This window comes from Curtobacterium sp. PhB190, from assembly GCF_004365385.1.
Lineage (GTDB): Bacteria > Actinomycetota > Actinomycetes > Actinomycetales > Microbacteriaceae > Curtobacterium.
This window is the reverse complement of record NZ_SODN01000002.1, coordinates 280,021-392,093: the sequence shown is the minus strand read 5'-3', so window position 1 is coordinate 392,093 and position 112,073 is coordinate 280,021. Positions and strand designations below refer to the sequence as shown.

General features: G+C 71.2%; 112 protein-coding genes and 3 tRNA genes (1 of these 115 running past the window's edge). 72 read left to right on the top strand and 43 right to left on the bottom strand.

The window, feature by feature from the left end:
- Positions 1-86: 86 nt before the first annotated feature.
- A complete protein-coding gene (locus EDF47_RS04630) occupies positions 87-749 on the top strand; it encodes a TetR/AcrR family transcriptional regulator (protein WP_165901439.1) in 663 nt (220 codons plus the stop codon).
- A gap of 155 nt (positions 750-904) precedes the next feature.
- On the opposite strand, the gene EDF47_RS04625 is transcribed toward EDF47_RS04630, so the two are convergent.
- Positions 905-2,536: a phospholipid carrier-dependent glycosyltransferase gene (locus EDF47_RS04625; RefSeq protein WP_123938396.1), complete on the bottom strand. Its 1,632-nt coding sequence runs from the start codon at positions 2,534-2,536 to the stop codon at positions 905-907.
- 66 nt (positions 2,537-2,602) lie between these two features.
- On the opposite strand from EDF47_RS04625, the gene rsmI reads away from it, so the two are divergent.
- From rsmI to EDF47_RS04585, 8 genes are all read left to right on the top strand, one after another.
- The gene (gene rsmI, locus EDF47_RS04620) at positions 2,603-3,424 is read left to right on the top strand and encodes a 16S rRNA (cytidine(1402)-2'-O)-methyltransferase (RefSeq protein ID WP_123292295.1); all 822 of its coding nucleotides are present in this window, start codon (positions 2,603-2,605) and stop codon (positions 3,422-3,424) included.
- Positions 3,425-3,558: 134 nt separating this feature from the next.
- Positions 3,559-5,136: a methionine--tRNA ligase gene (metG, locus tag EDF47_RS04615; protein ID WP_123291816.1), complete on the top strand. Its 1,578-nt coding sequence runs from the start codon at positions 3,559-3,561 to the stop codon at positions 5,134-5,136.
- Entirely contained in the window at positions 5,133-6,041 is a 909-nt protein-coding gene (locus EDF47_RS04610) for a TatD family hydrolase (protein ID WP_131880457.1), read from the top strand. The genes metG and EDF47_RS04610 overlap by 4 nt, the downstream gene beginning before the upstream one ends.
- Positions 6,041-6,892 (top strand): 16S rRNA (adenine(1518)-N(6)/adenine(1519)-N(6))-dimethyltransferase RsmA, encoded by an 852-nt coding sequence (gene rsmA, locus EDF47_RS04605; RefSeq protein WP_131880459.1) that lies wholly within the window; start codon positions 6,041-6,043, stop codon positions 6,890-6,892. Before EDF47_RS04610 ends, rsmA begins: the two co-directional genes overlap by 1 nt.
- Positions 6,893-6,984: 92 nt before the next feature.
- A complete protein-coding gene (locus tag EDF47_RS04600; protein WP_131880461.1) occupies positions 6,985-7,257 on the top strand; it encodes a hypothetical protein in 273 nt (90 codons plus the stop codon).
- 2 nt (positions 7,258-7,259) lie between these two features.
- Positions 7,260-7,793 (top strand): PIN domain-containing protein, encoded by a 534-nt coding sequence (locus tag EDF47_RS04595; RefSeq protein ID WP_165932392.1) that lies wholly within the window; start codon positions 7,260-7,262, stop codon positions 7,791-7,793.
- Between the two features lie 37 nt (positions 7,794-7,830).
- A complete protein-coding gene (locus EDF47_RS04590) occupies positions 7,831-8,370 on the top strand; it encodes a hypothetical protein (RefSeq protein ID WP_131880465.1) in 540 nt (179 codons plus the stop codon).
- Positions 8,371-8,422: 52 nt separating this feature from the next.
- Positions 8,423-8,848 carry a hypothetical protein gene (locus tag EDF47_RS04585; RefSeq protein ID WP_123291822.1) on the top strand — a complete coding sequence of 142 codons (426 nt, stop codon included), beginning with the start codon at positions 8,423-8,425 and terminating at the stop codon, positions 8,846-8,848.
- 117 nt (positions 8,849-8,965) lie between these two features.
- On the opposite strand, the gene EDF47_RS04580 is transcribed toward EDF47_RS04585, so the two are convergent.
- Complete coding sequence (locus EDF47_RS04580) at positions 8,966-9,706, bottom strand: SDR family NAD(P)-dependent oxidoreductase (RefSeq protein WP_131880467.1); 741 nt, start codon at positions 9,704-9,706, stop codon at positions 8,966-8,968.
- Between the two features lie 102 nt (positions 9,707-9,808).
- On the opposite strand from EDF47_RS04580, the gene EDF47_RS04575 reads away from it, so the two are divergent.
- The 5 genes from EDF47_RS04575 to EDF47_RS04555 all read left to right on the top strand — a co-directional run bounded on the left by EDF47_RS04575 (position 9,809) and on the right by EDF47_RS04555 (position 15,240).
- A complete protein-coding gene (locus tag EDF47_RS04575; protein WP_111084701.1) occupies positions 9,809-10,651 on the top strand; it encodes a helix-turn-helix transcriptional regulator in 843 nt (280 codons plus the stop codon).
- A 179-nt stretch (positions 10,652-10,830) separates the two neighbouring features.
- A complete protein-coding gene (locus EDF47_RS04570; RefSeq protein ID WP_123291824.1) occupies positions 10,831-11,829 on the top strand; it encodes an alpha-L-glutamate ligase in 999 nt (332 codons plus the stop codon).
- A 109-nt stretch (positions 11,830-11,938) separates the two neighbouring features.
- The gene (locus tag EDF47_RS04565; protein WP_131880469.1) at positions 11,939-12,991 is read left to right on the top strand and encodes an LLM class flavin-dependent oxidoreductase; all 1,053 of its coding nucleotides are present in this window, start codon (positions 11,939-11,941) and stop codon (positions 12,989-12,991) included.
- Positions 12,991-14,298, top strand: coding sequence for a PLP-dependent transferase (locus tag EDF47_RS04560; RefSeq protein WP_131880471.1), 1,308 nt, complete (start codon positions 12,991-12,993; stop codon positions 14,296-14,298). The genes EDF47_RS04565 and EDF47_RS04560 overlap by 1 nt, the downstream gene beginning before the upstream one ends.
- Before the next feature lie 9 nt (positions 14,299-14,307).
- Positions 14,308-15,240, top strand: a complete 933-nt coding sequence (locus EDF47_RS04555) for a 4-(cytidine 5'-diphospho)-2-C-methyl-D-erythritol kinase (protein WP_111084697.1) — start codon at positions 14,308-14,310, stop codon at positions 15,238-15,240.
- 48 nt (positions 15,241-15,288) lie between these two features.
- Here the strand turns inward: EDF47_RS04555 and EDF47_RS04550 are convergent, their stop codons facing one another.
- On the bottom strand, positions 15,289-16,941 hold the full coding sequence (locus EDF47_RS04550; RefSeq protein WP_133937677.1) for a glycosyltransferase family 39 protein: 1,653 nt from the start codon (positions 16,939-16,941) through the stop codon (positions 15,289-15,291).
- A 95-nt stretch (positions 16,942-17,036) separates the two neighbouring features.
- Here EDF47_RS04550 and EDF47_RS04545 point away from each other — a divergent pair, with 95 nt between their 5' ends.
- The 6 genes from EDF47_RS04545 to EDF47_RS04520 are packed head-to-tail and all read left to right on the top strand — an operon-like array spanning position 17,037 to position 22,322.
- Positions 17,037-18,107 carry a HesA/MoeB/ThiF family protein gene (locus EDF47_RS04545; RefSeq protein WP_166673184.1) on the top strand — a complete coding sequence of 357 codons (1,071 nt, stop codon included), beginning with the start codon at positions 17,037-17,039 and terminating at the stop codon, positions 18,105-18,107.
- Positions 18,108-18,160: 53 nt separating this feature from the next.
- Positions 18,161-18,577, top strand: a complete 417-nt coding sequence (locus EDF47_RS04540) for a TOBE domain-containing protein (protein WP_133937673.1) — start codon at positions 18,161-18,163, stop codon at positions 18,575-18,577.
- Entirely contained in the window at positions 18,574-19,383 is an 810-nt protein-coding gene (modA, locus tag EDF47_RS04535; protein WP_133937671.1) for a molybdate ABC transporter substrate-binding protein, read from the top strand. The genes EDF47_RS04540 and modA overlap by 4 nt, the downstream gene beginning before the upstream one ends.
- Positions 19,384-19,386: 3 nt before the next feature.
- Positions 19,387-20,187: an ABC transporter permease gene (locus EDF47_RS04530; RefSeq protein ID WP_131846675.1), complete on the top strand. Its 801-nt coding sequence runs from the start codon at positions 19,387-19,389 to the stop codon at positions 20,185-20,187.
- Positions 20,184-21,209, top strand: coding sequence for an ABC transporter ATP-binding protein (locus EDF47_RS04525; RefSeq protein ID WP_133937669.1), 1,026 nt, complete (start codon positions 20,184-20,186; stop codon positions 21,207-21,209). The genes EDF47_RS04530 and EDF47_RS04525 overlap by 4 nt, the downstream gene beginning before the upstream one ends.
- Positions 21,210-21,221: 12 nt before the next feature.
- Positions 21,222-22,322 (top strand): ionic transporter y4hA, encoded by a 1,101-nt coding sequence (locus EDF47_RS04520; protein ID WP_131880481.1) that lies wholly within the window; start codon positions 21,222-21,224, stop codon positions 22,320-22,322.
- Between the two features lie 117 nt (positions 22,323-22,439).
- Here the strand turns inward: EDF47_RS04520 and EDF47_RS04515 are convergent, their stop codons facing one another.
- Genes EDF47_RS04515 through EDF47_RS04505 form a run of 3 tightly spaced genes read right to left on the bottom strand, consistent with a single transcriptional unit; the run spans position 22,440 to position 25,174 of the window.
- On the bottom strand, positions 22,440-22,679 hold the full coding sequence (locus tag EDF47_RS04515; protein WP_123291834.1) for a MoaD/ThiS family protein: 240 nt from the start codon (positions 22,677-22,679) through the stop codon (positions 22,440-22,442).
- A gap of 3 nt (positions 22,680-22,682) precedes the next feature.
- Positions 22,683-23,729, bottom strand: a complete 1,047-nt coding sequence (gene moaA, locus EDF47_RS04510; protein WP_131880483.1) for a GTP 3',8-cyclase MoaA — start codon at positions 23,727-23,729, stop codon at positions 22,683-22,685.
- Between the two features lie 5 nt (positions 23,730-23,734).
- A complete protein-coding gene (locus EDF47_RS04505; RefSeq protein ID WP_133937667.1) occupies positions 23,735-25,174 on the bottom strand; it encodes a glycosyltransferase family 87 protein in 1,440 nt (479 codons plus the stop codon).
- A gap of 21 nt (positions 25,175-25,195) precedes the next feature.
- Between EDF47_RS04505 and EDF47_RS04500 the strand changes: the two genes are divergently transcribed.
- The 4 genes from EDF47_RS04500 (at position 25,196) to pheA (ending at position 28,610) form a co-directional block, all read left to right on the top strand.
- Positions 25,196-26,587 (top strand): molybdopterin-dependent oxidoreductase, encoded by a 1,392-nt coding sequence (locus EDF47_RS04500; protein WP_166673183.1) that lies wholly within the window; start codon positions 25,196-25,198, stop codon positions 26,585-26,587.
- Entirely contained in the window at positions 26,584-27,033 is a 450-nt protein-coding gene (locus EDF47_RS04495) for a hypothetical protein (RefSeq protein ID WP_123291837.1), read from the top strand. The genes EDF47_RS04500 and EDF47_RS04495 overlap by 4 nt, the downstream gene beginning before the upstream one ends.
- Positions 27,034-27,042: 9 nt before the next feature.
- Positions 27,043-27,588, top strand: a complete 546-nt coding sequence (locus EDF47_RS04490) for a MarR family transcriptional regulator (protein ID WP_133937665.1) — start codon at positions 27,043-27,045, stop codon at positions 27,586-27,588.
- Between the two features lie 65 nt (positions 27,589-27,653).
- Positions 27,654-28,610 carry a prephenate dehydratase gene (pheA, locus tag EDF47_RS04485; protein ID WP_123338582.1) on the top strand — a complete coding sequence of 319 codons (957 nt, stop codon included), beginning with the start codon at positions 27,654-27,656 and terminating at the stop codon, positions 28,608-28,610.
- A 119-nt stretch (positions 28,611-28,729) separates the two neighbouring features.
- On the opposite strand, the gene EDF47_RS04480 is transcribed toward pheA, so the two are convergent.
- On the bottom strand, positions 28,730-29,806 hold the full coding sequence (locus EDF47_RS04480) for a diacylglycerol kinase family protein (RefSeq protein WP_123291840.1): 1,077 nt from the start codon (positions 29,804-29,806) through the stop codon (positions 28,730-28,732).
- A 72-nt stretch (positions 29,807-29,878) separates the two neighbouring features.
- Between EDF47_RS04480 and serS the strand changes: the two genes are divergently transcribed.
- From serS to EDF47_RS04455, 5 genes are all read left to right on the top strand, one after another.
- Positions 29,879-31,141, top strand: coding sequence for a serine--tRNA ligase (gene serS, locus EDF47_RS04475; RefSeq protein ID WP_131880489.1), 1,263 nt, complete (start codon positions 29,879-29,881; stop codon positions 31,139-31,141).
- A complete protein-coding gene (locus EDF47_RS04470; RefSeq protein ID WP_123291842.1) occupies positions 31,138-32,001 on the top strand; it encodes an HAD-IIB family hydrolase in 864 nt (287 codons plus the stop codon). Before serS ends, EDF47_RS04470 begins: the two co-directional genes overlap by 4 nt.
- Positions 32,002-32,089: 88 nt before the next feature.
- Positions 32,090-32,177: transfer RNA gene (locus EDF47_RS04465), tRNA-Ser, on the top strand.
- Positions 32,177-32,719, top strand: a complete 543-nt coding sequence (locus EDF47_RS04460) for a GNAT family protein (RefSeq protein WP_133937663.1) — start codon at positions 32,177-32,179, stop codon at positions 32,717-32,719. The genes EDF47_RS04465 and EDF47_RS04460 overlap by 1 nt, the downstream gene beginning before the upstream one ends.
- Positions 32,716-33,279, top strand: coding sequence for a GrpB family protein (locus EDF47_RS04455; RefSeq protein ID WP_133937661.1), 564 nt, complete (start codon positions 32,716-32,718; stop codon positions 33,277-33,279). Before EDF47_RS04460 ends, EDF47_RS04455 begins: the two co-directional genes overlap by 4 nt.
- A 40-nt stretch (positions 33,280-33,319) precedes the next feature.
- Here the strand turns inward: EDF47_RS04455 and EDF47_RS04450 are convergent, their stop codons facing one another.
- The 3 genes from EDF47_RS04450 to EDF47_RS04440 form a co-directional block, all read right to left on the bottom strand.
- Positions 33,320-33,679: a nucleotidyltransferase gene (locus EDF47_RS04450; RefSeq protein WP_133937659.1), complete on the bottom strand. Its 360-nt coding sequence runs from the start codon at positions 33,677-33,679 to the stop codon at positions 33,320-33,322.
- Positions 33,676-34,089: a hypothetical protein gene (locus EDF47_RS04445; RefSeq protein WP_133937657.1), complete on the bottom strand. Its 414-nt coding sequence runs from the start codon at positions 34,087-34,089 to the stop codon at positions 33,676-33,678. The genes EDF47_RS04450 and EDF47_RS04445 overlap by 4 nt, the downstream gene beginning before the upstream one ends.
- Positions 34,090-34,190: 101 nt before the next feature.
- On the bottom strand, positions 34,191-34,886 hold the full coding sequence (locus EDF47_RS04440; RefSeq protein WP_133937655.1) for an SDR family oxidoreductase: 696 nt from the start codon (positions 34,884-34,886) through the stop codon (positions 34,191-34,193).
- 85 nt (positions 34,887-34,971) lie between these two features.
- On the opposite strand from EDF47_RS04440, the gene EDF47_RS04435 reads away from it, so the two are divergent.
- Positions 34,972-35,427, top strand: coding sequence for a helix-turn-helix domain-containing protein (locus tag EDF47_RS04435; RefSeq protein ID WP_133937653.1), 456 nt, complete (start codon positions 34,972-34,974; stop codon positions 35,425-35,427).
- Between the two features lie 57 nt (positions 35,428-35,484).
- Here EDF47_RS04435 and EDF47_RS04430 read toward each other — a convergent pair whose 3' ends face one another.
- Complete coding sequence (locus tag EDF47_RS04430) at positions 35,485-36,498, bottom strand: LacI family DNA-binding transcriptional regulator (RefSeq protein WP_243834004.1); 1,014 nt, start codon at positions 36,496-36,498, stop codon at positions 35,485-35,487.
- A 74-nt stretch (positions 36,499-36,572) separates the two neighbouring features.
- Positions 36,573-37,808 (bottom strand): Gfo/Idh/MocA family oxidoreductase, encoded by a 1,236-nt coding sequence (locus EDF47_RS04425; protein WP_111084773.1) that lies wholly within the window; start codon positions 37,806-37,808, stop codon positions 36,573-36,575.
- 197 nt (positions 37,809-38,005) lie between these two features.
- Here EDF47_RS04425 and EDF47_RS04420 point away from each other — a divergent pair, with 197 nt between their 5' ends.
- The 4 genes from EDF47_RS04420 to EDF47_RS04405 all read left to right on the top strand — a co-directional run bounded on the left by EDF47_RS04420 (position 38,006) and on the right by EDF47_RS04405 (position 42,071).
- Positions 38,006-38,983, top strand: coding sequence for a sugar ABC transporter permease (locus EDF47_RS04420; RefSeq protein ID WP_228506149.1), 978 nt, complete (start codon positions 38,006-38,008; stop codon positions 38,981-38,983).
- A gap of 15 nt (positions 38,984-38,998) precedes the next feature.
- Positions 38,999-39,940 (top strand): carbohydrate ABC transporter permease, encoded by a 942-nt coding sequence (locus EDF47_RS04415; protein ID WP_133937649.1) that lies wholly within the window; start codon positions 38,999-39,001, stop codon positions 39,938-39,940.
- A 27-nt stretch (positions 39,941-39,967) separates the two neighbouring features.
- Positions 39,968-41,341, top strand: a complete 1,374-nt coding sequence (locus tag EDF47_RS04410) for a sugar ABC transporter substrate-binding protein (protein WP_123938368.1) — start codon at positions 39,968-39,970, stop codon at positions 41,339-41,341.
- Positions 41,342-41,438: 97 nt separating this feature from the next.
- A complete protein-coding gene (locus EDF47_RS04405) occupies positions 41,439-42,071 on the top strand; it encodes a ScbR family autoregulator-binding transcription factor (protein WP_133937647.1) in 633 nt (210 codons plus the stop codon).
- On the opposite strand, the gene EDF47_RS04400 is transcribed toward EDF47_RS04405, so the two are convergent.
- The 5 genes from EDF47_RS04400 to EDF47_RS04380 all read right to left on the bottom strand — a co-directional run bounded on the left by EDF47_RS04400 (position 42,034) and on the right by EDF47_RS04380 (position 46,777).
- On the bottom strand, positions 42,034-42,462 hold the full coding sequence (locus EDF47_RS04400) for a BLUF domain-containing protein (RefSeq protein WP_133937645.1): 429 nt from the start codon (positions 42,460-42,462) through the stop codon (positions 42,034-42,036). The genes EDF47_RS04405 and EDF47_RS04400 overlap by 38 nt on opposite strands.
- A gap of 62 nt (positions 42,463-42,524) precedes the next feature.
- Positions 42,525-43,670, bottom strand: coding sequence for an AI-2E family transporter (locus EDF47_RS04395; protein ID WP_133937643.1), 1,146 nt, complete (start codon positions 43,668-43,670; stop codon positions 42,525-42,527).
- 59 nt (positions 43,671-43,729) lie between these two features.
- Positions 43,730-44,944, bottom strand: a complete 1,215-nt coding sequence (locus EDF47_RS04390; protein WP_133937641.1) for an MFS transporter — start codon at positions 44,942-44,944, stop codon at positions 43,730-43,732.
- Positions 44,945-44,990: 46 nt separating this feature from the next.
- Positions 44,991-45,611 carry a response regulator transcription factor gene (locus EDF47_RS04385; protein ID WP_131880504.1) on the bottom strand — a complete coding sequence of 207 codons (621 nt, stop codon included), beginning with the start codon at positions 45,609-45,611 and terminating at the stop codon, positions 44,991-44,993.
- Positions 45,608-46,777 carry a sensor histidine kinase gene (locus EDF47_RS04380; RefSeq protein ID WP_133937639.1) on the bottom strand — a complete coding sequence of 390 codons (1,170 nt, stop codon included), beginning with the start codon at positions 46,775-46,777 and terminating at the stop codon, positions 45,608-45,610. Before EDF47_RS04380 ends, EDF47_RS04385 begins: the two co-directional genes overlap by 4 nt.
- A 150-nt stretch (positions 46,778-46,927) precedes the next feature.
- On the opposite strand from EDF47_RS04380, the gene EDF47_RS04375 reads away from it, so the two are divergent.
- The 5 genes from EDF47_RS04375 to EDF47_RS04355 are packed head-to-tail and all read left to right on the top strand — an operon-like array spanning position 46,928 to position 50,793.
- Positions 46,928-48,046 (top strand): ABC transporter permease, encoded by a 1,119-nt coding sequence (locus EDF47_RS04375; RefSeq protein ID WP_133937637.1) that lies wholly within the window; start codon positions 46,928-46,930, stop codon positions 48,044-48,046.
- Positions 48,043-48,744 carry an ABC transporter ATP-binding protein gene (locus EDF47_RS04370; protein ID WP_133937635.1) on the top strand — a complete coding sequence of 234 codons (702 nt, stop codon included), beginning with the start codon at positions 48,043-48,045 and terminating at the stop codon, positions 48,742-48,744. The genes EDF47_RS04375 and EDF47_RS04370 overlap by 4 nt, the downstream gene beginning before the upstream one ends.
- A 10-nt stretch (positions 48,745-48,754) precedes the next feature.
- Positions 48,755-49,477: an MSMEG_4193 family putative phosphomutase gene (locus tag EDF47_RS04365; RefSeq protein ID WP_133937633.1), complete on the top strand. Its 723-nt coding sequence runs from the start codon at positions 48,755-48,757 to the stop codon at positions 49,475-49,477.
- Between the two features lie 33 nt (positions 49,478-49,510).
- On the top strand, positions 49,511-50,038 hold the full coding sequence (locus EDF47_RS04360; RefSeq protein ID WP_123291859.1) for a DUF3090 domain-containing protein: 528 nt from the start codon (positions 49,511-49,513) through the stop codon (positions 50,036-50,038).
- Entirely contained in the window at positions 50,035-50,793 is a 759-nt protein-coding gene (locus EDF47_RS04355) for an SCO1664 family protein (protein WP_123291860.1), read from the top strand. The genes EDF47_RS04360 and EDF47_RS04355 overlap by 4 nt, the downstream gene beginning before the upstream one ends.
- Before the next feature lie 363 nt (positions 50,794-51,156).
- Here EDF47_RS04355 and EDF47_RS04350 read toward each other — a convergent pair whose 3' ends face one another.
- Together EDF47_RS04350 and EDF47_RS04345 are read right to left on the bottom strand one after the other, a co-directional pair.
- Positions 51,157-53,157, bottom strand: a complete 2,001-nt coding sequence (locus EDF47_RS04350) for a VWA domain-containing protein (protein WP_133937631.1) — start codon at positions 53,155-53,157, stop codon at positions 51,157-51,159.
- The gene (locus EDF47_RS04345) at positions 53,150-54,535 is read right to left on the bottom strand and encodes an AAA family ATPase (RefSeq protein WP_131921485.1); all 1,386 of its coding nucleotides are present in this window, start codon (positions 54,533-54,535) and stop codon (positions 53,150-53,152) included. The genes EDF47_RS04350 and EDF47_RS04345 overlap by 8 nt, the downstream gene beginning before the upstream one ends.
- A gap of 203 nt (positions 54,536-54,738) precedes the next feature.
- Here EDF47_RS04345 and EDF47_RS04340 point away from each other — a divergent pair, with 203 nt between their 5' ends.
- The 4 genes from EDF47_RS04340 (at position 54,739) to EDF47_RS04325 (ending at position 59,109) form a co-directional block, all read left to right on the top strand.
- The gene (locus tag EDF47_RS04340) at positions 54,739-56,193 is read left to right on the top strand and encodes an MFS transporter (protein ID WP_311316753.1); all 1,455 of its coding nucleotides are present in this window, start codon (positions 54,739-54,741) and stop codon (positions 56,191-56,193) included.
- Positions 56,194-56,363: 170 nt separating this feature from the next.
- The gene (locus EDF47_RS04335) at positions 56,364-57,044 is read left to right on the top strand and encodes a GntR family transcriptional regulator (protein WP_133937629.1); all 681 of its coding nucleotides are present in this window, start codon (positions 56,364-56,366) and stop codon (positions 57,042-57,044) included.
- A gap of 171 nt (positions 57,045-57,215) precedes the next feature.
- Positions 57,216-58,556 carry an LCP family protein gene (locus EDF47_RS04330; protein ID WP_133937627.1) on the top strand — a complete coding sequence of 447 codons (1,341 nt, stop codon included), beginning with the start codon at positions 57,216-57,218 and terminating at the stop codon, positions 58,554-58,556.
- A 464-nt stretch (positions 58,557-59,020) separates the two neighbouring features.
- Positions 59,021-59,109, top strand: a tRNA-Ser gene (locus tag EDF47_RS04325).
- 141 nt (positions 59,110-59,250) lie between these two features.
- Here the strand turns inward: EDF47_RS04325 and EDF47_RS04320 are convergent.
- On the bottom strand, positions 59,251-60,447 hold the full coding sequence (locus EDF47_RS04320) for an MFS transporter (RefSeq protein WP_133937625.1): 1,197 nt from the start codon (positions 60,445-60,447) through the stop codon (positions 59,251-59,253).
- A gap of 184 nt (positions 60,448-60,631) precedes the next feature.
- Here EDF47_RS04320 and EDF47_RS04315 point away from each other — a divergent pair, with 184 nt between their 5' ends.
- Positions 60,632-61,081 (top strand): MarR family transcriptional regulator, encoded by a 450-nt coding sequence (locus tag EDF47_RS04315; RefSeq protein ID WP_111084650.1) that lies wholly within the window; start codon positions 60,632-60,634, stop codon positions 61,079-61,081.
- Between the two features lie 64 nt (positions 61,082-61,145).
- On the opposite strand, the gene EDF47_RS04310 is transcribed toward EDF47_RS04315, so the two are convergent.
- Positions 61,146-62,141 carry a LacI family DNA-binding transcriptional regulator gene (locus tag EDF47_RS04310; protein WP_123291869.1) on the bottom strand — a complete coding sequence of 332 codons (996 nt, stop codon included), beginning with the start codon at positions 62,139-62,141 and terminating at the stop codon, positions 61,146-61,148.
- 98 nt (positions 62,142-62,239) lie between these two features.
- Between EDF47_RS04310 and EDF47_RS04305 the strand changes: the two genes are divergently transcribed.
- The 5 genes from EDF47_RS04305 to EDF47_RS04285 all read left to right on the top strand — a co-directional run bounded on the left by EDF47_RS04305 (position 62,240) and on the right by EDF47_RS04285 (position 69,299).
- The gene (locus EDF47_RS04305; RefSeq protein ID WP_133937623.1) at positions 62,240-63,460 is read left to right on the top strand and encodes a Gfo/Idh/MocA family oxidoreductase; all 1,221 of its coding nucleotides are present in this window, start codon (positions 62,240-62,242) and stop codon (positions 63,458-63,460) included.
- The gene (locus tag EDF47_RS04300) at positions 63,457-64,461 is read left to right on the top strand and encodes a sugar phosphate isomerase/epimerase (protein ID WP_133937621.1); all 1,005 of its coding nucleotides are present in this window, start codon (positions 63,457-63,459) and stop codon (positions 64,459-64,461) included. The genes EDF47_RS04305 and EDF47_RS04300 overlap by 4 nt, the downstream gene beginning before the upstream one ends.
- 172 nt (positions 64,462-64,633) lie before the next feature.
- Complete coding sequence (locus tag EDF47_RS04295; RefSeq protein WP_235035938.1) at positions 64,634-65,626, top strand: MoxR family ATPase; 993 nt, start codon at positions 64,634-64,636, stop codon at positions 65,624-65,626.
- Complete coding sequence (locus EDF47_RS04290) at positions 65,626-66,957, top strand: DUF58 domain-containing protein (protein WP_133937619.1); 1,332 nt, start codon at positions 65,626-65,628, stop codon at positions 66,955-66,957. The genes EDF47_RS04295 and EDF47_RS04290 overlap by 1 nt, the downstream gene beginning before the upstream one ends.
- The gene (locus EDF47_RS04285) at positions 66,954-69,299 is read left to right on the top strand and encodes a DUF3488 and transglutaminase-like domain-containing protein (RefSeq protein ID WP_133937617.1); all 2,346 of its coding nucleotides are present in this window, start codon (positions 66,954-66,956) and stop codon (positions 69,297-69,299) included. The genes EDF47_RS04290 and EDF47_RS04285 overlap by 4 nt, the downstream gene beginning before the upstream one ends.
- A 141-nt stretch (positions 69,300-69,440) precedes the next feature.
- Here the strand turns inward: EDF47_RS04285 and EDF47_RS04280 are convergent, their stop codons facing one another.
- Both EDF47_RS04280 and EDF47_RS04275 read right to left on the bottom strand, forming a co-directional pair.
- Complete coding sequence (locus EDF47_RS04280; protein WP_159573171.1) at positions 69,441-70,049, bottom strand: TetR/AcrR family transcriptional regulator; 609 nt, start codon at positions 70,047-70,049, stop codon at positions 69,441-69,443.
- A gap of 258 nt (positions 70,050-70,307) precedes the next feature.
- Complete coding sequence (locus EDF47_RS04275) at positions 70,308-71,093, bottom strand: trimeric intracellular cation channel family protein (RefSeq protein WP_123291876.1); 786 nt, start codon at positions 71,091-71,093, stop codon at positions 70,308-70,310.
- Positions 71,094-71,162: 69 nt separating this feature from the next.
- On the opposite strand from EDF47_RS04275, the gene efeU reads away from it, so the two are divergent.
- The 3 genes from efeU to efeB are packed head-to-tail and all read left to right on the top strand — an operon-like array spanning position 71,163 to position 75,263.
- Complete coding sequence (gene efeU, locus EDF47_RS04270) at positions 71,163-72,758, top strand: iron uptake transporter permease EfeU (protein ID WP_133937613.1); 1,596 nt, start codon at positions 71,163-71,165, stop codon at positions 72,756-72,758.
- Positions 72,745-73,965, top strand: coding sequence for an iron uptake system protein EfeO (efeO, locus tag EDF47_RS04265; RefSeq protein WP_133937611.1), 1,221 nt, complete (start codon positions 72,745-72,747; stop codon positions 73,963-73,965). Before efeU ends, efeO begins: the two co-directional genes overlap by 14 nt.
- The gene (gene efeB / locus EDF47_RS04260; RefSeq protein WP_133937609.1) at positions 73,962-75,263 is read left to right on the top strand and encodes an iron uptake transporter deferrochelatase/peroxidase subunit; all 1,302 of its coding nucleotides are present in this window, start codon (positions 73,962-73,964) and stop codon (positions 75,261-75,263) included. The genes efeO and efeB overlap by 4 nt, the downstream gene beginning before the upstream one ends.
- A gap of 329 nt (positions 75,264-75,592) precedes the next feature.
- Here efeB and EDF47_RS04255 read toward each other — a convergent pair whose 3' ends face one another.
- From EDF47_RS04255 to EDF47_RS04245, 3 genes are all read right to left on the bottom strand, one after another.
- Positions 75,593-77,941 carry a bifunctional UDP-sugar hydrolase/5'-nucleotidase gene (locus tag EDF47_RS04255; RefSeq protein ID WP_133937607.1) on the bottom strand — a complete coding sequence of 783 codons (2,349 nt, stop codon included), beginning with the start codon at positions 77,939-77,941 and terminating at the stop codon, positions 75,593-75,595.
- A 111-nt stretch (positions 77,942-78,052) separates the two neighbouring features.
- Positions 78,053-78,976: a sugar phosphate isomerase/epimerase gene (locus tag EDF47_RS04250; protein ID WP_132099892.1), complete on the bottom strand. Its 924-nt coding sequence runs from the start codon at positions 78,974-78,976 to the stop codon at positions 78,053-78,055.
- Positions 78,973-80,130, bottom strand: coding sequence for a Gfo/Idh/MocA family oxidoreductase (locus EDF47_RS04245; protein WP_165918769.1), 1,158 nt, complete (start codon positions 80,128-80,130; stop codon positions 78,973-78,975). The genes EDF47_RS04250 and EDF47_RS04245 overlap by 4 nt, the downstream gene beginning before the upstream one ends.
- Before the next feature lie 76 nt (positions 80,131-80,206).
- Here EDF47_RS04245 and EDF47_RS04240 point away from each other — a divergent pair, with 76 nt between their 5' ends.
- From EDF47_RS04240 to EDF47_RS04230, 3 genes are all read left to right on the top strand, one after another.
- On the top strand, positions 80,207-81,628 hold the full coding sequence (locus EDF47_RS04240) for a glucose-6-phosphate dehydrogenase (RefSeq protein WP_132099893.1): 1,422 nt from the start codon (positions 80,207-80,209) through the stop codon (positions 81,626-81,628).
- Between the two features lie 28 nt (positions 81,629-81,656).
- Entirely contained in the window at positions 81,657-82,442 is a 786-nt protein-coding gene (locus tag EDF47_RS04235) for a dienelactone hydrolase family protein (RefSeq protein WP_131880546.1), read from the top strand.
- 110 nt (positions 82,443-82,552) lie between these two features.
- A tRNA-Arg gene (locus EDF47_RS04230) sits at positions 82,553-82,625 on the top strand.
- 97 nt (positions 82,626-82,722) lie between these two features.
- Here the strand turns inward: EDF47_RS04230 and EDF47_RS19730 are convergent.
- Entirely contained in the window at positions 82,723-82,881 is a 159-nt protein-coding gene (locus tag EDF47_RS19730) for a hypothetical protein (RefSeq protein ID WP_165918777.1), read from the bottom strand.
- Positions 82,882-82,917: 36 nt separating this feature from the next.
- Here EDF47_RS19730 and EDF47_RS04225 point away from each other — a divergent pair, with 36 nt between their 5' ends.
- Positions 82,918-83,292: an HIT family protein gene (locus EDF47_RS04225; protein WP_243692419.1), complete on the top strand. Its 375-nt coding sequence runs from the start codon at positions 82,918-82,920 to the stop codon at positions 83,290-83,292.
- A gap of 57 nt (positions 83,293-83,349) precedes the next feature.
- Here the strand turns inward: EDF47_RS04225 and EDF47_RS04220 are convergent, their stop codons facing one another.
- The 7 genes from EDF47_RS04220 to EDF47_RS04190 all read right to left on the bottom strand — a co-directional run bounded on the left by EDF47_RS04220 (position 83,350) and on the right by EDF47_RS04190 (position 91,776).
- On the bottom strand, positions 83,350-83,673 hold the full coding sequence (locus EDF47_RS04220; protein WP_165918778.1) for a DUF4190 domain-containing protein: 324 nt from the start codon (positions 83,671-83,673) through the stop codon (positions 83,350-83,352).
- Positions 83,674-83,912: 239 nt separating this feature from the next.
- Positions 83,913-86,039, bottom strand: coding sequence for an acyltransferase family protein (locus EDF47_RS04215; RefSeq protein ID WP_133937605.1), 2,127 nt, complete (start codon positions 86,037-86,039; stop codon positions 83,913-83,915).
- A 241-nt stretch (positions 86,040-86,280) separates the two neighbouring features.
- Positions 86,281-87,369, bottom strand: coding sequence for an alkene reductase (locus tag EDF47_RS04210; protein WP_133937603.1), 1,089 nt, complete (start codon positions 87,367-87,369; stop codon positions 86,281-86,283).
- 41 nt (positions 87,370-87,410) lie between these two features.
- Entirely contained in the window at positions 87,411-87,623 is a 213-nt protein-coding gene (locus EDF47_RS04205) for a hypothetical protein (RefSeq protein ID WP_173169183.1), read from the bottom strand.
- A 51-nt stretch (positions 87,624-87,674) separates the two neighbouring features.
- The gene (locus tag EDF47_RS04200; RefSeq protein ID WP_111086213.1) at positions 87,675-88,115 is read right to left on the bottom strand and encodes a MarR family transcriptional regulator; all 441 of its coding nucleotides are present in this window, start codon (positions 88,113-88,115) and stop codon (positions 87,675-87,677) included.
- 298 nt (positions 88,116-88,413) lie between these two features.
- On the bottom strand, positions 88,414-91,062 hold the full coding sequence (locus EDF47_RS04195) for an MMPL family transporter (RefSeq protein WP_133937601.1): 2,649 nt from the start codon (positions 91,060-91,062) through the stop codon (positions 88,414-88,416).
- Between the two features lie 75 nt (positions 91,063-91,137).
- Positions 91,138-91,776 (bottom strand): TetR/AcrR family transcriptional regulator, encoded by a 639-nt coding sequence (locus tag EDF47_RS04190; protein WP_165918779.1) that lies wholly within the window; start codon positions 91,774-91,776, stop codon positions 91,138-91,140.
- Between the two features lie 184 nt (positions 91,777-91,960).
- On the opposite strand from EDF47_RS04190, the gene EDF47_RS04185 reads away from it, so the two are divergent.
- From EDF47_RS04185 to EDF47_RS19725, 6 genes are all read left to right on the top strand, one after another.
- On the top strand, positions 91,961-93,442 hold the full coding sequence (locus tag EDF47_RS04185) for a mannitol dehydrogenase family protein (protein WP_132099921.1): 1,482 nt from the start codon (positions 91,961-91,963) through the stop codon (positions 93,440-93,442).
- Between the two features lie 108 nt (positions 93,443-93,550).
- Positions 93,551-94,258, top strand: a complete 708-nt coding sequence (locus EDF47_RS04180; protein WP_133937599.1) for a YafY family protein — start codon at positions 93,551-93,553, stop codon at positions 94,256-94,258.
- A gap of 107 nt (positions 94,259-94,365) precedes the next feature.
- The gene (locus EDF47_RS04175) at positions 94,366-94,737 is read left to right on the top strand and encodes a VOC family protein (protein ID WP_133937597.1); all 372 of its coding nucleotides are present in this window, start codon (positions 94,366-94,368) and stop codon (positions 94,735-94,737) included.
- Positions 94,738-94,775: 38 nt separating this feature from the next.
- Entirely contained in the window at positions 94,776-95,504 is a 729-nt protein-coding gene (locus EDF47_RS04170; RefSeq protein ID WP_133937595.1) for an alpha/beta hydrolase family protein, read from the top strand.
- Entirely contained in the window at positions 95,501-96,352 is an 852-nt protein-coding gene (locus tag EDF47_RS04165) for an MBL fold metallo-hydrolase (protein WP_132099925.1), read from the top strand. The genes EDF47_RS04170 and EDF47_RS04165 overlap by 4 nt, the downstream gene beginning before the upstream one ends.
- A complete protein-coding gene (locus tag EDF47_RS19725; protein WP_165918780.1) occupies positions 96,349-96,933 on the top strand; it encodes a TetR family transcriptional regulator in 585 nt (194 codons plus the stop codon). Before EDF47_RS04165 ends, EDF47_RS19725 begins: the two co-directional genes overlap by 4 nt.
- A gap of 172 nt (positions 96,934-97,105) precedes the next feature.
- On the opposite strand, the gene EDF47_RS04155 is transcribed toward EDF47_RS19725, so the two are convergent.
- On the bottom strand, positions 97,106-97,672 hold the full coding sequence (locus EDF47_RS04155; RefSeq protein WP_132099927.1) for a GNAT family N-acetyltransferase: 567 nt from the start codon (positions 97,670-97,672) through the stop codon (positions 97,106-97,108).
- Positions 97,673-97,681: 9 nt separating this feature from the next.
- Entirely contained in the window at positions 97,682-98,677 is a 996-nt protein-coding gene (locus EDF47_RS04150; RefSeq protein ID WP_132099928.1) for an alpha/beta hydrolase, read from the bottom strand.
- Between the two features lie 113 nt (positions 98,678-98,790).
- Here EDF47_RS04150 and EDF47_RS04145 point away from each other — a divergent pair, with 113 nt between their 5' ends.
- The 4 genes from EDF47_RS04145 to EDF47_RS04130 are packed head-to-tail and all read left to right on the top strand — an operon-like array spanning position 98,791 to position 102,501.
- On the top strand, positions 98,791-99,702 hold the full coding sequence (locus tag EDF47_RS04145) for an ABC transporter ATP-binding protein (RefSeq protein ID WP_132099929.1): 912 nt from the start codon (positions 98,791-98,793) through the stop codon (positions 99,700-99,702).
- The gene (locus EDF47_RS04140) at positions 99,699-100,565 is read left to right on the top strand and encodes an ABC transporter permease subunit (RefSeq protein ID WP_165918781.1); all 867 of its coding nucleotides are present in this window, start codon (positions 99,699-99,701) and stop codon (positions 100,563-100,565) included. The genes EDF47_RS04145 and EDF47_RS04140 overlap by 4 nt, the downstream gene beginning before the upstream one ends.
- Positions 100,562-101,848: a histidine kinase gene (locus tag EDF47_RS04135; protein ID WP_165918782.1), complete on the top strand. Its 1,287-nt coding sequence runs from the start codon at positions 100,562-100,564 to the stop codon at positions 101,846-101,848. The genes EDF47_RS04140 and EDF47_RS04135 overlap by 4 nt, the downstream gene beginning before the upstream one ends.
- Entirely contained in the window at positions 101,845-102,501 is a 657-nt protein-coding gene (locus EDF47_RS04130) for a response regulator transcription factor (RefSeq protein ID WP_132099932.1), read from the top strand. The genes EDF47_RS04135 and EDF47_RS04130 overlap by 4 nt, the downstream gene beginning before the upstream one ends.
- Here the strand turns inward: EDF47_RS04130 and EDF47_RS04125 are convergent.
- Positions 102,498-102,686 (bottom strand): hypothetical protein, encoded by a 189-nt coding sequence (locus EDF47_RS04125; RefSeq protein WP_132099933.1) that lies wholly within the window; start codon positions 102,684-102,686, stop codon positions 102,498-102,500. The two genes, EDF47_RS04130 and EDF47_RS04125, sit on opposite strands and share 4 nt — an antisense overlap.
- 82 nt (positions 102,687-102,768) lie before the next feature.
- Here EDF47_RS04125 and EDF47_RS04120 point away from each other — a divergent pair, with 82 nt between their 5' ends.
- Positions 102,769-103,614 (top strand): pentapeptide repeat-containing protein, encoded by an 846-nt coding sequence (locus tag EDF47_RS04120; protein WP_132099934.1) that lies wholly within the window; start codon positions 102,769-102,771, stop codon positions 103,612-103,614.
- Between the two features lie 6 nt (positions 103,615-103,620).
- Here the strand turns inward: EDF47_RS04120 and EDF47_RS04115 are convergent, their stop codons facing one another.
- On the bottom strand, positions 103,621-104,550 hold the full coding sequence (locus EDF47_RS04115; RefSeq protein WP_207906667.1) for an NADP-dependent oxidoreductase: 930 nt from the start codon (positions 104,548-104,550) through the stop codon (positions 103,621-103,623).
- Positions 104,551-104,642: 92 nt separating this feature from the next.
- Here EDF47_RS04115 and EDF47_RS04110 point away from each other — a divergent pair, with 92 nt between their 5' ends.
- Positions 104,643-105,149: a MarR family transcriptional regulator gene (locus EDF47_RS04110; protein WP_132099935.1), complete on the top strand. Its 507-nt coding sequence runs from the start codon at positions 104,643-104,645 to the stop codon at positions 105,147-105,149.
- Complete coding sequence (locus tag EDF47_RS04105; RefSeq protein ID WP_131846747.1) at positions 105,146-105,394, top strand: hypothetical protein; 249 nt, start codon at positions 105,146-105,148, stop codon at positions 105,392-105,394. Before EDF47_RS04110 ends, EDF47_RS04105 begins: the two co-directional genes overlap by 4 nt.
- 4 nt (positions 105,395-105,398) lie before the next feature.
- Here the strand turns inward: EDF47_RS04105 and EDF47_RS04100 are convergent, their stop codons facing one another.
- Positions 105,399-105,638 (bottom strand): hypothetical protein, encoded by a 240-nt coding sequence (locus EDF47_RS04100; protein WP_132099936.1) that lies wholly within the window; start codon positions 105,636-105,638, stop codon positions 105,399-105,401.
- Positions 105,639-105,700: 62 nt separating this feature from the next.
- Between EDF47_RS04100 and EDF47_RS04095 the strand changes: the two genes are divergently transcribed.
- Positions 105,701-106,654: a phosphotransferase gene (locus EDF47_RS04095; protein ID WP_132099937.1), complete on the top strand. Its 954-nt coding sequence runs from the start codon at positions 105,701-105,703 to the stop codon at positions 106,652-106,654.
- On the opposite strand, the gene EDF47_RS04090 is transcribed toward EDF47_RS04095, so the two are convergent.
- Complete coding sequence (locus EDF47_RS04090) at positions 106,651-106,881, bottom strand: hypothetical protein (RefSeq protein ID WP_131846749.1); 231 nt, start codon at positions 106,879-106,881, stop codon at positions 106,651-106,653. The two genes, EDF47_RS04095 and EDF47_RS04090, sit on opposite strands and share 4 nt — an antisense overlap.
- A gap of 42 nt (positions 106,882-106,923) precedes the next feature.
- Here EDF47_RS04090 and EDF47_RS20305 point away from each other — a divergent pair, with 42 nt between their 5' ends.
- Complete coding sequence (locus EDF47_RS20305) at positions 106,924-107,370, top strand: NUDIX domain-containing protein (protein WP_132099938.1); 447 nt, start codon at positions 106,924-106,926, stop codon at positions 107,368-107,370.
- 148 nt (positions 107,371-107,518) lie between these two features.
- Entirely contained in the window at positions 107,519-109,573 is a 2,055-nt protein-coding gene (locus EDF47_RS04080; RefSeq protein WP_243834003.1) for a transglycosylase domain-containing protein, read from the top strand.
- A 99-nt stretch (positions 109,574-109,672) separates the two neighbouring features.
- On the opposite strand, the gene EDF47_RS04075 is transcribed toward EDF47_RS04080, so the two are convergent.
- The 3 genes in view from EDF47_RS04075 to EDF47_RS04065 are tightly spaced (at most 11 nt apart) and all read right to left on the bottom strand, a layout consistent with a single transcriptional unit that may run on beyond the window.
- A complete protein-coding gene (locus EDF47_RS04075; protein ID WP_133937593.1) occupies positions 109,673-110,683 on the bottom strand; it encodes an ABC transporter substrate-binding protein in 1,011 nt (336 codons plus the stop codon).
- 11 nt (positions 110,684-110,694) lie between these two features.
- On the bottom strand, positions 110,695-111,555 hold the full coding sequence (locus EDF47_RS04070; RefSeq protein ID WP_133937591.1) for an ABC transporter ATP-binding protein: 861 nt from the start codon (positions 111,553-111,555) through the stop codon (positions 110,695-110,697).
- On the bottom strand, positions 111,552-112,073 hold the end of the coding sequence (locus EDF47_RS04065; protein WP_243648873.1) for an iron chelate uptake ABC transporter family permease subunit. Its footprint extends 555 nt past the window's final position; the window shows 522 of its 1,077 coding nt (coding positions 556-1,077); the start codon falls outside the window, past its right edge — the gene reads right to left on this strand; the stop codon is at positions 111,552-111,554. Before EDF47_RS04065 ends, EDF47_RS04070 begins: the two co-directional genes overlap by 4 nt.

Genomic DNA, 112,073 nt, shown 5'->3' with positions numbered 1-112,073 from the left:
GCACGGCATCCGTTTGTCGACAGTGTAGACCGAAACGGAAGGTCCGCATCCACTTATTCCCAGAAAGTTCAACTAGGTTCGGCATCGTGAGCACCACCGAGTCCGCGCCCGACCTCGAGCGCCCGCTGCGCGCCGATGCGGCACGCAACCGCGAGCTGATCCTGCAGACCGCTCGCAAGTGCTTCGCGGAGCGCGGGCTGTCGGTCACCCTGAACGACATCGCGCACGAAGCGGGGGTCGGTGTCGGCACCGTGTACCGACGCTTCGCCGACAAGGACTCCTTGATCGAGGCGCTGCTCGCCACCAAGTTCGAGGCGATGAACGACGCAGCGGCCCGCGCCGCCGACGTCGTCGACCCGCGCGAGGCCCTGCGGGTCTACCTGACCGGGGTGTTCGAGTTCCGCGCCCGCGACCGTGCGCTCGCCGACGCCATCGTGCGTGCGGGCAAGGCGCGTCCGTCGATCGTGCAGGAGCGTGACCGGTTGGAACGCCAGGTCTCCGCGATCATCGGGCGGGCCGAGACTGCCGGGGTGGTCCGCCCCGGCTTCGACTACCGCGACCTCCCGATGCTCACCGCCATGGTGGGTGCCGTCGCGGACGCCACCCGCGAGCACGACCCGAACGCCTGGCGCCGGTACGCCGAACTCCTCATCGAGGGCGTCCTGCCGCAGACCCGGACCGCGCCGAGCATGGTCGGCGACCCGCTCGACCGCGAGTCGATCGAGCGCGCGCTGCACGCGCAGTCCTGACGCGTCCCCGCGGACCGCGCGCGGCTCGGGTGCCAACCGACCCCGGACGGGAGGCCCGTGGCGGGCCCGACCCGTGCCTCCTGTCCGGCGGTCTGGTCGCGACCAGTGCGCCGGGCCGGTCGCGACCAGCGCGCCGGGCCGACACCCGACGCGCGCTACAGCCAGCTCGGCAGCCAGTAGTGCGACCGGATGAAGTCCCACGGCACCTGGATCGCGGTCCACATCGGGTACCAGTACGCCGACGCGAGCACGACCACGACCAGGTACACGCCGACCCAGACGATCGCCCGGGTCCGTCGGGGCCGCGGATCGGTCCGTGAGCCGAGCACCAACCCGATCGCCGCCGCCAGTGCCATCACCATGAAGGGCTCGAAGGCGATCGTGTAGAACTGGAAGACCGTCCGGTTGACGTACATCAGCCACGGCAGGTAGCCCGCGGCGACGCCGAGCAGGACGAAGCCGTACTGCCACTGTCGGCGCAGGATCCAGAGCACGAGCAGCGCCACGGTCGCGATGACCGCCGCGTACCAGATGAACGGGTTCGCGACGCCGGTGATCGCCTCGCCGCAGCGGCTCGCCGAGCAGCCGTCCTGGCCGGCATCGGTCCCGACGTAGAACATCGACGTGGGCCGCTGCATCACGAGCCAGAGCAGCGGGTTCGCCTGGTACGAGTGCGGCGTGTGCAGCCCGATGTTGAAGTTGTAGATCTCCGACTGGTAGTGCCACCAGTTCTGCAGACTGTCCGGCACCCACCGGAGCAATCCGGTCCAGCGTTCGCCGCCGGAGGCCAGCCAGTTCCGGTCCCAGCCGTCCTTCGACACGAACCAGCCGGTCCACGACGCGACGTAGGTGACGGCGGCGATCGGCACGGTGAGCAGGAACGACACGGGGGCCTGCTGCAGCAGCGCGCTGGACGACCAGAACTCGACCCCCGCACGGCGGCGCATCATCATGTCGCTCAGCACGGAGTACACGGCGAAGAACGCCAGGAAGTACATCCCCGACCACTTCGTCGCGGTGGCCAACCCCATCGTCAGCCCCATCGCGAACAGCCACGGACGCCACCAGAGCACGGGCCCCCACAGGGTGTCCCGGCCGGCGGCGACGCGCTCGGCGACCCAGTCGTCGAGCCGCCGCTGACTCCGGCGCCGGTCGAGCAGGAGCGCCCCGAACCCGAGCACGACGAAGAACGTCAGGATCCCGTCGAGCAGCGTGACGCGGGACATCACGATGGCCTGGCCGTCGATCGCGAGCAGGCCGCCGGCGAGCGTGCCGACCAGGGTGGAGCGGAACAGCGACCGGGCGATCACCGCGGTGAGGAACACCGTCGCGATGCCGAGCACGGCGACGGCGAACCGCCAGCCGAACGAGTTGTCCGCCCCGAACAGGAGCATGCCGAGCCCGATCAGGTACTTGCCGAGCGGCGGGTGCGCGATGAACTCCGCGGCGCTGGTGAAGATGTCCGTCTCACCACTCGAGAACCGGTCGTCGGTCGTCGGGGCGGAGTCGCTGCTCGGGTTCGCCGGCCAGGTGCCCTCGTAGCCGAGGTGGACGATCGACCAGCCGTCCTTGACGTAGTAGGTCTCGTCGAAGACCAGGGAGTGCGGGTTCCCCAGGTTCGCCAGGCGCAGCACGGCGGCGAGCAGCGTCACCGCGATCGGTCCGGCCCAGCGCCACACCGCGACGCGCTGGGCGGTGGAGAGCACCCGCCCCCACCAGTCGTCGAGGCGCGAGCCGACCGGCCCGTCGGACACGGCCGTGCGGTCGTCGGTCAGCTCGCTGGTCATCGTTGAGCATCCTACGGATCGACCGCATGTCCGCGCTGCGACCCCGCTGCGACGACAATGGGTGGCGTGATCGTCCTCGCAGCAACCCCCATCGGCAACCTCGGGGACGCCTCGCGCCGTCTCGTCGAGACCCTCTCCAACGCCACCGTGGTCGCGGCGGAGGACACCAGGACCGCCATCCACCTCATGCGTGCCCTCGGCATCGAGAACCGTCCGCGGCTCATCGCCCTGCACGAGCACAACGAACGGGCGAAGGCGTCCGAGGTCGTCGAGCTCGCTCGTGACGAGGACGTCGTGGTCCTCACCGACGCCGGCATGCCCGCGATCAGCGACCCCGGCTTCCCGCTCGTCGAGGCAGCGGCAGCCGCTGGCGTCACGGTCACGGCACTGCCCGGCCCGTCGGCGGTGCTCATGGCGCTCGCCGTCTCCGGACTGCCGACGGACCGCTTCACGTTCGAGGGGTTCCCGACGCGCAAGGGCGGGGAGCGTCGCCGCGCGTTCCAGGCGCTCGCGGGGGAGCAGCGCACGATGGTCTTCTTCGAGTCGCCGCACCGGTTGGCCGAGACGCTCGCCGACATGGCCGTCGGGTTCGGGGGCGACCGTCGTGCCGCGGTCTGCCGTGAGCTCACGAAGCTGTACGAAGAGGTCAGGCGCGGTCCGCTCGACGAGCTCGTCACGTGGGCATCAGAGGGGGTCCGGGGCGAGATCTGCATCGTCGTCGCCGGTGCCGCCGAGGCCACCGAGGAGGCGACGCTCGACGACGGGGTCCGCCTCGTGCTCGAGCGGGTGGCCGCCGGCATGCGCATGAAGGAGGCCGCAGCGGCGGTCGCGGACGCGACCGGGCTGTCGAAGCGGGACCTGTACGAAGGGGCGCTCGCGGCGCGCTGAGCGGGGCTCGTCACGTTCGCGTCGGCCGGTCTGGAGGCGCGGGGCGGGCCCGCCACGGGCCTCCCGGATCCGGTTTTCCACAGTCCACCGCCGCGCGCGTCATCCGGGTTCCGCGCGCCCGTAGGATGGTCCGCATGTCCGCCGGGTCCTCGTTCAGCATCACCACGCCGATCTTCTACGTGAACGACGTGCCCCACATCGGGCACGCCTACACCGAGGTCGCCGCGGACGTCCTCGCGCGCTGGCACCGGCAGCGGGGTGACGACACCTGGCTGCTCACCGGCACCGACGAGCACGGACAGAAGATCCTGCGCACCGCCTCGGCGAACGAGGTCACGCCCCAGGAGTGGGCCGACCGACTCGTGACCGAGGCGTGGAAGCCGCTGCTCGACACCGTCGACGTGGCCAACGACGACTTCATCCGCACCACCGACGAGCGCCACGAGCGCGGTGTGACGGCGTTCCTGCAGAAGCTCTACGACGACGGCTTCATCTACGCCGGCGAGTTCGAGGGCTTCTACTGCGTGGGCTGCGAGGAGTACAAGCAGCCGAGCGACCTGGTCCCCGGCACCGGTGCGTACGAGGGGCAGCAGGTCTGTGCCATCCACTCGATCCCGGTCGAGGTGCTGTCCGAGCGCAACTACTTCTTCCGCATGTCGGACTTCGAGCAGCGCCTGCTCGACCTGTACGAGTCGAACCCGCTGTTCATCCAGCCGGAGAGCGTCCGCAACGAGATCATCTCGTTCGTGAAGCAGGGCCTCCGCGACCTGTCGATCTCGCGGTCCAGCTTCGACTGGGGCATCAAGATCCCGTGGGACAGCGACCACGTCCTGTACGTGTGGTTCGACGCCCTGCTCAACTACGTCACGGCGCTGGGCTACGGCACCGAGGACGACGAGGCCTTCAAGCGCCTGTGGCCGAGCGTGCACATCGTCGGCAAGGACATCGCCCGCTTCCACGCGGTCATCTGGCCGGCGATGCTCATGGCTGCCGGCCTGCCTGTACCCGAGCGCGTCTTCGGTCACGGCTGGCTGCTCGTCGGGGGCGAGAAGATGTCCAAGTCGAAGCTGACCGGCATCGCGCCGTCGGAGATCACCGACACCTTCGGCTCCGACGCCTTCCGCTACTACTTCCTCCGCGCCATCACCTTCGGGCAGGACGGCAACTTCAGCTGGGAGGACATCTCGGCGCGGTACCAGGCCGAGCTCGCGAACGGCTTCGGCAACCTGGCCTCGCGCCTGGTCGCGATGCTGCAGAAGTACTTCGACGGCGCAGTGCCGGCGCGCGGCTCGCTGACCGAGTCGGACCAGGCGATCGATGCCCTGGCGGTCTCGGTCACCGAGCGTGCCGACGCAGCCATCGCCGCGTTCGCCCCGCACGAGGCGATCGCCGCCGTCTGGGAGCTCGTCGATGCCCTGAACGGGTACATCACCGAGCAGCAGCCGTGGGCCCTGGCGAAGGACGACGCGAACCGCGAGCGGCTCGGCACCGTCCTGACCACCGCGCTCCGTGGGCTCGGCACCGTCGCGGTCCTGCTCTCCCCGGTGATGCCGAAGGCCACCGAGAAGCTGTGGGCGTCGATCGGTGCCGGCGGCTCGATCGCCGAGCAGCGAGTCGATCGTGCCTTCGAGTGGCAGGGTGCTTCGCACGTCGTGGCGCTCGAGAGCGGGCTGTTCCCGCGCATCGAGCAGGCGGAGCAGGGCGCCGCGTGACCGACGCCCACCTCCGCTCCCGTGGCGACGGGGACGGCTCCAAGCGCGACCTGACCTACCCGCCCCTGCCCGAGGCGCTCGTGGTCCCGGTCTACGACAACCACACGCACATGGAGATCGCCGACGGTGGCGACGGGGCGCTCGACTACCGCGAGCACCTCGGCCGTGCCTCGAGCGTCGGCGTCCGCGGTGTCGTGCAGGTCGGCACCGACCTCGCCACTTCGCAGTGGTCCGCGTCGATCGCCGCCCGTGAACCCCGCGTGCTCGCAGCGGTCGCACTGCACCCGAACGAGGCGCCGTCGCTGCAGGAGCAGGGGCTGCTCGACGAGCACCTCGCCGGGATCGAGGCGCTGGCAGCGTTGCCCCGCGTCCGGGCGATCGGTGAGACCGGGCTCGACTTCTTCCGCACCGGTGAGGACGGGCGCGACGCCCAGATCCGTTCGTTCGAAGAGCACATCCGCATCGCGAAGGAGCACGGCCTCGCGCTGACCATCCACGACCGCGACGCGCACGACGCCGTGGTCGAGGTGCTCGACCGCGTCGGGGCTCCGGAGCGCACCGTGTTCCACTGCTTCTCCGGCGGACCCGACCTGGCTCGGCTCTGTGCCGAGCGCGGTTGGTACATGTCGTTCGCCGGCACCGTGACGTTCAAGAACGCGGCACCGCTCCGCGAGGCCCTCGTCGTCGCGCCGCGGCACCTGATCATGGTCGAGACGGACGCGCCGTTCCTGACCCCGACGCCGTACCGCGGCCGGCCGAACGCCCCGTACCTGATCCCGATCACCCTGCGGTCGATGGCGGAGACCCTCGGCACCGATGCCTCGATGCTCGCCGCGCAGATCGCGTCGAACACCGAGCTCGTCTACGGTGCGTGGGACGCCGAGCCCGTGACGGTGGACGAGTAGTGGGCGCGCTGCTCGGCCCGGCCGAGATCCGGGAGCTCGCCGCCGAACTCGACGTGACCCCGACGAAGAAGCTCGGGCAGAACTTCGTGCACGACGCCAACACCGTCCGGCGCATCGTGTCGGTCGCCGGCGTGACGCCCTCGTCCCGGGTGCTCGAGATCGGACCCGGCCTCGGCTCCCTGACGCTCGGGCTCACCGAGACCGGTGCCCCCGTCACCGCCGTCGAGATCGACAAGCGGCTCGCGGCGCGGTTGCCGTCGACGGTGAGCGCGATGCAGCCGGAGGCCTCGTTGACGGTCGTGCAGCAGGACGCGATGACCGTCGCCGCTTCGGACCTCGACACCGAACCGACGCACCTGGTCGCGAACCTGCCGTACAACATCTCGGTGCCTGTGCTGCTGCACCTGCTCGCGACCTTCCCGTCGATCGAGCGGTCGCTCGTGATGGTGCAGGCCGAAGTCGGGTACCGCCTCGCGGCGGGCCCGGGCAGCAAGGTCTACGGGTCGCCGAGCGTCAAGGCCGCCTGGTACGGCTCGTGGAGCACGGCCGGGCTCGTCAGCCGACAGGTGTTCTGGCCCGTCCCGAACGTCGACAGTGTGCTCGTGGCGTTCGACCGGCACGAGCCCCCGGGGGACGAGCGGCTGCGGTCGCGGGTGTTCACCCTGGTCGATGCGGCGTTCCAGCAGCGTCGGAAGATGCTGCGGCAGAGCCTGTCCGGTGTGCTCGGCGGCAGTGCCCACGCCTCCGAGGTCCTGACGGCGGCGGGCATCGACCCGACGGCGCGGGGCGAGGCGATCGGGGTCGACGACTTCGTGCGGCTCGGTCGGACGGTCCTGGCCGCTGCGGAGTAGCTCGTCTCCCGTCTCGGATCGGCGAAATACGGAATGTTTGTTACCGTCCGTTCGGTGCTCCTACGGTTGATCACATCGACCAAGGAGACACCATGCAGCCGACCGAACCACGCCGACCGAACCGCCGCGGCCTGACCGAGGAACAGCTCACAGCGGGACGTCGTCGCGCATTGCTCAGCGCGGATCCCGGTCGGCAGCGGGGGCCGAAGATCTTCACCGAAGCCGAACGGCAAGCGCTGTTCGCTCGGACGCCGCGACCTGAAGGCACGTTCGAAGAACGTCGCGAGCGCCGACGGCGCGCGATTGAGTCGATCGATCCGGACTTCTGGGTCGAGCCGACCGTCTCGTTCCACACGCATCCCTGACCGTGTTCGAGCGACTCACGCCCGAGCATTTCGACCAGCACCGGGTCCTCGAGTTCAACGACTGCGCCGCCCGCCCGGACGCCGTCCTCGTCGAGTCGAGCTTCATCCGGAGCGCGCTGCGCCGGACCGATCGTCACAAGGTGGAGGCGGTCGCGTTCCTCGACCACCTCGACCTCGCAGGTACAGAGATGATGTACAGCGCCTACACGGAGTTCGAGGTTCTGCGAGCTGCTCACGGCATGGCCACGGAAGCCGCTCGTCGCCATGTCGCCGCATGGCGAGAACTGTTGCGGTCGACGCAACTGCACTGGGTCGGGATCGATGCCGTCAGCGATGAGGTCCCAGATCTCATGGAAGAATTCGGCCTGACCGTCTCGGGTGCATTGCACGTCGCAACAGCTCGGCATTGGGAAGTCGACGGCTTCGTGACGGTCGATCCTGCGTTCGGGGTCGTCGACAAGGAGCGCCTCCCGCTGATCATCGACGCCGAGGGTGCTCAGCTCGCGCGTCGCCTGCGGACCGGTTCCCAGCGCTGATCCGCGAGGGCGCTGTCCTCCGGCCTACGATGACGGCATGACCGACGGAACGGTTCGCTCGCACGCGCAGGGGATGGCGCCGGACCGTGTCCTCGCGGCGACGGGCAAGTCACCGGACGAGTGGCACGCGCTGATCGACACGGCGGGCGGAGCCACCATCGGGCACGCTGCGATCGCTTCGTGGATCGTGGATCAGGGCGTCGAGCCGTGGTGGGCGCAGGGCATCACCATCGGGTACGAGCAGGCTCGTGGGCTCCGCATCCCCGGTCAGCGCTCGGACGGCACCTTCGCGGTGTCGGCCTCGCGGCAGGTCCACGGTGAGCGCGAGGCGGTGCTCGATCGGATCGTGCCGGTGTTCGCGGCCGCACTCGGGTCCACGCCGACGTCCGAGCGCCGCGGCGGCAAGCGCCCGTCGGCGCGGTGGACCTTCCCCGACCGCGAATCCGTGCTGCTGAACACCGAGGACGGTCCCAAGCCCGACACGGTCCGCATCTCGGTGCAGCGGGAACGGCTCACCGGCCCCGAGCGGATGCCCGACGCCAAGGCCGAACTGCAGCAACTGCTCGCCGGACTCTGAGCCCGCGAACGGGGGAGCGCGCGCAGGACCCGCGGACCCCTACGATCGGCGGGTGCGTCGCATCACTCTTTCCCAGTGGCTCGCGATCGTCGCCGTGCTCGGCGGGCTCGTCATCGAGTTCTTCGCCGTACCCGCTGTCGTGCGGGACCCGGCGAACGACGCGGCGTGGGCGGGTGCGGTCCTCGGGGTCGCATTTCCGGTGTTCGGTGTCGCGGTCTCGGCGTTCCGAGACGATCCGAGCGACGTCGATGACGACTTCCGGCCGCCGATGCGCCTCGACCGGCTGGGCCGGGTGGCCGAGGGGGCACTGGCCGTGACGGCGTTCACCGCCGCCTGGGCGGTGACACGGCTGCACCACAAGCCCCTCGACTCGGCGTTGTACAGCGCGGTGATCGCCTCGGCGCTTCCGCTCGCGAGCCGTGCCCTCGATCGGCTCGCCCGTCGCCGTGGTGAGCAGGCCGACGGCGCTGACGACTGACGCGCTCCTCGCACCGTGCGAGGCACACCACGCGTGGTGCGAGGTTCCGTGGTCGGTGCGAGCCGAAGTGCCTCGCACGGAACGCGGAACCTCGCACCGTTCGAGGCGTCGCCCGGGTCAGTGCGCGCGCGACGCCATCGCCTCGAAGATCTGCTGGTGCGTGCCGTCGCGCTCGGCGAACCGGAGCGGCAGCACGTTCTGCACCAGGATCTCGGGCGAATCGCCGGCGGACAGCAGCCCGATGACCTCGTCGGCGAAGGCGTTCAGCGGCATGCCACCGAAGTCCGCTCCGCCCATCAGGTCGGTCGACACTGCCGGGGGAGCGAGTTCGAGCACCGACACCGGGGTGCCGAGCAGCTGCTGACGGAGCGACTGCGTGTACGAGTGGATGCCGGCCTTGGTGGCGTTGTACGTCGGCGTCGCGGTGAGCGGGACGAACGCGAGGCCGGACGAGACCGTGACGATGGTCGAGGTGGGCTGCGCCAGCAGGTGCGGCAGGAACGCGTCGATGAGGCGGATCGTGCCGACCAGGTTGGTCTGGATGATCTCGAGCGCGTCGTGGATGTGGTCGGGGGAGCGCAGGTCCTCGTTGCGCATGATCCCCGACATGGTGACGAGGGCGTCGAGCGACGGGTACGCCTCGAGGACGGAGGCGGCGGCCTTCTCGATGGATGCGGCGTCGCTCACGTCGATCTGCACGGTGCCGAAGCCGTGCTCGGCGGCGAGCGAGTCGAGGAGCGACTGGCGACGCCCGCCGATGACGACGGTGCTGCCCGCGGCCTGCAGGCGCTGGGCCAGGGCGAGGCCGATGCCCGAGGTCGCGCCGGGGATGAAGACGGTGGAGTTCGTGATGTCCATGTCCACCACCATGCGCCTCCGTCGGCAACCCATCCAGACCTCGGTCATCGGGGGATCGGCGATCCCTGGCACGGCGGCGCGAACCGGACGACAATCGGGACCATGGACCGCGCTGCACTCGCCGACTTCCTCCGCCGTCGCCGCGAACTGCTGCGCCCCGAGGACGTCGGCCTCGGTCAGGGACCACGACGCCGGACGCCTGGTCTCCGGCGCGAAGAAGTCGCTGCGCTCGCGGGCATGTCGGTCGACTACTACACACGCCTCGAACAGCAGCGCGGACCGCAGCCGTCGGAGCAGATGATCGCCGCGATCGCCCGGGCGCTCCGCTGCAGCCTCGACGAACGCGACCACCTGTTCCACCTCGCCGGACAGAACGCCCCGACCCGGTTGCACCGCGCCGACCACGTCGACCCCGCGATCCTGCGGGTGCTCGACCGGCTCGAGGACACCCCCGCGATCGTGGTCAGCCACCTGGGCGAGACGCTGGTCGAGAACCGGCTCGCGGCGGCGCTGCTCGGGTCGTCCGTCAGCCTGCCCGGCAACGAGCGCTACCAGGCGTGGCGGTGGTTCGTGACCGGCGACGAGCTCGCGAAGTACGCGCCGGAGCAACACGAGCGACTGGCCCGGGTCGTGGTGGCGTCGCTGCGGGCGGCAGTGGGGCTGGCCGGACCGGGGGACCGTCGGGCCACCGAGCTGATCGCCGAGCTCGAGACCCGCAGCCCCGAGTTCCGCGAGCTCTGGGCACTGCACGAGGTGACGAGTCGCTGGTCCGACAACAAGACGATCGTGCAGCCGCAGCTCGGCCGGATCACCGTCGACTGCCAGGTCCTGCACACCGACGACCAAGCCCAGGCGCTGTTGCTGTTCACCGCGCCCCCAGGGTCCGAGGACGCGCAGAAGCTCGAGCTCCTCGGCGTCGTCGGTCAGCAGGCCTTCGCGGGCTGACGCCCCGCACGGTGCGCGTCCGTCCGGCTCGTGCGAGGTTGACCACTCGGTGCCGCCCTACAGGCCGGCACCGAGTGACCAACCTCGCACCACGCGAAGACGCACCCGGACGCACCACACGGAGCAACCGCGCGTCACACACTTGGCCGCGTGCGGTATACCGTGCCTAGGGTGGGCGGGTGAGCACTCCCCGCGTGTACGTCATCCACGAGAACCCCGAGTGGTTCCCGCCGCTCGCCGCAGCCTTCGAGGCCGAGGGCGTCCCGGTGCAGGAGATCCTGCTGACCGAGGGACAGATCGACCTCGGTGCCGAGCCGGAGCCCGGTGTGTACTGGTCCCGCATGTCGGCGTCGAGCCACACCCGCGGCCACGAGCACAGCAAGGAGTACACCCGCGCGGTCCTCGGCTGGCTCGAACGAGCGGGTCGCCAGGTTGTCGGCGGCAGCCACGTGCTCGAGCTCGAGGTCTCCAAGGTGGCCCAGCACGGGCTGCTGCAGCACGCCGGGTTCGACGTGCCCCGCACCACCGCCGTGTTCGGCACGACGACGCTCAAGCAGGCGGCACGGGACTTCACGAACGGCCAGGACGTCCCGTTCATCACGAAGCACAACCAGGGCGGCAAGGGCCTGGGCGTCCGCCGGTTCGACTCGCTCGCCGAGTTCGACGCCTACGTCGACTCGCCGGAGTTCGAGGCGCCGGTCGACGGCATCACGCTGCTGCAGGAGTTCCTGACGGCCCGTGAGCCCTTCATCACCCGCGTCGAGTTCGTCGGCGGCGAGTTCGTGTACGCCGTCCGCGTCGACACGAGCGCCGGCAGCTTCGAGCTGTGCCCGGCCGACGCGTGCGAGGTCCCCCAGGTCATCGCCGGAGCGGTCTGCGACGTGCCCGGAACCGAGACCGCCGGAGCACCGCCGGCGTTCAGCGTCCGGACCGAGGTCACGGCCGAGCACCCGCTCGTCCAGCAGCTCCGCACGTTCCTCGCCGACCAGCGCGTCACGATCGCGGGCGTCGAGTTCATGGAGACCACGGACGGCCGCACGGTCGTCTACGACATCAACACGAACACGAACTACAACCCCGCCGTCGAGGAGTCCGCGCCGGCCTCCGGCCCGCGCTCCATCGCGCGCTACCTCGGTGGCCTGCTGGAGACGCAGTACGCGGCGCAACTCACGGCCTGAGCACGCAAGAACCACCGGACTGGAGGCCCGTGGCGGGCCCCGCCACGGGCCTCCCGTCCGTTCCGCGCCCCTTCCCGGGCACTCCCCACCTCCCCAAGGAACTCACCCCGTGCGATTCGGATACTGGACCCCGCTCTTCGGCGGCTGGCTGCGCAACGTCGACAACGAGAACATGCCGGTCACCTTCGACTACGTGAAGCGGCTGGCGCAGCGCGCCGAGCGGATCGGCTTCGACCTGACGCTCGTGCCGGAGCTCAACCTCAACGACATCAAGGGCACGGCCGCGCCGTCGCTCGAAGCCTGGTCGCTCGCCGCGGCCATCGCGGCGACGACCGAGCGCCTCGAGATCATGGCGGCCATGCGCCCCGGCTACCACCTGCCCGCGGTGACGGCGAAACAGGCGGCGACGATCGACGACATCTCGTGCGGTCGCTTCACCTTCAACGTGGTGAGCGCGTGGTGGGCGGAGGAGGCCAAGCAGTACGGCGGCATCTTCTCGGAGCACGACGACCGCTACAAGCGGACGGCGGAGTTCGTCGAGGTCATGAAAGGGATGTGGCGGGAGACGCCGTACTCGTTCTCGGGCGAGTACTACGACATCGAGAACGCGCACCTCGAGCCGAAGCCCCGCGTGACCCCGCGCATCTACGCCGGCGGCGAGAGCGAGGCGGGCAAGGCCGCGATCACGGGGTACGCCGACGCCTACGTGACCCACGGCGGCACGGTCGAGGAACTCCGCACGAAGATCGCCGAGATGAAGCAGCGCCGCATCGACGCCGGACTGCCGCCGTTCGAGGCGTTCGGCATGGCCGCGTACGTCATCGTCCGCGAGACCGAGGAAGAGGCGCAGGCCGAGCTCGCACGGATCACCGACGTGCAGCACGGCAACGCGTACGAGTCGTACCAGGACTTCATCTCGAAGTCGCAGCTCGAGCACGTCCCCTCGCTCGAGGACTACTCGGTGTCGAACCGCGGCCTGCGCCCCGGGTTCGTCGGAACGCCGGCGCAGGTCGCTGCCCGGATCAAGGAGTTCGAGGACGCCGGGGTGGACACGCTGTTGCTGCAGTTCTCGCCGCAGCTCGAGGAGATGGACCGCTTCGGCGAACAGGTCATCCCGCTCGTCCGCCCGTCGGTGGTCGCGGCGTCCGAGGCGGTCGTCTGATGGGCACGACCGAGGAGGAGTGGGCGTTCGAGACCCGGCAGATCCGCGCGGGCTTCAAGGCCGACCCGGGGTTCGGTGGCAACGTCCCGCCGATCGCCCAGACCGCGGCCTTCGTCTACCCGTCCGGTGAGGACGCGGCGGACCGCTTCATGCTCAACGCCCCGGGGCACACGTACTCGCGCGTGAACAACCCGTCGGCGGCGGCGCTCGAGCGGCGCATCGCGGACCTCGAGGGCGGCGTCGGCGCGCTCGCGCTGGCGTCCGGCCAGGCGGCCACGTCGTTGGCCGTCCTCGGCGTCGCGCGGGCCGGTGACCACGTCGTGTCGAGTGCCTCGCTGTACGGCGCGACGTACACGCTGTTCGCGTCGACGCTGCACGACCTCGGCATCGCGTTCACCTTCGTGCAGGACCCCACGGACCTGGACGAGTGGGCTGCCGCGGTGCGTCCGGAGACGAAGGCGTTCTTCGGGGAGTCGATCCCGAACCCGCGCGGTGACGTCCTGGACTTCGCCGGGGTGGCCGGGGTCGCGCACGACGCCGGCGTCCCGCTCATCGTCGACAACACGATCGCGACGCCGTACCTGGTCCGGCCGATCGAGCACGGCGCGGACATCGTCGTACACTCGGCGACGAAGTACCTGGCCGGCCACGGCAGCGCCATCGCCGGACTCATCGTGGACAGCGGCAACTTCGACTGGGCGGCTCTTCCGGAGCGGTTCCCGCAGCTCGCGACCGCCGAACAGTCCGGGTTCGCGAACACGGACTTCGCCGAGAAGTTCGGGCGGCGCGCGTTCATCCAGCGCACCCGGTCGAAGCTCTCCGCCGACCTCGGTCCGGCGATCGCCCCCTTCAACGCCTTCCTGGTGCTGCAGGGCATCCAGACGCTCTCCCTGCGGATGGAGCGGCACGTGTCGAACGCGGCCGCCGTCGCGTCGTGGCTGGACGCGCACGACCAGGTGCTCGGCGTGCACTACGCGGGACTGCCGTCGTCGCCGTGGCACCACCTGCAGCAGCGGTACGTGCCGAAGGGGCCGTCGGCGGTCCTGGCGTTCGACCTGGACGGCGGGGTCGAGGCCGGACGGCGGTTCGTGGCCGCCCTCGAGCTGTTCGACCACGTGTCGAACATCGGTGACGTCCGGTCGCTCGTCGTGCACCCGGCGTCGACGACCCACGTGCAGATGACGTCGTCGGAGCGGGCTGCGGCCGGTGTGGGCGACGGGCTCATCCGGCTGTCGATCGGCCTCGAGCACATCGACGACGTCCTCGCCGACCTGGCGCGGGGCTTCGCGGCAGCCGCAGCGGGATAGGTTGGGGGCATGACCACGTTGGCCGCCCCGACCCGCGTGCGGACGCGCGCCCCCGGCAAGATCAACGTGTTCCTGTCCGTCGGTGCGCTGCAGGACGACGGCTACCACGACGTGGCGACCGCGTACCAGGCCGTGTCGCTGTACGAGGACGTCACGGCCGAGCACGCCGACGACTTCTCGGTGACCTTCACCGGCCCGATCGACACGTCGAACGTGCCGGTCGACGAGTCGAACCTGGCGATCCGTGCGGCCCGGCTGGTGGCCGACGCCGCTGGGCACCGGGGCGGAGTCCGGTTGACGATCGACAAGCAGGTGCCGGTGGCCGGCGGCATGGGTGGTGGCTCGGCGGACGCCGCGGCCACGCTGCTCGCCGTGGACACGCTCTGGGGCACCGCCCTCGGGCGTGAGGAACTGCTCCGTCTCGCCGCGCAGCTCGGCGCGGACGTGCCGTTCGCCTTCGCTGGTGGCACGGCCGTGGGCACCGGCCGCGGCGACGAACTCAGCCCCGCACTGGCGAAGGGCGAGTTCCACTGGGTCCTCGCGCTGAGTGACGACGGCCTGTCGACCCCGGCGGTGTACCGTGCGCTCGACGAGCACCGGGAGCGCTACCGCGCCGACATCGCACCGGCGCCGTCCCACCCGGTGGTGGAGTCGAACGTGCTGCAGGCGCTGCGTGCCGGCGACCCCGACCTGCTCGCCGACTGCGTCCACAACGACCTGCAGGCCCCGGCCATGCGGCTGCAGCCCGGACTCGCGTCGACCCTCGAACTCGGCGAGAAGGCCGGAGCGCTCGCGGGTCTGGTGTCGGGCAGTGGCCCGACGGTGGCGTTCCTGGTCGGTGACCGTGACGCCGCGCTCGAACTGCAGGTCGAGCTCAGCGCTGCCGGCCTGGTCGCGCTCCGTGCCACCGGACCGGTGCACGGCGCCCGCCTCGTGCACTGACCGTACGACAGACGCTGACCGTCCGACGAACGCTGATCGGCCGTCAGCTCAGCGGCTGTACTTCCACAGGATGACCGTGTCCGTGTGCCAGTACCGCACCACGTGGAAGCCCTGGTCCTTGAGCGTCTCGGAGACCTCTGGGCGGATGTTCCGCGACTTGGCGCCGACGAACCAGACGGTGTCGATGTCGGCCAGGCGTGCCGGCACGGTCGTGGCGATGTCGCCGTTCACGTTCCACAGCTGACCGCGCTGCGCACCCGTGCTCGCCACCGCCAGGTCCCGCATGCCGCTGAAGGCCTCGGGGTAGGCGTCGGCGATGACCTGCGCCGTCGCGGTCGGGTGCTCCCACACGCTGCCGTAGATCACTCCTTCGTCGGCGTCGGTGGTCACGTTCCGCTCGCGTTCGATGATCGCCGCCGCGTTCGCCCAGTGCGAGGACTGCTTGGCGTGCGGCAGCCGCACGATCGTCGACGTCGGCACGGACACCAGGACCATGGCCACGACGGCCATCGCGATCCAGCGCCGCGGACGGATGGCCGTGATCGCGAGTCCGATCAGGAGCGCCACGAACGGCAGGCTGATGCTCGCGTACTTGGGGGAGTACAGGTGCTCGCCGGCGGCGGTCGCGGCGACCAGCAGCGCGGTGGGCACGATCGTCAGGGGCACGGCGACCCGGACGGCCTGCATGCGGAGCACGTCGCTGGCGGCCGGCGACGGGCGTCGGGCCGCGCGCACCGCCAGCACGACGGCGACGATCATGAGCAGCCACCCGAGGGCGGCGTACGGGTAGACGACCCCGAACCACGCGGTCGCGAACACCTGGCGCAGGGTGGCCCACCCGATGCCGGTGATCCAGCCGACCTGCTTGGCCTGACCGGCGGCGAGTCCGATGAACGGCAGGACCACGACGGCTGCGGCGGAGGCGGCGACGGCCCAGCGGACGACGACGGCGCGGTCCACCATCGCCGAGGGCACCGTGCCACTGCGATCCGTCACCGTGGCCTGCCGTCGGGCCGCCCGGTCGGCGACGCCGGTCCACGCGAGCACGACGCCGTGCGCCACGACGGCGAGGGACAGGTACACGTTGAACAGGACGGCCACGGCCGCCAGCACGCCGTAGACGACCCACCACCGCGTCGCGTGGTGCCGCACCCGGGTGCGACGGACCGCGGTCAGGCCGACGAGTGTGAGCAGCGCGGCGAAGGTGGTGACGGTCGCGTACGGGCGGCCCTCGGTGCCGGCCCAGGCGACGCGGGGCAGCAGCAGGAAGACCAGACCGGAGACGACCCCGAGCCGGACACCGCCGAGCCGCCGGCCGAGCGCCACCACGAGGGCGGCGGCGATCCCGATCGCCAGGGCACTCGGGAAGCGGAGCGTGAACGGGGAGTAGCCGACCAGCGCGAGCCAGACGTGCATGAGCGCGTAGTACAGGCCGTGCACGGCGTCGACGTTCTGCAGCTCCGCCCAGAGCGCCGGCCAGTTGCGCTGCGCACTCGTCAGAGTGGCGGCTTCGTCGTACCAGACCGACGGCACCCACGTGAAGGCGGCGGCGACGACCACTCCGACCACACCGACGGTGATCTCCGGCGCACGCACCAGGGCCCGCACGGTCGACAGGGCGAGTGCCCGGAGCCGTGCGCGCGTCGACGCGTCCGACGTCGTGCGTCGGACCGTGACGGTGCCGGTGCGGGGAGAACTCACGCCCGCGACCGTACCGAGCGGCACTGAGCATCCGCCGCGTCCACCCGCTGAGCATTCACATGCAGGGATTCGGCGCGACCGGCCAGAATGACGGGATGGACCCCCTCGTCGCCCCCGTCGCAGCGCTCTCCCCGTGGCGGACACGGCTCGGCTCGCGGACCGCTGCCTTGTCCGACGTCGGCGCCGTCGGGCTCCGGCGGCTGGCCGCTTCACGCGTCCTGGTGGTCGGCGCCGGCGGGCTCGGGGCTCCCGTCGTCGCGTACCTCGCGGGCGTCGGACGGCTCACGGTGGTCGACCCCGACGTCGTCGACGCCTCGAACCTCGCGCGCCAGACGCTCTTCACCGCTGCCGACGTCGGATCGTCGAAGGCCGGGGTCGCCGTCGCCCGGGCCCGCGCCGTCGACCCGGAACTCGACGCCGTCGCCGTGGTCGGGTCCTTCACCCCGGAGCTCGTCGCCGGGCACGACGTGGTCGTCGACGCGGCGGACTCCGTCCTGGTCACCCGAGCGGTCTCGGACGCCTGCGCCGACGCCGGCGTGCCGTTCGTCTGGGGCACGGTGCTCGGTCACGACGGCCAGGTCAGCGTGTTCCGCGACGCCGGACCCGACGGCGTCGACTTCCACGACCTGCACCCCGAGGCCCTGCCCGACGAGGGCTCCTGCGCCCTGGACGGCGTCGTGCCGGCACTGTGCGGCGCCGTCGGAGCGGTGATGGCCGGACAGGTGCTGGCCCTGGTCACCGGCACCGGCGAACCGCTGCTCGGGCGCGTCCTGACCGTCGACGCACGCCGCTGGCGGTGGAGCGAGAGCCTCGTCCGGCGCGGACCGGCATCACACCGACCCGTCGTGGTCGCTCCCGCTCGGACCGACCGCATCGCCCCGTCAGCGCTCGCCGCGCGCCTGGTCGACCCCGCGGACCCGGTGGTCGTCGTCGACGTGCGCACCGACGCCGAACGGGCGGACGGTGTGGTCGCCGGAGCCGTCACGGGCGACGCGGTCACTGGCGACGCCGATGCGGCGGACGTGGTCGTCTACTGCGCCCGTGGCCCGCGTGCGGACGCGTGGGCTGCCGCACAACCGGCCTGGAGGCACGTGGCGGTCCTCGACGGCGGGTTCGAGGCCTGGCGCCGCGAAGGGTTGCCCGTGGCGAACGGGCTGATGTCCTGATCCGACACTGATCGGCTCCAGAGCGCCGCTTCCGCGGCTAGGATCGTCGTATCATGACGCAACTGCGGATCCGCGATGCTGCTGCCTTCCTCGGGGTGAGTGACGACACCGTGCGCCGACTCGTCGACGGGGGCACCTTCGACCGGGCCACAGACGACGCCGGTCGCGCCGTCGTCGACGGTCGACAGGTGGCCGAGTACGCCCGGGCGCGGAGCACCGAGCTGACCGCCCCGGACACCGGCGTGAAGAGCTCGGCACGGAACCGCTTCGTCGGCATCGTCACCGACCTGGTCGTCGACACCGTCATGGCGCAGGTCGAACTGCAGTGCGGCCCGCACCGCGTGGTCTCGCTCATGAGCGCCGAGGCGGTGCGCGACCTCGGGCTCGAGGTCGGGTCCGTCGCCGTCGCATCCGTCAAGGCCACGATGGTCACCGTCGAGGCGCCCACCCACCAGGAGGACCCCCGATGACCCGACGTCCCCGCTCGCTGCTCGTGCCCCTCGCCGTCGTCGCGGCGCTCGGCCTGGCGTCGTGTTCCACCGCCGACGCTCCGGCCGGGTCGTCGTCGCCGTCATCGTCGTCGAGCGCGGACGCAGGCGTGTCGGGCTCGATCACGGTGTTCGCGGCGGCGTCGCTCCAGAAGACCTTCACCACGCTCGGCAAGGACTTCGAGCTCGCGAACCCCGGCGCCTCGATCGAGTTCTCGTTCGCGGGGTCGAGCGACCTGGTCACCCAGATCCAGAACGGCGCCCCCGCCGACGTGTTCGCCTCCGCCGACGAGGCGAACATGGCGAAGCTGTCCTCGACCGACCTGGCGAGCGGGTCACCGGAGGACTTCGCGACGAACGTCCTCGAGATCGCCGTCGCGCCGGGCAACCCGAAGGGCATCACGAGCCTCGACGACCTGACCGGCTCCGACGTCCAGCTCGTCACGTGCGCCGCCCCGGTGCCGTGCGGCGCCGCGACGGCGAAGGTCGAGTCCGCCTCGGGCGTCGACCTGCAGCCCGTCAGCGAGGAGCAGTCCGTCACCGACGTGCTCGGCAAGGTCGAGTCCGGTCAGGCCGACGCCGGGCTGGTCTACGTGACCGACGTGCAGGGTGCCGACGGCAAGGTCGACGGTGTCCCGTTCGACGAGTCGAGCAAGGCCGTCAACACGTACCCGATCGGCGTGCTCAAGGCGTCCGAGGACCCGGAGCTCGCGCAGGCCTTCTCCGACTACGTCCGGTCCGCCACCGGCCAGAAGGTGCTCACCGCCGCCGGGTTCGGGAAGCCGTGACCCGTGGCCTCGCGGGCTGACGGACGGCCGCCGGTCGCCTGGTGGCTCCCGCTGCCCGCGGTGCTGGGCGGCCTGTTCGTCGTCGTCCCAGTGCTCGCGATGCTCGGTCGGGTCGACTGGTCGTCGTTCGTCGCCCTCGTCACCTCGACGGCGTCGCTCACGGCCCTCGGGCTCAGCCTCGGCACCGCGCTGACCGCCACTGCCGTCGCGTTCGTGCTCGGGTACCCGCTCGCCGTGCTGTTCGCCCGGTCCCGGTCACGGTGGGTGGGTGTCGCCCGCGCCGTCGTGCTGCTGCCGCTCGTGCTGCCGCCCGTGGTCGGCGGGCTCGCGCTGCTGGCGGCGTTCGGTCGCCTCGGGGTGGTCGGGGCGTTCCTCGACGACCACGGGCTGCACATCGCGTTTACCACGACAGCGGTCGTCATCGCGCAGACGTTCGTCGCCATGCCGTTCCTGGTCTCCTCGATCGAGGGCGCGCTCCGCGTCGAGGGGGACCGGTACGAGCGGGTCGCCGCCACCCTCGGCGCCGGTCCCACCCGCACGTTCCTCACCGTCACGACCCCGAGGGTCCTGCCCGGCATCGTCTCCGGCCTGGTGCTCTGCTTCGCGCGAGCGCTCGGGGAGTTCGGCGCGACCCTGACGTTCGCGGGCAGCCTGCAGGGGGTCACCCGGACCCTGCCGCTGGAGATCTACCTGCAGCGCGAGGTCGATCCGGACACCGCCGTGGCACTGGCGGTCGTGCTCGTCGTGGTCGCCGTCGTGGTCATCGGCGCCTCGTCGCTCCGGACCCGGGGCGTCGCAGCGTGACCGGGGTCACCGCGCGCATCGTCGTCGAGCGACGCGGGGTCGACGTCGCCCTCGAGGTCGCGGCAGGGGAGTGCGTGGCCGTCATCGGGCCGAACGGCGCGGGCAAGTCCACGGTGGTCGAGGCCCTTGCCGGCCTGCTGCCGATCGACGCCGGACAGGTGGTCCTCGGCGGCACCGTCGTGTCGGACCGGCGGCGGACCGTCCCCGCACACCGCCGCCGCATCGGACTCGTCGCCCAGCGGCCCGACCTGTTCCCGTTCCTCGACGTGGTCGGCAACGTGGCGTTCGGCCCGCGGGCAGCCGGCGTCCGACGCGCCGCGGCCCGTGCCCGCGCGCTCCGTGCCCTGGCGGCCGTCGGCATCGACGACCTGGCAGGACGGAGCCCGGACACGCTGTCCGGCGGGCAGGCCCAACGCGTCGCGATCGCCCGGGCGCTCGCCACCGACCCGGCGGTCCTGATGCTCGACGAACCGACGTCGGCGCTCGACGTCGCCGCGCGCGACGAGGTCCGTGCAGCCCTCCGCACCGCGATCGCCGGGCGCCCGAGCGTCCTGGTGACCCACGACCCGGTCGAGGTCGTCGCCCTGGCCGACCGGGTCGTCGTCGTCGAGCACGGCCGGGTCGTCGAGGACGGCACCCCAGAGGCCGTGCTCGGACGGCCCACGAGTGCCTTCGCGGCGGCGTTCTCCGGACTCGCGCTGGTGCGCGGGACCGCCACCGCGGGTGGGATCGCGACCGACGGCGGGGGCGAGTTGGCGTCGGGGACGCACGCCGTGCCTCCCGGTCGGCCCGCCCTGGGCGCCTTCCACCCGACGACCGCCGTGCTCACGCGGGACGGCGCCGGACCGGAGCGCTCCGTCACGTCGCTCGAACCGCGGGACGGTCTGGTGCGGGTGCGCGCCGGCGACCTGGTCGCGGACCTGACCCTGGCGCGCGTCACGGCACTCGGGATCGGACCCGGCGACGCGGTCCACGTCGACGTCCCGGCGTCCGAACTGGCGGTGTACGCGCCGCGCGGTTGAGACAATGGACGGATGACCTCCTGGTTCCCCAAGGCGTGGCCCGTGGCCATCCCGATCCTGGCGGCCGTCGTGCTCGCGTTCTCGTACGGCCGCTACGGACTCGGCACCGTGGTCGTGGCGATCGTCGCGGTCGTGCTCGCCGCCACCGTGCTCGCGGCGGTGCACCACGCCGAGGTCGTCGCGCACCGGGTCGGGGAACCCTTCGGCTCACTCGTGCTCGCCGTGGCGGTCACGATCATCGAGGTCGCGCTGATCATCTCGCTGTCGAGCTCCGGCGGCGCCCAGGCCGAGACCCTGGCGCGCGACACGGTGTTCTCGGCCGTGATGATCACGATGAACGGGCTGGTCGGTCTCGCGATCCTGATCGGGACGCTCCGGCACAACACCGTGCGCTTCAACCAGGAGGGCGCGAGCGCCGCGACGATGACGGTGGCCGCGCTCGCGGTGCTGACCCTGGTGCTGCCGACGTTCACCACCGGCACCGACGACGCGTCCTTCACCGGGACGCAGCTCGTCTTCGTGGCCGTGGCGTCGATCGTGCTCTACGGGCTGTTCGTCGTGACGCAGACCGTGGCCCACCGGGACTTCTTCCTGCCCGTGAACCGGTCAGGGGGTGTGCTCGCCGAGTCCGAGGACGCCCACGCCGCCCGGCCGACCGGTCGCGCGACGATGATCTCGCTCGCACTGCTCGTCGTCGCGCTCGTCGCCGTCGTCGGGCTCGCCAAGGTCGAGTCGCCCGCGATCGAGGCCGGCGTGGCCGCGGTCGGGTTCCCGCCGTCGTTCGTCGGCGTCGTGATCGCCCTGCTCATCCTGCTGCCCGAGGGCATCGCGGCGTCGAAGGCCGCCGCCCGCAACCGGATCCAGACGAGCCTGAACCTGGCGATGGGGTCGGCGATGGCGTCGATCGGTCTGACGATCCCCTCCATCGCGGTGGCGTCGCTGTTCATGCCGGGCACGCTGCTGCTCGGGCTCGGGTCGTCGCAGATCGTGCTGCTCGCGCTGACGATCGTCGCCGCGGTGCTCACCGTGCTGCCGGGTCGGGCGACGCGACTGCAGGGCGGGGTGCACCTGGTGATCTTCGCCGCGTTCATCGTGCTGTCCGTCTCGCCGTAGGGGGTGCTGTTACCGCGTACCTGGTCGGATCGGGCGTACCTGGTCGGAAGTTCTGCCCCGGTATGCCCGGAAACACCAGGCATCGCGGGCGTCCTGGGAAAGAACGAGCGGGGGCGCTCAGCCGCCGGCGAAGGGGGGCATGACGTCGACGACCGCGACGCCGGACAGCGCAGTGGCTCGGTCGCGGGTGGTCACGCCGTCGACCAGGTACGAGCACCGCTCCTGCAGCGCACTCCATCGTGATGGGTCGGTGGCGGTGACCTCGCGCAGCGCCTCGTCGAGCGTGCCGGCCGCGGTGGTCAGCGTGTCCGCGCCGACCGCCGCCCGGGCAGCGGCGAAGAACCGGATCGTGGTCATGTCTCAGCCGCCGATCGCGCTCATGCCGCGCGTCGGGTGCACGAGCTCGTCGCTGTCGTCGCCGTGGTCGCGCGGCTTCGCCCACATCGCCCGGCGCCACAGCTCGGCCAGGTCGTCGTCGGAGACCCCCGCGCGCATCGGGCCGAGCACGTCGGTCTCGGCGTCGGAGAACAGGCAGCTCCGGACGTTGCCGTCGGCGGTCAACCGGGTGCGGGTGCAGTCGGCGCAGAAGGACTCGGTGATGCTCGCGATGATGCCCACGGTGCCGAGTGACGCACCGGAGCGCGCGTCCTGCACCCGGTACCGCTCGGCCGGGGCGCCGTCGCGCGGTGCCTCGTCCGGCGTCAGCACGAACGACGACGCCAGCAACGCCCGGGTCTCGGCAGCGGTCACCATCTCGGTGCGGTCCCAGGCGTGGTCGGGGTCGAGCGGCATCTGCTCGATGAACCGCAGCTCGTAGCCGCGGTCGAGGCACCAGCGCAGCAGCTCCGGCGCGGCCTCGTCGTTGATCCCGCGCAGCAGCACCGCGTTGACCTTGATGTCGAGGCGGGCGTCGTGGGCGGCGGACAGCCCGGCGATGACCTTGTCGAGGAACGGGCGGCGGGTCACGGTGGTGAACACGTCCGGGTCGACGGTGTCGAGCGACACGTTCACGCGCCGCAGCCCGGCGTCGTACAGGGCCTGGGCGCGGTGGGCGAGGCCGATGGCGTTCGTGGTGAGCGACAGTTCCGGGGCGTCGGGCAGCGCGGCGCACCGGGCGATCACGTCGACCAGGTCGTGCCGGAGCATCGGCTCGCCGCCGGTGAACCGCACCTTGCGCACGCCGAAGCGCGACGACCCGATCCGGACCAGCCGCTCGATCTCGGCGGCGGTCATCAGGGCGTCGTCGGGGGCGAACGGCAGCCCGGCGGCCGGCATGCAGTAGGTGCAGCGCAGGTTGCACCGTTCGGTCAGGGACACCCGCAGGTCGATCGCACGACGCCCGAAGCGGTCGACGAGCCCGGCGGACGCCGGGTCCACGGTCGTGCCGAGCAGGGTCGCGGGTGCCATGCGGCTCAGCGTACGTGTTCGACGCTCCGGAACGACAGCCGTTCCCACCAGCGCCGCCAGTCCGACCGGCTCGTGCGCAGGAGCGTCACCACCACGATGACGGCCACGGCGGCGAGCAGCCACCACCGGTAGGCGTCCGTCGACGGCCACACCCCGCGCAGCGCGATGGCGAGCCCGATCGACAGCCACTCCCACCGCCCCGACAGCACCACGAACGGGATGAGCAGCAGCGCGTACCAGGGGTAGCGCGGGGTCACGGCGAGGAACGTGACGCCGATCATCAGGACCTCGCCGGACCACGGCCGCGACGGGTCGGACAGCCGCCAGGCCACGAAGGCGGCGAGCAGCACGGCGAGCCCGACCACGACGGTCGCGGCGTCGCCCCGGAAGACCAGCGACACCAGGGCGAAGCGCGAGCCGTCCTCGTAGCCCTCCTCGCTCAGGTAGCCGGGCAGGTACCCGAGCACGTCGAGTCCCGTCGTCAGCACGTAGGGCACGTAGAGCAGGCCGAACACGGCGATGCCGACCGGGATCGCCCACCAGGAACGCCACCGGCCGAGCAACGGCGGGTACACGATCGCGGGGATGAGTTTGGTGGCCGTGGCCGCTCCGAGCGCGATCCCGCCCCAGATCGGTCGACCGAACGCGACGAGGACGGCACCCGCGGTCGCGAGCGCCGCGCCGAGGGCATCGACGTGCGAGTTCGTCACGGCCTCCGACGCCACGAGCGGCGACCAGGCCCAGAGCGCCGCCCACCAGGTCGGACGACCGGTCTTCCGCAGCACCACGACGAGGGCGATGGTCACCACGAGCGAGAGGAGCAGGCCCGCCACCTGGAACGGCATGTACTGCGCGGTCGCCGGCACGAACGCACGGACCGCGGCGAACCAGAGCTGCGCCATCGGCGGGTAGATCGTCGTCACGTCCGGCCGGTTGATCGCGGTGCAGTGGCCGTCCGCGCCGTCACCCAGGCCGCGGAACCGGGGCTTGATGTCGTCGCACGTGCCGTTCACCTTGTCCGGGAACAGCCAGTCGGGCCGCAGACCGGACAGTGCCGTGGACTGGGGGGTGTGCGCGTACGGTGAGACTCCGGCATGCTGGACGATGCCGTCCCACGCGTACCGCGCCGAGTCGGTGCTCGTGCTCGGGGGGCCGGCCAGAGCCGCGAGGCCGACCACCACTGCCCCGACCATGACCACGGCGGTCATCCACCGGGCGGGCACGAACCGCAGCGCGAGCACGGCGATCACGAACACCGTCCAAGCGATCAGCGTCCACGCAACGAATGACGAACGAGTGTCGGATCGGAGGAACCCCAGATGCGTGACGCCGAAGGCGATGACGCCCGCGAGGGCCAGTACCCCGACGACCGCGCCCACGACGGCGAGGCGGGCACCGGGTCCGACGGCGGAGGACGGTCGGACGGCACGCAGTCGGTCGCTCATGGTCCGTCGAGGCTAGCGGGCGTGCGGCACCTGCTGTTCGAGGCGCGGGCCGCTCTGGCCTCGCCGAACCGGAACGCGCGCTCCGCGGTGGTGCTCGGACGACTGCTCGGCATCGCCTTCGTGGTGTGCTTCGGCACCGGTATCTACAGTCACCTGCTGCAGGAGCCCCTCGGCTGGATGCGGTTCCCGACCCGGCCGACGCAGCTCTACCAGTTCACGCAGGGCCTGCACATCACCACCGGCATCGCGATCATCCCGCTGCTGCTGGCGAAGCTCAACACCGTCATGCCCGCGCTGGTGCAGGTCCCGCCGGTGCGCGGCGTGCTGCACCTGTTCGAGCGGCTGTCGATCGCCGTGCTCGTATCGGCCTCGATCATCCAGGTCACGACCGGCCTGCTCAACACGTACCAGTGGTACCCGTGGCCGTTCCCGTTCCGCCAGGTCCACAACGCGATGGCGTACGTGATCATCGGGTCGCTCATCATCCACATCGCGTCGAAGCTGCCGGTGATCGCCCGCTACTGGCGGAAGCGCGACTCCTACGACGAGCAGGGCCGGTTCATCGTGGACCCCGCGTCCGGCAGCGAGTTGCTTCCCCCGGTACGGGAGGCCCGCCCCGCGTCCGCCCCGCCGGCTGCGGGTGCCGAAACGGCCCAGTCCATGGCCCCCGGCCTGCTCGGCCGCGTGTTCCGCTGGATCGACGGCGTCGACGCGGTCGAGGCGGTCGACGCAGCCCCGGACGAACCGGCGGCCGATGCGCCGGAGCCGACCCGGGCCTCCCGGTCGGTCGAGGAACGCGCACAGGGCCGACGCCAGCGGATCGCACGACGCGGGTTCTTCGGTGGCGTGACGGCCGCGGTCGTCGGCGTCGTCGCCCTGACGGCGGGGCAGTCCTCGAAGCTCGCCGAACCGTTCAACGTGTTCGGCGCGCGCCAGCGCGGTCTCGGCGCGAACGGCCTGCCGGTCAACCGCACCGCCCGCGCGGCGGGGGTCCTCGCCAGCGCGACCGCCGCGGACTGGACGCTGACCGTCGTCGGACCCGACGTGACCCGGACCTTCGTGCGCGCGGAACTCGTCGCGCTCGGCACCACCGAGGTCGACCTGCCGATCTCGTGCGTCGAGGGGTGGAGCCAGATGGGCAGCTGGAAGGGCGTGCGGATGCGCGACCTGCTCGGCGCCGTGCAGGCCGAACCCGGATCGCACGTGCGCGTCACGAGCCTGGAACGGCACGGCGGCTACCGGATCATGGACATGGGGCCGGAGTACGCCGAGGACCCGACCACCCTGGTCGCGCTCGAGCTGAACGGTTCGACGCTCGACCTGGACCACGGGTTCCCGGCGCGGATCATCGCTCCGGGACGACCGGGCGTGCTGCAGACCAAGTGGATCGAGAAGATCGAGGTGCTGCGGTGAAGGCCGCGCGGATCGTGCTCGTCGTGCTCGGCGTGCTGGTGATCGCGTTCGGCGCCTACGTCCTGGTGACGTCGGTCAAGCCGAACCGGATCGGCGGGCTGGCGACCTGGCTGCTCGGCGCGGTGATCCTGCACGACGCGATCCTGTCGCCGTTCGTCGTCGGCGCCGGACTGCTCCTGCGTCGCGCGGGGCGGTCGCTCCGGGCGTGGGTGCTCGTCGTGGTGCAGACGGTGATCGTGCTCGGCAGTGTGCTCGCCCTCGTGGTGCTGCCCGAGATCGCGGCGAAGCGGCACGGGCAGAAGAACCCGACGATCCTGCCGTTCGACTACGGCACGCGGTTGCTGATCGTCGAGGGGGTGCTGCTGCTCGTGGTGGTGGCGGTGCTCGTCGTCGGGGTGGTCCGTGCGCGGCGGACGGCACTGGTTAAAGCGACAACCATTCGGTAGGATGCAGACATGACCGACGAGACCCCGTGGCTCACCCGCGAGCAGCTGCGCGCGTGGATGAAGCTCGTGGCCGTCATGGAACTCCTGCCGGCGGCGCTCGACCAGCAGCTGCAGCGTGACGCGGACCTGACGCACTTCGACTACATGGTCATCGCGATGCTCTCCGAGACCGACGGCCGCACGCTGCGCATGTCTGCGCTGGCCTCGGCGACGAACGCCTCGCTGCCCCGGCTGTCGCACGTGGTGTCCCGGCTCGAGAAGCGCGGACTCGTGACGCGCTGCCCCTCGACCTCGGACCGCCGTGCGACCGACGTCCGGCTCACCGACGCCGGGTACGCCACGATCGTCGAGGCCGCTCCGGACCACGTCCGCACCGCACGCCACGTCGTGATCGACGCCCTGAGCGTCGAGCAGGTCGTCCAGCTCGACGGCATCGCGGCCGCACTGCTCACACGGCTCGACCCCGAAGGGCGGTTCGCTGCCCTGACGTACCCGCGGGACGACGACGACACCGCGATCTGCGAGGCCCGGCTGACCGGCGCCAGCACTGACTGAACGGCGCTGTGCGCCCGCGTCTGCGCCCGCGTCTGCGGGCTCGGTCGTTGCAATAGGCTCGGCCCATGACCGACCCCGCCGCGCCGTCCGACACGTACTCCTACCTCGGACCCGCCGGCACCTTCACCGAGGCGGCCCTCAAGCTCGTCGAAGCCGCAGCCGGCAAGCCCTGGCGGAGCGTCAACAACGTCGGTGAAGCGCTCGACGACGTCATGTCCGGCCGCTCGGTCGGCGCGGTCATCGCGATCGAGAACAGCGTCGACGGCGGCGTCAGCGCGACGCAGGACGCCCTCGCCCGGATCCCCGGCGTACGGATCGTGGGGGAGTACCTCGTGCCGGTCGACTTCGTGCTCGTCGCGCGCCCCGGCACCGTGCTCGCCGACGTCCGCACGGTGAACGCGCACCCGGTCGCGTACGCGCAGACCCACAACTGGCTCGAGGCGAACCTGCCCGGCCACGGTCACATCCCGGCGTCGTCGAACGTCGCCGCCGCGCTCGCCCTGCTCGAGGCGAACCCCACCGCCGACGCCGCCGTCGCACCGCCCGGCATCACCGACCACCACGACGTCGTCGTGCTCGCGTCGTCGATCGGTGACAACGCCTCGGCCGTGACCCGCTTCGTGCTCGTGTCCAAGACCTTGGCGCTGCCCGAGCCGACCGGTGCCGACAAGACGAGCGTCATCGTCGAGCTGCCCGCCGACCACCCCGGCGCCCTGGTCGACATGCTCGAACAGTTCGCCACCCGCGGCATCAACATGGGGCTGCTGTCATCGCGGCCGATCGGGGACGAGCTCGGCCGCTACCGGTTCGTCATCGACCTGGACGGGCACGTGCAGGACGAGCGCGTGGCCGACGCCCTGCTCGGTCTCCGTCGGTTCAGCCCGCGCGTGACGTTCCTCGGGTCGTACCCGCGAGCCGATGGCGCGCAGCCCGAGGTGCCGGCGCGCTACTCGGACGCCGCGTTCGTCGAAGCCCGGGACTGGCTGCGTGCCATCGTGTCCGGCGAGCCCGACGCGGGCTGACGCGGCGCTGGCTCGTCGGTCGGTGCTGCTCAGTGCGAGGTTGATCACTCCGTGCGCCCGAAGAACCTCGCACCGAGTGAGTAACGCCGCACGGGCCGCACCGCCGCCCCGCGCGCCGCTCAGCGCTTGCGGCCGCGCACCCAGCTCGGCCGCGGCTCCACCGTCGGCACCTTGACCGTCAGTGAACCGGGGTCGATCCGCGCGCGGAACGCCGTGATCTCGCCCACCGGGTCGCCGTCGATCTCGAACTCGTCGGGCTTCTCGAGTCGCAGCGTGAACTCCTCGCCGCGCATGTACCGCAGCGGACGTTCCTGCTTCGCCGCCGTGGTGATGCGTCGACCGATCAGCGTCTCGGACAGCGCCGAACGCCGGAACCAGCGCAGGATCCCGTTCTCCCAGAACACGCGGGCACCGATCCGCACCCAGCCGAAGAAGCCGCGGGGGCGCATCACGACGATGTCGAACACGCCGTCGTCGATCTCGGCGTCGGGCAGCAGCATCGCGTTCGCCTGCAGCATGCCGCAGTTGCCGACGATGACCGAGTGCGCGCGCACCGAACCGTTGCGAGCCGACTCGTCGAGCCGGTACTTGAACTCGAAGCCGTCGGTGTCCCGCACGGAGCGGAGCAGCGAGTCGAGGTACGCGAGCCACCCGACGCGCTTCTTCAGCTCGGGCCGGGTGTTCGCGATCATCCGGGCGTCGAGCCCGAGGCCCGCCATCACGACGAAGCCGAACTGCTCGCGGGCGCCGTCCGGCCGCTCGATGCCGATGAGGCCGAAGTCGATCGCCCGCTCGTGGCCGGAGAAGATGGTGTGCGCGCTGCTCGCCAGGTCGTCGAGGGGGAGCTTCATGTTGCGGGCGAGCAGGTTGCCCGTCCCGCTCGGCAGCAGCGCGAGCGAGGCACCGGAGCCGTGCACGACCTCGGCGACCGCGCGCACGGTGCCGTCGCCACCCGCGGCGGCGACGACGTCGGCCCCCGCCTCGAGCGCTGCGCGGGCCATGCCCCCGCCCGGGTCTTCCTCGGTGGTCTCGAACCAGAGCGTCTCGGCCCAGCCGGCTTCCTGCTGGTGCTGTTCCACGGTGGCCTTGAGGGTCGGCAGGTGGACCTTGACCGGGTTGTAGACCACGGCAGCCGTCCGGTGCTCGGTGGGGAGGGCGTCCTGGTCCGCGGGCGCGGTCTCCGAAGGGGTCGACATGGGATCAACGGTACCGATCGGACGCTGCGAGCGGCGGGTTCCTCCCCATGTCGCCGCCTCTAGGATGGAGCGGTGATCGATCCCCAGCTGCTTCGTGACAACCCGGACGTCATCAAGGCCTCGCAGGAGTCCCGCCGCGCATCCGTCGCCGTGGTCGACGAGGCCGTCGCCGCCGACGCCGCCCGACGCAGCGCGATCACCGCGTTCGAGTCGCTCCGCGCCGAGCAGAACGCCTTCGGCAAGACCGTCGCCAAGGCCCCGAAGGACGAGAAGGCCGCGCTCGTGCAGCAGGCCCAGGCGCTCTCGGCCCGGGTGAAGGAAGCCCAGGCGACCGTCACCGCGGCCGAGGAGACCTTCAACTCCGTCGTACGCGCCATCCCGAACGTCGTGCTGCCCGGCGTCCCGGCCGGTGGCGAAGAGGACTTCGTCACCCTCCGCACCGTCGGCACGAAGCCCGAGTTCGACTTCGAGCCGAAGGACCACGCCGACCTCGGCGAGCACCTCGGCATCATCGACATCCCGCGCGGCGTGAAGGTCTCCGGCTCGCGCTTCTACTTCCTGCGCGGCCTCGGCGCCCGGCTCGAGATCGCGCTCATGTCGCTCGGCCTCGACCGCGCCATCGCTGCCGGCTTCGAGCCGCTCATCACCCCGACGCTCGTCCGCCCCGAGACCATGGCGGGCACCGGCTTCCTCGGCGAGCACGCGGCCGAGGTCTACCGGCTCGAGGCCGACGACCTGTACCTGACCGGCACGAGCGAGGTCGCACTCGCCGGCTTCCACGCCGACGAGATCCTCGACATCGAGAAGACCGCGCACCGCTACGCCGGCTGGTCGACCTGCTACCGGCGCGAAGCCGGTTCGGCGGGCAAGGACAACCGTGGCATCCTGCGCGTGCACCAGTTCAACAAGCTCGAGATGTTCGCCTACGTCCACCCGGACCAGGCCGAGGCCGAGCACGAGAAGCTGGTGTCCTACCAGGAGCAGATGCTGCAGGACCTCGGGCTGCACTACCGCGTGATCGACGTCGCCGCTGGTGACCTCGGCACGAGCGCGGCGAAGAAGTACGACATCGAGGCCTGGGTCCCGACGCAGGGCACGTTCCGCGAGCTCACCTCGACGTCGAACTGCACGACGTTCCAGGCCCGTCGCCTCGACATCCGGTACCGCACCGAGAGCGGCAAGACGGCCCCGGTCGCCACCCTGAACGGCACCCTCGCGACCACCCGTTGGATCGTCGCGATCCTCGAGACCCACCAGCAGGCCGACGGCTCCGTCGTCGTGCCCGAGGTGCTGCGCCCCTACCTCGGTGGCGTCGAGGTCATCGAGCCCCGATGAGCACGCAGGGGCGGTTCGTGGACGGCGCGGCGCAGGGCGCGGGCGCTGGTGCTCCCGCCCGCACGAAGCGGTGGCTGGTGGCGCTCGACATCGACGGCACCACGATGCGCGAGGACGGCGTCATCACGGAGGCCGTGGTCGCCGCTGTGCGCGATGCCGAGGCCGCCGGGCACGAGGTCATGCTCTCCACGGGCCGCAGCGAGGGCATGACGGTGCCGCTGCTCGAGACCCTCGGCATCGAGCCGAAGTACCTCGTCTGCGCCAACGGTGCGCTGACCCTGGCCCGCCGTCCGGACGGGTCCTACGAGCGTGTCCACGTCGAGCACTTCGACCCGAGCGACGTGCTGCAGACCATCCGTGGTGCTCTGGAGAACGCGGCCTTCGGCGTCGAGGACGAGACCGGCCACTTCCGGTTGTCCGAGAACTTCCCCGCCGACACCATGACGAACGCCGGCGAGCTGGTGCCGTTCGAGCAGCTGCTCACGGTCGAGGCCACCCGCGTCGTCGTCATCTCGCCGGAGCACGGGCTCGAGGAGTTCCTGCAGATCGTCGAGGACATGGGCCTGCACAAGGTCTCGTACACGGTCGGGTGGACCGCGTGGCTCGACATCGCACCAGAGGGGGTGACGAAGGCCACCGCGATGGAACGCGTGCGCGAGTGGCTCGACATCCCGCGCTCCCGCGTCTTCGCCGCGGGGGACGGCCGCAACGACATCGACATGCTGCGGTGGGCCTCGACCTCCGGTCGTGGCGTCGTGATGGGCCAGGCGCCCGATGACGTCGTGGACGCCGGCAACGAACTCACCGGTGGCGTGTCCGACGACGGCCTGGCAGCGGCGCTCGACTCCCTGCCGCGCTGACCCCGGCATGCGCTGACGCGCACGGCGGACGGGAGGCCCGTTAGACTTCCCGGGACGCGGTCACGTCTCGCCACGTGGTCGCGTCACTGGAGGGTTGTCCGAGCGGCCGATGGAGCCTGTCTTGAAAACAGGTGGGCAGAGATGTCTCGTGGGTTCGAATCCCACACCCTCCGCCATGGACACCCGGTTGCGCCTGCTCCGCGTCGACGACGCGGCGACGCTCGCCGCCGTCATCACCGCGAGCGCCGAGCACCTGCGCCCGTGGGAGCCGTCCCGGGCCCCGGCGTACTTCACCGAGCAGGGCCAGCACGACGTCATCGTGCAGTCGCTCGCTGCGGAGCGTGCCGGCACCGCGGTCCCGTTCGTGATCGAGTCGACCGACGGTGAACTCCTCGGGCGCATCACGCTGAGCGGCATCACCCGCGGAGCCCTGCAGTCGTGTGCCATGGGGTACTGGATCCGCGCTGACCGGCTGCGCCAGGGCCACGCCTCCCGCGCCGTCGCCGCCGCTGCCGTCCACGCGTTCGACGTCCTCCGACTCCACCGGGTGCAGGCCGAGACGCTTCCGGAGAACGTGGGGTCTCAGCGTGCCCTCGAGTCCGCGGGGTTCAAGCGCTACGGGTTCGCGCCGGAGTACATCACGATCAACGGAGCCTGGCGCGACCACGTCATGTTCCAGCTCCTCGCACCCCCTCCCGCCACACGGCGCACTCGATGATCGAGGTCGTCGAGTACCAGCCGTCGTGGCCCGAGCGGTTCGCGGTGTTGCGGGACGCGTACGCCGCAGCCCTCGACGCCGCCGGTGCGCCCTACCGCAGCATCGAGCACGTCGGCAGCACATCAGTGCCCGGTCTCGCGGCGAAGCCCGTGATCGACGTCGACATCGTCGTCGATGCCAGCGACGTCACGGCGGCGGTCGCAGCGCTGGCCGTGATCGGCTTCGAGTCACGGGGAGACCTCGGCGTCCCCGACCGGCAGGCCTTCCGGACTCCGGAGCACTTCGCCCCGAGCAACACCTACGTCGCCACGGCCGGATCGCTCTCGCTCCGGAACCACCTCGCCGTCCGCGACGTGCTGCGCGCCGACCCGGGGCTGCGCGACCAGTACGCCTCCGTGAAGCGCCGAGCGGCCGCCGAAGCCGAGGACATTGACGACTACATCGAGCGCAAGAGCGGCGTGCTCGGTCGTGTCCTGGCTGCCGCAGGCATCTCCGTCGAGGAGCGCGCCGCGATCACCGCCGTCAACCGCGACATCACCGATCGCGGTGCCCGCGGTTGAGTTCGCTCACTCCGCCGTGTGCGTTCGTCGTCTCCAAGCGTCAGCCCGACGGAGCGCCTCCTCGGCGATCAGCTGGACCTCGGCTGGGTCGTCCGGAAGCGTCATGCTGTGCTCGCCGTACGCTTCGCGCGCGATCGCCACGAGTTCGTCTGAGGTCCCACTCGGGGTCGAGTCGGTGTTCGGCCGCCATGGCTCGCGCTTCGACGAGCACCTCGTCCATCGGTTGGAACAGTCCGTCGATGTCGGGGGTCACCTCGTCGCGGCCGAGGTGCACAGCGACAGCGGCGCCTCCGACGATGTAGGTCTCGACCTCGACGCCGCGGCCAGCCAGGCGCTCCAACAGCTCACCGAGGAGGTCGACGACCTCAGCGCCACTGAGGAGACGGTAATCCTCGGTCATGCGGCCTCGAGGTCGCCTTCGCGAAGCAAGATGTTCTTCCGCAGGAAGAGATCGGGCGTCCGTTGCTTGATGAACGAACGCCACTCGAGCGAAGCCTCGGCATCCCCGTCCCAGAGCCATTCGCGATCGAGCGGACGGAGCTCGAGCATCCACGTCGGCGGCTGGGTCCCGTGCCGGAGGAGCGCGTACGCGTACGCCGTGGTCAGGAGCGCGTCGTAGTGCTCATCGCCGACCGACGGAGCGCGCTCCGTCACACCCGGATCGACCGGTGTGTCGGGAGCGGCGTGCAGAATGCGGCTGACTGCATCGGTCAGAGCCCGGTCGGCGGCGGCGACGTGGCCGATTCGGAGCGCGTCGCGGATCAGCTCCGCTGCCCTCGACAGTGGGATCAACAGTGCGTTCCCGGCCATGGTCGAATCCTACGGGTCCGTCCGGTCGCGCCGGCCCTCGATCTTGCGGGCGGTTCCGGTTCGTGAACCGCGGAGATCCTGAACCGGAGCCGCCGAACCGATCAAGCGGTCGCGAGCGCCGGGTACAGCGCCGTCAGCGGCGCACTGAGTCCGGCGCGGACGTCACGGCTGACCTGGTCCGCCAGCACCTCGTGCTCGCCGGCCTCGACGGCGTCCCAGATGAGCCGGACGATGTCGGCCGGGTCGGACTTCTCGACGTCGAGCCCCGCCGTCATGCCGGTGTCGGTGTAGCCGAGGTGTGCGCCGACGACCTGGGTGCCCTGGGGTGCGAGCTCGAGGCGGAGCGAGTTCGTGACCGACCAGAACGCTGCCTTCGACGCCGAGTACGCGCCGGCGAGCGCGACCCAGCTCAGGGCCGAGTGCACGTCGATCAGTGCGCCGCCGCCGATCGAGGGGGCGAAGGCCTTGGCGACACGGAGCGCGCCGAAGACGTTCGTCGCGAAGATGCGCTCGACCTCCGCGACCGAGGTGTCGACGAGCGGGTCGGCGCCGGCGATCCCGGCGTTGTTCACGACGATCGTGGTGTCCGCGGCGGCACGGGCTGCGGCGTCGACGCTCTCCTGGCTGGTGACGTCGAGGGCGAGCGGCACGATGCGCTCGTCGTCCCAGGTGCGCGGGGTGCGGGCGGTCGCGTAGACCTTGGCGGCGCCGCGGTCCAGGGCCTGCTGGACGAACTCGGCGCCGAGGCCGCCGTTCGCTCCGGTGACGAGGACGATGGCGTTGGTGAGGTCGGTCATGAGAGGCTCCAGACGAGAGATGTTGAGTACGGAAACCGAACCTAGCACGTTGTGTCCGGAAATCGAACCCAGCTAGGATGAACGCATGCTCGGCATCCTCGGCGGCGACGAGCGCTGCCCCATCGCACGGTCCCTCGACGTCCTCGGCGAGAAGTGGACGCTCATGATCGTGCGTGACGCCCTCGCCGGTTCGACGCGCTTCAGTCAGTTCCAGCAGAGCCTCGGCGTTCCGCGCGAGGTCCTGACCGCGCGGTTGGCCTCCCTCGTCGACGGGGGAGTGCTCGAGCGCACGACCTACAAGCCGGAGGGTGCCCGGGCGCGCGAGGAGTACGTGCTCACCGACGCCGGCCGCGATCTCTCGCTGGTGCTCCTGGCGCTCGGCGGCTGGGCGGACCGGTACCGCCCCACGGAGCTGACGTCGGACCTGCGCTTCGTCGACACCGATTCCGGCGAGCCGGTCGAAGCGGTCGCGGTGGCGCAGGAGTCCCAGCAGCGTGTGCCGCTCCAGCGGCTCACCGCCGTCATGGACCCGGCCACCTGACGGACGGGAGGCCCGTTCCGGCCCCGCCCCGCGCCTCCCGTCCGTCTGGTGGGTGCGTCAGCGACGCACGTCGCACCCGCAACTCGCGCCCAGGACCAACTCGGCGGGCACCAGGTCGCGGTGCCACTGGTTGTCCGCGTCGAGCCCGAGCACCCGGTCGACGGCGGCGGTGGCCATCGTCTCGATCGGCTGCCGGACCGTCGTGAGCTGGGGGTTCGTGTAGTCGGCCTCGGCACCGCCGTCGAACGACACGATCGCGACGTCCTCCGGTGCGCGCAGCCCGAGTTCCCACAGTGCCCGCAGCACACCGACGGCCTGCATGTCCGAGCTGACGAAGACGGCGCGGGGTCCCGTCCCGTCCGCGAACATGCGGAGGCCGGCCTCGTACCCGCCCCGTCGGGTGAAGTCGCACCGCACGATCGGGCCGTCCGGCAGCCCGGCGTCGCGCAGTGCTCGCATCCAGCCCTGTTCACGGAGTTCCATGGAGCCGGCGTGCCCCATGACGAGGCCGATCGACCCGTAGCCGTGCTCGACCAGGTGCTGGGTGCCGTCGTGCGCGCCCCGCAGGGCGTCGACGCCGATGCTGGCGTACTCGGGCACCTCGAAGAAGGTGTTGAGCAGGACCATCGGGATGCCCGGGTCCGACACGGTGGACAGGTCCGGGTGGGTCATGATGCTCGTGACGATGATCCCGTCGACCTGGCGGGCGGACAGGCTGCGGAGCCGCTCGCGCTCCTGGGTGGCGTCGCCGTCGCTGTTGGCGAGCAGGACGTCGTAGCCGCGGGCGGCCGCGGCGTGGGTGACCTCGACGGCGAGCTCGGACCAGAAGGGGTTGTCGAGCTCGGGCACGATGAGCCCGAGCATCTTCGACGACCCGGTGCGCAGGGCCTGGGCGCTGGCGTTCGGGCGGTAGCCGAGGACCCGGATCGCGTCACGGACCCGGGCGGCGGTGGCCGCCGCGACGGGGCGGGGGCCGTCGTGCACGACGTAGCTGACGACGGAGGTGCTCACGCCGGCGTACCGGGCGACGTCGGCGCGGGTGACCGCCCTCGGGGTCGTCGGGACGCTCACGGGTGCCACCTTCGTCGGCTCGGAAGTCGCGTTCGGGTGCCGGCCCGTGTGGACCGACACCCGAACACCACTTGCTATTCGCTGGCGATACTAGACGAGGGCGCCGCCGAGGTCGTCTCCGGGGCGTCCCCGAAGTCCGGCACCTCGAGGCGTGCGCCGCCCTGCAGGGCCGACTGGTGGGCGATGATGCCGGGCAGCGTGAAGCGTGCGGCGGTCCAGGCGTTCACCGGCGGCAGGGTCCGGTCGACGACGGCGCGGACGAAGTCGTCGGCCAGGAACTGGTGCGAGCCCTCGTGCCCGGTCGGCACGCCGGCGTACTCGGCGGGCAGGCGGTCGGTGTCGTGCACCTCGGCGTACCCGGACACGAACGCGTCGCGCAGCGAGGGGTCGACGCCGGCGAGACGCGGGTCGTCGAGGTCCATCGTCGCCTGCGTGTTGATCTTGTCGCTGATGTCGTGCGAGTCCTCCTTGTCCTGCCAGACGCTGGTCTTCGCGAGCTGCTCGAAGCTCGCCTCGGTGCCGAAGTAGCGGAAGCGGGACTCGCGGATGTGCGACGGGTAGCCGACACGGCGCATCTCGTTGATGCGCATGACGCCGCCGTTGTCGAGCTCGAACAGGGCGGTGGCGTTCGAGAAGTCGTTGTCGAACTGGCTGACGTCCTTGTCGAAGACGCCGTCGCCCCGGTCGTCCTTGACACCGATGCAGCTGACGCTGACCGCGTGTCCGGGGATGGCGCCGAGGACGCCGCCGACGGAGTGGGTCGGGTACAGCATGGGCGGGTAGCTGGCGGTGCGCTTCCAGTCCTCACCACCGCTGAACTGGTACGCGGCGTAGAACCCGAGGTCCATGTCGTGGACGTAGTCGCCCTCGGAGTAGAAGACCCGGCCGAAGGCGCCGTCGGCGACCTGCTTGCGGGCGAACACCGTCGCGGGGTTGTAGTAGCTCGTCTCGCCCATCATGTAGGTGAGCCCGGTCTCGCGGACGGCCTCGATGATGTCGCGGATCTCGTCGACCGAGATCGCCATCGGCACCGCCGAGTAGACGTGCTTGCCGGCGCGGAGCGCCTTGACGACGAGCGGACCGTGCGTCCAGCGCTGCGTGAAGATCGCGACGGCGTCGACGTCCGAGGCGAGCACGGCGTCGAAGTCGGCGAACGTGCCGTCGAGGTGCTGCGACTCGACGAGCTCCGACGCGCGGTCGTCGACGAGGTCGGTCACGAAGACGCGGTCGACGTCCGGGTGGAGCTTGAACAGCTTGGCGAACTGGGGGGCGAACTGGCCCGCGCCGACCATTCCGACAGAGATCATCAGTGACCTTTCCAGGGTGAGGGATGCGTCGCCGGGCAGGTCGCGCCGATGCGATCGACCGCCATCCTGACACGATTGTCTACACGTGACAACCCCGGATTCGGAGCGCGAAAGAGCCTCTTGCCACCCGGTGTCACCACGTGTAGATTCCCGGCTCACGGACTGCTGCACGTCAGTCCACCGCAGACGAAGGAGTCGCGATGGCCACCGAGAGCCCTGTGTCGTCACCCTTGACGACCGCCAGCACGAGACGGAGGAGTCGGGCAGCCGACCTCCCGCTCGCCCGTACCACCGTCCCACGCCGCCGCCGTCCCCGGAACGACCTGTGGCTCGCGCTGCTGTTCATCGCGCCGGCCGCGATCGGCTTCGTGGTGTTCCTCGCCTGGCCGACCGTGCGGGGCATCTACCTGAGCTTCACGTCCTACAACCTCCTCACCGAGCCGGAGTTCACCGGGCTGCAGAACTACGCGCGGCTCGTGCAGGACTCGATCTTCTGGCACTCGATGGTCGTCACCATCGAGTACGTGCTCATCAACATCGTCATCCAGACGGTCGTCGCACTGTTCATCGCCGTGATGATGCACCGCCTGACGAAGTCGACCTTCGTGCGCGGCATCGTCCTGGCGCCCTACCTGGTGTCGAACGTCGTCGCGGCGCTCGTCTGGCTGTGGATCCTCGACACCCAGCTCGGCATCGGCAACGAGATGCTCGCGGCCCTCGGCCTGGACCGCATCCCGTTCCTGCAGAGCGACGTCTGGGGCATCCCGTCGATCGCGCTCATCAACGTGTGGCGGCACGTCGGCTACACGGCGCTCCTGATCTTCGCCGGACTGCAGTCGCTGCCCGAGACGGTCTACGAAGCCGGCCGCATCGACGGTGCGAGCGAGTGGAAGATGTTCTGGCGCATCACGGTGCCGCTGCTCCGCCCGATCCTGTCGCTGGTGCTCATCATCACGGTGATCGGGTCGTTCCAGGTGTTCGACACCGTCGCCGTCACCACGCAGGGCGGCCCCGCGAACGCCACGAACGTCGTGCAGAACTACATCTACAACCTGGCGTTCGGCCGGTTCCAGTTCGGCTACGCGTCCGCGGTCTCGGTCGCGCTCCTCATCGTCCTCAGCATCATCACGATCATCCAGTACCGCCTCACCCGCTCGGGTGAGTCGGACCTGGACTGAACGGAGCGCCGCACCATGACCACGACCCTCACCCGTTCCGTCACCACGAAGCGTCCGCCCCGACCCGGAGCCGGCCACCGCCGTCGTCCGTCGGTCGGCCGCGTCCTCGCCTGGGTCGCGATGATCATCGTCATCGTCGTCACCCTGTTCCCGTTCTACTGGATCCTGCGCACCGCCCTGTCGTCGAACGGTGCGATCAACTCCGACCCCACGTCGCTGCTGCCCGTCGGGTTCAGCCTGGGTGGGTTCGAGCGGGTCCTCGGCCTGCAGTCCACCGAGGAGGCCCTCGCCCAGGGTGGCTCCGGCGCTGCCCTGAACTTCTGGCGGTACCTGCTCAACTCGGTGATCGTGTCGACGCTCGTCACCGTCGGCCAGCTGTTCTTCTCGGCCGCTGCCGCGTACGCCTTCGCCCGACTGCGCTGGCCCGGACGCGACAAGGTCTTCGGCGTGTTCCTCGCCGGCCTGATGGTGCCCGCGATCTTCACGCTGCTGCCGAACTTCACGCTCATCAAGCAGCTCGGGCTCGTCGACAACCTGCTCGGCATCGCGTTGCCGACGATGTTCATGACCCCGTTCGCGGTGTTCTTCCTGCGGCAGTTCTTCCTCGGCATCTCGAAGGAGGTCGAGGAAGCCGCGCTGATCGACGGCGCGGGCAAGGTCCGGGTGTTCTTCCGGCTCGTCATCCCGATGGCCGCTGCGCCGATCGCGACGCTCGCCGTGCTGACGTACATCACGAGCTGGAACGACTACTTCTGGCCGCTCATGGTGTCGTACACGGACAGCTCGCGGGTGCTCACCGTCGCCCTCGGTGTCTTCAAGTCGCAGTCCCCGCAGTCCGGCACCGACTGGGCCGGGCTGATGTCCGCGACCCTCGTGGCGGCGCTCCCGATGATCGTGCTGTTCGGCGTCTTCGCCAAGCGGATCGTCAACTCCATCGGCTTCTCCGGGATCAAGTAGCCCCGGCTCGGACAGGACCACCACACCATGACGAACAACCTCTCCCGCCGCGCACTGTTCGCGGGCGGCGCTTCAGCCCTCGCCCTCGGTGCGCTCGCCGCCTGCTCGTCCCCGAGCCGGGGGACCGCCTCGAAGAGCGGCGCCCGCACCGTGAGCTACTGGCTCTGGGACTCCAACCAGCTGCCCGCCTACCAGCAGGTCGCGAAGGCCTTCCACCGCGAGAACCCCGACATCACGGTGCAGATCACCCAGCTCGGGTGGGCGGACTACTGGACCAAGCTGACGGCCGGGTTCATCGCCGGCACCGCGCCGGACGTCTTCACCGACCACCTGACGAAGTTCCCGCAGTTCTCCGACCTCGACGTGCTCTACAAGCTCGACGAGCTCGACGCGACGAAGTCCATCAGCGACGACGACTACCAGTCCGGCCTCGCCGAGCTGTGGAAGGGCCAGGACGGGCACCGCTACGGCTCGCCGAAGGACTGGGACACGATCGGGATGTTCTACGACCGGAAGGCGATGCAGAAGGCCGGCGTCTCCGACGACGAGCTCGCCACGCTCGAGTGGAACCCCGACGACGGCGGCTCGTTCGAACGGATGCTCGCGCACCTGACCATCGACTCCAAGGGTCGGCGGGGTGATGAGCCCGGCTTCGACAAGGAGAACGTCGAGGTCTACGGCATCTCGTCGAACGGGTCCGGCGGCGACGGCTTCGGCCAGACGCAGTGGTCGCCCTTCACCGGGTCGACCGACTGGTTCTACACGAACGAGAACCCGTGGGGCGACAAGTTCCGCTACGACGAGAAGACCGTGCAGGACACCCTCGCCTGGTACTACCGCCTGGCCGACAAGGGCTACATGGCGAAGTACGGCGTCTTCTCGACGACGACCGGTCCGGACGTGCAGCTCGGCGCGGGCAAGTGTGCGCTGTCGTTCAACGGTTCGTGGATGATCGGCACGTACCTGAACATGAAGGACCTCGACATCGCCGTCGCCCCGACGCCGATCGGGCCGACGGGCAAGCGGGCGTCGATGTTCAACGGGCTCGGCGACTCGATCACGAAGCAGGCGAAGGACCCGGAGGCGGCGGCGAAGTGGGTCGCGTTCCTCGGCAGCGACACCGCCCAGGAGATCGTCGGCCGCGCAGGCGTCGTGTTCCCGGCCCGTCCCGCCGGTACCGAGGCGGCGGTCGCGTCGTTCCGGAAGCGCGGGCTGGACGTGTCGGCGTTCACCCGGCAGGTCGAGGAGAAGACCACGTTCCTGTTCCCCGTCACCCGCAACCCGGCGGACGTGCAGGCGCTGCTGCAGCCGGCCTTCGACAACGTCTACGCGAACGGCAAGCCGATCTCGACGTTGACCGGCATCAACGAGCAGGTCAACAACCTGCTGGCGCTCACCTGAGCGCGCGGGTCGCCTGACGCGGTCTGACGCGACCACCCCTCGGTCTGGAGGCACGGGGCACGCCCGCCCCGCGCCTCCAGACCGTCAGACTGGTCACGTGGAACGACGTGAGCAGATCCTGGTGGCCGCTGCGGAGGAGTTCGACCGCGTCGGCTTCGCCGCCGCGACGATCGCGGCCATCGCCCGCGGGGCGGGCGTCTCGCAGGGGGCGCTGCACTTCCACTTCCCGACCAAGCTGGCCCTCGCGCTCGGTGTGATCGACGAGCAGAACGTCCGGACCTTCGACGTCGTGAGCCACACCGAGCAGTCACCAGCAGCTGCCCTGGTCGGCGCCTCGCGAGCCATCGCGGACCTGCTGAGGACCGACCCGATCGTGCGGGCGGGCATCCGGTTGTCACTGGAGCGCGGCGAGTTCCACGCGGCCACGGTCAGCTTCTACGAGCAGTGGATCGGCGGGATCGTCGACGTGTTCCGGCTCGCGATCGCGAGCGGCGAGCTCCGCACCGACCTGACCGCGGAGCAGCTCGGTGCCACCGTCGTGCCGTACTTCACGGGCGTGCAACTGGTGTCCGACGTCCGCACCGGGCGAGCCGACCTGTTCCCCGCGGTCGCGACGATGTGGCGGCTGGTCCTGACGGCCACGGCGGACCCGGCGCACCGCGACCGGTTGCTCGGGGTCGTCGACGACGCGTTCAGCGGTCGTGGAGTTCGCGGTCGCGGAACCACTTGAGCAGCCACGCGGCGCTCGTGCGGTCGAACGACCGCGGGAAGTCGGTCTCGCCGTACAGGAACGGACTGAAGCCCGGCTCCGCGTGGACGTCCGCGTCGTCGAGCGAGCGGTAGGCCATCGACCAGCCGTCGAAGCGTCGTCGCTCGATGTCCTCGCGGATGAGCGACTTGACCTCGCCGTGCCGCGGATCACGGCTGATGGCGGCGAACCGGTCGTCGACGCTCCACGCGGGGCCCTCGAGCAACTGCATGAAGCGGCCGCCCTTCACGACGAGCAGCCCGGAGACGCCGAGCGCCTCGTTGCGGAGCCGTGAGCCGTCCAGCAGCGTCGCGAGGTCGCCGTCGTCGAAGGGGACGACGGCGCGACTCATGTAGACGATGGAGACGAGCACGGGTCCATCTTCGTGCGACGGCCCCGATTGCGCGAAACGGATGTCCGCAGAACGTTCTCGGCTCAGTCGGCGGGGAGTTCGTGGGCCGTGACGTCCTCGTTGCGCTTCTTGCGCCACGGACGCGCGGGGGTGTTCGGGCCGTCCCAGACCAGGATCGCGCCCCACGCGGCGGCCAGCAGCGGCACCGAGATGATGGCACCGGTGATGCCCGCCAGGACGGTGCCCGCGGTCAGGCCGATCAGGATGACCAGGCCGTGCAGCTTGAGGGTGCGTCCCATCAGCACCGGCTGGAGCAGGTTGCCCTCGAGCTGGTTCACGAGGATCACGATGCCGACGACGATGAGCGCCTGGACGGGACCGAGTGCGACGAGCGCGACCAGGGCGGCGAGGATGCCGGCTGCCGTCGCACCGACGATCGGGATGAAGGCCGTGATGAACACGACGACGGCCAGGGGGAGTGCCAGCGGGACGCCGACGATCGCGATGCCGACACCGATGCCGATGGCGTCGACAGCGGCGACCGTGGCGGTGCCGCGGACGTACCCACCGAGGGTCGAGACCACGCGGTCGCCCACCCGGCGTGCACGCTCGTAGCGCTCACCCGTGAACGGACGGAGCAGGAACTCCCAGATGCTCGGGCCGTCCTTGAGGAAGAAGAACAGCACCACGATCATCAGCACGAGGCCGGTCAGGAAGTTCGCGGTGGCCGAGGCACCGGCCAGGGCACCGGAGCCGAACTGCGCACTCGTGATGAAGTCGGTGACGGACGCCACGGCGTCGTCGACCTGCTTGTCCGAGATCGAGATCGGCAGGTTCTTCGCGAAGTCCTGCAACTGCTGGAACCCGTCGACGGCCGACTTCTGCAGCTGCGACCACTGGTTCTCGACGGCGACGACGATGAGCCACCCGATCAGCCCGAGCACCGCGAGGACGCCGATGAGCACCGCGAGGGTCGCGAGGACCGACGGCACCTTGTGCTTGCGCAACCAGGACACGATCGGGTGCATGGCCGAAGCGATGATGAGCGCGAGGAGCACCGGGATGGTGACGACGCTCAGCACGCTGCCGGCGTAGACGACGCCGGCGATGACCACGACGACGATGATCACCTGCAGGCACCGCGTCGCCAGGCGGCCCGTCGAGTCGGACCACGCCGCCTGGATCTTCGAGGGGGTGGTCGGCTGGGGGCTGTCGCGGAAGAACGGCATGGGATCGACCGTACTGATCCGCGGGGCGGCGCGCCCGGACCCGCGCCCGGCGTCGCGGATCAGGTGGAGACGGTCCGCCGGACGTCGACGTCGTGGGAGTCCCGTGCGGCGGGCGCGACGACGAAGGCGGCGACGAGCAGCACGAGGGGCACCAGCATCGCCGCCTGCAGCCCGAGGTGCTCGCCGACGAAGCCGAGCAGGGGCGGTCCGACCAGGAACGCGATGTAGCCAGCGGTCGCGACGACCGACACCCGGCGGTCCCCGTCGGTCGGGTGGTCACCCGCTGCCGAGATCGCGAGCGGGAACCCGAGCGCGATGCCGAGCCCCCAGATGCCCGCGGCGATCGCCGTGACGACCGGACTCGGCGAGACGACCACGAGCAGGACCCCGATCCCGCCGACCGCGGCACAGAGCCGGACGACCGGGCCCCGCCCGAGCCGCGTGACGAGCGGGGTGCCGGCCGACCGGCCGATGAGCATGGCGAGCGCGAACCCGGTGAAGACCAGCGAGCCGACCGCTTCCGGGGCGTCGTGGTCGGTCGTCATCAGGAGCGGGAGCCAGTCGCTGGCGGCACCCTCGGCGAAGGCCATCGCGAGCGTGATCACCGCGATGAGCGCGAGCTGCACGGTGATGACGGAGCGGCGGGTGGCCGTGGTGACGCGGGACGTGCCGGCGGCGTCTGCGGTGTCGGCTCCCTCCGTCTGCACTCCGGCACGCGGCAGCGGCTGCAGGTTGAGGGCAGCGAACGCCGCGAGTGCCGCCATCACCGCAGCCCCCACGAGCAGGTGCACGAGCACCGGTGTCCGGGCAGCCGTCATCGCGATGCCGACGACACCGCCGACGACGGTCCCCAGGCTGAAGCAGGCGTGCAGCACCGGCACCACCGGGTGGCCGATGCGCCGCTCGGCCGCGGCGGCCTCGACGTTCAGCCCGATCTCGGCGACCCCCGACCCGAACCCGATCAGGAACAGCCCCGCCCAGACACCCGCCGGCACCTGTGCCGGGGCGAGCAGGGCGACGAGGACCATCCCCACCACGGGCAGCGCGCCACCGAGCAGGATCAAGGGTCGTGTCCCGAGCCGTCGGACGAGCGCACCGGCGCCGAGGATCCCGATCATCGACCCGATCGACAGCCCGAGGAGCACGAGCCCCATCGCCTCGATCGACGCCCCGAGTTCGTCGCGGATGGCGGGCGTCCTGGTCACCCACGTGGCGATGCCGAAGCCGGTCATCGTCGACGTGGCGAACAGGGCCCCTCGAGGGTGCCGGGTCATGTGACCATCTGATCGGTCCGCCGACGGCCCGTCAAGGGTGCGGTCGTCAGCGGAGCATGCCGAGGGCGCGGGCCTCGGAGACCGCGGCCGTGCGCGAGGACACCCCGAGCTTCGAGAACACGTGCACCAGGTGCGACTTCACGGTGGCGTCGCTGATGTGCAGGCGCGCGGCGACGGCGCCGTTCGACGCCCCCTCGGCGACGAGGCGCAGCACCTCGAGCTCCCGCGCCGACAGGCTCACCGACGGGGCGCGCATCCGCGCCATGAGCCGACCCGCGATCGTCGGCGCGAGGGCGCTCTGTCCGGACGCGGCGGCGCGGACGGCCGCGACGAGTTCGTGCGGGGGCGCGTCCTTGAGCAGGTACCCGCTCGCGCCGGCCTCGACCGCACCGAGGATGTCCCCGTCGGAGTCGTAGTTCGTCAGCACGAGCACGTACGGCGCGGCGTCGAGCGCGCGGATCCGTCGCGTCGCGTCCGCCCCGGTGAGGTCCTGCCCGAACTGCAGGTCCATGAGCACGAGTTCCGGTGAGAGCCGGATGGCGAGGTCCACGGCCTCGTCCGGGGTGGACGCCTCACCCGCGACGACGATGCCGTCCGTGCCGTCGAGGAGTGCTCGGAGCCCGGCGCGGACCACCGGGTGGTCGTCGGCGATGAGGATGCGGATCACCGGACCTCCAGGGTCGCGACGAGCGTCGTCCCGCGGCCAGGGGCCGAGTCGACCTCGAGCCGGCCGCCGAACTGCTCGACGCGCTCTTCGGTGGCACGCAACCCGAACGAGTCCGTCGTGCCCGACCGGTCGTGGACGGCGACCGGGTCGAAACCGACGCCGTCGTCCGCGATGGTGAGCCGGGCCTCCTGACCGTCCACGGTGAGTGACAGTCGGACGTGGGTGGCCGCGGCGTGCTGCACCACGTTGGCGACGGCGCCCTGGGCGATGCGGAGCAGCGCGGTCTGGACGTCCATCGGCAGCGAGGCCTCCGCGACGTCGACCGTGACGTCGAGGCCGTCGCGCGACCACTGGGAGCCGGCCAACCGTTCCAGAGCTGCTCCGAGTCCGCGTTCGAGCGCCGGTGGTGCGAGTTCGCGGATGAACCACCGGGTGTCGGCGAGGCCCTCGGCAGCGGTCTCACGGGCGAGCCGGATGTGCTCCGTCCCCGGACGCTCCCCGTCCGCGCGTTCGGCCGCGTGCAGCAGCATCTGGATGCTCGACAACCCCTGCGCGACGGTGTCGTGGATCTCACGGGCCAACCGGGCCCGCTCGGCGAGGACGCCCTGCTCGCGTTCGGTGACGGCCAACCGGTCGCGCGTGGCGAGGAGCTCGGCGACCAGGGCCTCGCGTTCGACCGCCTCGCGCGCGAGCGCCCGGTACCCCAGTCCGATGAGCAGTGCGACACCCGCTCCGACGAGCGGACCGACCACACCACCGACGGTGAATCCGCCGTGCAGTCCGAGGGCGACGACGGCGACCAGGGTCGCGGCGATGACGGCCACCGGTCCGACGATGCGCGGCAGGACGTGCAGGTACAGGAAGAAGAGCGGGAAGACGAGGTAGGCGGCCTCGGGGACGCCGACGAGCAGGGCGATCCAGACGAGGGTCAGGGCGACGAGCCAGACCGCACCGGCGACCGTCCGACGGCGGCCGTCGCCGCGCGCGACGACCGCCCCGAGCAGGTACACGCCCGCGAACACCGCAGCCAGGGCCAACCGCACCCACGTGCCGGCGCCACCGTCCACGAGCACCCGCACGACGACCAGGGCGAGCAGCGCGGCCGACAGCACGTGCAGGCCGGTCCGCAGACCGACGAAGACCGGGGTGAGGGTGCTGTGCGCCATGTGCTCCCCAGCGTACGGAGGCGTCGGCCGGTGGGAATCAACCGAAAGTTCGATCGGAGGACCGAACCCTCCGGCGATGCCGGGTGGGAGCACCGCGGCGAGGCTGGGAGTCGTGGTCGCGGAAGGTCTGCGACCCGGGAAGGGAACCCCGTGTTCGTCGCTTGGCGCGATCTCCGGTTCGCCCGTGGCCGGTTCGTCCTCATCGGCTCCGTCGTGGCACTCATCACCCTGCTCGTCGGGTTCCTCGCCGGGCTCACCGGCGGCCTCGCGTCGCAGAACGTCTCCGCGGTGCTCGACCTGCCCGGCGACCGCCTGGTCCTGCAGCAGCCGTCCACCGGGCAGCCGTCGTTCGGCGACTCCACCATCGGGCAGCGGGCCGTGGACGGCTGGCAGGCGGCCCGCGGGGTCGACGACGTGGTGCCGGTGGGCATCGTCCAGGGCCGGGCGACGGCACCTGGCGCGGGGTCCGGCGCTGCGGGGTCGGGCGCTGCGGGGTCGGGCGCGGCCGTCGGCGTCGCGCTGGTCGGGCTGCCGACGGGAGCACGGTCGACCCCCGTCACCGATATCGCACCCGGTCGCGACGACCAGGTCGGGCTGTCGTCCGGTGCTGCGGCCGACCTCGGCGTGCAGGTCGGCGACCGCATCACCGTCACCGGGACGGACTACCGCGTCGCCGTCGTCGGCGGCGACGCCTGGTACAGCCACACACCGGTGCTCGCCATGACCCCGGAGGCGTGGGCCGCGGCCGACCGGCGGCTCGGCGGCGACGGCGCGCCGACCGTCCTGGCCGTCAGCGGCAGCCCGGACTGGGACGCCGTCGCAGCGTCCACCGGCACGTCCGCCGCGTCGCCGCTCGGGTCGCTGACCGCCCTCGAGACCTTCCGGTCCGAGATCGGGTCGCTCGGCCTGATGATCGTCATGCTCTTCGGGGTGTCCGCGCTCGTCGTCGGGGCGTTCTTCACGGTCTGGACCATGCAGCGGGCCGGCGACGTCGCCGTGCTCAAGGCCCTCGGCGCGAGCACCGGATCACTCGTCCGCGATGCGCTCGGACAGGCGCTCGTCGTGCTCGTCCGGGGGATCGGCGTCGGGATGCTGGCCGTCGTCGGACTCGGCGCGCTCGCCGGCGGTGCACTGCCGTTCCTGCTCAGCCCGGTCACCACCGTCGTGCCGGCCGCCGCGATGGCCGTCCTCGGACTCGCCGGCGCCGCCGTCGCGCTCCGCACCGTCACTTCCGCCGACCCCCTCACCGCCCTCGGGAGCAACCGATGATCACCCTCGACGACGTCACCCTGACCTTCCCCGACGGCGACCGGCGGATCACCGCGGTCGACCACGTGTCCCTCGTCGCCCGGCCCGGCGTCGTGACCGGCATCACCGGCCCCTCCGGATCGGGCAAGTCGTCGCTGCTCGCCGTCGCCGCGACGCTCATCCGGCCGGACTCCGGTCGGGTGCTCATCGGCGACGTCGACGCGGCCGCGCTGTCCCGGGACGAAGCCACCGCCCTGCGGCGTGCGCACATCGGGATCGTGTTCCAGCAGTCGAACCTGCTGCCGTCGCTGACCGCACGGGAGCAGGTGCTCGTGATGGGGCACCTCGGCGGCCGGCACCCCGCCGGAGGTCGTCGCGCGGGAGGGCTCCGGGACCGGGCCGACGACCTGCTGGACGCGGTGGGGCTGTCCGAGCACCTGGACAAGCGGCCGGCGCAGCTGTCCGGCGGGCAGCGGCAGCGCGTCGCGATCGCCCGGGCACTCGTACACGAACCGGACGTCCTGCTCGTGGACGAACCGACGAGTGCGCTGGACCAGGAGCGCGGCGCGGCGATCATGGAGCTCATCGCCCGACTGACGCGCGAGCGGGACACCGCGACGATGCTGGTCACCCACGACCTGGTGCACCGCGGGACCCTCGACGAACTCGTCACGGTGGTGGACGGTCGGCTGGCCGGGGCGTCGGTGATCGCCGCCTAGGATCGGGCACATGGCGACCGTCCTCCTCGTCCGACACGGACGCACCACCGCGAACGCCACGGGCGTGCTCGCCGGACGCACCGCCGGCGTGCGACTCGACGCCGTCGGCCGGAAGCAGGCCGACCGCACCGCGGAGCGCATCGCTGCCGTGCCGGTCGTCGCCGTCGTGTCGAGTCCGCTCGAGCGGTGCCGGCAGACGGCCCGGGCGATCCTGGAGCGACAGTCGGGCGACCCCGCGTCGGCCATCGAGCGGGCGATCACCGAGGCGGACTACGGCGAGTGGCAGGGGCGGAAGCTCGCCGACCTGGCGAAGGAGCCGCTCTGGCGGACGGTGCAGGCGAACCCGAGCGCCGTGGTGTTCCCCGGCGGCGAGTCCATGCAGACCATGCAGTCCCGGGCGGTGTCGGCCGTCCGGCGCATCGACGCCGAGGTCGAGGTCGAGCACGGGCCCGGAGCGGTCTGGGTCGCGGTGAGCCACGGCGACATCATCAAGTCCGTCCTGGCCGACGCGTTCGGCATGCACCTCGACCTGTTCCAACGCATCGGCGTCGGGCCGGCGTCGGTGTCGGTCGTGCGGTACGGCGAGCACCGGCCCGAGGTGGTCGCGACGAACACCGAGTCCGGCGATCTGTCGTGGCTCGCGACCGCTCCGGCGCCCAGCGGGGACGCAGCGGTCGGCGGCGGGGCCGGACATCCGGAGGCCCCGTCCGAGGCAGGCCCTGCCAGACCCTGAACGGGCGCAGGCCCGCACTCCTACAATGCGGGTATGCCCTCCATCGTCCACGGCTTCGACTGGCCGGACCGCCTCGTCGTCGGCACCATCGGCCGTCCGGGCGAGCGCGCCTTCTACTTGCAGGCCCGCTCCGGCAAGCGCGTCACGAGCGTCGCCCTCGAGAAGGAGCAGACCGCCGTGCTCGCCGAGAAGATCGACGAGCTGCTGGACGAGGTCGCCACGGTCGAGGCGAACCGCTTCAGCGTGCCGGACACCGCCCCCGTCGAGCTCCGCGACCCGGAGCCGCTCGACCAGCCGGTGGAGCCCGAGTTCCGTGCCGGTGCCCTGAGCCTGGGCTTCGACCCGTCGACGGCGCAGGTGGTCATCGAGGCGTACCCGATCGACGACGACGTCGAGATCGTGTCCGAGGAGAGCGAGGACGGCCTCGAGATCGAGGCGGTCGTCGAGATCCCCGAACCCGACGAGCTCTTCCAGGTCAAGATCCCGGTCGGCACCGCTCGCGCGTTCGTCGAGCGCACCCGCGAGATCGTCGCCGCCGGCCGTCCGCCCGGCGACGCATGAGCGACGGCTCACTGAGCATCACGGCGCGGATCCGCGAGGCCTCGAACGCGACCTTCCTGGCCGAGCTGGACGGCGAGGCGGTCGTCTACAAGCCGATCGAGGGGGAACGCCCGCTCTGGGACTTCCCGGACGGCACGCTCGCCGGCCGCGAGGTCGCGGCCCACCTGGTGTCCGAGGCGTTCGGCTGGGGCATCGTGCCACCGACGTGGCTCGGTGACGGCCCGTTCGGCCCCGGCATGGTGCAGCGCTGGCAGACGATCGACCCGGACCAGGACGCCGTCGACCTCGTCACCCCCGAGGCCGCCGAGGCGGACGGTTCGCCGTGGCTGCCCGTGCTCGAGGCGATCGACGAGCACGACCAGCCGGTGACGCTCGTGCACGAGGACTCCGAGGCGTTGCGCCGCATGGCCGTCTTCGACGTCGTGGTGAACAACGCCGACCGCAAGGGCGGGCACGTGCTGGCGATGCCCGACGGACACCGGTTCGGTGTCGACCACGGGCTGGCCTTCCACGTCGAGCACAAGCTCCGCACGGTGCTGTGGGGCTGGATCGGCGAGCCGCTCGGACCGGACGAACTCGAGGGGCTCGACCGGGTGTCGGAAGCGCTCCGCGGTGCCCTGGGTGACGAACTCGCCGAACACCTGACGCCGGAAGAGGTCGACACGGTGCGCGCGCGGTGTGCGGCGCTGCGGGCCGTCGGCATCTTCCCGCCACCGCCGGGGCACGGCCCCGCGGTGCCGTGGCCCTTGTTCTGACGCACCCGTCGTGAGCCGGCGCCCCGGCCCGGCCTGCCGTGGCGACCACGGCCGGCCGTGGACATCCCGGTCCGGGACGGTGGGGCCCGTCGGGTCCGGACCCCACCGACCGGTCCGCGTCCGTGATTCGTGGACGCGGAGACCCGTGGCGTCCGGTGGCGTGCGCCGTTGCACTCCGGGACCCCGCGGGAGTCGACCGGTCGAGAACGGATCAGGTGCACTCGGCCGACCGCTTCCGGCGCGCCGACGAGGTCAGCGCGGGAAGAACGATCACGGCGGCCGGGGTCTGGGGCAACTGTGGTGGCGCTCAGCATACGACTGCGGAACCCCGCGCAACAGCCCCTGTCGGGATCGACTCGGCGGCTAGTCGAACAACGACTGCCCGCCGCGGCGCGACCCCAGGTACGACCCCACGACGGCGACACCGAGGTCGTCGTTCTCCGGAGCGACGACCGAGCCGTCCACCCGCTTCGCCATCGCGTCGATGAACCGTGCGAGCCCCGGGTCGTCGCCGAGGCGGAAGAACGTCGTCTGGGCGCCGAGCCGACCGGCGTTCTCGAGCTCCCGAACGGTCAGTGCGATCGTCACGGGGTCCGGCGGGTAGTCGAACCACACCTGTCCGTTCGGCTCGAGGTGCGACGTCGGTTCCCCGTCGGTGACGATGAGCAGCACGGGTTGGGCGGTCGGGTGCCTCCGGAAGTGCCGGTTGGCGAGGAGCAGCGCGTGGTGCAGGTTCGTGCCCTTGTCCCACATGGCGTCGAGACCCACGAGCTGCTCGATGTCCACGACCTCGGCCTCGCGTCCGAACGCGATCAGTTGCAGGTCGTCGCCGCGGAACCGCGTCGAGACGAGCGTGTGCAGCGCCAGGGCCGTGCGCTTCATCGGCACCCAGCGGTCCTCCATCGCCATCGAGAACGACGTGTCGACGAGCAGCGCCACGCAGGCCTGTGTGCGGGACTCGGTCTCCTGCACCTCGACGTCGTCGATGGTCAGGCGGACGCCGGGGCCGACCCGCCCGTCGGCCGCGGTCCGGGTCAGCGCGTTCGTGATCGACCGGGTGACGTCCCACGGCTCGGTGTCGCCGTACGCCCACTGCCGGGTCGCGCCCGAGGGTTCGCCGGCCGCGCCGGACTGCCGGATGTCGCGGGCACCCTGTCGGCCGGACATCCGCTCGGCGACGTCACGGAGCAGGCTCTTGCCGAGCTGCCGCATGGCCTTCGGGGTGAGCCGGAGCTGCCCGTCCGCTCCGCGGCGCATCGCCCCGGAGTTCCGCAGGGCCTTCTCGAGCTGCTGCAGGGTCCTGGCGTCCACGGCGGCCTCGGCACCGAGCTGCCGGGTCAGGGCGTCGAGGTCCAGGTCGTCGAGCTCGGAACCGGGGCCGGACTGGGCGAGTTGGTCCGCGAGGGCGTCGAGGTCGGCGATGTCCTGGAAGACCCCGGTCCCGTCGCCGAGCCCGAGCCCCTGGTCGCCCTCCATGCGCTCGGATCCGCCACAGTCCTCACCGGGGCGCAGGGACCGCAGGTTGCCGTCGAGCTGGGACAGCTGCCCCATCAGGTCGGGGGAGCCGAAGGCCTGCTGGGCGAGGGCGTCGAGTTCGTCGCGCTGCTCCTCGGTCATCGAGTTCCGCATCCGCTGGGCGGCGGCGGCCCGTGCCGCGAGGTCGTCGAGCAGCTCGTCGACGTTCGCGGGGTTCGACGGGAAGTACTCGCCATGCTCCGCCATGAACGCGTCGAACTGCTCCTGCGAGTCGGTGCCGGCGCGGTGGTCCTCGAGCAGCTGGTTGAGGTCCTGCATCATCGCGCTGACCGCGGCGCGGTCTTCGTCCGTGGCGCCCTCGAGCGCCTGCTTCATGCCCGCGAAGCGCTGGTCGAGCACCTCGCGACCGAGCAGGTCCTTGATCTCGTCGTACTTCTGCCGGGCCTCGCGGCTCGTCCAGTCGTACCCGCCGAGCTCCTGCACCGCGGCGGCCGGCGACGGGGACAGGCTGTCGAGCTGCATCTCGGCCAGGGCGCGGTCGCCGTCGTCGAGCTCGACGTTGCGGGCGAGTTCGCCGCGTTCGGCGCGGAGCGCCTGGTCGAGCAGCTCGCGGACCTGCTGCAGGGTGCCGTCGAGGTTGTTCTTCGCGGTGAGTTCGCGGCGCCGTTCCGCGACCTTGCGCGCGAGGTCGTCGAGTCCGCGCTGCGTCCGGCCGCCACGGCGCAGGAACTCCCGCATCGCGCGCTCCGGTGAGGTGCCGGCCATCACGTCCTGCCCGATGGCGTCGAGCGCTTCGGCGAGGTCGGCGGGCGGCGCGAGCGGATCCGGTCCGTCGGTGTATGCCCCGTACCGGGTGTCCCGCGTCAGTCGTCGGTTCTGCCTAGCCATAGACGGCTTCGCCCCCGCCGGACTCCTTGCTGATGCGGCGGGCGAGGAAGAGCCCCTCGAGCGCGAGTTCGATCGCACCCGCGCGCTCGCCGTCGTTCGTGGCACCGAGACGCTCGCACACCTGGTCGTACAGGTCGGACTCGCCGATCGACGGCAGCCCCTCGAGGAACGCCCGCGCCCCGACCTGTTCGCCCGTCGTCACCATCGTCCCGCCGTCGAGCGCCTCGACGAGCACCCCGAAGTCGAGTCCGCGGAACCGGGCACGCACCGTCTCGGCCGTGGCGGTCCGCAGCAGGTGCTCGAGGACCTCGTCCGCGCGGTCCTCTTCGCCGTTCTCGAACTCGATCTTGCCGCCGAGCACGTCGACCGCCGTCTCGAGGTCGATCGGTCGAGCGACGGCCTCCGGCTCACCCTGGCGTGCTGCACGGTGCACGGCCGCCGCGGCGACCGTCTCGGCGCCGGCGATCGCGAACCGGGCGCTGACACCGCTGCGCTGGTCGACCGCGCTCGACCCGCGCAGGGCACGGGTGAAGCGGGCGAGTATCTCGACGATCGCGTCCGGCACCTCGGCGGCGAGCTGCGCTTCCTGCCGGATGACCGCGATCTCGTCCTCGAGTTCGATCGGGTAGTGGGTGCGGATCTCCGCGCCGAAGCGGTCCTTCAGCGGCGTGATGATCCGGCCGCGGTTCGTGTAGTCCTCCGGGTTCGCGCTGGCCACCACGAGCACGTCGAGGGGGAGTCGGAGCACGTAGCCACGGATCTGGACGTCGCGTTCCTCCATCACGTTGAGCATCGCCACCTGGATGCGTTCGGCGAGGTCGGGCAGCTCGTTGATCGCGACGATGCCGCGGTGGCCCCGTGGGACGAGTCCGAAGTGGATGGTCTCCGGGTCGCCCAGGCTGCGCCCTTCGGCGACCTTCATCGGGTCGACGTCGCCGATCAGGTCGGCGACGCTCGTGTCCGGCGTCGCGAGCTTCTCGACGTAGCGGTCGTCGCGGTGCCGCCACGAGATCGGCAGGGCGTCGCCGAGGTCGTCGGCTCGGCGGGCGCTCGCGGTGGTGATGGGCTCGTAGGGGTGCTCGCCGAGCTCGGAGCCGGTGATCACCGGGGTCCACTCGTCGAGCAAGCCCTGCAGGGTGCGGAGCAGGCGGGTCTTGCCCTGGCCGCGCTCACCGAGCAGGACGACGTCGTGTCCGGCGATCAGGGCACGTTCGAGTTGCGGGATCACGGTCGTCTCGAACCCGTGCAGGCCGGGCCAGGGGTCGTCTCCCGCGCGCAGCGCGGTGAGCAGGTTGTCGCGGATCTCGGCGCGGACCGTCTTCTGGACGTGGCCAGAAGTGCGGAGCTCGCCGACCGTGCGGATGTCGGGTCGGGTCACGTTCTGGACGTTACGCCGTTGCGGACGGGAGGCACGGTGCCAGCTGGCACCGCGCCTCCCGTCCGCTTGTGGGTTTCCATAGCAACCGCAATGATTGAGGCTCCGGCATCGGAGCCGGATTCGATAGGGGGATCCGGCTCCGAGCCGGCCCCGTCGTACCGAATGTGAACCATCTCGCCGATCTCGGCGTAGGTTCCCCTCTCGTGAGCAGCACGAACGGGGCGATCAAGAGCCTGGTCCCCGCCAGGATGGACAGACTGCCGTGGACGAGGTTCCACTGGAGTGTCGTCGTCGGACTCGGGGTCTCCTGGATCCTGGACGGTCTGGAGATCCAGATCGTCTCCAACGCCGGCTTCCAGGCCGACCTGAACCTGTCGACGCAACAGGTGACCTCCCTCGGCACGATCTACCTGGTCGGCCAGGTGGTCGGAGCGCTGGTGTTCGGGCGCATGTCCGACCGGCTCGGGCGGCGCAAGCTCTTCATCCTGACGCTCGCGATCTACCTGATCGGCTCGGGCGTCGCCGGTCTCGCCCAGGACTTCTGGTTCCTGGCCGCGTTCCGGTTCGTCGCCGGTCTCGGCATCGGCGGCGAGTACGCGGCGATCAACTCGGCGATCGACGAACTGATCCCCGCGAAGTACCGCGGCCACGTCGACATCGCCATCAACGGCACCTACTGGGGCGGCGCCGCGCTCGGCGCCTTCGCGAACATCTACCTGCTCGACACGGCCAACTTCTCGGAGAGCATCGGCTGGCGCATCGGCTTCTTCCTCGGCCCGGTGCTCGGCATCGCGATCATCTTCCTGCGGCGGCACATCCCCGAGAGTCCGCGCTGGCTCATGACCCACGGGCGCGAGGAAGAGGCCGAAGCGACCGTCACCCAGATCGAGGAGGCGGTCGAGAAGTCCACGGGCAAGCGGCTGCCGGACGTCGACGAGTCGAAGGCCATGACCGTCACGCCGACCGACCGCGTCGGGTTCCTGACCATCGCGCGCGTGCTGCTCAAGCAGTACCCGACGCGCACCCTGGTCGGTGCGTCGATGATGATCACGCAGGCGTTCCTCTACAACGCGATCTTCTTCACCTACGCGCTCGTCCTGACGAACTTCTTCGGCCTGAAGACCGCGCAGACGTCGATCTACTTCTTCCCGTTCGCGATCGGGAACCTGCTCGGACCGATCATCCTCGGTCGGTTCTTCGACACGTGGGGCCGTCGGCAGATGATCTTCCTGACGTACCTGGTGTCGGGGCTCGTCCTGGCGACCTCTGCGTTCCTCTTCCGCGCCGACGCGATCTCGGCGACGGTGCAGGTGGCCTTCTGGTGCGTGTCGTTCTTCTTCGCTTCCGCCGGTGCCTCGAGCGCGTACCTGACGGTCAGCGAGATCTTCCCCCTCGAGCTGCGGTCGCAGGCCATCTCGTACTTCTTCGCGCTCGCGCAGGTCTTTGGTGCGGTCGCACCGCTGATCTACGGTGCCTTCATCGGGGACGGGTCCTCGCGTGAACCGCTCTTCTGGGGGTACCTGCTCGGGTCTGCGGTGATGATCGGCGGTGGGGTGATAGCCCTGGTCTTCGGGGTCGATGCCGCACGGAAGGGGCTCGAGGACGTCACCCAGCCCCTGTCCGTCCTGACCGGGGACGCGGAACAGCAGCGGCGCTGAACAGCGACGGCGGCCATGCAACATTCTGTATTCAGAGTGTTTAGCACGGCCGCCATCGTGGTGTCACGGTGCTGGCATGGCACTCCTCCACAGCGCGACACCCACCACGACGATCCACGACGGTGCCGGTGCGGTCGGCCAGGGCGACCGCCGTGCGTGAGGCTGGCGCGATGGAGCAGTCACCGATGCGTGTGGGCCGTGGCGACCGCGATCCCCACGGCCTCCGGCGCAGTCTGCTGCGCGACGCAGTCTTCCTCCGCTTGCTCGACAACGTCCTGCGCGGCGAGTACCGCCGTGGGCAGCGTCTGCGCCTCGACACCATCGCCGAGGACATGCGGGTCTCCCGCACGCCGGTGCGCGAAGCCCTCGTCTCGCTCGAGTCCCATCAGCTCGTCACCGTGCAGCGGTACGTCGGCGTGGTGATCACGCAGTGGACCGTCGGGCAGATGACCGAGCGCCTGCGCATCGCCCGGGCACTGGTCGTCGACCCGCCGGTGAGCGGCACGGGCCACGACGACCGCTTCGACCCGGCCTGGCTCCGCGAGTGCTGGACCGAGGCCGGGGCCTTCGTCGAGCTCGCGGCATGGTTCCTCCGCCGAACCGGCGCCTCGGTCAGTGCCGACTGGATGCTGTCGCAGCGCACCGTGCTCGACACGTTCTTCACCGACGACGTCGCCCTGGCCAACGGGATCGACGCCGTGGTCGACCGGGCGCGGCGACTCGACCTCGTCGACCAGGCCGTGCGGGCAGCGGAGCGCGATTCGCTCGACGACTGCGCCGTGGTGCTGCTCGAGCTCGCGGCGGCGCTCATCGCCCTGCCGGACCGGTTCCGGGTGGCCGTGGCCTCCTGAGTCGTCCCGGCTGCGGGTTCGCACAGGTCGGCATCGAGCCCCGCGGATCCGGGGGTCGACGGCGGATCGGTGGGTCCGCTCCGACGTCGTCCGCACTGGATCGCCAGGGATCTCCGTGGCAGCCTTGACCGGTTGCCACCCCAGGCGCGTCCACCGACGACAGGAGAGCCCGTGAACGACGTCCGCGATCGCTCCCACCGTCTCAACCGAGCCGACGGGATCGCACGGCACGGACGTCTCCGTCGGTCCGGACCCTTCCGGACCGTCGCTGCGCTGGTCGCGAGCGTGGCCGCAGTCGCGCTCGTCAGCACCGCCTCGGTCGCCGCGATCGCCGCGAAGCAGGTGACCGACGACCTCGGTGACGGCGTGCAGATCGAGGGGCAGCCCGCGCCGCGATCGAACGGCACCAAGGCCCCGTCGCTCAGCGCGTACAAGGGCGGCTTCAACATGCTCGTCGTCGGGACGGACAACGACCCGGACCAGTCCGCGGAGTTCGGGAAGCGCGACGCGACGCTCAACGACGTCAACATCCTGCTCCACGTCTCGGCGGACCACACCAACGCGACCGCGGTGAGCATCCCCCGCGACCTCGTCACCCCGATCCCCGCGTGCAAGAAGACCGACGGCTCCGGCTCCGGCACCGCGCCGGCCATGGCTGCGCAGCCGATCAACACCTCGTTCAGCGACGGCGGGCTGAACTGCGTGACCCAGACCGTGCAGGGGCTCACCGGCCTGGACATCCAGTACTCGGCCGCGGTCTCGTTCAACGGCGTGATCGAGATGTCGAACGCGATCGGTGGTGTGCCGGTCTGCGTGGCGCAGCCGATCGAGGACCCCTACACCGGGCTCGACCTGCCCGCCGGCACCTCGACCCTGCAGGGCGACGAAGCCCTCGCGTTCCTCCGGACCCGGCACGGCGTCGGTGACGGTTCCGACCTCGGTCGGATCTCGAGCCAGCAGGTGTTCCTGTCGTCGCTGCTCCGGACCGTGAAGTCGAACGACACCCTCACGTCGCCGACCACCCTGTACAAGCTGGCCCGCGCCGCAGCGTCGAACATGCAGCTGTCCCAGAGCCTGAACGACATCGGGACGATGGTGCAGATGGGTCGGGCGCTGCAGGACCTCCCGCTGTCGCAGGTGAACTTCGTGCAGTACCCGGGCACGACCGGCGGGACCGGGGTCTACGAGGGCAAGGTCCAGCCGACGACGTACCTGGCCGACCAGTTGTTCGCGAAGATCAAGGCGGACCAGTCGTTCTCCCTGGGGGAGGACAGCACGGGCATCGGGTCCGAGGCGAACGCGGCGCCGTCGGAAGCGGCCTCGGCGCCGGCTGCTGCGGCGCCGTCGGCTCCGGCGTCCTCACCCGCGGCTGCTGCGCCGTCGTCGCCTGCCGCCGGTACTCCGTCCACACCCGCTGCTGCTCCGACGGCATCCGCGACGCCGGAGACCATCGACGGGCTCGAGGGGCAGTCCGCCGACCAGGAAACCTGCTCCAAGGCCTTCGGCTACTGACCCGGCTGGGGCTCTGGGTTCGCCGGGCTCCCGCCCACGCGAAAGCGACAGTCTGCCGCCGAACATCGGCGGCACACTGTCGCGCTGACGGCACAGACCACGGGCCGTGCTGGGGCACTGTCGCTTTCGCGTACTGGTCGGCCGCCATGCCCGGACGCAGAAGCGGGGGCGCGGTGGTGGACCGCGCCCCCGGAAGCCGCTCCCCGAGCGGGCGCCAGACAACCGGGCGCGCCGGGCCCGGCTCGGAGAGCGACGTCGGTGCTGTGTCGCGACTACGGGGACGAGCCCCGGAATGTGATCGCCGCGTCTCGATGATGCTATTCACCGGGGTACGTCGGGACAACCCCGAGGTGTCCCCACTTCGGGGGACCCGCGTTCTGCGACCGTGCCACGCGCGGGGTGCGGTCGGGTCGAGAGTGGCCCGGTCCTCCTGTATGGTGGTCGGAGCGCTCGCGAGAGTGCTTGGAGACGTCGCATAGTCCGGCCGAGTGCACCACCCTGCTAAGGTGGAGTCCCCTTTAGGGGACCGAGGGTTCAAATCCCTCCGTCTCCGCACTCCATGAAACCCCGGTCCGATCGGACCGGGGTTTCGTCGTCTCCGTGCTGGTCTGCACGCCGCGTGAACCAGGTTCCGGACACGGCGCCGCGGAACGGCGTGGTGCTGTGTCCGGAACCAGGTTCTGCCGGGCTGCCGTCAGGCCGTCGCGACGCTCCCCGTCGAGGTCAGCTCGCCAGCGCCGCGCGAACGCCCACGCCGCACGGCACCCATGGCGACGAGCGTCAGGGCCACGGCGGCCAGGGTGATCCCCGCGCCCGCCCAGATCGGCGAGGTGTAGCCGAGCCCGGCGGCGATGGTGAGCCCACCGATCCAGGCACCGAGCGCGTTCCCGAGGTTGAACGCCGCGATGTTCGCCCCGCTCGCCAGGGTCGGCGCGTGGTCCGCGTACTGCATCACGCGCGTCTGCAGGGCCGGCACAGTTGCGAACCCGAAGGTGCCCATGAGCACGAGGGCGATGACGGTCAGCACGGGCGAGGTCGCGACGAGGGCGAACAGTCCGAGCACCACGGTGAGGGCGACGAGCACGACGAGCAGGGTCCGGTCGATCGAGCGTGCGGCGAGCTTGCCGCCGACGAAGTTCCCGACGAACAGCCCGAGGCCGAACACCACGAGCAGCCACGGCACCGCCGAGGACGGGAAGCCGGACACCGAGGTCAGCGTGTACGCGATGTAGGTGAACGCCCCGAACATCCCGCCGTAGCCGAGCACGGTCATGCCGAGCGACAGCCACACCTGGCCGGAGCGGAAGACCCGGAGCTCGCGGGCCAGTGACGGGGTCTCGGTCTGACGGACGGCGGGGACGAGCACGAGGACGCCGACCAGGGCGACGACACCGATCGCGACGATGGCCCAGAAGGTCGAACGCCAGCCGAGCGCCTGGCCGAGGAACGTGCCGAACGGCACCCCGAGCACGTTCGACGCCGTCAGTCCCGTGAACATCAGGGCGACCGCGGAGGCACGCTTCGACCGTTCGACCATGTTCGCGGCAACGACGGAGCCGATGCCGAAGAACGCACCGTGGCACAGGGCGGCGATGACGCGTCCGGACATCATGACCTCGTAGGTCGGTGCGATCGCCGACAGCGTGTTGCCGATGATGAACAGCACGAGCAGCCCGAGCAGGACGGGCTTGCGGGGGAGTCGGGTGGTGGCGGCGGTCAAGCCGAGGGCGCCGACGATGACGGCGAGTGCGTAGCCGGTGACGAGCCAGCCGGCCGTGGTCTCGGTGACGTCGTAGTCGGCGGCGACCTCGGGCAGCAGGCCGGTGATGACGAACTCGGTCAGTCCGATGCCGAATCCGCCGAGTGCGAGGGCGATGAGTCCCGCGGGCATGGGGGTTCCTTCCGTTGTGCGGTGGCGCTGTGCCGCGTACGCTAGTTGTTGCAGACGCGCGGTATCGATAGTTGCACACGCGGGGTATCAGCGCAAGCAACTGCACGCGCCCGCAACGACCGCGGCGACCGACCGCGGCGACCGACCGCGGCGACCGACCGCGCAGCCGACCAGAAGGAGCCCGATGTCCGTCGACGACACCTCCACCGCTGTCCGTGCCCACGGCTGGCGCACCCTGGCGGCACTGCACGGCCTGATCGAGACGCGACTCGAGCGCGCGCTGCGCGACGTCGACCTGTCCGTGGTCGAGTACACCGTGCTCGATGCGCTGCGCCGGCAGGACGGCTTCCACATGCGCATGCAGCAGCTCGCCCGTGCAGCGGCCCTCAGCCCGAGCGCCACGACCCGGCTGGTCAACCGACTCGAGGAACGTGCGCTGCTCACCCGCGTGCTCTGCGCCGACGACCGCCGCGGGCTCTACACCGAGCTCACCCACGCCGGTCAGCGGCTGCTGGATGCGGCCACGCCGATCCACGCCGCTGCGCTCGAGGGGGCGCTCGCCGAAGCGCGCGAGGTCCCGGAACTCGAGGAACTCGCGGTCGCGGTCGACCGGCTCGAGGGTGCCACGGTCTGATCCGTCGGCCGGGAGGCCCGGATCACCGCCGCCCCGCGCGCTGCGGTCGCGGGGTGGTGGCGTCTCAGGCCCGCGGCGGCGCCGTCGTGGACCGCACGACGAGCGACGGCGGCACCAGGACCCGGCTCGGAGCGGGTCGTTCGGCCGCGCCGACGAGCTCCACGAGCCGGTTCGCCGCGAGCCGCCCGACCTCGTCGTTGTGCGGGTCGACCGTGGTCAGGCGCAGCAGGGGTGAGGCGGCGAGCGGGGTCTCGTCGTTGCCGACCACCGAGACGTCCTCGGGGACCCGGAGTCCGGCTTCGCGGACGGCGGCGATCGCGCCCATCGCCATGACGTCGTTCGCGGCGAACACCGCCGTCAGGTCCGGGTGGTCCCGCAGTGCGCGGCGGGTGCCCTCGTACCCGGTCGTCTCGGACGTCGGGCCGTCGCCGTAGACCAGCGGCGCGATGCCGGACGCGACCATCCGCGCGACGGTGCCCTCGCGGCGGACCGCAGCCGGGCCTCCCGAACCGGTGACGTGGACGATGCGGCGGTGACCGAGCCCGATCAGGTGATCCGCTGCCAACCGGCCGCCGGCGGCCTCGTCCGAGGCGACGACGTCGAGTCCGCCGGGCACGTCCGCGCGGGCGCCGGCGACGACGACGGGGGTGTCGGCCGGCACGACGAGGTCGGGGAAGCCCTCGGCGGCGAGGACGACGCCGTCGACCCGCAGTGAGACGAGGTCGTCGAACGGCGAGGAGTCGAGGTGGGCGTTCGCACGGGTGTCCGCGAGGGTGAGCCGCAGGCCGTGCGGTGCGAGCGCGTCGCGGATGCCGTCGAGCAGGGGGACGAACCACGGGTTGCGGAAGTCGTCGACGATGACGCCGACGGTGCGGGTCCGGGTGCCGGCGAGGATCGCGGCGGCGCGGTTGGGGCGGTAGCCGAGCTCGGCGGCGGCCGCGAGCACGGCCGAGCGGCGTGCGTCGGAGACGCCCGGGTCGTCGCGGAGCACCATCGAGACGAGTGACTTCGAGACGCCGGCACGGGTCGCGACGTCGATGATCGTCGGGGGTCGTGACACGCGGCTCCTTGACAGGACATGGGGTGGTCGGGCTACAGTCTACCGACACGTTCTGGAACGTTCCAGAATCGGCACCGGACTTCTCGAAGGAGAGAACCATGAGCGACAGCATCGGCGTCGCCGTCATCGGGGCGGGCATGGCGGGCAAGGCCCACATGGCCGCGTGGCGGAACGCACCCTCACTCTTCGCCCCGACGCTGCCGCCCGTGCGGCTCGTGTCGATCGGCGACGTTCACGAGCCGTTGGCGGCCGAGGCTGCACAGCGGTTCGGCTACGCCCGCCACGACACGGACTGGCGAGCCATCGCCGAGGCCGACGACATCGACGTCGTGAGCGTCGTCGTCGCGAACAAGCTCCACCGCGAGATCGTCGAGGGGCTGCTGGCCGCCGGCAAGCACGTCCTGTGCGAGAAGCCGCTGTCGGACTCGCTCGAGGACGCACGGGCGATGGCCACCGCGGCCACCGAGGCATCGCAGCGCGGGCTCGTCGCCCGCGTCGGCTTCACCTACCGCCGCGCCCCGGGCCTCGCCGCGATCAAGCAGCTCGTCGAGGACGGCACGCTCGGCCGCGTCCTGCACGTCTCCGCCCGCTACTGGACCGACTACGGCTCGTCGCCCGACGTGCCCTTCTCGTGGCGCTTCGCGGGTGCCCCCGGCACCGGAGCCCTCGCCGACGTCGGCTCGCACCTGGCGTACGTCGCCGAGTTCCTGGCCGGCGAGGTGCAGAGCGTCAACGGCGGCATGTTCACCACCGCGATCACGAAGCGCCCGATCGCCGCCGGGTTCGCCCTGCGCGGCCAGGCCGTCCCGCTGACCGGTGAGTTCGCCGACGTCGAGAACGACGACTACGCCACCTTCAACGCACGCTTCGGCGACGGCTCCGTGGTGGGCTCGCTCGAGGTGTCCCGGGTCGCCACGGCGCACCCGAACGGCCTGGTCATCGAGGTCTTCTGCGAGAACGGCGCAGCGCGCTGGGACCAGGAGCGCGCCTCGGAGATCGGCCTCGCGCGGCAGTCCGACGGCTCCCGCCTCGGTGGGTACCGCCAGGTCGTCCTCGGCCCGGACCACCCCTACGTCGCCGGTGGCATGGCGATGGACGCGCCCGGTGTCGGCTGGGGACAGAACCAGATGTTCGAGTACCAGGCACGCGCGTTCCTCGACGAGGTCGCCGGCGTCGCGGACCCGCTGCCGGCCAACGCCACGTTCGACGACGGCGTGCACAACATGGAGATCCTCGACGCGGTGGCACGGTCCGCCGGGGCCGGTGGGGCCTCCCTCGACGTGCCGTCCGTCCGCACCACCGAAGGAGCGCACGCATGAAGCTGGGCCTGTACAACGCGATCTTCCACGACCGGCCGCTCGCTGAGGCCCTGACGGCCATCGCGGGCAACGGCCTGACCGGCATCGAGCTGAACACCGGCGGGTTCCTGCCGCCGGTGCACGTGCCGGACGTCGACGCGATCCTCGAGGACGACGCAGCACGTGACGCCTTCCTCGCGCAGTTCGAGGGCACCGGGGTGTCCATCGCCGGCCTGAACTGCAACGGCAACCCGCTGCACCCGGACCGAGCGATCGGCCAGGCCCACGCCGAGGACATCCGGCGCAGCATCCGCCTCGCCGCACGCCTCGGCCAGGACCGCGTCGTCACGATGTCCGGACTGCCGGCGGGCGAGCCCGGCGGCACCCGACCGAACTGGATCGTGAACGCCTGGAACTCCGCCGCGCTCGACGTCATCGAGTACCAGTGGAGCGTCGCCGTGCCGTTCTGGCAGGAGATCGACGCCCTCGCCCGCGAGCACGGGGTCAAGGTCGCACTCGAGCTGCACCCGCAGAACGTGGTGTTCAACCCGGCGACGATCCGCGAGCTCGTGGAACGTGGTGGCCTGACGAACATCGGCGTCGAACTCGACGCGAGTCACCTGTTCTGGCAGCAGATGGACCCGGTGGCGGTCGTCCGCGACCTCGGCGACCTGGTCTTCCACGCCGCCGCGAAGGACGTCCGGATCAACCCGCACGCGGCGATCAACGGCGTGCTCGACAACTCGTTCCGTCGGCTGTCGCCGGACGAGCCGCGCACGAACCTCGGTGGCGACGAGTGGGCCAACGAGTGGCCGAAGCCGTCCGCGTGGGACTTCGTCGCGCTCGGCAAGGGTCACGACGAGGCGTACTGGTCGGCGTTCCTCGAGGCCCTGCGCGAGGTGGACCCGGACATGTGGGTCAACATCGAGCACGAGGACACCGAGCTCGGTCGCGAAGAAGGGGTCGCGGTCGCCGCGAAGGTCCTGCTCGCAGCCGACACGGCGCTCACGACGCGCGCGTGAGTCGCGTCTGAGACGCACCACGTGATCCGGACGGGAGGCCCGTGGGACGTGCGCTGATCGGCGCACGCTCCACGGGCCTCCCGTCCAGTGCGCATCGGTGACACGCCCACCGGGCGCTGTCACCGGACCGATGTAGCATGCACGACACCTGTCCCGAGACGAGGAGCCCTGCGTGCCGGAGCCGACCGACCCCGCCTTCCCCCTCGAGCGCATCCGAGAGGTCGGCGACGCCATCGTCGCGTCCGTCTCGACGGTGATCGACGGCAAGACCGAGGCGATCCGCACCGCCCTCACCGTGATGCTGGCCGAGGGACACCTGCTCGTCGAGGACGTCCCCGGCGTCGGCAAGACGGTCCTGGCGAAGGCACTCGGCGCCTCGGTGGGCGGCTCGGTGAACCGCATCCAGTTCACGTCCGACATGCTGCCGTCGGACGTCACCGGGGTGAACATCTTCGACCAGTCCTCTGGCACGTTCCGGTTCTCACCGGGGCCGGTGTTCGCGAACGTCGTCATCGGTGACGAGATCAACCGCACCAGCCCGAAGACCCAGTCCGCCCTGCTCGAGGCGATGGCCGAGTCGCAGGTCACGGTCGACGGCGTGACCCGGCTGCTCGACCGCCCCTTCATGATCGTGGCGACGCAGAACCCGATCGACATGGAGGGCACCTACCCGTTGCCCGAGGCCCAGCGTGACCGTTTCATGGCGCGCATCACGATGGGGTACCCGAGCGTCGACGCCGAACGGCAGATGCTCGCGAACCGCGGCGGCGGCGACCCGCTGTCGCACCTGCGACCGATCGTCGACGTGACCACGCTGCGCGGGATCATCGAGGCCGTGGCGAACGTCCACATCGCCCCCGACGTCGAGGCGTACGTCATCGCGATCGTCCGCTCCACCCGCACCCACCCCGACCTGGTGCTCGGCGCCAGCCCCCGCGCCACGCTGCACCTGGCCCAGGCTGCCCGTGCCCACGCGGCGTTGCTCGGCCGGCCGTTCGTCACGCCGGACGACGTCGCCGCGCTGGCACCGATCGTGCTCGCCCACCGGCTCGTGCCGGTGGCGCGCGGACTCGGTGGCACGGGCGAGGACACCGTGCGCGAGATCGTCGTCCGCATCGTCTCCGACACCGCCGTGCCGTTCACGGCGACCCCCGTCCGCTCCTGATGCCCGGCCGATCGGCACCGTCGTCGCTGCTGCGGCGCACCGGTGCCGCGCGCTCGACGCTCGGGCGCTTCGGCCGCCGCGGGCTGTCCCTGCTCCGGCGCACGCCGTTCCCCCGTCCGACCGTGCGCGGCTGGACCGTCATCGCGATCGGCATCGGGCTGATCGGGGGCGGACTCGTGGGCACCACCAGCGTCGCCGTCTCGGCCGGGCTGCTGCTGCTCGTGCTCGTCGTGCTCGGCATCGTGATGGCGTTCGTGGTCGCCGCACCGCTCCGGGGCAGCCGGAGCGCGGCCCGCGCGATCGTGCAGGTCGGCGAGGTGTACCGCGAACGGATCACCCTCGGCAGCACCAGTCTGCCGATCGGCCCGCGGTCGACCCTGCTCGTCCGCGAACAGCTCGAGGACGCCTTCGCCAGCGCGTCCGAGGCGGAGACCTACGCGCTCGTCGGCCCGGGCCTGCCGCCAGCGGTGCTCGACGTCGAGGCACTCGCGATGCACCGGGGCCGCACGCTCGTCGGGCCCGTCACCATCCGGGTCGAGGACCCCTTCGGCCTGCTCCGCATCGACCGCCCGGTGGTGCCGGCAGAAGAGGTCGTCGTCGTCCCCGCGAGCGCCCCCCTCGCCGCGATCGACACCGGCGCCCTCGCCGGGGCCGTCTCCGCCGACGAAGGGCGGGTCGGGCAGGGCGGGTCCGCCGACGACAGCGAACTCCGGCCGTACCGTCCCGGCGACCCCATCCGTCGGGTGCACTGGGCGCAGAGTGCTCGCCGCGGCGAACTGCACGTCCGGCAGACCACGCAGGCGCAACCACCCGAGGCCGTCATCGCGCTCGACGTCCGGCGCGAGTCCTACCAGGGCCTCGGGCGTGAGGACCTGGCGGAGCTCTCCGACCTGGGCGGTGACCAGGCCTTCGAGCACGCCGTCGTCGTCGCCGCCAGTGTCGCCCGCGCCCTCGCCGCCCGGACCTCGCGCGTCGTGCTCGTGAGCGACGGGCCGTCCGGCAGCACCCGGCACGCCGGTGACGTCGGCGGCCTCACCGACGTGCTCGTCGGACTCGCGGACGTCCGGCTCCGCAGCGACGCCCGTCCGGTCACCGAGGTCCTGCCCGAGGTGCGCGGGCGGGACGTGCACGGCATGACCGCGGTGGTCACCGGCAACTGCACCGCCGAGCAAGCGGCTGAACTCGTGACGGCGAGGAGCGGACCGAGCCGCGGGATCATGGCGACGATCGTGCCGCCGGACCCGGTGGTCCGGGGGATCCTCGACCGCGGCGGTTGGCGCACCCTCGTGGTGCCGGTCGCCGGGGCGACCGCGTCCGGAGCCGCACGGTGAGCGGCACCGCTGCGTCGTCGCGTCGGCCCGTCGACGTGCGCGAGGTCCTGGACCGCGACGACGACACCCGTGACACCCCGAGCACCTGGGTCGTCGCGCTCGCCCCGGTGCCCGTGCTCATCGCCGCGCTCGCGATCCGCCCGCTCGTGCAGGGCACCGCCTGGTGGGTGTCCGGCGTCGTGGTCGTCGCGGTGCTCGTGGCCGTCATGCTCGCGGTGCGTCGCCGTGCCCCCGGGGTCCGGTTCGTGGCACTCGTCGCCACCCTCGTGCTGTGCTCGTGCGCCGCCGCCCTGGTCAACGACGTGCAACCCCTCGGCTGGCTCGACGCCGACGGAGCGCTGGGGGAGACGCTCGCCGCCATCCGCCTGAACCCCGCGCCGCTGCCGCAGACCGACGCGATCCGACTGGTCGTGACCGTGTCGATCGCCTGGGTGGCGGGTGTCTCGTTGTTCCTCGCCGCGATCGCCCGGATCCCGTCGCTCGCCGCCGCGCCAGCACTCGTCATCCTCATCGTCCCGGGGATCATCACCGGACAGCCGGCGGGCACCGCACTCGTGATCACCACGGCCGTCGCCTTCCTCGCCCTGCTGTGGCTGTCGGTCCGACCCGTGCAGCGAGCGGTCCCGGCCGCGGTCGTCGGTGCGATCGGGCTCGTCGTCGCGATCGGCCTGCCCGCGATCGTGCCGCTCAACGCGAGCTGGCTGTCCGGCGTCACCGGGGCCATCCAGTCGCCGATCCAACCCGGGCGACCCGGCACCCTGCTCGAGCTCGGCAACGACCTGCGGCAGCCGAGCGAACTCGAGGTGCTCCGCTACCGGTCGTCCGACGGCCAGCCCGAGTACCTCAAGCTCGCCGACCTGGACGAGTTCGGCACCGGGGACTGGGTGCCGACGGTGACGAACGCCGCTGAGGCCGACACCGCCGACCAACAGCAGTGGGCCGAGGGCGTGAACCCCCGCCTGGCGACGCGCGGCGACGTCACGGTCCGGATCACCGGGCTGTCGAGCACGTACCTACCGGTGCCGTCCGGGGCGGTGTCGATCGAGTCGCGTTCCACCAACCTCGACCTGTCGCAGTGGCGCTGGATGGGGTCCTCGAGCACCGTGCGGTCGACCGGTCCGGCCACGCCGCGCGGTGCGACGTACGAGGTCTACGGTGCCTCGACCTTCGCGAACGCGTACCTCGACGCCGTCGCGGCCTCGGGTGTCCTGTCCCGTGCCGACGGCCGGGGGTTCCGCGAGCCGAGCGGTGACCAGCTGCAGACCGACCTGACGCTGCCGAAGGACCTGCCCGCGAACATCACGTCGACCGCGGAGCGGGTGGCCGGGGCCGCGTCCGACGACTACGCCCAGGCCCGCGCCCTCGAGCAGTGGTTCCGCAGCGACCTGTTCACCTACTCCGAGACGGCCCCCGTCGAGCAGGGCTACGACGGCGACAGCATGGACGTCGTCTCGACCTTCCTGCAGGTGCGCGAGGGCTACTGCGTCCACTTCTCGTCGGCGATGGCCGTGATGGCCCGGACGCTCGGCATCCCGTCCCGGATCGCGGTGGGGTACCGGGCCGGGTCGGCGCAGCCCGACGGTGAGTACGCGGTGTCGAACCGGCAGCTGCACTCCTGGCCCGAGCTGTACATCAAGGGGGCCGGGTGGGTCGCGTTCGAGCCGACGCCGGACTCCGACGCGGCAGCGCAGCCCTCGACCGAACCCACGGAGACCCCGACCGCGGCGACGCCCGAGTCCCCGCTGCCCGCGCCCGAGCAGTCCGCACCTGCCGAGTCCTCGGCGACGCCGACCCCCTCGGCGTCGGCGCAGCCCGGTGCGGCCGGTGCCTCGGGCGGCAGCGGTCCGGCCGGCCTGCTGTTCGGCGCGGCGCTCGTGCTCGCGTTGCTCATCGCCCCCGGACTCGTCCGAGCGCTCCGTCGGCGGTCGCGGTTGTCCGCCGTCGCCGCTGGTCGCTCACCCGCGGTGAACGCCTGGCGTGAGGCCCTCGACGACGTCGCCGACCACGGCTACGCCCCGGGGCTGGCGCCCCCCGGTGACGCAGGGGCTGCGGCCCGGACCGCCCGGGCCGTCCTCGGGCGACTCCGTCCGGTGCTGCCGGCCTCGGCGCTCCCGCACCTCGACGCCGTGGTCGACGCCGTCGACCACGAACGGTTCGCGGCTGACGGGGTCGCAGTGGTCGACGGCGAGGCGCTCGTGCAGCACGTGCAGCAGGCGCGGGAGGCGCTCGACGCCTCGGTCTCCGGTGGACGGGTGCTGCGGTCGCGCCTGCTGCCGCCGAGCCTGCTGCCGTCGTCCGCGTGGTCGCACGAGGGCCGTCGGCGCTCCCGTCGCCCTGCCTGACCCCGCCTGACCGCGGAGTCTCGGCTGGTGCGAGGTTGGCCACTCGGTGCGGCGCAACAAGCTCGCACCGAGTGGTCAACGCCGCACTACGCCGCAGCACCACGCCAGAGCGCCACGCCGCAGCACCATGCCGCCGCCCGGTCAGCGGCGGCGGACGACCGCCTCGACCAGGGCGGCGATGACCTCGCCGGGGTCGACCCCCGGCAGCGCGGGCCCGTCGAACACGACCCCGACGTTGGCGGCGACGAGCGCCGTGGCGAAGGCGTCGAGCGGCATGCCGGCGTCGACCTCCGGGTGCGCCCCGAACCACAGTCGCACCAGCTCGTGCACGCCGTCCTGCAGCACCCGTCGCTGCCGCACGAACTCGGGCAGCAGGTCGGTGTGCCGGATCGCGTAGGCGCGGAACTCCGACAGCAGGGCGAACTGCGCGCGCTGGTCGTGCCGTCCGAAGGCCGCCCGCACGACGTCCGCGATGTCCGCCGCGGCGATGTCGGCACGGATGAGCTCCTGCAGCGACCCGAGCACCAGGTTCGTCCCGCGCTGCATGACCTGCGCGAGCAGGTCCTCCTTCGACGAGAAGTTCGAGTAGACCGCGCCCTTGCTGAACCCGGCGCGTGCGGCGACCTCGTCGAGACGGGCTCCGTGCACGCCCTGTTCGGCGAAGACGGCAGCGCCGGCGATGAGGAGACGTTCTCGGACCTCGGCCCGTGGTGTCCGCGGCGTGGGGGAGTCGGAGACGTCGTCGTTCATCGTTCCTGCCGGGGCGGGGCACCGGGGCTGGAACCCGGGCGGGCGAGCTGGGGGCGGGCGAGCTTGGGGCGGGCGAGTTTGGGGTGGGAGACCTGCCGCGCCGCGCGTCTGATCACGCGCGGCATCAGCGAAGCCCCCATCACCACGTCTGCGCGGAACCGGCGCGTTCGGGTCGCGTCGGTTCGGTGCGGACGACATGAGCCGGGTCGATACCCGACGGTAGGGATGCTACGCCGGAGCACTGACAGATGACACCCCTCAGTCGTCGAACGAGGAATCCGTTGCCGTGTCGTGTTCTTCGCGCACACTGCCCGCTCCCGTCCGCCGTCCGGGGCGTCGGAGCAGCCGGAGTGCGTCGGGTCGCAGGCTCCGCCCGCGCCGCAGCAGCGAGCCGAGCGTCGACTTCGGCTGCCAGTCACGACCGTTGGGCAGTCCCCAGCCGCGGCGGACCGCACCCCAGCGCAGACCGAGCGACAGCGCGATCGCGGCCACGATCCCGATCGACGGCGACCCGAGGGCGGACGCGACGACCATGACCACCGACGCCGCGACGGCCACGGTGGCGTACAACGCGTTCCCACCGAACACCGCGGGTACCCGGCGCAGCAGCAGGTCCCGCATCGCGCCGCCGCCGACCGCCGTGATCGTCCCCATGATGATCGCGGCGGGCCACTCCAGGCCGGCGTCGTAGGTGCGCTGTACCCCGACCACCGCCCAGAACCCGATCACCGCCGCGTCGAGCACGGTGAACAACCGGTCCCAGGTGATCTCGGAGAACGACACGAAGAAGGCGATGAGTGCCCCGGCCAAGGCGACCGGCACGTAGAGCGGGTCGACGAGTGCGACCGGGGGGCCGTTCTGCAGCAGGGTGTCGCGCAGCATGCCGCCGCCGAGCCCCGAGACGAAGCCGACGACCAGGAACCCGAACAGGTCGAAGTCCATCGCGCGGGCGATCGATCCACCGAGGAGGGCGGACGCGAACACCCCGGCGAGGTCGAGCACGTTCGTGACCGACGCCAGGCCATCGACGGACAGCAGGTTCATGAGAACCATCAAACCCCACGCCGAACGACTGGCGGGCCGAACGGCGGTTAGGTTAGCCTCACCTACGTCATGCTCGCCACTCTCGTCATCGGCCTCCGTGAAGGCCTCGAAGCGACGCTCATCGTCGGCATCATCGCCGCGTTCCTGCGTCGCAACCGTGTCCCCCTCGCCCCCATGTGGTTCGGCGTCGGGGTCGCCGTCGTGCTCAGCATCGGCGTCGGGTTCGGCCTGCAGGTCGTCGAGCAGGCCCTGCCGCAGGCGCAGCAGGAGGGCATGGAGGCGATCATCGGCATCGTCGCCGTGGTCTTCGTCACCGGCATGATCGTCTGGATGCGCACCCACGCGCGCACCCTGACCAAGGAACTCGAGGCGAGCGCGACCGAGGCGCTCGGCCGCGGTACCGCGTGGGCACTGGCCGGCATGGCCTTCCTCGCCGTGCTTAAGGAGGGCTTCGAGACCGCGGTCTTCCTCCTCGCCACCTTCCAGGCGTCGTCGGACACCGGTCTCGCCGCCCTCGGCGCGGTCATCGGCATCGCGGGCGCCGTCGTCGTCGGCTACGGCATCTACACCGGCGGCGTCCGGCTGAACCTGTCGAAGTTCTTCACCGGCACCGGCGTCTTCCTGGTGTTCGTCGCCGGCGGGCTCGTGCTGACGGTGCTCCGGCGCGCGCACGAGGCCGGGTGGATCGTCATCGGGCAGCAGCGGACCGTCGACCTGTCCTGGCTCGCCCCGAACGGGTCGGTGCAGGGTGCGCTCGTCACGGGCGTGCTCGGCATCCCGCCGGACCCCCGCGTCATCGAGGTGCTCGGCTGGGTCCTCTACGTGGTGCCGGTCCTCGCCCTGACGCTCTGGCCCCGCGCCTGGCGTCCGTCGTCGGCACGCGTCCCGATGGTCCGCGCCACCGTCGCCGGAGCCCTCGCGGTCGCCGCCGCAGCACTGGCGATCGCCGTGCCGACGGGCGGGGTCGACCTGCCGCGCACCGCTGCGGTCAGCGGGGACGCCACCTCCGTCTCGGCGGACGTCCACGGCGCGTCCGGCGTCCTGCGCGTCGCCGGCACCACCACCGGCCAGGAGGCACGGCTCACGTTGCCGACGTCGGCCCACCGCCGCGTGACCCGTGCGGGCGTGGCCGCCGACCGGTGGCGGATCCGCACGTCGGCCACCGCCGCGGACCGCCCGGCGACGCTGACGCTCGACGACCTCGTCGACCTGTTCGGCCGGATCCCCGTCGGCGTCTCGCCGTCGACGAACCCCGGCCCGTTCACCGCCCGCTGGGCGGTGCGCGACACCGTGACCCTCTGGACGGTCCGTGGTGGGGTCCTGGACGCCACCCGCGATGAACGCACCGTGCTGACGCTGAGCGGTGGGGGCCTCCCGTCCGCCCGCACCACGACCCTGGACCGCTCCGTGTGGTCCGTCCCCGACTCCCGCGTCGAGCAGGCAGCCACCTCGGTGGCGGCCGCGGACACGCGGGCTGCCGAGCTGCTGCTCTGGAAGGCCTGGTTGCCGATCGCCCTCGGCGTCGCAGCTGCCGCCCAGGCGCTGCTCGCGCTCCGTGACCGCCGTCGTCGGACGGCACCCGTGAACCCCACCCCCGAAACCGTCCCGACACGCGGCCCACCCGCCGGGGACCCTGCAAGGAGCAACGACTATGCCGTTCGGTAAGCCCGTTCGACCCCTGATCACCCTCGGCGCCCTCGGCGTCGTCACCGCCCTCGCACTGACCGGCTGCGCGAGCTCCGACGGTGCCTCCGACAGCTCCACCGACGCCGCGAAGGTCTCGCGCGTCACCATCACCCTGACGAACGACGGCTCGGACCAGTGCAAGGTCTCCGAGACGAAGGTCCCCGCCGGGCCGGTCACGTTCTCGGTGAAGAACGAGTCCTCGACCGCCATCACCGAGGTCGAACTGCTGCAGGACCAGCGGATCCTGGGCGAGAAGGAGAACCTCGCACCCGGCCTCGACGCCGTGCAGTTCACCGCGACCCTGACTGGTGGGAAGTACCAGGTGTACTGCCCCGGAGCCGACACCGAGCTCACCGACTTCACGGTCACGGGCAAGGTCACCTCGACCGCGAACAGCAGCGCCGCCACCCTGCTCGACGAGGGCACGAAGGGCTACGCCGACTACGTCGACGGCCAGGTCACCGACATGGTCGCCGCGGTCGAACTCCTGCAGAAGGACATCGACGCCGGCGACCTCGACGCCGCGAAGACCGACTACGCGAACGCCCGCCCGTTCTACGAGCACGTCGAGAGCGACGTCGACGGCTTCGTCAAGAAGGGCCACAAGGCGACCGACAACGCCGGCAACCTCGACTACCTGATCGACATGCGCGCCTCGAACCTCGACCCGGCCGTCGGCTGGAGCGGGTTCCACGCCGTCGAGAAGGACCTGTTCCAGGCGGGGGAGATCACCGCGTCGACCAAGAAGACCGCGGCCGACCTGACCGAGAACGTGCAGCTGCTCGCGAAGCTCGTCCCGACGCTCGACTACAAGCCCGAGGACCTGGCGAACGGCGCCGCCGGCCTGCTCGAGGAGGTCCAGTCGAACAAGGTCACCGGTGAGGAAGAGGCGTACAGCCACATCGACCTCGTCGACCTCGCCGCCAACGTCGAGGGTGCCCGTCAGGCCTTCGCGTACCTCAAGCCGGGCCTGACGAAGCTCGACCCGACCCTGACGAAGCAGATCGCGAAGCAGTTCGACGCGACGAACACGATGATGGACGGCTACCGCAACGCCGACGACCTCGGCGGCTTCGACACGTGGGACGCGGCGACCAAGAAGTCCGACGCGAACCGCATCTCGCAGCAGATCCAGGCGCTGCAGGACCCGCTGTCCCGCCTCGCCGAGAAGGTCGCCACCGCGTGACGCAGCCCGATGAGGACCGCGCAGCCCGTACCGGGGTCTCCCGGCGCGGGCTGTTCGGCGCGGGACTCGCCGCGGCCGGAGCCGGGGCGGGCGCCGCGGTCGGCATCGGCGGCGCGACGGTCGCGACGGGGGTCAACCCGTTCACGGCGGCCGCCAACGGTGACGAGTCCATCGACCTGTCCCAGAGCCACCCGTTTTACGCGACCGCCGCACGGCAGCCGCAGGGCGGGGTGCAGACCGCCCCCCAGCGGTACTGCGTCTTCATGACCTTCGACCTGTCCACCAGCGTCGCGACCGAGCTGCAGGTGCTCCTCGCCCGCTGGTCCGCGGCGATCGCGCAGCTGCAGGCGGGGAAGACCGTCGGCAGCGTCGAGCCCGCGCACGGTGACGGCGTCGGCGCGGACACCGGTGAGGCGCTCGACCTCGGCCCGGCGTCCCTGACGGTCACGGTGGGGTTCGGCCCCGGCGTGTTCGACGAGCGCTTCGGTCTGGCCGACAAGCGTCCGGCGGCCCTCGCCGACGTGCCTCGGCTGCCGAGCGACAACCTGCAGGCCGGACTGACCGGCGGCGACCTGTCGTTGCAGGCCTGCGCCGACGACCCGCAGGTGGCGTACCACGCGGTCCGCGACCTGGCCCGGATGGCGCGGGGGACGGCGACCGTGCGGTGGACCGTGCTCGGCTTCGGTCGTGCGTCGGCCGGCCCGCACCAGACGACGCCGCGCAACCTGATGGGCTTCAAGGACGGCACCAGGAACATCACGACGGACGAGGACCACGACCGCTTCGTGTGGGTCGACGACCCGGGCGACGGTGCGGCGTGGATGACCGGCGGCACCTACCAGGTGGTGCGGAAGATCCGGATGAACATCGAGATCTGGGACGCCGACGTCGTCAGCGACCAGCAGCGCGTGTTCGGTCGGACCAAGATCGAGGGCGCACCGCTGTCCGGCGGGACCGAGCACACGACGCCGGACTTCGCGGCGACCGGGAAGGACGGTGCCACGAAGATCGACGCGACGTCCCACATCGCCCTGGCCGCCCACGAGGCGAACGGCGGCGTGAAGATCCTGCGTCGTCCGTACAACTACACCGACGGCCTCAACGAGTACGGCCAGCTCGACGCCGGGCTGCTGTTCCTGGCGTACATGAACGATCCGGAGCACTTCACCCGGCTGCAGCGGAAGCTCGGCGCCTCGGACCGGTTGAACGAGTACGTCTCGCACATCGGGTCCGCCGTGTTCGCGATCCCGCCGGCACCGCGCAAGGGGTCGTACATCGGCGAGCAGCTGTTCCGCTGACCGTGTCCGGAGCGCGCTGACGCCGCTGGGGGAGAGGGCGCCCTCCGCCGTTTCCCTGGAGGCGGAGGGCACCCGCGCCGCGGGGTCTCGTCGAACGGAACCACCGCCGACCTGAGAGGCGACCCGGCGCGACGCGTCGCGATGCGACAGCCCCGAGAGTACCCCGCCGATCCCCGGATCCGCAGTGCGAGCGCTGCTATGGGACAGGGAGCGCGGCAGCGGATCCGCGCGCGGTGCGCGCCGGACGCGATCCGTGCCTCCCGGCGCGACGGAACGGGCCGCCTCACGGTGGTGAGACGGCCCGTTCGTGTCGGACTGGAGGCCCGGTGTCAGTCCGTCTGGACGCTCGCGTCGGTCCGTGCGCGCTTCCGGCGCACGGCGACGAGTGCGGTGATGCCCGCCAGCAGGAGCAGGCCCGCTGCGATCCCCGGCGCCGTCAGGTCCGCGCCCGTGTAGGCGAGGTCGCCGCCGGCGTTCGTGGAGTCGGCGGGGTCGCCCGCCAGGTCCGTGCCGGTGCCGGTGCCGGTGCCGGGGGCGTTGCCGTTGCCGGCACCCGGGGCGTCCCCGTTGCCCGCGCCCGGGTCAGCCGGGTCCGTGGGGTCGGTCGGGTCCGTGGGCTCCGTCGGGTCCGTCGGGTCGACGGGCGCGGCGAGCGGGATGGTCACGGCGAGCGTGATCGTCTGGCCGCCCGGCAGGGTGACGACGAGCGGCTCGTCCGTCGTCGCGGCGGCACGGGCAGCCGTCCGGACCGTCGCTGCGTCGGCCGACGACTCGACGGTCGGCACGGCGAAGGTCAGCGTCGCACGACCCTGCTCGTCGTTCGTGTCGACGATCGTCGGGTCGATCTCGGCGGTGGCGAGCTCGACGTCACCGGCGCTGACCGACACGGTGCCGGCTGCAGCGGGGTCGTCGCTGCTGAACACGAGCGACGACAGGTCGATGCTGATCTCGTCACCGGGCCGGAACCCGCCCTCGGGGGTCGGCGTGACCGTGGTGCCGACGGCACGCTGGTCGGACGGCGGGGTGACCGTCGGGTTGGCCAGGAAGTAGTCCACCTGCGCCTGCAGGTCGACCTGGCCCGAGTCGGCGATGTTCGCGCCGGTCGCGAAGGCGGCGAAGTTGTCGCCACCGGTCGACAGGAACGAGTTGACCGTCACCTTGAGGGTGTCGTCGAGGGCGATCGACTCGCCGTTCAAGGTCATGCCGGTGATGCGCTCGCCACGGCCCTTCGCGGGGTCGTAGGTGTACGCGAAGCCGTCCGAGACGCCGAGCTTGAGGAACGGACGCGGCAGGCCGTCCGGCTGCCACTGCTGCTCGAGGGCGTCCTTGATCTGCTGGCCGGTCATGTCCTCGGTGACGAGGGTGTTCGCGAACGGCTGGACGAGCGCGGCCTCCTTGTAGGTCACCGTGCCGTCCGGGTCGCCGGCACCGCTCGACGCGTAGACCATGTCCGTGCGCAGCCCGCCGGGGTTCATGAAGGCGATCTGCGAGCCGTTGCGCTCGGTCGCGGAGCGCTGCACCTCGGCGATGGAGTTGCCCAGGACGGACTCGCCGCCGCGGTTCTCGGTCGTGCGGTCCGACTGCACCGCACGACGCAGGTCGCCGGTGATCTCGCCGAGCTTCTTGCTGCCCTCGACGTCGGCGACGGCCTTCGCAGCCGTCACGATGTCGGCCACCGCGTCCACCGAGGTGGAATCGGCCGGCACGCGGTTCTCACCGTTGACCGACTTGACCTCGGACGTGATGCCGGTGAGCTGCTTGTCGGCGTCGACGGTGAGCTGCAGGTGTCCGTAGTTCACGCCGTAGGAACCGGTCTGGATCACCGGGCGGGTCGTACCGTCGGGACCCGCGATCTGGTGGTTGTAGGTCGCGTGGGTGTGTGCGGAGACGATCGCGGACACCTTCGACGAGACGCCCGAGGTGATCGTGCCGAACACGCCGGACCCGGTCGCGTCGGCGAGGGCGTTCGTGGGAGCACCCTCGTGCACCAGCAGGACGAGCACGTCGGCCTCGCCGTTGCCGTCGACACCGTCGGTGAGCTGGTCGGCGTACTTGTTGACCTGGCTGACGATCGGGGCCATCGCGAGGCCCTCGACACCGCCGGGGCTGACGAGCCCCGGGATGAGGTCCTCGGTGGTCGCGCCGATGAAGCCCACCTTCACGCCGCCCTTCTCCACGATGGAGTACGGCTCGAACGCGGGGTCGGTCGTGCCCTGCTTGACGATGTTCGCCGAGACGTAGGGCCAGTCGGCCCGGTCCTCGATGCGCCCGGTCAGGTCGTCCTGGCCCTTGTCGAGCTCGTGGTTGCCGATCGCGCTGACGTCGAGGTCCATGGCATTGAGCGCATCGATCGTCGGGGCGTCCTGCTGGATCAGCGAGGTGAACGTCGAGGCACCGACGTTGTCGCCGACGCTGGCGAAGATCGTGTTCGGGTTGGCCTCGCGGTACGACTGCACGACACCGGCGAGCTCGGCGGCACCGGCGGCCTTGTCGACGGCGGTGCCCTCGGACTCGATGCGGCCGTGGAAGTCGTTGACGTCGATGATGTCGATCGTCGTGTCGCCCTCGGCGGCGACGGCGGTGGAGGGGACGGACAGTGCGACGAGCACACCCGCGGTGGCGAAGGCCGCGCCGCTGATGATGCGCCGTCGGCGGCGCGGAGAGGAGTGGAGGTTCATCGTCGGAGAACCTATGAGGACGCACAGCCGACCCGCCAGTGTCGGGTCGAAGTCGTCACACGACGTTCACATGAGCAACACCCGTCGTGCTGCGTGCTGCTCGACGTGCCGTCACTCCGCGGCGATGAGGGGGCGGAGCGTGCGGTGGGCGATGCGCAGCCCCTCGAGGACCTTCTCGTCGGTGCCGCCCCAGAGCGGGTCCTCGTGCTCGACCGACAGGGTGCCGTCGAACCCCGCTTCGTACAGGCGGTCGACGACGTGCGGCCAGTCCACGACGCCACGGCCCGGCACCCGGAAGCGCCACCAGCCCATGTCCCACGGGTCGCCGCCCTTGTCGACCTTGCCGAAGAAGCCGTACTCGTTGCGCTCCCGGGGGAACAGCTCGAGGTCCTTCGCCTGCGCGTGCACGATGTGCTCGGCGAACGGCAGGATCGTCTCGACCGGGTCGATGCCGATCCAGGTCAGGTGCGACGGGTCCCAGTTCAGACCGAAGCCGAGGCCGGTGACCCAACCCCAGAGCTCGGGGGAGTACGCCAGGTTGCCGGGGTAGCCGTCCGGGTGCCAGCCCTCCATCACGCAGTTCTCGATGATCAACCGCACGCCGCGCTCGCCGGCGTAGTCGACGAGCTCGGGGAGCACTCGGTCGCCGATCCGCATGTTGTCGACGACGCTGCGGCTCATGTCACGGCCGATGAACGTGCCGACGTACGGCACGCCGAGCACCTGTGCGGCATCGATCGCGTGCTTGAGGTGGGTGCGGATCTCCTCGCGGCGGTCGAGGTCCTGGTGCAGGTTGTTCTCGTAGTACGCGAGCGCCGAGATCTCGAGACCGGTGCGGTCGAGCAGGTCACGGGTCGCCGCAGCGTCCTCGTCGGTGAACGTCGCCACCGGCAGGTGCGCCGCCTCGAAGTCGCGGCCACCGGTGCCGGGCCACACGCCGACCTCGAGCCGCTCGTACCCCTGCTCGGCGGCGAAGTCCGCGATGCGGTCGAGGGGCCAGCCGGGCAGGCAGGCCGTCAGCATGCCGAGCTTCACCGGATCTCCCGCCACGTGGTCTCGGCCGCGCTGGTGATCACGGCGTCGATGATGTCGGCGGAACGTGCGCCGTCCGCGAAGGTCGGCAGGCCGTCGGGGGCCACACCGGTGCGGACCGCGGTGTAGGTGTCGGCGACGAACGCGGCGAAGGCGTCGAGGTAGCCCTGCGGGTGCCCGGACGGCACGACCGCCAGACGCCGCTGGTCCGGGTACCCCTGCGACGGGTCGCGCACGACGATCTGCGCACCACGCTCGTTGCCGAACCACGCGGACTCGGGCTGTTCCTGGTCGAAGGCGGCGCTGCCCCGGGTGCCGTCGACCTCGAACCACAGGCGGTTCTTCCGACCGGACGCCACCTGCGAGATCACCACGTTGCCGATGCGCCCGGTGCCGGTGCGGAACGTCGCGACCGCGGTGTCCTCGGTGGTGACCTCGGCCCGTTCCGCGGCGTCGGCGACCGGGTCGGGGTCCGGCGAGCCGGAGAACGACGGCCCCGAGGCCGCGGGGCGGGTCGGGTAGACGATGTCGGTCGCCGCGGACACCGAGGTGAAACGCTCACCGGTGACGAACTCGACCAGGTCGCACCAGTGCGAGCCGATGTCGGCGAACGCGCGGGACAACCCGCTCGAGGTCGGGTCGACCCGCCAGCTCGAGGCGTCCTCGTCGAGCATCCAGTCCTGCAGGTAGTGGCCGTGCACGGCGAGCAGTCGACCGAGGTCGCCGTCGGCGATGCGCGCGCGGATCTCACGGATCATCGGGTGGTAGCGGTACACGAACGGCACCGTGGCGACGACACCGGCGTCCGCCGCCGCGGCGACGAGTTCGGCGGCCTGCGCCGGGTCGATCGCGAGGGGCTTCTCGCACACCACGTGGATGCCCGCGGCGATGACCGCCATCGCCTGCGGGTGGTGCTGGTCGTTCGGCGTGCAGATGTGCACGACGTCGGGGGCGTCCGCGATGACGTCGTCGAGCGCGGCGTACCCCCGAGGCAGGTCGAGTTGCGCCGCGACCTGCTCGGAGCGCGATGCGTTCCGGCCGAGCACCCCGAGCACCTCGGCACCAGCGGCCCGGGCCGCGCGGGCGTGGACCCCCGCGATCATGCCGGTGCCGATCACGACGACGCGGAGGCGTCGTCCTTCGTACCCACTGCTCATGGTGCTCCCTCGCGCCGAACTGTCACCACCGTAGCGGCCCGGCCGTCCACCGGGGCCGATGAGTACGGTCGGAGGCATGTCGAGCCTCCAGACCAGCCTGCTCATCCTCGGAGCCAGCGGCGACCTGTCCAAGCGCCTGCTCCTGCCGGGTCTCGCGACCCTGCTCGAGGTCAAGGACGACTGGGACGTCCAGCTCATCGGGGCGGGTGTCGAGGAGCTCTCCGACGCCGACTGGAAGGCGCAGGTGCGCGAGTCCTTCGAGAACGCGCAGGCGTCGAAGAACGAGGGCGACGAAGGGGCGGAGGGCGAGTCGTCGCTGTCGGAGCGGCTGCAGGCCGTGATCGACGCGTCCTCGTACCGCAAGGCCGACGTCACGAGCGCCGACGACCTGCGCGCGCTGCTCGGGGCCTGCGACCACGACCCCGCGATCTACTTCGCGCTGCCCCCGGCCGTGACCGAGAAGAGCTGCGAACAGCTCGCCCACCTCGACCTGCCGAAGCGCACCCGCCTGGCGCTCGAGAAGCCGTTCGGTACCGACGCCGCCAGCGCCGAGCACCTGAACGACCTGCTGCACTCGTTCATCCCCGAGGAGCGGATCCACCGGGTCGACCACTTCCTCGGCCGTTCGACGGTGCTCAACCTGATCGGACTCCGCTTCGCGAACCGCATCATCGAGCCCCTGCTGTCCTCGCAGCACGTCGAACGCGTCGACATCGTGTACGACGAGACCCTCGGGCTCGAGGGTCGCGCCCGCTACTACGACAGGGCCGGCGCCCTCACCGACATGATCCAGAGCCACCTGCTCCAGGTCATGGCCGTCGTGGCCATGGAGGCGCCGGCGTCGATCGACGCCGACGACCTGCGGACCCAGAAGGAACTCGTGCTGCGCGCCGTGCGGCCGTGGGGCGGGGACGTCGTCGCCGCCGGCAAGCGCGCCCGGTACACCGCGGGCACGGTCGGCGACCGCAAGCTGCCGTCGTACGCCGACGAGGACGGGGTCGACCCGTCGCTCGGCACCGAGACCCTGGCCCAGCTGACCCTCGAGATCGCGAACTGGCGATGGGCCGGCGTCCCCTTCACGCTGCGTTCCGGCAAGGCGCTCGCGAAGCAGCGCCGCGAGATCGTCATCACGTTCAAGGACTCCCCGCAGGTGCCCGTCGGCCTGTCCGGTGCCGCCCACCCGGACCGGCTCCGGATCTGGATCGCCCCGGACGAGATGCAGCTCGAGCTGAACGTCAACGGGCCCGGCGACCCGTACGCGATCGACCGCACGAGTCTCGAGACGACGTTCAACCCCGGACGACTCAGCGCCTACGGCGAGGTCCTGGCCGGTGTGCTCGAGGGCGATGCGACGCTGTCGGTCCGCGGTGACAGTGCCGTGCAGGGCTGGAAGGTCGTCGGACCGTTCCTCGAGGCGTGGAAGGCCGGCACGACGCCACTCGACGAGTACCCGGCCGGGTCGAGCGGTCCTGAGGACTGGGACAACATCGACGCCTGAGCCGGACGGCGGCGTAGCGTCGGACGACGTGACCACCATCGACGACGTCCTGCAGACCGTTCCCGAACCCGCCGGCGCCGACATCCGTGTCGAGCCCGTCCACTACGACCACGAGGGCACCGACCTGCTCGGCGTGCTCGCGAAGGACGCTGCCGTGGCCGGACCCCGCCCGGCCGTCCTGGTCGTGCACGACTGGCACGGCGTGAACGAGCACGTCGAAGCGCGCGTGACGATGCTCGCCCGCCTCGGCTACGTGGCGTTCGGTGCGGACATCTACGGCGCCGGCATTCGGCCCGGTGACGACACCGCCGGCCAGGTCGCCGGGTCGTACTACCAGGACCTGCCGTTGCTCCGGGCACGTGCGACCGCCGGACTCGAGCGGCTGCGACAGGACCCCGACGTCGATCCGGCCCGCATCGTCGTCATCGGCTACTGCTTCGGCGGCTCCACCGCGATCGAGCTCGCACGCACCGGCGCGGACCTGGTCGGAGCGGTGTCGTTCCACGGTGGCCTCATCACGCACGACCCCGCCGACGCCTCGGCGATCCGGGCGAAGCTGCTCGTGCTGACCGGGGGAGCGGACCCGGTCGTGCCCGACGACGCCGTGCACGCCTGGCAGGACGAGATGCGCACCGAGCCCGGCGTCGACTGGCAGGTCGTCACCTACGCCGGGGCCATGCACGCGTTCGCCGTGCCCGGGACCGACGCGCCCGACCACGGCGCCCAGTACCAGGAGCGCGCCGACCGCCGATCGTGGCAGGCGCTGCGGGTGTTCCTGGCCGAGGTCTTCGACGAGGAGGCCGCGGCGCTGTGACGTCGGTGGCTCGGCTGTCGCCTCGCGACACGCCGGGTGGAGCGGTCGGGCGGCCTCGATTGGCGCCCGGGCCGGAGCTGTTGTAGAGTCTTCCACGGCCGCAAGGCCACGCGCTCGTAGCTCAATGGATAGAGCATCTGACTACGGATCAGAAGGTTGGGGGTTCGAGTCCCTTCGAGCGCACAGTGCCGGTTGAACGGCATGACACCGAACAGATGAAGGGCCCCGGCGGATTCCGCCGGGGCCCTTCGTCGTTGGTGGTTCGTGCGCGAGTCGTGTTTCACCGACGCTGACGCCCGAGCAGCGCGATCCCCAGTACGACCAGCGCCACGACGACGAGCCCGACGACGGCGAGCAGGGGAAGCAGGTCGATCGACGCGGTGTCGTGGCACTCGACGGTTCCCACGGCACAGGATGCGAGGACGGTCGTCGTGGTCATGGTCCGAGTGAAGCACGGCGAGGTTGGATGGGGAACATGACGACGACGTCCGTGTTCGAACTGGTACCACGCACGCAGTGGGTCGCGGACGACGAGTTCGTCTTCGCGATCCTCGATGCACACCCGGTGTCACCTGGCCACACGCTCGTCATCCCGAAGCGGCGGATCACCAGCTGGTTCGATGCGAGCGAGGGAGAGCTCGCCGCGACGACCCGGATGGTGGCGCTGCTGAAGGCCCGGCTCGACGAGCAGCACCATCCCGACGGCTACAACGTCGGGTTCAACGACGGATCGGCCGCTGGCCAGACCGTCTTCCACGCCCACCTGCACGTCATCCCGCGCTTCGACGGCGATGTCCCGGCGCCGGCGGGCGGGGTGCGGAACGCCGTCATCGGGCGCGGCCACTCCTGAGCGCGGTGGTCAGTGGTCGGTGGTCAGTGGCCAGCGGCCGGAGGACGGGGCGACGAGTCAGCCCCAGAGGTGGAACGTCGAGTCGATGACGCCGGACAGCGCGAGGGCTCCAGGGACGAGCACGCCGAACAGGGTGAGCGTCGCGCCGATCAGGATGGCCGCGAACGCCAGCCCGTCTCCACGCTCGCCGGTCCGTCGGACTTCGTGCCGCGCGATGAAACCGACGACGACGCCGCCGATCGGGGCGACGAAGGCGAGCGCGATCGCCACGACGGCGAGCAGGCTCAGCGGCGCGAGTCCGGGCGTCCCGTCCGTGCTCGGGGCGGACGCGGCCGGGGCGGAGGCGGCCGGCGCGGAACGCTCGGGGGCGAGGTCGGTCACGGGTGTCTTCCGTTCAGTCGGCGCACGTGGCGAGCTGCGGGCGTGCGAGGTCCGCTCAAGAGTAGAGGGACGGCGCCCGGAGCGGAGGCCCGCATTCGGGGTCCAGCTGCCCGGTCGGGTGACTTCGTGAGCAGAAATGGTCGGGTTCATCGACGGGACTCGACCATTTGTGCTCACGAAGCGCACGGCTCACGAAGCGCACGGCTCACGAAGCGCACGCGCTCACGAAGCGCACGCGCTCAGCGCCCGAGCGCCGTGAGCTGCTTCTGCAACCCGCGCTCGAGGTACGGCTCCAACGACGTCGCCCACGTCGCCGTGATGTGCGTGGTGTCCCGGTAGACCAGCACGCCGCCGATCACCGCGGGGCAGGTCGTCTCGGTGCAGTAGTAGTCGGTCAGGTCGATCACCCCGGCGCGTCCTCCGGCGGCCTTGAACGCCCGCACGGCCTCGATCGAGGAGTCGGTCTGGGCGAGCGCCTCGGAGCGGGGCCGGTCGCACGACGCGTTCGTCGGCCCGGACATCTTGCTCACACAGGCGATGACGTCGGGCCGGGGGACCGGGTTGTCGCGGATCGCGATGACGGGGAGTTCGTCGCCGGCGGCCTGCTCCCAGGCGTCGACGAGGCCGTTGCGGGTGGCGATGTCGCGTGAGGCTCCGGCCGGCAGGCTGACGGGCATCTGCGTGGCGGAGTGTGTGACGACCAGGGCGTCGGCGTCGCGGTGGGCGCGGACGTAGTCGATGGCCGCGTGCTTCCACGCGTTGCAGCCGCGCAGCGCGCCGGCGTTCACCGAGTTCTGCTGCGCCGTGGTGAGGTAGCACCCGCCGATGCCGGCCATGTCGATGCGCCACCCGTTGCCGTCGGCGATCTTCTCGTAGGCGCCGAGCAGGGCGTTGCTGTGCGAGTCGCCGATGACGATCAGGTGCTTCGACCAGCCGGTCGCCTTGCCGAGCACGCAGGTGCGGAAGGTGCCGTTCCAGCACTCGGGGCGGTTCGCGTCGTCGTCCTCGGCCGCGGCGGGGGCCGGGATCCGCGTGTCGGCGAGGGCCGGGTCGACGCAGGGGTCGGCGGAGCTGATCCGTGCGGCTGCTCCGATGCAGGACTCGTCGTCCTGTGCCCGTTCGGTCGCGAGCCGCTTCGTGAGCTGCTCGGTGGCGCCTTCGGCGTGGACCTCCTGCACGTAGACGGCGGTCAGGGTCGAGGCGCCGAGGGTCACGACCGTGAAGGTGCAGATGACGCCGAGGGCGACGACCCCGCGGGGCCGCAGGTCGCGCAGCCAGGTCGAGAACCGGACGGGTTCCTCGAACCAGATGGTCGTGACGGCGGCGAGTCCGACCGACACCAGGAGCACCGAGGTGCTGGTCGCCCAGTCCAGCGGGCGTCCGAGCATGATCGGCAGGATCACGACGAGCGGCCAGTGCCAGAGGTACAGCGCGTACGAGATCCGTCCGGTGAACGCGACCGGTCCGAGCGCGCCGATCGACTCGAACACGGTGCGTCCGCCGAACAGCACCACGAGGGTCGCGCCGGCGACGGGGAGCAGCGCGGCGATCCCGGGGAACGGCGTCTCCGCCCCGATGACGAACAGGGACAGGACGAGGGCCACGGCGCCGGTGCTCGTCAGGATCATGCGCACCCGCCGGGCGACCTCGGTGCGGACCTCGGGCAGGTGCACGGTCGCGGCGAGGCCGCCGAGCGCGAACTCCCACGCGCGGGTGCCGGTGGAGAAGTACGCGACGCCGGGGTTCGTGCTGGTCTGCACGATGCTCCACACCAGGGACAGCACGACGACCGCGCCGAGCAGCAGGCGTGCGGTGGTCACTGTCGAGAGGCGCCCGCGCACGGCGACGGCCAACCCGATCAGCAGCAGCGGCAGGACGATGTAGAACTGCTCCTCGACCGACAGTGACCAGAAGTGCTGGAACGGTGAGGGGTCGTCGGCCGAGGCGAGGTAGTCGACCGAGTTCGCCGCCAGCTCCCAGTTCTGCAGGTAGACCGTCGACGCGATGAGCTCGCGACCGTACTGCCCCCACAGTGCGCCCGGCACGGCGACGAGCACCGCTGCGCCGGTGGTGAGGATGGTGAGGAACGCGGCCGGCAGCAGGCGTTTGGCCCGGCGGGACCAGAACCGGCCGAGGTGGATCGTGCCGGTGGCGACCTGTTCGCGCAGCAGGAGTCCAGTGATGAGGAACCCGGAGATCACGAAGAAGACGTCGACCCCGACGAACCCGCCCCGCAGGGCGTGCGGCCACAGGTGGTACACGACGACGGCCAGCACCGCGAACGCGCGGAGACCCTGGATGTCCCACCGCGTCGTGTCGCGCGCGCGGTGCGCGGGGCCCCGCTCGCCCGGCGTTGCAGTGTTCACTGCGACGATCCTACGAGAAGCGCGTCACGCCCTGGGACGGCACGCGAGAAGACGGGAGGCCCGTGGCGGTCTCGCCACGGGCCTCCCGTCCGTCGTTCGCTCGCCCCCACCCCGTGGGGTTCCGAGATCTCGGAACCTCGCGGGCACGCGCCGTCCTGATCGGAACCTCGACGGAACGCACGCGGGGTGTCGTGGAACCTCGACGCACAGCGCGCCGCGTGTCGTGGATCCGCGCGCAGCGTCAGACGCTCGCGCGCACCTCGGCCAGCGACGGGTAGTCGGTGTAGCCCTCGGCGGTCGCACCGTAGAAGAGCTCGGGACGGGCCTCGTTGAGCTCCGCGTCCTGCTCCCAGCGGTGCGCGAGGTCCGGGTTCGCGATGGCGGGGCGGCCGGCGGCGACGGCGTCGGCGTGGTCGGCGTCGACGAGTGCGATGGCCTCGTCGCGCGTGGTCAGCGCCGAGAAGCCGGAGTTGACCACGAACGGTGCGCCCGCGGTGCGGCGGACGTGCTGCACCAGGTCGCCGGTCGGCTCAGCGTGCAGGACGTCGATGAAAGCGAGTCCGAGCGGCGCGAGGCCCTCGGCGATCGCGGTGTAGGTCGCGCGGACGTCGGCCGCGTCGTCCTCGATGACGCCCTGGATGCCGTGCTCGGGCGACAAGCGGATGCCGGTGCGGTCTGCGCCGACGGCCTCGGCGACGGCGGTCGTGACCTCGATCGCGAAGCGGGCGCGGTTCTCGGGGGAGCCGCCGTACTGGTCGGTGCGGGTGTTCGACACCGGGGACATGAACTCGTGCACCAGGTAGCCGTTGGCGCCGTGGACCTCGACGCCGTCGAGTCCGGCGGCGATGGCGTTGCGGGCAGCCTGCGCGAAGCCCTGCACGGCCTCCTGCACCTCGGCGCTGGTCAACTCGTGGGGGACGGGCATGTCGGCCTTGCCGGTCGCGGTGTGGGTCTGACCGGGGGCGGCGATGGCGCTCGGGGCGACGATGCGCGGCGTCTGCGAGATGTCGGGGTGCGAGACACGGCCACCGTGCATGAGCTGCATCACGATGGTGCCGCCCTCGGCGTGCACGGCGTCGGCGACGCGGCGCCAGCCGGCGATCTGCTCGTCGGTCTCGATGCCGGGCTGCCCGGGGTAGGAGCGGCCTTCCTGCACGGGCCAGGTGCCCTCGGTGATGATCATGCCGAGGCCCGCACGCTGACGGTAGTGCTCGACGAGCAGGTCGTTCGGGATGCCGTGCTCACCGGCGCGGGTGCGTGTGAGCGGGGCCATGACGACGCGGTTCGACAGGCGCAGGGCGCCGAAGGAGGTGGGTTCGAAGAGCTTCACGAGGGAGTGGAACGTCGTGTTGCTCGGTGCAATTCCCGCCGTCAGTCGCGCGGGCAGACCAGGGTCGACGAACGGACCTGGCCCTCGGGGCGGATCACCTGGTGCAGGGAGAGGGGCTTGCCGCAGATCGGGCAGCCGCGGTCCACTGACCGGTCGTCGACCCCCTCGGGGTGTCCGGCGCCGATCTGCGACGGTCCCATCTTGTTGATGAGCGTCGTGTTCCACCGTTCGTACCACTTGCCGAAGCGACCCACGGTGCATCCTTTCGTTCGTGCACGAACCATTATGGCACCATTGGCCACGGATCACACTTGGTCGACCCGCTCCAGCAGTTCCGTCAGGTCGTCCTTGAGCGCTTCGAGGCGTTCCAGCGGCCACCCGAGCCGGTCCGCGACCGCCAGGGGGACCGCTCGTGCGCGGTCGCGCAGGGCCCGCCCGGCCGTGGTGAGCGAGACCTCGAGCTGCCGTTCATCGGCGGCGCTGCGGGTCCGGCGGACGTAGCCGGAGGCCTCGAGTCGCTTCAGCAGGGGGCTGAGGGTGGCCGAGTCGAGTCGCAGTTCACCGGCGATCTCGCGCACCGACCGGGGGTCCTGCTCCCAGAGTGCGAGCATCACGAGGTACTGCGGATGCGTCAGGCCCATCGGTTCGAGCAGGTCGCGGTACAGCCCGATGACGCTCCGGCTCGTGGCCGCGAGGGCGAAGCAGAGCTGCCGGTCGAGCGCGAGTGGGTCGGGTGCGGAGGTCATGCGCCCACGATACCGTTCGTCCACGAAGTGTTCCCGGGTCCGCTCACGATGCCGCGCGGGCGCTTCCATGCGTGAGCAGGATTCGACAGAACACCAGTCGATCAACGCGTGTTCTGTCGCACCATGCGGACACATCAGGTGCGTGCGCATGTTCCGACGTTCCACGCGTCGATCAACGGGTGGTTCGTCGGAAGGTGCGGACGCATACGTCCGGCCGCCGGGCGGGGTGGGCGCACGCACGGGAGGCCCGGTGCCGGTCTCGTGGACCGGCCCCGGGCCTCCAGGCTGGGTGCGTCGACTACGCGCGGTGCGCGGGCGGGTGCCCCGACTCGTGCGCGTTGGCGTCCGGCGCCACGGGGAGGGCGTGCGACCCCGTGTGGGTGTCCTCGTGACCGGCGACCGGGTGCGACCGCTCGAGCTTCGCGCCCTCGACGTCGACGTCCGGCACGATCCGGTCGAGCCACTTCGGGAACCACCACGCGCTCTGGCCGAGCAGGTGCATCGCAGCCGGGATCAGCAGCATGCGGACGACGAACGCGTCGATGAGCACACCGAACGCCAGCCCGAAGCCGATCGGCTTGATGGTGGAGGAGTCCGAGAAGATGAAGCCCGCGAACACCGAGATCATGATGATCGCCGCTGCCGTGACCACCGCGCGACCGGCGTGCAGCCCGCGCTGGACCGCGACCTTCGCCGAGGCGCCGTGGGCGTAAGCCTCACGCATGCCGGACACCAGGAACAGCTGGTAGTCCATCGCCAGACCGAACAGGATGCCGATCTCGATGATGGGCAGGAAGCTCAGGATCGGCGCCGGGTCGTGCACGCCGAACACGGAGCCGAGCCAGCCCCACTGGTAGATCGCGGTCAGGCCACCGAACGACGCCATCACGGACAGGATGAAGCCCGCCGTCGCCGTGATCGGGACCAGGAAGGACCGGAACACGATGATCAGGATGATGAGCGACAGGCCGACGACCACCACGAGGTAGAGCGGCAGGACGTTCGACAGCTTCTCGGACACGTCGATGTTGGCGGACGCGTTGCCCGCGACACCGAGCGTGACCGTCCCGTCGTCGGTTGTGACGGTCTGCTCGCGCAGGTCCTTGACCAGGTTCTCGGTGGAGATGCTGTCGGGACCGCCGCCGGGCTTCACCTGGAACGCGATGATGTCGCGGTCCGACGAGGTGCCGATCGGCAGGACGGCCTTGACGTCGTCGTTCTTCGCCAGGGCCTCGCCGATGGTGACCTCGGTCGCGGTGACGTCGGACTTGCTGATCGACTCCGGCAGGGTCGCGACGACGAGCAGCGGGCCGTTCTGGCCGGCACCGAACTCCTCGTCGAGGGCCTTGTACGCCTTGTACTGGCTCGAGTCGACGGACTCGGACGCACCGGTCGGCAGGCCGAGGCGCATCTGCGTCGCCGGGAGCGCGATGACACCGAGCACGGCGACACCGGCGACGAGCGTGACGATCGCGCGCCAGGTCTTCATCGGCTTGTTCGGCACCCGGGTCGAGCCGGTGTTGCCGATCTTCGCGCGCTCCTTCTTCCGCAGGATCCGCATCCCGATCAGGGACAGCAGCGCCGGCGTGAAGGACGTGGCGATGAGGATCGCGAAGAACACCGCGACCGCACCGACCGTGCCCATCAGCCCGAGGAACGGGATGCCGGTGATGTTCAGCGCGAGCAGCGCGACGATGACGGTCGCACCGGCGAACACCACGGCGTTGCCCGAGGTACCGTTCGCGAGGCCGATGGACTCGTGCACCTGCATGCCCTGCTTCAGCTGGGTGCGGTGTCGGTTCAGGATGAAGAGCGAGTAGTCGATGCCGACCGCCAGGCCCAACATCACCCCCAGCACCGGCGTGACCGAGATGAACTCGACCAGGCCGGAGAACGACAGCGAGGCAAGTGACGCCACGCCCACTCCGAGCACGGCGCTGACGAGCGGGATCGCCGCACCGATGATTGTGCGGAGCATCAGGAAGAGCACGAGCGCGGCGATGATGACGCCGACGATCTCGCCCGGGCCGAGGATCGACGGCACGCCCTGCGCGATGTCGTTCGACACGTAGACGTTCACGCCGCTGATGTCGGCCGAGTCGGCGTCGTCCGCGATGGCGGTCTTCGTGTCGGCGGGGACCTCGTACGTCGACTTCGTGAACTGGACCGTGCCGATGACGGCGCTGCCGTTCGACGACACGAAGCGGACGTCCTTCGACAGGTCGAGGAGCTTCGAGCCCTGCTCCAGCTCGTCGGCGCTGTCGTCGAGCTTCTTCGTGTTGGCGTCGATCGTCTTCTGCGCGTCGGCGATCTGCTGCTCACCGGCGTCGATCTGCGCCTGCTGGGCGTCGATCTGGGCCTGCGCCTGCTGGAGCTGCGCCGCCGCAGCCTGCGCCTGCGCTGCGGGGAGTGCTGCGCCAGCGGCCTCGGCCTGGGCCTTCTGGGCGTCGAGCTGCGCCTGGGCGTCCTCGATCTGCTGCTTGCCGGAGGTCAGCTGCGCCTTCTGGGCGTCGAGCTGGTCCTGGCCGGTCTCGAGCTTCGCGCGGCCGTCGGTGATCTCCTTGCGGCCGTCGACGATCTTCTGGCGCTGCTCGTCGAGCTGGTCCTGGGTGTCGAAGCCGCTCGTCGCGCCCTTGACGCCGTCGAGCTTCTCGACCTTGGTCAGGAAGTCCGCGACCTCCGACTTCTGCGCGTCGGTGAACGCCTTGCCGTTCGTCGTCTCGAAGACGATCGTGCCGTTGCCGCCGTTCGCCGACGGGAACTTGTCGGCGAGCTCGTCCTGCACCTGACTGGTCTTGGTGTTCGGGATCGAGATCGCCGATGAGATCGTGCCCGAGAACAGGCTGTAGGTGACGCCGGCGACGGCCATGATCACCACCCAGGTGATGATCACGAGCCAGTGGCGTCGTGCGGAGAACCGTCCGAGACGGTAGAGGAGACCGGCCATGCGGTTGCCCCGTTCCTTTCGTTGCAGGTGCTGTGTGGAGCGGGGTGCGCCGGTGGACCCCTGGGGAGGGAAGTGTCAGTCGGTGGGCATGTAGCCGCTGCGGACGCTGTGCACGAGTCGTGCCAGCAGGGCGTCCCAGTCGGCGACGGACTGCTCGTCGATCGCGGGGCCGGAGGTGGCCAGCCAGTGTTCCGCGATCACGACGATGCCGCTCATGAGCGACTCGACGAGCAGAGCGGCGTCGAGGGGATCCGCCGCCGGGTAGCGGCGTGCGACCTCGTCGCGGAGTCGTTCGGTGACCCGTGAGAACGCCGTCTGGGTGAGGACCGCGGCCTTCGGGTCGTCCTTGCCCGGGTCGCCGAGGATCCGGTACATGCTCGAGATCGCGGCCGCCAGGTCGGCGCCGCGTGCGGCGGACTCGAGCTCGTCGAACATCGAGGCCCGGCTGCCGTCGCCGACCGGGGTGCGTGCCATGTCGGCGAGGAACCGGTCGATGATCACGGACAGCTCCTGCTCGCACACGGCCAGCAGGACCTCGTCGAGCGAGGCGAAGTGGTTGAACACCGTCCGCCGCGCGATGTCGGCCCGTGCTGCCAGGTCGTCGACGCTGAACTCACGGCCGCCGCGTTCGACGACCAGGTCGCGTGCGGCCTGCAGGATCGCCGCACGGTGCTTCGCCTTGAGGGCGGCGCGGCGGTCGGTCGTGAGGGTCACGAATGAGAACACTAGGTGCATCGATGCACTCGGTGCAACGACTACGAGTGCATCCTCAGGTTCGTACCCCGCGATGGAAACTCGGTTCTGAACAGATGTGCGCATGGTTGACTGCACCCAGCACGACCGCCGGTGCGACCGGCGGCGCGACCGCCAGAACGACCGTTGTACGAAGGAGTACCCGATGCCCGTCCGCCTGTCCCCGGAGACCCTCGACGAGATCGCCGCGAGCGGTGTCGCCGTCCCGACCTACGACCGCAGCGGGATCACCGCCGGCATCGTGCACTTCGGCGTCGGCGGCTTCCACCGCGCGCACCAGGCGATGGTGATCGACCGGCTGCTCCAGCAGGGCGAGGCGCGCGAGTACGGCATCTGCGGCGTCGGTGTCCTCGAGCAGGACCGCCGGATGGCCACGGCGATGGCGGAGCAGGGCGGCCTCTACACGCTCGTCCTCAAGCACCCTGACGGCACGCGCGAGTCCCGCGTCGTGGGCAGCATCGTCGACTACCTGCTCGCCGTCGACGACCCGGACGCCGTCGTCGAGAAGATGGCGCACCCGGACACCAGGATCGTCAGCCTGACCATCACCGAGGGTGGCTACAACTTCGACCACGTCACCGGCGAGTTCGTCGCGGACGAGCCCGGCGTCGCGGCCGACCTGCGCGGCGACGGACCGCCCCGCACGGTGTTCGGCCTGGTCGTCGAAGCCCTGCGCCGGCGGCGTGACCGCGGCGAGCAGCCGTTCACCGTGATGTCCTGCGACAACATCCAGGGCAACGGCCACGTCGCCCGCGACATGTTCACCGCCTACGCACGCCTGCAGGACCCGACGTTCGCCGACTGGATGGACGAGCACGTGTCGTTCCCGAACTCGATGGTCGACCGCATCACTCCGGTCACCGCCGACGAGGACCGCGCCTGGGTCCGCGACGAGCTCGGCATCGAGGACGCCTGGCCCGTCGTCGCCGAACCGTTCTTCCAGTGGGTGCTCGAGGACGACCACCCCGCCGGACGTCCGCCGTACCAGGACGCCGACGTGCAGATCGTCGAGGACGTCGAGCCGTACGAGCTGATGAAGCTCCGGTTGCTCAACGCCTCGCACCAGGGCCTGTGCTACTTCGGGTACCTCTCGGGGTATCGCTACGCGCACGAGGCCACGCAGGACCCCGCGATCGCCACGTTCCTGCGCCGCTACATGGACGAAGAGGGCTCGCCGACCCTGCACCCCGTGCCCGGCATCGACCTCGAGGACTACAAGTCCACCCTCATCGAGCGCTTCCAGAACCCCGAGGTCCGCGACACCCTGGCCCGGCTCTGTGCCGAGTCGAGCGACCGGATCCCGAAGTGGCTGCTGCCGGTGGTCCGCGACAACCTCGCCGCCGGCCGGCCCGTCACGCTGTCCGCCGGCATCGTCGCGTCGTGGGCGCGCTACGACGAGGGCACGGACGAGTCCGGCGAGCCGATCCAGATCGTCGACCGCCTGGCCGAACCGCTGCACCGCATCGCCCTCACCCAGCGCGACGACCGGCTCGCCTTCATCGCGAACCGGCAGGTCTTCGGCGACCTGATCGACGACGAACGGTTCGTCGCGGCGTACCGCGACGCCCTCGACGGGCTCATCGCCGACGGTGCCCACGCCACGGTCGAACGCTTGTCGCGTTCCTGACGCGAGTCGCGCCCTGCGCGTGATCAGACGGCGGACGGGAGGCCCGGTGCCAGCTGGCACCGTGCCTCCCGTCCGGTGCCCGGTCGCGTCACGGGCTATGGTCGCGTCGTGAACCGGACCGACCGCCTGTACGCGCTCGTCGAGGAGCTCCGCGCCGCGGCGCCCGCGCTGCGGAGCGCGCGACGACTCGCCGAGCGGTTCGGGGTCAGTGTGCGCACGGTCGAGCGGGACCTGCTGTCCCTGCAGCGAGCCGGAGTGCCGATCTGGGCCGAGCCGGGGCGGACCGGCGGGTACACGATCGACGCCCGTGCGACGCTCCCGCCGCTCGGGCTGACCGTCGATGAAGCGCTCGCGGTGGCGATCGGCCTCGGCACGCTCGGCTCCAGCCCGTTCCGCGACGCGGCGCGCAGCGCTGCCCGCAAGGTCACCGCGGTGCTCGCCGAGGACGACGCCAGACGGGCAGTGCGACTCGCGAGTCGCGTGCACCTGCTGGAGTCAGGGGAGCGCACGCCTGCTCCCACGGCGCTCGCCGGTGCGCTGACGGGCGGGCGCGTCGTCCGGATGCGGTACCGCGACGCAGCGGGCGCGGAGACCGACCGCGTCGTCGAACCGCTCGGGTACATCGGGAAGGGCGAGGACTGGTACCTCGTCGCGTGGTGCCGGCTGCGTGACGGCGTCCGGGCCTTCCGCGGTGACCGGGTGCTGGCGGTCGAGGAGACCGACGAGCCGGCACCGCCACGGGTGGTCCACCTCGACGAACTCGACATCCCGCACGGCGTGCTGCGCCCCGTGCTCGGAGACCTGCTCGGGGACTGAACCGCCAGATCCGCCTTGTAGTTCGCCGAAACACCGACAGGACGGTGTCGCGGTGGTCGCGCATGCTCGACGAGTCCGGTCACGGTGGCCGGCCAGGAGGGCTTCCCATGCAGTTCGCATCCGTCCGGATCATCACCGACGACCTCGACGGGATGGTGCGGTTCTACGAGCGCGTCACCGGGACCGAGGCGCGGCGGCCCGCACCGGTCTTCGCCGAGATCGTGACCGGCGGCGCCGTGCTCGCCCTCGCGACCCCGGCGACCGTGGCGATGCTCGGGCCGGCCGCACCGGAGCCCCGCACGAACGGCAGCGTGTTCCTCGAGTTCGTGGTGGACGACGTCGACGCCGCGTTCGCGGGGTTGCGTGGTGCCCTCGACGACGTGGTGCTGCCGCCGACGACGATGCCCTGGGGAAATCGATCGGCGCTGTTCCGTGACCCGGACGGCAACCTCGTGAACCTCTTCAGTCGCCCCGCTTGACGGTGTATTCTGTCAGTCACTGACAGAATCGAGTGCACATGCAGCTCCACGTCGAGACCCACGGACACGGCCCGGTCCGGGTCGGACTCGTGCACGGCATCCTCGGCTCGGCGCTGGTGTGGCGCGACCTCGTGTCCCACGCCGACCCGGACCGGTACACGTTCCTCGTGCCGGACCTGCGGGGTCACGGCGAGAGCGACCGCGCGGCGTCGTACACGCTCGCCGCGTTCGCCGACGACCTCGCCGAGACGCTGCCGCAAGGGCTCGACGCCGTCGTCGGACACTCGCTCGGCGGGCGGGTGCTGTTCGACGCCGTCGACCGGTTGCGCCCTGCGCGGGCGGTGTACCTCGACCCCGGCTTCCACCTGCGGGCACCGGGGCGGGGCGTGCTCGGTCGGGCGTTCTGGGCGCTGCCCGGGCTGCAGCCGCTGCTCGTGAAGGCGTACGACCGCACCGATCCGCGGTGGGGTCCGGCGAACGTCGCCCGGGCCGAGGAGAGCCATCGGCACTGGGACCGCACGACGCTGCGCGACGTCCTGCGAGCGGTCGCGACGACACCGGTCGCTCCGGCGGCCCCGTTCGTGCCGTCGACGCTCGTGCTCACCGACGACGGTCGACACGTCGTGCCCGCGGCCGAGGTACCGGTCTACGAGCACCTCGGGTGGGACGTCGAACGGGTGCGCGGCGTGCACCACGACCTCGCGATGGAGGACGCCGCGCGCACGATGCGGCTCCTCGACGACGTGCTCGGCGGGGCGCACGCATGAGCGTCACCACGGTGTTCGGCGGGGTGTCCAACGTCCTCGTCTCCGACGGCACGACCTCGCTGCTCGTGGACGGCTTCTTCAGTCGTCCCTCGTTCCCGCGGCTGATGCTCGGCCGGCTCCGACCGGACGTCACCCGGATCGAGGACGCACTCGCACGGTTCGACGTCGACCACCTCGATGCCGTGCTCGTCTCGCACTCGCACGCCGACCACGCCCTCGACGCCCCCGTGGTCGCGGACCGGACCGGGGCCGAACTCGGCGGCTCGACGTCCACCCGGATGATCGCCACCGGGTACGGGCTCGACCGCGTGCCCTTCCGGGAGCTCCACGACCGCGAGTCGTTCGCGGTGGGGGCCTTCACGGTCACGCCGCTGCACGCCCTGCACAGTGACGGCGACGTGGTCCCGGGCGAGATCACCGAGCCGGTCACCCTGCCGGCCCGGATGCGCGACTTCCGTACCGGCGGGTGCTCCTCGTTCCTGTTCGAGCACCCGGACGGATCGGTGCTGGTCCACCCGACGGCGAACTTCATCCCCGGAACGTTCGCGGGGCTCCACGCCGACACCGTCTACCTGGGTGCGGGTGCCGCCGGTGCGAAGCCGACGGCCTGGATCGAGCAGTACTGGCAGGAGACCGTCGGCGCCCTGCACCCGAGCGTCGTCCGACCGGTGCACTGGGACGCGTTCTGGCGTCCGCTGGACCGTCCGCTCAGGCCGCTGCCGAAGAAGCTCGACCGCCTCGACGTCACGATGCGCGCGTTCGCACGCCTGGCGGACGCCGACGGTGTCGACCTCCGGCTGCCGGAGCTCTGGCAGCGCGAGACCGTCTCCGCGCGGTCGGCGTCGTGACCGGGGTCCGGGCGCAGAACCGCCGGGCGCAGAACCGCCGGGCGACGGAGTGTGCCGTCGAGGATGCCGCGGTCGCGCTGGTCGGCGCGCGCGGGTTCGACGTCGTCACCGGGGCCGAGATCGCGACCGCGGCCGGCATCACCGAGCGCACGTTCTTCCGGTACTGCGCCGCGAAGGTGGACGCGTTCCTGTTCGTCTCGCGCGACGTCCACGACGCCGTCACCGCCGCCGTCACCGCCGCCGTGACCGCCCCGGTGACGTTCGATGCGTTGACCGAGGTGATCGCGGAGGTGCTCGCGACGTTCGAACGCGACCGCCCCGACGACCTCGACCGCCTGGTCCGGGTGCGCGCGCTGCTCGTCGCCGATCCGGCACTGCTGTCCGCCGTGCTCGAGCGGGACGCCGCGCAGACGCTGGAGCTGCAGTCGGCGTGGCAGGGCGCCGACCGGTTCGCGGTGCCGTTGGCGCTGCTCGCGCTGCGCGCCGCGTTCGACGAGTGGGCGGAGCGCCCCGCGGGGGAGTCGCTCAGCGTGGCGTTCCGTCGGACCTGCGCCGCGCTGCAGAGGGCCACCGGCGGCTGATCGCGCGTCACGCCCTGGACGCGTCCACCTGGCTGGAGGGAGGCCCGTGGCGGGCGTGACCCGCGCCTCCCGTCCGCTCTGGACCGTGACGCGAGACGCGCCGGGCGAAGACGTTCGTCTCGTGCGGTGACGGTTCTGGTTCACGTTCCCCGTGGATCACGAACCAGAACCGTCAGTCGTCAGAAAGCACGTCGTCGTCCCACGGCACCGGCGTCGTCTCGCCCGTCTCCCAGTCGTGGCGCAGGATCCCGTACCCGACCGACGCGACCGCGCGGCCGCCTTCGATCGGCCACCCCTCGCGGTAGTGCGCCTCCTTGACCCACCCGGCACGCACGAAGACCCGGCGCATCGCCGTGTTGTCCTCGCGGGTCTGGCCCTCGAAGCGGGTCACCGACGGCAGGGTGCCGAAGACGTGGTCGGTGACCGCGCGCAGTGTGGGGACGCCGAGTCCGCGGCCGCGGAACGCGCCGGCGATGCGCAGGTCGAACAGCGGGACCGGGTCTTCCAGATCCTCCAGCCGGACGAACCCGATGCGGCCGTGCTCCGTGTGGTCGACCCAGTACGAGTCGTGCTCGTCGTCGCGGTAGGAGCCGGATGCCACGGCCTCGACGGCCTCCGCACGGGTCCACGACCGCCGCACGTGGAAGGGGAAGTCCTCGGTCGACAGGAAGTCGACGAGGGCATCGTGGTCGATCCCGATCGGGTCGAGCCGGGTCAGCCGGACGGAGCGGTCGGTCATCCCGCCACGCTAGCGGGGGTGCAGCGTGGTGGCCCAGCGTCCGATCGCGTCGTACGCCTGCTCGCGCACGTCGGGCGCGGACAGCACCACGTCGTGCACGGCTCCCGGCAGCCGGCGGACCGTCACCTCGTTGCCGAGTGACAGGGCTCGGTGGGCCACCGTGTCGACGTTCAGCGCGACGTCGGCGTGTGCCATGCCGGGGTCCCACCGGGGTTGCAACATGCTCTTGTCGCTGAGCATGACCAGGACGGGGACCTGGATGTCGAGCCCGTGCTCGACCGTCTCCTGCCCCGCGAAGACCGCCGCGAGCCAACCGGGGTGCAGGGGGAACCCGCGTTCCGGCCGCCACTGCTGGTCGTACGTCCAGGAGCCCTCGCCCGCGGCCGACACGGTGCGCGTGTAGAAGCCCGGGTCGACGGCAGGCATCGGGGCGAGGGGGTTCCGCTTCGCGCCGAGCTTGATGACGGGCGCGACGATCGCCCGGCCCACGGCGGTCGCCTGGAACTCGAGCCAGGGACTGTTCAGGATGATCCCGTCGACGAGTTCCGGGTGCCGCGCAGCCCACAGCGACAGCGTCAGACCGCCGGTGGAGTGCCCCATCAGCACGAGTCGCCGCTCACCGGGGCCGGGGTGCTCGGCGGACACCGCGTCGAGCGCTGCGGCGATGTCCTCGTCGTACACCGCCAGGTCGTCGACGTTCCCCGGGGTCTGCTGGGGGCGGAGGCTCCGGCCGTACTTCCGCAGGTCCAGTGCGTGGAAGCGGGCACCGAGCCGTTCGACGCGCTCGGCGAGCTCCGTCTGGAAGAAGTAGTCCGACCACCCGTGCACGTACAGCACGTCAGCGCCGTGCAGCGGCCCGCGCCCGTGCAGCAGCAGGTCCGTCGGGGTGTGCCGACGACGGACGAGGGTGGCGACGACCGGCCCCTCGGAGTCGGAGCCGAGCGGCAGTTCGAGTCGCTCGTAGGGCGCCCCGAGGACGTCCTCGTGCCACCGCTGGACGACCATGACCCCACCGTATCCGGCACCGATGCGGGTGGTACCGGGGTACCACGGTCGCTCCGCGGAGATCGTCTGCGACGGCGATGTGGTGGACCCGGTGGTCTCCGTACCGTTGCCGCATGATCGAGATCCAGAACCTCTCCAAGCGCTACGGCGAGAAGGTCGCCGTCGACGACGTGTCCTTCACGGTGCGCCCCGGCGTCGTCACCGGCTTCCTCGGTCCGAACGGCGCGGGCAAGTCCACCACGATGCGCGCCGTCGTCGGACTCGACCGGCCGACCTCGGGCACCGCCCACGTCGACGGACGCCCCTACCGCGAGCTGCGCGACCCGCTGCGTCGCGTCGGCGCACTGCTCGAGGCCAAGGCGGTCCACAGGGGACGCAGCGCCTTCGACCACCTGTCGGCGCTCGCCGCGACGCACCGGATCCCGACGGCCCGGGTGCACGAGGTCATCGGGATGACCGGTCTCGAGAACGTCGCGAAGAAGCGCGTCGGCGGGTTCTCGCTCGGCATGGGGCAGCGGCTCGGGATCGCGGCGGCACTGCTCGGTGATCCGCAGACGCTGATCCTCGACGAGCCCGTCAACGGCCTCGACCCCGAGGGCGTCGTGTGGGTGCGTCGACTCGCCCGCAGCCTGGCCGCCGAGGGGCGTGCGGTGTTCATCTCGAGCCACCTGATGAGCGAGATGGCCCTGACCGCCGACCGCATCGTCGTGATGGGTCGCGGGCGGGTGCTCGCGGACATGGACATCGCGGACCTGGTCGCCGCCGCCACGGAGCGGTCGGTCACCGTGCGGACGCCGGAGCCCGAGCGGCTCCTCGACGCGATCGCCGGACCGGACGTCACCATCGGCTACGAGGGCGACGGGTCGCTGCAGGTCCGTGGCCTCGGCGCCGAGCAGATCGGCGAGGCGGCGGGTGCTGCGGGGATCGTCCTGCACCAGCTGGCCACCACCGAGGCGAGCCTGGAGCAGGCCTACCTCGAACTCACGCACGACCAGGTCGAGTACCGATCGGAGGTGGCCCGGTGAGCGCGGTCACGAGCGACACCCTGCCCCGGCACGACGGAGCCGGCAGCCACACGTCCGGCGTCCACTTCTCCGGCGTCCTGCGCTCGGAGTGGATCAAGCTCCGCTCGCTGCGGTCGACGGTGTGGAGCTTCCTGCTGGTGCTCGTCCTGCCGATCGGCATCGGTGTGCTCCTGGCGGCCTTCGCGGACAACGGCGGTCAGGGGCTCACGGGTGACGCGGCCCGGAACGCCCTCGTCCTCTACAGCACGAGCGGCACGATGCTCTCGTCGCTGATCGTCGCGGTGATCGGCGCCCTCGTCGTCACCGGCGAGTACGGCACCGGCATGATCCGCTCGTCGTTCGCGGCGGTCCCACGGCGGTCGGTCGCACTGGCGGCGAAGGCGATCGTCCTCGCCGTGGCCGTCTTCGTCACGAGTGCCGTGAGCGTCTGGGCCACCGCGTTCACCACCCTGCCGATCGCCGCGGGACGGAACGTCGAGGCGTCGCTGGACGCGAGCGTCGCGATGCCGCTGCTCGGCGCCTCGGTCTACCTGACGCTCATCGCGCTGCTCGCCTTCGCGGTCGGTGTGGTCCTGCGTTCCACAGCCGGCGCGATCGCCGGGGTCCTCGGCCTGATGCTGGTCGCCCCGGTCGTCGTGCAGCTGGTGCAGTCGTTCACGGGAGCGGACTGGCTCGGCACGCTGACCAACCTGCTGCCGCAGAACGCCGGGCAGCCGCTCATGCAGTTCGGCACCGAGGTGACGTCGGGGTGGCACGACGGCGTCCTAGCCTTGGGGGGATGGAGCGGATTCGCGGTACTGCTGGCCTGGGTGGTCGTCGCCTCGGTGACGGCGCTCGCCCTGGTCGAGAAGCGGGACGCGTGACCCCTGCCGACCTCGCCCCCGGTGCCGTCCAGGACGGTGCCGGGGGCATCGCCCTGCCCGACGCACCCGGCCGGCTCCGGCGGCTCTGGGCGCGCCACCCGGTCATGACCGACGCGCTGCTCATGGTCTTCTGGGGTGCGATCGAGGTCGTCGTCGCGTTCCGGAGTGCGTGGCAGGTCGACGGGAGCCCCGCCGCGCGGGTCACGGTCGTCGTCCTCGTGGTCATCGCCGTCTCCGGCATCCCGCTCCGGCGCACGCACCCCGCGGTGACGGCGGTGCTCGGGCTCGCGTCCGTCGTCGCGATGACGTGGACCCAGGCCGGGTACTCGCCGGTGCTCTTCACCGTCTATGCCGCGACCGTGTGGTGGTCGCGTGCCGCCGGGTGGTGGACGGCCGCGGTCGCCGTCGTGCTGGCCGCGGGGGCGACGGCGCTGCGCGTCTTCGTGGTCGCGCCGGGGTCCGGAGGACTCGCGGACGTCCTGTACCCGCAGCCCACGACGTTCCTGCTGGCAGCGGTCCTGATCGGGGTCAACGTGTCGAACCGCCGTCGCTACACGCAGGCGCTGATCGACCGCGCGCACCAGCTGGCCCGGGAGCGCGACCAGCAGGCGCAGCTCGCCACCGCCGCGGAGCGGGCCCGGATCGCGCGGGAGATGCACGACATCGTGTCGCACTCGCTCACGGTGATGGTGCGGCTGGCCGAGGGCGCGGCGGCCGGGTCGGCAGCCGGTGCACCCACCGGTTCGGCGGGGTCCGCTGCCGCTGCCATGCGCGGTGTCGCCGACGTCGGCCGTGGCGCGATGGGCGACATGCGCCGCATGCTCGGGGTGCTCGGAGGCGACGGCGAACCCGCGCTCGCGCCGCAACCGGGCATCCACGACGTCCCGCAGCTCGTCGACCGGTTCCGCGCGCTGGGCACCCCCGTCGCCCTCGAACGCATCGGCGTCGTCCCCGACGACGATGCCCTGCAGCTCGCCGTGTACCGGGTCGTGCAGGAGGGCCTCACCAACACCGCCCGGCACGCGCAGCGCGTCCGATCCGTCGACGTCCGCGTGGCAGCGTCCGCCACCGAGGTCACCGTGGTCGTCACCGACGACGGACGGACAGGAGGCCCGACTCGGCCGGGCGGATCGGCCCACGCCCCAGCGGGGTCGGGTCGAGGGCTCATCGGGATCGACGAGCGCATCCGCGCGCTGGGTGGGCAGGTGCGCGCGGGCTCCCGCGACGGCACCGACGGTTGGCAGATCCGGGCGACGATCCCGGTCAGGACGGAGGACCGGTGATCCGCGTGGCGATCGTCGACGACCAGCAGCTCATCCGGACGGGGTTCCGACTGCTGCTCGAGGCACAGTCCGACATCGAGGTCGTCGGCGAAGCCGGCGACGGCGGTGCGGGAGTTCGGCTCGTGCGTGCTCTGCGTCCGGATGTCGTGCTCATGGACGTCCGGATGCCCCACGTCGACGGCGTCACGGCGACGGCCGCGATCGTCGAACAGGTCCCCGAGACCCGGGTGCTCGTGCTGACCACCTTCGACCTGGACGAGTACGCGTTCGGTGGCCTGCGTGCCGGGGCGAGCGGGTTCCTGCTCAAGGACGTCAGCGCCGCGCAGCTCCTCGACGCCGTCCGGTCCGTGGCAGCGGGGGAGGCCGCGGTCTCACCGCGGGTGACGCAGCGGATGCTCGAGCTGTTCGGTTCCGTGCTCCCCTACGAGCGGCCGGCGGGTCCGGACCCGCTGGAGCCCCTGACCCCGCGGGAGCGCGAGGTGCTGCTCGCGATGGCCCGCGGGTTGTCGAACCCCGAGATCGCCGCACACCTGGTGACGAGCGAGTCCACGGTCAAGACCCACGTCGGGCGGGTGCTCGGCAAGCTCGGGCTGCGTGACCGGGTGCACGCGGTGATCTTCGCCTACGAGCACGGTCTCGTGCCGCGGTCCTAGCTGCGCGGGGCCCTCGCGAAGAACAGGGTGATCGCGCCGAGGGCGATGGACGCGACGATCAGCACCCAGGCGAGCACGGGGATCAAGCCGTCCCACGGTGTGAACAGGAGCACGATGCCGATCACCAGCACGACGGCGGCGGCGATCAGCACGAGGCGGTGCGGTCTTGCCGGGGTTCTGGTCACAGGTGCACCGTACGCGTCGGGACTGCGGACGGGCGCAGTCGCGCGCCGCTAGCCTGGCCGCAGTGACACGTTCTCCCGCTCTGTGACCCAGACCCCACCCAGTTCCGCCGACCGCTCGGGGCTCCGCGCTTCGTGCGGTGACTGCTTCGCCCTCTGCTGCACCGCCTTCGGGTTCCAGCGGTCCAGCGACTTCCCGATCGACAAGCCCGCAGGGAGCCCGTGCCGGAACCTGGCCGACGACTTCTCCTGCACGATCCACCAGGCGCTTCGTCCGCGGGGCTTCACCGGGTGCACCACCTTCGACTGCTTCGGGGCTGGCCAGTACGTCTCGCAGGTCCTGTTCGACGGCACGAGCTGGGTCGACGAGCCGGACTCGAAGCCCGAGATGTTCCGGGCCTTCGCCGTCGCCCGGCAGCTCCACGAGATGCTCTGGTACCTGGTCGAGGCGGTGTCTCGCTCGACCGCTCTGGGGTCAGCGGAAGCACCGACCGTGCTCCGGCTCCGCATCCAGCAGGTCCTCGACGGCGAGCTGTCCGGCGTCCTCGCGGTGGACGTCGAGTCGCTCCGGTCCGAGGTCCGTTCCGTCCTGATCGACGTCAGCGCGGAGGCCCGAGGTGGGTACCCCGCCGCCGGCGACTCGGCCGGTGACCTGCACCCGTCGGCTGACCTGGCCGGCCGCGACCTGCGATCTCGCGTCCTGGTCGGCGCCGATCTGCGCGGTGCGGTCCTGATCGCCGCGGACCTGCGGGGATGCGACCTGTCGGGCGTGGACCTGCTCGGGGCGGACCTGCGCGATGCCCGGCTCGGGGGAGCGGACCTGTCGAACGCGCTGTTCTTGACTCAACCCCAGGTGAACGCCGCGCAGGGCGATGCGTCAACGGTGCTGCCCGACGACCTCGATCGTCCAGGGCACTGGCCGCTCCGGTGATCCGGGTCAGGGCAGGACGATGACCTTGCCGACGATCCTCCCGGCTGCGCCCTCGGCGTGCAGTGCGGGCAGATCGGCGAGCGGGATGCGCCGCGTGACCTCGACCGTCAGGGCCCCGGCGTCCACGAGCGCGACGAGCTCCGTCAGGCGTTCGCGGTTCGGCAGGACGAACACAGTCGCTGCACGAACGCCTCGCGACTCGTCACCCGGCGTGGCCATGAACGCCGTCGTGCTCACGACGACCCCGCCGTCACGGACCGCTGCGACGTCCGCCGCGAACTGCTCGGGCTCGATCGGCGCCAGGTTGAGCAGCACGTCGACCTGACCGTCGAGGGCGTCGAGCAGGTCGACGTCGGTGTGGTCGATGACCTGGTCGGCACCGGCCGCGCGCACGGCATCGGCACTGCGGGGGCTGGCGGTCGCGATGACGTGTGCTCCGGCGCGCTTGGCGAGCTGGACGGCGTACTTGCCGACGACCCCGCCGGCACCCACGACGAGCAGACGCTGCCCGGCGGTGAGCCGGCCGTCGTCGAACAGGGCCTGCCATGCCGTCAGCGCGACGGACGGCAGGGCGGCGGCATCGGCCAGTGGGATGCTCGTGGGTGCTGCCACGACGGCCTCAGCGGGTGCGACGACGGACTCGGCTGCCCCGCCGTCCCGGTCCATCGGCAGGAACGCGATGACCGCGTCGCCCACGGTCAACTCGGTCACCCCCTCGCCGATCGCGTCGACCGTGCCGGAGACGTCGTAGCCGGGGATGTGCGGCAGCTGGATCGGGATCGGCAGGAAGCCGGCCCGCATGCCGTTGTCCGCAGCGTTGTACGCGGAGGCCGCGACGCGGAGCCGCACCTGACCGGCTGCCGGGGTCGGCTGCTCGACCTCGCCGTACTGGAGGACCTCGGGTCCGCCGACTTCGTGGAACTGCACTGCCTTCATGGTGATGTCCTCTCGGAGTTGCTTCGAATTCGAAGCGCTTATCGGAGACGCTAGCACTGCTTCGAACTCGAAGCAACAGGTAGGATGGCTCCATGAGCGACACCCCCACCGCACTGACCCCGACACAGCTCGGGGCCTACTTCGCGCTGACCGAGGTGAGTGCGCTCCTGCGCCCTGCGGTCGAGAAGCAGCTCCGCGACGTCGGCGGGCTGAGCACCGTGCAGTTCCAGCTCCTGGCGCGGTTGGGGGACGCTCCGGAGGGGCACCTGCGCATGACGGACCTGGCCGACGGCGTCGTTTACAGCCGCAGCGGGCTGACCTACCAGGCGCAACTGCTCGAACAGCGCGGCCTCGTCACGAGGTCACCGTCGCCGGACGACGAACGCAGCACCGTCGTCGCGATCACCGACGCGGGGCGCGAAGTCCTTGCCGACGTGTTCCCCGGCCACATCGGCACCGTGCACGGACTCCTGTTCGCACCGATCACGGACGACGACTCGAGTGACCTCGCCCGGATCCTCGGACGCATCAGCGAACACCTGCGAGCGAACCCACCGCGGTCAGCGTCGCGACGATCCGTGAAGGGGGCGTCCGCGTGACCGTCGGAGCGCGCGCCGCTCGGTGGATCATCGTCGGCTCGGTCGTCGTCGGACTGGCGCTGACCGTCTACGCGACGTCCTACTGGCTGTTCCCGACGTCGTTCCAACTCCAGGAGCGGTTGCCCGACGGATCGATCAACCCGCGCGCATGGGCCGACCTGCTCGTCTCGTACATCCTCGCGCTCGGCTGCTTCGCGGTCGCCGGATGGGTGGGCGTGCAGCGGCTCCGCACCCGCCGCCGCTGAGGCGTCAGCTGCGCGTGCGTGACCGTCGCCGCGACACGGTGGCGACGACGAGCGTGGCGACGCCGAGCGCGATCCCGATCAGACCGAGCAGGTAGCCGAACAGCATCAGGATTCCGCCGCCGATGTTCGCACCGCCCCCGGTGTCGTTCGCGAGCGACCACCCACCGATCCCGACCGACAGGAAAGCACCCAACAGGAACACCGTGCACATCACGTGCAGGACCCTCGTGCTCTGGGAGGTCATGGCGACTCGCTTCCGTGCGTGGACCGGTACCGGATTGTAGCGCGACCTGCGAGGGTGGAGCGATGACGCTCGAGATGCTCTGGGAACGAGCCGATCCAGACCAGGTGCTGCGGAGCCGCTTCGGGTTCACCGACGTCGCCGCTGCCGAGGACTGGCTCATCCGGACGCTCGAGCGGTGGTGGAACGTGCGCGTCATCGCCTGCGAGCGCATTGTGATGAGCGACCACAACGCACTCGCCTGGGTCTCGACCGCTGGCGGCCGGATGCTCCTGAAGTGGTCGATCGCACCGGAGGGGTTCGAGCGCTTGGCGTTCGCGGCGGACCTCACGACGTGGCTCGCGGAGCGCGGCCTGCCCGTTTCCGCCCCGGTGCCGACGCCCGACGGACGGGTACAGGTCGAGGAAGACGGGGTCTCGATGGGGCTCCAGCACGTCATCGGCGGAACCCTGCTGGACGTCCGCGATCCGGCACAGGTCCACGCGGCCGGTGCGACGCTGGCCCGCTTCCACGACGCCCTGCGCGACAGCCCCGATCGGGCGCGCGCCGCCGGTGTGCGCCCGCCGCCGACCCCGCTCCTGCAGCAGATCGCAGGCTGGCTCGACGGTGCGACGCACGTGCCGGACCGTGCCCGGGTGGCGCTGCGACGGCTGCTGGCGGCAGCGCCGTCCGACGACCTGCCGGTCCAGATCGTGCACGGGGACTACCGGGCGGCGAACGTCCTGTGCGCTGACGCGGACGTCGTCGCCGTCATCGACTTCGAGGACCTGCGGCTCGACCACCGCATCGTCGAACTGGCGCGGTCGGCCGTCCTGCTCGGGACGCTCTTCCACGACTGGGGGCCGGTCCCCGAAGCCGTCCATCGGCAGCTGCTCGACGGCTACCGCTCGGTGAGCGCGCTCACTGCCGACGAGCTCGCGTGGTGGGACGTCCTGGTGCTCTGGAACACGATGCTGTTCGTCCCGCCGGGGGACGACCCCACCGGGTGGGGCGCTGCCGCCGGGGCGCTCGCCGGTTAGCGGACGACGCGCTTCGCCGCCCGGGCGACGGCCACGAGCGCCGCGACCCCGAGTGCGATCCCGGCGATGCCGACGACCATGCCGCCCATGTACATGAACCCCGCGGCGAAGTTCACGCCGGTGCCGTCCGGAGTGAGGATCGTCCAGACGGAACCACCGGCGGTGAGCAGGAAGCCCAGACCGAGGAAGACGATCGCGAGGGTGACGATCGAGCGGATGTGGTGCACGGTCTGAACCTACCGAACCCGCGCCGGTGGCAGAGTGGCGTGATGGGGAGCATCCGGAACATCTCGGTCGGGCTGCCGACCAAGGACGGCCACGTGCTGCTGTCCGAGTCGTTCGACCAGATGCGCTGCCTGCGCTTTCACCGTGCAGTCGGCGGCGGCATCGAGTTCGGCGAGACCGCGGTCCAGGCGCTCCGTCGCGAGTTCCGCGAGGAGCTCGACGTCGCCCTCGACGAGGTCCGGCTGCTCGGTGTCCTCGAGAACCTGTTCGAGTACGAGGGGCAGCCCGGGCACGAGTACGTCCACGTGTTCGCCGTCCGGTCGGCGGAGCTGGACGCGGTGCCGCTGGACGCTGAACTCGTGGTGCTGGACGAGGGCGGCCCGGTGCGCTGGGTACCCGTCGACACGGACGTCCCGGTGTTCCCGGACGGCGTGCTCGACCTGCTCGCAGGCACCATCCCGGCGACGCAAGGTGACCACTCGACCCACTGACGTCACGATCCCGTCACGACGGGCGCATTCCCAGCGGACACGGCGGTGTTCCGCGGCGAAGTCCCGGCGACCGCCCGAGAACGGCTGGGACGCTCCCGAACTACCGCGCCAGATCGGTGCGGTGATGCACCACGGGGGATCCAGAGCGATGACGATGAGACGTGCAGGGGGAGCCGCGCTCGGCTTCGTGGGCGGCAGTGTGCTCGCCGGGTTGATGGTCGGTGTGGGCGTGACGCCGATGATCGCGGTCGCCGGGGTGAGCACGACGTCGGCGATCGGGGTGTTCGAGTCGCTGCCGGAGCACATCGAGATCGGGGACCTGCCGCAGCGCAACCAGGTCTGGGCGTACCGCGGTGGCGAACCGGTGCACCTGGCGAACGTGTGGGCGCAAGACCGGCAGGAGCTGTCGTTCGACCAGATCAGCGACCAGCTGAAGCACGCTGCGGTCGACGGCGAGGACAAGCGGTTCTACGAGACCGGTGGTGTGGACGCGACGTCGATGGTCCGCTCCCTGGTGAGTGTTGCCGCGTCGCAGGGCGAGGGCGGATCGGGCGGCTCGACGCTCACGATGCAGCTCGTCCGGAACATCAAGATCCAGCGGGCGAGCGAGCTGCCGACGCTCGAGGAGCAGAAGGCCGGCTACGAGGAGGCGACGAAGCGGTCGCCGCAGCGGAAGCTCGCCGAGATGAAGCTCGCGATCGGCCTGGCGAAGAAGTACACCAAGGAGCAGATCCTGACGGCTTACCTGAACATCGCGTACTTCGGCGACCAGACCTACGGTGTGCAGTCGGCCGCGCAGCACTACTACGGCAAGTCCGCCACCGACCTGACCCCGGCCGAGGCGGCATCGCTCATCGCGATCGTGCAGTGGCCGGAGCGCCGCGACCTGTCCACGCCGGACCACTACCGCGACAACGCCGCGCGGCGGAACGTGATCCTCCGCTCGATGCACGAGCAGGGGCACCTGACGACCGACGAGTACCGCACGGCACGGCTGTCGCGGCTGGCCGATTACGTCCGGATCACCGCGCCGCAGCAGGGGTGCGAGGCCGTCGAGACCGGGGCGGAGTTCTTCTGCGACTACGCCAAGCGCGTCGCAGCGCGGCTGCCGCAGCTCGGCGCGACGAAGCAGCAGCGCGCCGATGCCTGGCGGACGGGTGGGTATCGCATCCAGACGACGCTCGACCTCGACCTGAACGCGAAGCAGAAGGAACTGCTCGACCGGTACGACCCGAAGACCGAGACGCGTCTCGCGTTGGGCGCGACGCTGAACACCGTCGAGGCGGGCACCGGCCGGGTGCTCACGATGGCGCAGAACACCGACTACGACCGGTCGGAGCAGGCGCCACCGACGGCGACGTCGCTGAACTACGCCGTCGACCAGGCCGACGGAGATTCGACGGGCTTCCAGACCGGCTCGACGTACAAGATGTTCACGCTGCTGGCGTGGCTCGAGGCCGGCCGCAGCCCGGACACGGTCGTGAACGGTACGCCGCACCCGCAGAGCACGTGGACGGCGTGCGGCGAGCAGACGACGGCCTTCTGGCAGCCGAAGAACGACTCGCAGGGCCAGAAGGGGCCGTACTCGGTGCGCTCCGCCACGGCCCAGTCCGTGAACGCCGCGTACCAGTCGATGGCGGCGCAGCTCGACCTGTGCGACATCCGCGACGTCGCGAAGCGGCTCGGCGTGCACCTTGCGGCCGGCGGCGAGCTGCCGTGGAACCCCGCGTCGCTGCTCGGCACCGAGAGCATCGCGCCGCTGACGATGGCGGCGGCGTACGCGGGCGTCGCGAACGGTGGTCGGTACTGCGCGCCGGTCGTCATCGACCAGGTCACCGCACCGGACGGCACGGAGCTCGGCGGGCAGCCGCGCACCTGCTCGCAGGCCGTCTCGCCGCAGACCGCGGCGACGGCCTTCGAGGTCATGCAGGGCGCGTTCCGGGGCGGCACGGCGAGTGGCGGCCAGACCCCGGACGGCACCACGCTGTTCGGCAAGACCGGAACGGCCGACGCCGCCGACCAGGTGTGGTTGGTCGGCGGGAGCTCGCGTGCTGTGACCGCGTACTGGCAGGGCAACACCGACGGCGGGAAGCACAACCTGCGGTACTACTCGAACGGTCAGGGCGGCACCTACGCGGGGTCCCGCGCAGCGGTCTGGCGCGATGCGCAGACCGCGGTGAACGCCGCCTTGCCGGTGGGCTGACGACACCAGGCGGGGCACGTGCACGAGAACGCACCACGGACAGACGGGAGGCCCGTTGCCAGCTGGCAACGGGCCTCCCGTCTGATCGTCGGTTGCGTTCTAGGACAGCTTCTTGCTGTCCTCGAGCCAGTCCGCGAGCTCCGTCATGTAGCCGGCCTGCGAGGCGTAGTCGAGCGCCGGGAAGGTGAAGCTGTGCACCTGGCCGGCCTCGAGCGCCGCGTTGTCGGCGAAGGTCGGCTGCTTCTCGAGGTCCGCGACCTGGTAGCCCTGCTGCGACAGCAGCAGTACGTCGGCCTTGATCTGGCCCGCGTTCTCCCACGAGTAGATGCCCCAGTAGAAGCCCTTCGGCTTCGGGTTCACGAAGTCGACGCCGAACGACGAGTACATCTGCAGCAGCGGCTCGTCGGTCGGGCGGGTGACGTAGGCGCCGTCACCGTCGGCGTACATGGAGACGACCGACAGGTCCTGCTCCTTCGCGACCTTCTCGAGCTCGTCACCGGCGGTGTCGAAGCGCTTCTCGGCGGCCTCGATCGTCGACTCCTTCGCACCGAGGGACTCGCTCAGGTCGGCGATCTTCTCGATGACGTCCTCGCCCTTGCCGCCCCACTTGACCTGGACGACCGGCGCGATGGCCTCGATCTGCTTCTCCTGCTCGTTGTCCTTGAAGCCGTAGCCGGGCTGCGTGTCGTCGAGCGTGCCCTTCTCGTCGGTCGGGTAGACCGAGGTCACGACGAGGTCGGGCTTCAGTGCGGCGAGCTTCTCGAGGTCGACGTCGCCGTACCCGGTGCCGAGCTGCGTGATGCCGTCGGTGTCCAGGTCATCGAAGCGGGCGTCCTTCGCCATGGTCAGCTGGCCGAAGGTGCCGACCGGCTTCAGGCCGTACTCGATGAACGAGATCGCGATGTCGTTCAGCACGACGACGCGCTTCGGCGTGTGGTCGACCTTGACGGTCGTGCCGGTGGCGTCCTCGTAGGACCAGGCCTTCGACGCCGCGGTGTCACCGTCGGAGTCGTTCGAGTCGGTGCTCGAGCAGCCGGCGAGGAGGAGGGCCGAGACGGCCACGGAGGTCAGGAGAGTGGCTCGGAGGGAGCCGCGTCGGGAGAGCTTCACGTTAGGAGAGGCTAACCTAAGTCTGCCGCCGTCGCCAGCGCGATGTCGCGTTCGCGGTGCAGCGACGTGTCGTGCTCGTCGGCCTCGGGCACGATCATCGGGGCGCCGGTCACGGGGTCCGGGAACACGCGCGCGTGCAGCCCGAAGGCGTGCTCGAGCAACGCGGGGGTCAGTACCTCGTGCGGTGCGCCGTCGGCAGCGACCCCGCCGTCGTGCAGCACGACGAGCCGGTCGGAGAACCGGGCCGCGAGCGACAGGTCGTGCAGGACCATCACGATGGTGGAACCCTGCTCGCGGTTGAGCCGGCGCACCAGGCGCAGGACCTCGAGCTGGTGCGCGAGGTCCAGGTAGGTCGTCGGTTCGTCGAGCAGCAACGTGTCGGCCTGCTGCGCCACCACCAGGGCGATCCATGCACGCTGTCGCTGGCCACCCGACAGGCTCGCGACGTCGCGGTGTGCGACGTCGGTCAGGCCGGTCGCCGCGATGGCCTGCTCCGCGACGTCGGCGTCGTCCGCGGTCCACGGCTTCGCCCACGACTGGTGCGGGTTGCGGCCGCGCATCACCAGGTCGAGCACGCTCGTGCCGGCGGGGGCGACGGGCGACTGCGGCAGGATCGCGAGCTTCCGCGCGACCTGGCGGTTCGGTTCCTTGCGGATCGGGGAACCGTCGAGCAGGACCTCGCCGGACTGCGGCTTCAGCACCCGCCCGAAGGCCTTGAGCAGGGTCGACTTGCCGCAGCCGTTCGCGCCGAGGAACGTCGTCACGGTGCCGCGCTCGACGCGCAGGTCGAGATCGGTCAGCACGGGGTGCCGGTCGTAGCCGACGGACAGGCCGCGGGCTTCGAGGACCGGGGTGGACGGGGGTGTCGTCATCGGGACATCTCCTTGCGGTGACGGATGAGGAGCCAGATCAGGTACGGGGCGCCGATCACGGTCGTGATGATGCCGACGGGTACCTGCCACGGGAACGCCGATCGGGACAGCAGGTCCGCCGCGAGGACCAGCGCGGCGCCGAGCAGACCGGCGAGCAGCAGCGGTGGCCGGTTCGTCCCGGCCAGCCGGAGTCCGACCTGCGGCACCACGAACGCGACGAAGCCGACCGGTCCCGCAGCGGCGACGGCGGCGGCGGTGAGCACGACGGCCAGGGCGATCACGAGCAGGCGGTGCCGTTGGACGGCGAGCCCCACCCCGGTCGCGACCTCGTCACCGAGCTGTCCGATGCCGAGCGCCGCACTCGTTGCCAGGGCGATCGGCACCGCGACCGCGGCGACGATGAGCAGTGGCCAGACGCTCGACCACGAGGTGCTCGACAGGCTGCCGACGAGCCACTGCGACGCGGCGGTCGCGATGGTGATCTTGGCGCGGACGAGCAGGTAGCTCGTCACGGCGTC

What these genes read in the sequence shown, in the direction of transcription:
- EDF47_RS04625 (WP_123938396.1), bottom strand. Translation starts at nt 2,536, where the DNA reads ATGACCAGCGAGCTGACCGACGACCGCACGGCCGTGTCCGACGGGCCG.
- metG (WP_123291816.1), top strand. Translation starts at nt 3,559, where the DNA reads ATGTCCGCCGGGTCCTCGTTCAGCATCACCACGCCGATCTTCTACGTG.
- EDF47_RS04600 (WP_131880461.1), top strand. Translation starts at nt 6,985, where the DNA reads ATGCAGCCGACCGAACCACGCCGACCGAACCGCCGCGGCCTGACCGAG.
- EDF47_RS04590 (WP_131880465.1), top strand. Translation starts at nt 7,831, where the DNA reads ATGACCGACGGAACGGTTCGCTCGCACGCGCAGGGGATGGCGCCGGAC.
- EDF47_RS04580 (WP_131880467.1), bottom strand. Translation starts at nt 9,706, where the DNA reads ATGGACATCACGAACTCCACCGTCTTCATCCCCGGCGCGACCTCGGGC.
- EDF47_RS04575 (WP_111084701.1), top strand. Translation starts at nt 9,809, where the DNA reads ATGGACCGCGCTGCACTCGCCGACTTCCTCCGCCGTCGCCGCGAACTG.
- EDF47_RS04560 (WP_131880471.1), top strand. Translation starts at nt 12,991, where the DNA reads ATGGGCACGACCGAGGAGGAGTGGGCGTTCGAGACCCGGCAGATCCGC.
- EDF47_RS04555 (WP_111084697.1), top strand. Translation starts at nt 14,308, where the DNA reads ATGACCACGTTGGCCGCCCCGACCCGCGTGCGGACGCGCGCCCCCGGC.
- EDF47_RS04545 (WP_166673184.1), top strand. Translation starts at nt 17,037, where the DNA reads ATGGACCCCCTCGTCGCCCCCGTCGCAGCGCTCTCCCCGTGGCGGACA.
- EDF47_RS04540 (WP_133937673.1), top strand. Translation starts at nt 18,161, where the DNA reads ATGACGCAACTGCGGATCCGCGATGCTGCTGCCTTCCTCGGGGTGAGT.
- modA (WP_133937671.1), top strand. Translation starts at nt 18,574, where the DNA reads ATGACCCGACGTCCCCGCTCGCTGCTCGTGCCCCTCGCCGTCGTCGCG.
- EDF47_RS04520 (WP_131880481.1), top strand. Translation starts at nt 21,222, where the DNA reads ATGACCTCCTGGTTCCCCAAGGCGTGGCCCGTGGCCATCCCGATCCTG.
- EDF47_RS04515 (WP_123291834.1), bottom strand. Translation starts at nt 22,679, where the DNA reads ATGACCACGATCCGGTTCTTCGCCGCTGCCCGGGCGGCGGTCGGCGCG.
- moaA (WP_131880483.1), bottom strand. Translation starts at nt 23,729, where the DNA reads ATGGCACCCGCGACCCTGCTCGGCACGACCGTGGACCCGGCGTCCGCC.
- EDF47_RS04505 (WP_133937667.1), bottom strand. Translation starts at nt 25,174, where the DNA reads ATGAGCGACCGACTGCGTGCCGTCCGACCGTCCTCCGCCGTCGGACCC.
- EDF47_RS04490 (WP_133937665.1), top strand. Translation starts at nt 27,043, where the DNA reads ATGACCGACGAGACCCCGTGGCTCACCCGCGAGCAGCTGCGCGCGTGG.
- pheA (WP_123338582.1), top strand. Translation starts at nt 27,654, where the DNA reads ATGACCGACCCCGCCGCGCCGTCCGACACGTACTCCTACCTCGGACCC.
- EDF47_RS04480 (WP_123291840.1), bottom strand. Translation starts at nt 29,806, where the DNA reads ATGTCGACCCCTTCGGAGACCGCGCCCGCGGACCAGGACGCCCTCCCC.
- EDF47_RS04470 (WP_123291842.1), top strand. Translation starts at nt 31,138, where the DNA reads ATGAGCACGCAGGGGCGGTTCGTGGACGGCGCGGCGCAGGGCGCGGGC.
- EDF47_RS04460 (WP_133937663.1), top strand. Translation starts at nt 32,177, where the DNA reads ATGGACACCCGGTTGCGCCTGCTCCGCGTCGACGACGCGGCGACGCTC.
- EDF47_RS04455 (WP_133937661.1), top strand. Translation starts at nt 32,716, where the DNA reads ATGATCGAGGTCGTCGAGTACCAGCCGTCGTGGCCCGAGCGGTTCGCG.
- EDF47_RS04450 (WP_133937659.1), bottom strand. Translation starts at nt 33,679, where the DNA reads ATGACCGAGGATTACCGTCTCCTCAGTGGCGCTGAGGTCGTCGACCTC.
- EDF47_RS04445 (WP_133937657.1), bottom strand. Translation starts at nt 34,089, where the DNA reads ATGGCCGGGAACGCACTGTTGATCCCACTGTCGAGGGCAGCGGAGCTG.
- EDF47_RS04440 (WP_133937655.1), bottom strand. Translation starts at nt 34,886, where the DNA reads ATGACCGACCTCACCAACGCCATCGTCCTCGTCACCGGAGCGAACGGC.
- EDF47_RS04435 (WP_133937653.1), top strand. Translation starts at nt 34,972, where the DNA reads ATGCTCGGCATCCTCGGCGGCGACGAGCGCTGCCCCATCGCACGGTCC.
- EDF47_RS04420 (WP_228506149.1), top strand. Translation starts at nt 38,006, where the DNA reads ATGGCCACCGAGAGCCCTGTGTCGTCACCCTTGACGACCGCCAGCACG.
- EDF47_RS04415 (WP_133937649.1), top strand. Translation starts at nt 38,999, where the DNA reads ATGACCACGACCCTCACCCGTTCCGTCACCACGAAGCGTCCGCCCCGA.
- EDF47_RS04410 (WP_123938368.1), top strand. Translation starts at nt 39,968, where the DNA reads ATGACGAACAACCTCTCCCGCCGCGCACTGTTCGCGGGCGGCGCTTCA.
- EDF47_RS04395 (WP_133937643.1), bottom strand. Translation starts at nt 43,670, where the DNA reads ATGCCGTTCTTCCGCGACAGCCCCCAGCCGACCACCCCCTCGAAGATC.
- EDF47_RS04390 (WP_133937641.1), bottom strand. Translation starts at nt 44,944, where the DNA reads ATGACCCGGCACCCTCGAGGGGCCCTGTTCGCCACGTCGACGATGACC.
- EDF47_RS04380 (WP_133937639.1), bottom strand. Translation starts at nt 46,777, where the DNA reads ATGGCGCACAGCACCCTCACCCCGGTCTTCGTCGGTCTGCGGACCGGC.
- EDF47_RS04370 (WP_133937635.1), top strand. Translation starts at nt 48,043, where the DNA reads ATGATCACCCTCGACGACGTCACCCTGACCTTCCCCGACGGCGACCGG.
- EDF47_RS04365 (WP_133937633.1), top strand. Translation starts at nt 48,755, where the DNA reads ATGGCGACCGTCCTCCTCGTCCGACACGGACGCACCACCGCGAACGCC.
- EDF47_RS04360 (WP_123291859.1), top strand. Translation starts at nt 49,511, where the DNA reads ATGCCCTCCATCGTCCACGGCTTCGACTGGCCGGACCGCCTCGTCGTC.
- EDF47_RS04355 (WP_123291860.1), top strand. Translation starts at nt 50,035, where the DNA reads ATGAGCGACGGCTCACTGAGCATCACGGCGCGGATCCGCGAGGCCTCG.
- EDF47_RS04350 (WP_133937631.1), bottom strand. Translation starts at nt 53,157, where the DNA reads ATGGCTAGGCAGAACCGACGACTGACGCGGGACACCCGGTACGGGGCA.
- EDF47_RS04335 (WP_133937629.1), top strand. Translation starts at nt 56,364, where the DNA reads ATGGAGCAGTCACCGATGCGTGTGGGCCGTGGCGACCGCGATCCCCAC.
- EDF47_RS04320 (WP_133937625.1), bottom strand. Translation starts at nt 60,447, where the DNA reads ATGCCCGCGGGACTCATCGCCCTCGCACTCGGCGGATTCGGCATCGGA.
- EDF47_RS04315 (WP_111084650.1), top strand. Translation starts at nt 60,632, where the DNA reads ATGTCCGTCGACGACACCTCCACCGCTGTCCGTGCCCACGGCTGGCGC.
- EDF47_RS04305 (WP_133937623.1), top strand. Translation starts at nt 62,240, where the DNA reads ATGAGCGACAGCATCGGCGTCGCCGTCATCGGGGCGGGCATGGCGGGC.
- EDF47_RS04300 (WP_133937621.1), top strand. Translation starts at nt 63,457, where the DNA reads ATGAAGCTGGGCCTGTACAACGCGATCTTCCACGACCGGCCGCTCGCT.
- EDF47_RS04290 (WP_133937619.1), top strand. Translation starts at nt 65,626, where the DNA reads ATGCCCGGCCGATCGGCACCGTCGTCGCTGCTGCGGCGCACCGGTGCC.
- EDF47_RS04280 (WP_159573171.1), bottom strand. Translation starts at nt 70,049, where the DNA reads ATGAACGACGACGTCTCCGACTCCCCCACGCCGCGGACACCACGGGCC.
- EDF47_RS04275 (WP_123291876.1), bottom strand. Translation starts at nt 71,093, where the DNA reads ATGAACCTGCTGTCCGTCGATGGCCTGGCGTCGGTCACGAACGTGCTC.
- efeU (WP_133937613.1), top strand. Translation starts at nt 71,163, where the DNA reads ATGCTCGCCACTCTCGTCATCGGCCTCCGTGAAGGCCTCGAAGCGACG.
- efeO (WP_133937611.1), top strand. Translation starts at nt 72,745, where the DNA reads ATGCCGTTCGGTAAGCCCGTTCGACCCCTGATCACCCTCGGCGCCCTC.
- EDF47_RS04255 (WP_133937607.1), bottom strand. Translation starts at nt 77,941, where the DNA reads ATGAACCTCCACTCCTCTCCGCGCCGCCGACGGCGCATCATCAGCGGC.
- EDF47_RS04245 (WP_165918769.1), bottom strand. Translation starts at nt 80,130, where the DNA reads ATGAGCAGTGGGTACGAAGGACGACGCCTCCGCGTCGTCGTGATCGGC.
- EDF47_RS04240 (WP_132099893.1), top strand. Translation starts at nt 80,207, where the DNA reads ATGTCGAGCCTCCAGACCAGCCTGCTCATCCTCGGAGCCAGCGGCGAC.
- EDF47_RS19730 (WP_165918777.1), bottom strand. Translation starts at nt 82,881, where the DNA reads ATGACCACGACGACCGTCCTCGCATCCTGTGCCGTGGGAACCGTCGAG.
- EDF47_RS04225 (WP_243692419.1), top strand. Translation starts at nt 82,918, where the DNA reads ATGACGACGACGTCCGTGTTCGAACTGGTACCACGCACGCAGTGGGTC.
- EDF47_RS04200 (WP_111086213.1), bottom strand. Translation starts at nt 88,115, where the DNA reads ATGACCTCCGCACCCGACCCACTCGCGCTCGACCGGCAGCTCTGCTTC.
- EDF47_RS04195 (WP_133937601.1), bottom strand. Translation starts at nt 91,062, where the DNA reads ATGGCCGGTCTCCTCTACCGTCTCGGACGGTTCTCCGCACGACGCCAC.
- EDF47_RS04185 (WP_132099921.1), top strand. Translation starts at nt 91,961, where the DNA reads ATGCCCGTCCGCCTGTCCCCGGAGACCCTCGACGAGATCGCCGCGAGC.
- EDF47_RS04175 (WP_133937597.1), top strand. Translation starts at nt 94,366, where the DNA reads ATGCAGTTCGCATCCGTCCGGATCATCACCGACGACCTCGACGGGATG.
- EDF47_RS04170 (WP_133937595.1), top strand. Translation starts at nt 94,776, where the DNA reads ATGCAGCTCCACGTCGAGACCCACGGACACGGCCCGGTCCGGGTCGGA.
- EDF47_RS04165 (WP_132099925.1), top strand. Translation starts at nt 95,501, where the DNA reads ATGAGCGTCACCACGGTGTTCGGCGGGGTGTCCAACGTCCTCGTCTCC.
- EDF47_RS04155 (WP_132099927.1), bottom strand. Translation starts at nt 97,672, where the DNA reads ATGACCGACCGCTCCGTCCGGCTGACCCGGCTCGACCCGATCGGGATC.
- EDF47_RS04150 (WP_132099928.1), bottom strand. Translation starts at nt 98,677, where the DNA reads ATGGTCGTCCAGCGGTGGCACGAGGACGTCCTCGGGGCGCCCTACGAG.
- EDF47_RS04145 (WP_132099929.1), top strand. Translation starts at nt 98,791, where the DNA reads ATGATCGAGATCCAGAACCTCTCCAAGCGCTACGGCGAGAAGGTCGCC.
- EDF47_RS04115 (WP_207906667.1), bottom strand. Translation starts at nt 104,550, where the DNA reads ATGAAGGCAGTGCAGTTCCACGAAGTCGGCGGACCCGAGGTCCTCCAG.
- EDF47_RS04110 (WP_132099935.1), top strand. Translation starts at nt 104,643, where the DNA reads ATGAGCGACACCCCCACCGCACTGACCCCGACACAGCTCGGGGCCTAC.
- EDF47_RS04100 (WP_132099936.1), bottom strand. Translation starts at nt 105,638, where the DNA reads ATGACCTCCCAGAGCACGAGGGTCCTGCACGTGATGTGCACGGTGTTC.
- EDF47_RS04095 (WP_132099937.1), top strand. Translation starts at nt 105,701, where the DNA reads ATGACGCTCGAGATGCTCTGGGAACGAGCCGATCCAGACCAGGTGCTG.
- EDF47_RS20305 (WP_132099938.1), top strand. Translation starts at nt 106,924, where the DNA reads ATGGGGAGCATCCGGAACATCTCGGTCGGGCTGCCGACCAAGGACGGC.
- EDF47_RS04080 (WP_243834003.1), top strand. Translation starts at nt 107,519, where the DNA reads ATGACGATGAGACGTGCAGGGGGAGCCGCGCTCGGCTTCGTGGGCGGC.
- EDF47_RS04070 (WP_133937591.1), bottom strand. Translation starts at nt 111,555, where the DNA reads ATGACGACACCCCCGTCCACCCCGGTCCTCGAAGCCCGCGGCCTGTCC.